This is a genomic window from Desulfosporosinus sp. FKA (assembly GCF_002196785.1).
Taxonomy (GTDB): Bacteria; Bacillota; Desulfitobacteriia; order Desulfitobacteriales; family Desulfitobacteriaceae; genus Desulfosporosinus; species Desulfosporosinus acididurans.
The window spans coordinates 1-115,343 of the sequence record NZ_NAHZ01000029.1 but is presented as its reverse complement, the minus strand read 5'-3'; the positions used below and the strand labels follow the sequence as shown (position 1 = coordinate 115,343).

The 115,343-nt window shown below is 43.7% G+C and carries 116 protein-coding genes, 3 pseudogenes and 4 riboswitches (1 of these 123 running past the window's edge); of the genes and pseudogenes, 23 read left to right on the top strand and 96 right to left on the bottom strand.

What is annotated here, in order from left to right; translation table 11 throughout:
- Window positions 1-464, bottom strand: the start of a protein-coding gene (locus B5771_RS13355) for a helix-turn-helix transcriptional regulator (protein ID WP_088187963.1). 472 nt of this gene lie to the left of the window's left edge; 464 of the gene's 936 nt are visible here — the first part of the coding sequence; the start codon lies at window positions 462-464; the stop codon falls past the left edge of the window.
- Window positions 465-730: 266 nt separating this feature from the next.
- Window positions 731-864: riboswitch (molybdenum cofactor riboswitch) on the top strand.
- Window positions 865-1,049: 185 nt separating this feature from the next.
- On the opposite strand from B5771_RS13355, the gene modA reads away from it, so the two are divergent.
- The 3 genes from modA to B5771_RS13340 are packed head-to-tail and all read left to right on the top strand — an operon-like array spanning window position 1,050 to window position 3,718.
- A complete protein-coding gene (modA, locus tag B5771_RS13350) occupies window positions 1,050-1,892 on the top strand; it encodes a molybdate ABC transporter substrate-binding protein (protein WP_088187962.1) in 843 nt (280 codons plus the stop codon).
- A 24-nt stretch (window positions 1,893-1,916) separates the two neighbouring features.
- Entirely contained in the window at window positions 1,917-2,594 is a 678-nt protein-coding gene (gene modB, locus B5771_RS13345) for a molybdate ABC transporter permease subunit (RefSeq protein ID WP_088187961.1), read from the top strand.
- On the top strand, window positions 2,591-3,718 hold the full coding sequence (locus B5771_RS13340; protein WP_088187960.1) for an ABC transporter ATP-binding protein: 1,128 nt from the start codon (window positions 2,591-2,593) through the stop codon (window positions 3,716-3,718). The genes modB and B5771_RS13340 overlap by 4 nt, the downstream gene beginning before the upstream one ends.
- A gap of 190 nt (window positions 3,719-3,908) precedes the next feature.
- Here B5771_RS13340 and B5771_RS13335 read toward each other — a convergent pair whose 3' ends face one another.
- The 4 genes and pseudogenes from B5771_RS13335 to B5771_RS13325 form a co-directional block, all read right to left on the bottom strand.
- Window positions 3,909-4,118: a hypothetical protein gene (locus B5771_RS13335; protein ID WP_140417735.1), complete on the bottom strand. Its 210-nt coding sequence runs from the start codon at window positions 4,116-4,118 to the stop codon at window positions 3,909-3,911.
- Window positions 4,119-4,345: 227 nt separating this feature from the next.
- Window positions 4,346-4,509, bottom strand: a pseudogene (locus tag B5771_RS24830) (recombinase family protein); the annotation flags it as partial.
- 18 nt (window positions 4,510-4,527) lie between these two features.
- The gene (locus B5771_RS24330) at window positions 4,528-4,767 is read right to left on the bottom strand and encodes a recombinase family protein (RefSeq protein WP_348982954.1); all 240 of its coding nucleotides are present in this window, start codon (window positions 4,765-4,767) and stop codon (window positions 4,528-4,530) included.
- 471 nt (window positions 4,768-5,238) lie between these two features.
- Complete coding sequence (locus B5771_RS13325) at window positions 5,239-5,655, bottom strand: EamA family transporter (protein WP_088187958.1); 417 nt, start codon at window positions 5,653-5,655, stop codon at window positions 5,239-5,241.
- Between the two features lie 615 nt (window positions 5,656-6,270).
- On the opposite strand from B5771_RS13325, the gene crcB reads away from it, so the two are divergent.
- From crcB to B5771_RS13305, 4 genes are all read left to right on the top strand, one after another.
- Window positions 6,271-6,645: a fluoride efflux transporter CrcB gene (gene crcB / locus B5771_RS13320; protein ID WP_088187957.1), complete on the top strand. Its 375-nt coding sequence runs from the start codon at window positions 6,271-6,273 to the stop codon at window positions 6,643-6,645.
- A 59-nt stretch (window positions 6,646-6,704) separates the two neighbouring features.
- Entirely contained in the window at window positions 6,705-7,031 is a 327-nt protein-coding gene (locus B5771_RS13315; RefSeq protein WP_088187956.1) for a DUF190 domain-containing protein, read from the top strand.
- A gap of 252 nt (window positions 7,032-7,283) precedes the next feature.
- On the top strand, window positions 7,284-8,480 hold the full coding sequence (locus B5771_RS13310; RefSeq protein ID WP_088187955.1) for a cation:proton antiporter: 1,197 nt from the start codon (window positions 7,284-7,286) through the stop codon (window positions 8,478-8,480).
- Window positions 8,467-8,892, top strand: coding sequence for a universal stress protein (locus B5771_RS13305; protein ID WP_088187954.1), 426 nt, complete (start codon window positions 8,467-8,469; stop codon window positions 8,890-8,892). Before B5771_RS13310 ends, B5771_RS13305 begins: the two co-directional genes overlap by 14 nt.
- 110 nt (window positions 8,893-9,002) lie before the next feature.
- On the opposite strand, the gene B5771_RS13300 is transcribed toward B5771_RS13305, so the two are convergent.
- On the bottom strand, window positions 9,003-9,350 hold the full coding sequence (locus B5771_RS13300) for a DUF190 domain-containing protein (RefSeq protein WP_172408269.1): 348 nt from the start codon (window positions 9,348-9,350) through the stop codon (window positions 9,003-9,005).
- Between the two features lie 238 nt (window positions 9,351-9,588).
- On the bottom strand, window positions 9,589-9,714 hold the full coding sequence (locus tag B5771_RS24825) for a hypothetical protein (RefSeq protein WP_242966842.1): 126 nt from the start codon (window positions 9,712-9,714) through the stop codon (window positions 9,589-9,591).
- A 289-nt stretch (window positions 9,715-10,003) separates the two neighbouring features.
- A riboswitch (M-box (ykoK) riboswitch) is annotated at window positions 10,004-10,163 on the top strand.
- 431 nt (window positions 10,164-10,594) lie between these two features.
- Between B5771_RS24825 and mgtA the strand changes: the two genes are divergently transcribed.
- On the top strand, window positions 10,595-13,243 hold the full coding sequence (gene mgtA, locus B5771_RS13290) for a magnesium-translocating P-type ATPase (RefSeq protein ID WP_348982953.1): 2,649 nt from the start codon (window positions 10,595-10,597) through the stop codon (window positions 13,241-13,243).
- 546 nt (window positions 13,244-13,789) lie between these two features.
- Here mgtA and B5771_RS13285 read toward each other — a convergent pair.
- The gene (locus B5771_RS13285) at window positions 13,790-14,551 is read right to left on the bottom strand and encodes an HD domain-containing protein (RefSeq protein ID WP_088187951.1); all 762 of its coding nucleotides are present in this window, start codon (window positions 14,549-14,551) and stop codon (window positions 13,790-13,792) included.
- 243 nt (window positions 14,552-14,794) lie between these two features.
- On the opposite strand from B5771_RS13285, the gene eno reads away from it, so the two are divergent.
- The gene (gene eno / locus B5771_RS13280; protein WP_088187950.1) at window positions 14,795-16,102 is read left to right on the top strand and encodes a phosphopyruvate hydratase; all 1,308 of its coding nucleotides are present in this window, start codon (window positions 14,795-14,797) and stop codon (window positions 16,100-16,102) included.
- A 63-nt stretch (window positions 16,103-16,165) separates the two neighbouring features.
- Here eno and B5771_RS13275 read toward each other — a convergent pair whose 3' ends face one another.
- A complete protein-coding gene (locus tag B5771_RS13275) occupies window positions 16,166-17,350 on the bottom strand; it encodes a cyclopropane-fatty-acyl-phospholipid synthase family protein (RefSeq protein ID WP_088187949.1) in 1,185 nt (394 codons plus the stop codon).
- A gap of 113 nt (window positions 17,351-17,463) precedes the next feature.
- A riboswitch (Fluoride riboswitch) is annotated at window positions 17,464-17,523 on the bottom strand.
- A 44-nt stretch (window positions 17,524-17,567) separates the two neighbouring features.
- Window positions 17,568-19,220: a dihydroxy-acid dehydratase gene (gene ilvD / locus B5771_RS13270; RefSeq protein WP_088187948.1), complete on the bottom strand. Its 1,653-nt coding sequence runs from the start codon at window positions 19,218-19,220 to the stop codon at window positions 17,568-17,570.
- Between the two features lie 119 nt (window positions 19,221-19,339).
- Here ilvD and B5771_RS13265 point away from each other — a divergent pair, with 119 nt between their 5' ends.
- On the top strand, window positions 19,340-19,945 hold the full coding sequence (locus tag B5771_RS13265) for a Chromate resistance protein ChrB (RefSeq protein ID WP_207652699.1): 606 nt from the start codon (window positions 19,340-19,342) through the stop codon (window positions 19,943-19,945).
- 36 nt (window positions 19,946-19,981) lie between these two features.
- Here B5771_RS13265 and B5771_RS13260 read toward each other — a convergent pair whose 3' ends face one another.
- Together B5771_RS13260 and B5771_RS13255 are read right to left on the bottom strand one after the other, a co-directional pair.
- Complete coding sequence (locus tag B5771_RS13260; RefSeq protein ID WP_088187947.1) at window positions 19,982-20,986, bottom strand: GGGtGRT protein; 1,005 nt, start codon at window positions 20,984-20,986, stop codon at window positions 19,982-19,984.
- A gap of 6 nt (window positions 20,987-20,992) precedes the next feature.
- Window positions 20,993-21,661, bottom strand: coding sequence for a hypothetical protein (locus B5771_RS13255; RefSeq protein ID WP_088187946.1), 669 nt, complete (start codon window positions 21,659-21,661; stop codon window positions 20,993-20,995).
- A gap of 457 nt (window positions 21,662-22,118) precedes the next feature.
- Here B5771_RS13255 and B5771_RS13250 point away from each other — a divergent pair, with 457 nt between their 5' ends.
- The gene (locus B5771_RS13250) at window positions 22,119-22,529 is read left to right on the top strand and encodes a YueI family protein (RefSeq protein WP_088187945.1); all 411 of its coding nucleotides are present in this window, start codon (window positions 22,119-22,121) and stop codon (window positions 22,527-22,529) included.
- 38 nt (window positions 22,530-22,567) lie between these two features.
- Here the strand turns inward: B5771_RS13250 and B5771_RS13245 are convergent, their stop codons facing one another.
- Window positions 22,568-23,749 (bottom strand): MFS transporter, encoded by a 1,182-nt coding sequence (locus B5771_RS13245; protein ID WP_088187944.1) that lies wholly within the window; start codon window positions 23,747-23,749, stop codon window positions 22,568-22,570.
- A 235-nt stretch (window positions 23,750-23,984) separates the two neighbouring features.
- On the opposite strand from B5771_RS13245, the gene B5771_RS13240 reads away from it, so the two are divergent.
- Window positions 23,985-24,785 (top strand): endonuclease/exonuclease/phosphatase family protein, encoded by an 801-nt coding sequence (locus tag B5771_RS13240; RefSeq protein WP_088187943.1) that lies wholly within the window; start codon window positions 23,985-23,987, stop codon window positions 24,783-24,785.
- A 112-nt stretch (window positions 24,786-24,897) separates the two neighbouring features.
- Window positions 24,898-26,130, top strand: coding sequence for an MFS transporter (locus B5771_RS13235; protein ID WP_088187942.1), 1,233 nt, complete (start codon window positions 24,898-24,900; stop codon window positions 26,128-26,130).
- A 24-nt stretch (window positions 26,131-26,154) separates the two neighbouring features.
- On the opposite strand, the gene B5771_RS13230 is transcribed toward B5771_RS13235, so the two are convergent.
- From B5771_RS13230 to B5771_RS24560, 4 genes are all read right to left on the bottom strand, one after another.
- Window positions 26,155-26,874, bottom strand: a complete 720-nt coding sequence (locus B5771_RS13230; protein ID WP_172408268.1) for a DUF421 domain-containing protein — start codon at window positions 26,872-26,874, stop codon at window positions 26,155-26,157.
- 38 nt (window positions 26,875-26,912) lie between these two features.
- Window positions 26,913-27,485 carry a hypothetical protein gene (locus tag B5771_RS13225; protein ID WP_088187940.1) on the bottom strand — a complete coding sequence of 191 codons (573 nt, stop codon included), beginning with the start codon at window positions 27,483-27,485 and terminating at the stop codon, window positions 26,913-26,915.
- A 214-nt stretch (window positions 27,486-27,699) separates the two neighbouring features.
- Window positions 27,700-27,948, bottom strand: a complete 249-nt coding sequence (locus B5771_RS24570) for a hypothetical protein (RefSeq protein WP_088187939.1) — start codon at window positions 27,946-27,948, stop codon at window positions 27,700-27,702.
- Window positions 27,949-28,079: 131 nt separating this feature from the next.
- Window positions 28,080-28,313, bottom strand: a complete 234-nt coding sequence (locus B5771_RS24560) for a hypothetical protein (protein ID WP_207652697.1) — start codon at window positions 28,311-28,313, stop codon at window positions 28,080-28,082.
- A gap of 602 nt (window positions 28,314-28,915) precedes the next feature.
- Here B5771_RS24560 and B5771_RS13205 point away from each other — a divergent pair.
- The 3 genes from B5771_RS13205 to B5771_RS13195 all read left to right on the top strand — a co-directional run bounded on the left by B5771_RS13205 (window position 28,916) and on the right by B5771_RS13195 (window position 33,573).
- Window positions 28,916-30,163, top strand: a complete 1,248-nt coding sequence (locus B5771_RS13205; protein ID WP_088187936.1) for a YgeY family selenium metabolism-linked hydrolase — start codon at window positions 28,916-28,918, stop codon at window positions 30,161-30,163.
- Window positions 30,164-30,433: 270 nt separating this feature from the next.
- Window positions 30,434-30,506: riboswitch (Fluoride riboswitch) on the top strand.
- Window positions 30,507-30,547: 41 nt separating this feature from the next.
- Window positions 30,548-32,092, top strand: coding sequence for a DNA mismatch repair protein MutS (locus B5771_RS13200; RefSeq protein ID WP_088187935.1), 1,545 nt, complete (start codon window positions 30,548-30,550; stop codon window positions 32,090-32,092).
- Window positions 32,089-33,573, top strand: coding sequence for a DNA mismatch repair protein MutS (locus tag B5771_RS13195; RefSeq protein ID WP_088187934.1), 1,485 nt, complete (start codon window positions 32,089-32,091; stop codon window positions 33,571-33,573). Before B5771_RS13200 ends, B5771_RS13195 begins: the two co-directional genes overlap by 4 nt.
- A gap of 513 nt (window positions 33,574-34,086) precedes the next feature.
- Here B5771_RS13195 and flgB read toward each other — a convergent pair.
- From flgB to B5771_RS13180, 3 genes are all read right to left on the bottom strand, one after another.
- On the bottom strand, window positions 34,087-34,497 hold the full coding sequence (gene flgB / locus B5771_RS13190) for a flagellar basal body rod protein FlgB (RefSeq protein ID WP_088187933.1): 411 nt from the start codon (window positions 34,495-34,497) through the stop codon (window positions 34,087-34,089).
- 411 nt (window positions 34,498-34,908) lie between these two features.
- Window positions 34,909-35,451, bottom strand: a complete 543-nt coding sequence (locus tag B5771_RS13185) for a phosphatase PAP2 family protein (RefSeq protein ID WP_088187932.1) — start codon at window positions 35,449-35,451, stop codon at window positions 34,909-34,911.
- Window positions 35,452-35,859: 408 nt separating this feature from the next.
- Window positions 35,860-36,777 (bottom strand): MFS transporter, encoded by a 918-nt coding sequence (locus B5771_RS13180; RefSeq protein WP_207652696.1) that lies wholly within the window; start codon window positions 36,775-36,777, stop codon window positions 35,860-35,862.
- A 184-nt stretch (window positions 36,778-36,961) separates the two neighbouring features.
- On the opposite strand from B5771_RS13180, the pseudogene B5771_RS13175 reads away from it, so the two are divergent.
- A pseudogene (locus tag B5771_RS13175) lies at window positions 36,962-37,198 on the top strand (TSUP family transporter); the annotation flags it as partial.
- A 283-nt stretch (window positions 37,199-37,481) separates the two neighbouring features.
- On the opposite strand, the gene B5771_RS13170 reads toward B5771_RS13175, so the two are convergent.
- The 51 genes from B5771_RS13170 to lgt form a co-directional block, all read right to left on the bottom strand.
- Complete coding sequence (locus tag B5771_RS13170) at window positions 37,482-37,751, bottom strand: helix-turn-helix domain-containing protein (protein ID WP_088187930.1); 270 nt, start codon at window positions 37,749-37,751, stop codon at window positions 37,482-37,484.
- An 11-nt stretch (window positions 37,752-37,762) separates the two neighbouring features.
- On the bottom strand, window positions 37,763-39,574 hold the full coding sequence (locus B5771_RS13165; RefSeq protein ID WP_088187929.1) for a VirD4-like conjugal transfer protein, CD1115 family: 1,812 nt from the start codon (window positions 39,572-39,574) through the stop codon (window positions 37,763-37,765).
- A gap of 13 nt (window positions 39,575-39,587) precedes the next feature.
- Entirely contained in the window at window positions 39,588-41,021 is a 1,434-nt protein-coding gene (locus tag B5771_RS13160; RefSeq protein WP_088187928.1) for a DUF3991 domain-containing protein, read from the bottom strand.
- Between the two features lie 167 nt (window positions 41,022-41,188).
- On the bottom strand, window positions 41,189-43,864 hold the full coding sequence (gene mobP3, locus B5771_RS13155) for a MobP3 family relaxase (protein ID WP_088187927.1): 2,676 nt from the start codon (window positions 43,862-43,864) through the stop codon (window positions 41,189-41,191).
- Between the two features lie 2 nt (window positions 43,865-43,866).
- Window positions 43,867-44,274 (bottom strand): hypothetical protein, encoded by a 408-nt coding sequence (locus B5771_RS13150; protein ID WP_088187926.1) that lies wholly within the window; start codon window positions 44,272-44,274, stop codon window positions 43,867-43,869.
- Window positions 44,275-44,690: 416 nt separating this feature from the next.
- Entirely contained in the window at window positions 44,691-44,945 is a 255-nt protein-coding gene (locus B5771_RS13145) for a DUF6103 family protein (RefSeq protein ID WP_088187925.1), read from the bottom strand.
- A 15-nt stretch (window positions 44,946-44,960) separates the two neighbouring features.
- A complete protein-coding gene (locus B5771_RS13140) occupies window positions 44,961-45,446 on the bottom strand; it encodes a DUF3846 domain-containing protein (protein WP_242966832.1) in 486 nt (161 codons plus the stop codon).
- A 39-nt stretch (window positions 45,447-45,485) separates the two neighbouring features.
- Entirely contained in the window at window positions 45,486-45,779 is a 294-nt protein-coding gene (locus B5771_RS13135; protein WP_088187924.1) for a plasmid segregation centromere-binding protein ParR, read from the bottom strand.
- Window positions 45,780-45,783: 4 nt separating this feature from the next.
- Complete coding sequence (locus B5771_RS13130) at window positions 45,784-46,665, bottom strand: ParM/StbA family protein (protein WP_088187923.1); 882 nt, start codon at window positions 46,663-46,665, stop codon at window positions 45,784-45,786.
- 27 nt (window positions 46,666-46,692) lie between these two features.
- The gene (locus B5771_RS13125) at window positions 46,693-47,052 is read right to left on the bottom strand and encodes a DUF6103 family protein (RefSeq protein ID WP_088187922.1); all 360 of its coding nucleotides are present in this window, start codon (window positions 47,050-47,052) and stop codon (window positions 46,693-46,695) included.
- 16 nt (window positions 47,053-47,068) lie between these two features.
- Entirely contained in the window at window positions 47,069-47,662 is a 594-nt protein-coding gene (locus tag B5771_RS13120; RefSeq protein ID WP_088187921.1) for a DUF6329 domain-containing protein, read from the bottom strand.
- 5 nt (window positions 47,663-47,667) lie between these two features.
- On the bottom strand, window positions 47,668-48,813 hold the full coding sequence (locus B5771_RS13115) for a hypothetical protein (RefSeq protein WP_088187920.1): 1,146 nt from the start codon (window positions 48,811-48,813) through the stop codon (window positions 47,668-47,670).
- Between the two features lie 6 nt (window positions 48,814-48,819).
- Complete coding sequence (locus B5771_RS13110; protein WP_011462001.1) at window positions 48,820-49,323, bottom strand: gamma-glutamylcyclotransferase family protein; 504 nt, start codon at window positions 49,321-49,323, stop codon at window positions 48,820-48,822.
- Between the two features lie 19 nt (window positions 49,324-49,342).
- Complete coding sequence (locus B5771_RS13105) at window positions 49,343-50,395, bottom strand: amidoligase family protein (protein WP_088187919.1); 1,053 nt, start codon at window positions 50,393-50,395, stop codon at window positions 49,343-49,345.
- A gap of 19 nt (window positions 50,396-50,414) precedes the next feature.
- Window positions 50,415-52,244 carry a DUF87 domain-containing protein gene (locus B5771_RS13100; protein ID WP_088187918.1) on the bottom strand — a complete coding sequence of 610 codons (1,830 nt, stop codon included), beginning with the start codon at window positions 52,242-52,244 and terminating at the stop codon, window positions 50,415-50,417.
- Between the two features lie 57 nt (window positions 52,245-52,301).
- Window positions 52,302-52,892: a hypothetical protein gene (locus B5771_RS13095; protein WP_088187917.1), complete on the bottom strand. Its 591-nt coding sequence runs from the start codon at window positions 52,890-52,892 to the stop codon at window positions 52,302-52,304.
- Window positions 52,889-53,155: a hypothetical protein gene (locus B5771_RS13090; protein ID WP_088187916.1), complete on the bottom strand. Its 267-nt coding sequence runs from the start codon at window positions 53,153-53,155 to the stop codon at window positions 52,889-52,891. The genes B5771_RS13095 and B5771_RS13090 overlap by 4 nt, the downstream gene beginning before the upstream one ends.
- Window positions 53,131-55,023, bottom strand: coding sequence for a DNA cytosine methyltransferase (locus B5771_RS13085; protein WP_088187915.1), 1,893 nt, complete (start codon window positions 55,021-55,023; stop codon window positions 53,131-53,133). Before B5771_RS13085 ends, B5771_RS13090 begins: the two co-directional genes overlap by 25 nt.
- Entirely contained in the window at window positions 55,020-55,430 is a 411-nt protein-coding gene (locus B5771_RS13080; RefSeq protein WP_088187914.1) for a DUF4406 domain-containing protein, read from the bottom strand. The genes B5771_RS13085 and B5771_RS13080 overlap by 4 nt, the downstream gene beginning before the upstream one ends.
- Window positions 55,427-56,329 carry a conjugal transfer protein TrbL family protein gene (locus B5771_RS13075; protein WP_088187913.1) on the bottom strand — a complete coding sequence of 301 codons (903 nt, stop codon included), beginning with the start codon at window positions 56,327-56,329 and terminating at the stop codon, window positions 55,427-55,429. The genes B5771_RS13080 and B5771_RS13075 overlap by 4 nt, the downstream gene beginning before the upstream one ends.
- Before the next feature lie 71 nt (window positions 56,330-56,400).
- Window positions 56,401-56,853 carry a hypothetical protein gene (locus tag B5771_RS13070; protein WP_088187912.1) on the bottom strand — a complete coding sequence of 151 codons (453 nt, stop codon included), beginning with the start codon at window positions 56,851-56,853 and terminating at the stop codon, window positions 56,401-56,403.
- Window positions 56,854-57,074: 221 nt separating this feature from the next.
- Window positions 57,075-57,923: a hypothetical protein gene (locus tag B5771_RS13065; RefSeq protein WP_088187911.1), complete on the bottom strand. Its 849-nt coding sequence runs from the start codon at window positions 57,921-57,923 to the stop codon at window positions 57,075-57,077.
- A 135-nt stretch (window positions 57,924-58,058) separates the two neighbouring features.
- Window positions 58,059-58,874, bottom strand: a complete 816-nt coding sequence (locus tag B5771_RS13060; RefSeq protein ID WP_242966831.1) for a permease prefix domain 1-containing protein — start codon at window positions 58,872-58,874, stop codon at window positions 58,059-58,061.
- Entirely contained in the window at window positions 58,852-59,196 is a 345-nt protein-coding gene (locus B5771_RS13055; RefSeq protein ID WP_088187909.1) for a helix-turn-helix transcriptional regulator, read from the bottom strand. The genes B5771_RS13060 and B5771_RS13055 overlap by 23 nt, the downstream gene beginning before the upstream one ends.
- A 541-nt stretch (window positions 59,197-59,737) precedes the next feature.
- The gene (locus tag B5771_RS13050; RefSeq protein ID WP_088187908.1) at window positions 59,738-60,079 is read right to left on the bottom strand and encodes a DUF3852 domain-containing protein; all 342 of its coding nucleotides are present in this window, start codon (window positions 60,077-60,079) and stop codon (window positions 59,738-59,740) included.
- An 87-nt stretch (window positions 60,080-60,166) separates the two neighbouring features.
- Window positions 60,167-61,867, bottom strand: coding sequence for a hypothetical protein (locus B5771_RS13045; protein WP_088187907.1), 1,701 nt, complete (start codon window positions 61,865-61,867; stop codon window positions 60,167-60,169).
- A gap of 67 nt (window positions 61,868-61,934) precedes the next feature.
- A complete protein-coding gene (locus B5771_RS13040) occupies window positions 61,935-62,480 on the bottom strand; it encodes a DUF6550 family protein (protein ID WP_088187906.1) in 546 nt (181 codons plus the stop codon).
- Between the two features lie 97 nt (window positions 62,481-62,577).
- Complete coding sequence (locus tag B5771_RS13035) at window positions 62,578-63,129, bottom strand: hypothetical protein (protein ID WP_088187905.1); 552 nt, start codon at window positions 63,127-63,129, stop codon at window positions 62,578-62,580.
- Window positions 63,126-63,521 carry a DUF4320 family protein gene (locus B5771_RS13030; RefSeq protein WP_088187904.1) on the bottom strand — a complete coding sequence of 132 codons (396 nt, stop codon included), beginning with the start codon at window positions 63,519-63,521 and terminating at the stop codon, window positions 63,126-63,128. The genes B5771_RS13035 and B5771_RS13030 overlap by 4 nt, the downstream gene beginning before the upstream one ends.
- The gene (locus B5771_RS13025) at window positions 63,515-63,889 is read right to left on the bottom strand and encodes a DUF3848 domain-containing protein (protein WP_088187903.1); all 375 of its coding nucleotides are present in this window, start codon (window positions 63,887-63,889) and stop codon (window positions 63,515-63,517) included. The genes B5771_RS13030 and B5771_RS13025 overlap by 7 nt, the downstream gene beginning before the upstream one ends.
- 13 nt (window positions 63,890-63,902) lie before the next feature.
- Complete coding sequence (locus B5771_RS13020; RefSeq protein WP_088187902.1) at window positions 63,903-64,772, bottom strand: secretion protein F; 870 nt, start codon at window positions 64,770-64,772, stop codon at window positions 63,903-63,905.
- Between the two features lie 8 nt (window positions 64,773-64,780).
- Window positions 64,781-65,710 (bottom strand): hypothetical protein, encoded by a 930-nt coding sequence (locus B5771_RS13015; protein ID WP_088187901.1) that lies wholly within the window; start codon window positions 65,708-65,710, stop codon window positions 64,781-64,783.
- Window positions 65,710-67,134: a CpaF/VirB11 family protein gene (locus B5771_RS13010; protein ID WP_088187900.1), complete on the bottom strand. Its 1,425-nt coding sequence runs from the start codon at window positions 67,132-67,134 to the stop codon at window positions 65,710-65,712. Before B5771_RS13010 ends, B5771_RS13015 begins: the two co-directional genes overlap by 1 nt.
- Window positions 67,131-67,943: an AAA family ATPase gene (locus tag B5771_RS13005; RefSeq protein WP_088187899.1), complete on the bottom strand. Its 813-nt coding sequence runs from the start codon at window positions 67,941-67,943 to the stop codon at window positions 67,131-67,133. The genes B5771_RS13010 and B5771_RS13005 overlap by 4 nt, the downstream gene beginning before the upstream one ends.
- On the bottom strand, window positions 67,944-68,783 hold the full coding sequence (cpaB, locus tag B5771_RS13000; RefSeq protein WP_088187898.1) for a Flp pilus assembly protein CpaB: 840 nt from the start codon (window positions 68,781-68,783) through the stop codon (window positions 67,944-67,946). It abuts the gene before it with no gap.
- 13 nt (window positions 68,784-68,796) lie between these two features.
- On the bottom strand, window positions 68,797-69,240 hold the full coding sequence (locus B5771_RS12995) for an A24 family peptidase (protein WP_088187897.1): 444 nt from the start codon (window positions 69,238-69,240) through the stop codon (window positions 68,797-68,799).
- Window positions 69,230-69,460 carry a DUF6133 family protein gene (locus B5771_RS12990; RefSeq protein WP_088187896.1) on the bottom strand — a complete coding sequence of 77 codons (231 nt, stop codon included), beginning with the start codon at window positions 69,458-69,460 and terminating at the stop codon, window positions 69,230-69,232. Before B5771_RS12990 ends, B5771_RS12995 begins: the two co-directional genes overlap by 11 nt.
- A 38-nt stretch (window positions 69,461-69,498) precedes the next feature.
- Window positions 69,499-69,879 carry a hypothetical protein gene (locus tag B5771_RS12985; RefSeq protein ID WP_088187895.1) on the bottom strand — a complete coding sequence of 127 codons (381 nt, stop codon included), beginning with the start codon at window positions 69,877-69,879 and terminating at the stop codon, window positions 69,499-69,501.
- 64 nt (window positions 69,880-69,943) lie between these two features.
- Window positions 69,944-70,504 (bottom strand): YodL domain-containing protein, encoded by a 561-nt coding sequence (locus B5771_RS12980; RefSeq protein ID WP_088187894.1) that lies wholly within the window; start codon window positions 70,502-70,504, stop codon window positions 69,944-69,946.
- Between the two features lie 33 nt (window positions 70,505-70,537).
- Entirely contained in the window at window positions 70,538-75,145 is a 4,608-nt protein-coding gene (locus B5771_RS12975; RefSeq protein WP_088187893.1) for an S-layer homology domain-containing protein, read from the bottom strand.
- A gap of 83 nt (window positions 75,146-75,228) precedes the next feature.
- Entirely contained in the window at window positions 75,229-75,816 is a 588-nt protein-coding gene (locus tag B5771_RS12970; protein ID WP_088187892.1) for a hypothetical protein, read from the bottom strand.
- The gene (locus B5771_RS12965) at window positions 75,809-76,105 is read right to left on the bottom strand and encodes an AbrB family transcriptional regulator (protein WP_088187891.1); all 297 of its coding nucleotides are present in this window, start codon (window positions 76,103-76,105) and stop codon (window positions 75,809-75,811) included. The genes B5771_RS12970 and B5771_RS12965 overlap by 8 nt, the downstream gene beginning before the upstream one ends.
- Complete coding sequence (locus B5771_RS12960; RefSeq protein WP_088187890.1) at window positions 76,102-76,560, bottom strand: AbrB/MazE/SpoVT family DNA-binding domain-containing protein; 459 nt, start codon at window positions 76,558-76,560, stop codon at window positions 76,102-76,104. The genes B5771_RS12965 and B5771_RS12960 overlap by 4 nt, the downstream gene beginning before the upstream one ends.
- Before the next feature lie 38 nt (window positions 76,561-76,598).
- Entirely contained in the window at window positions 76,599-77,534 is a 936-nt protein-coding gene (locus B5771_RS12955) for a DNA adenine methylase (protein ID WP_088187889.1), read from the bottom strand.
- Window positions 77,535-77,538: 4 nt separating this feature from the next.
- A complete protein-coding gene (locus tag B5771_RS12950) occupies window positions 77,539-77,742 on the bottom strand; it encodes a hypothetical protein (RefSeq protein ID WP_088187888.1) in 204 nt (67 codons plus the stop codon).
- A gap of 174 nt (window positions 77,743-77,916) precedes the next feature.
- On the bottom strand, window positions 77,917-78,423 hold the full coding sequence (locus tag B5771_RS12945; protein WP_088187887.1) for a hypothetical protein: 507 nt from the start codon (window positions 78,421-78,423) through the stop codon (window positions 77,917-77,919).
- A 272-nt stretch (window positions 78,424-78,695) separates the two neighbouring features.
- A complete protein-coding gene (locus B5771_RS12940; RefSeq protein WP_088187886.1) occupies window positions 78,696-80,417 on the bottom strand; it encodes a methyl-accepting chemotaxis protein in 1,722 nt (573 codons plus the stop codon).
- 62 nt (window positions 80,418-80,479) lie between these two features.
- Window positions 80,480-81,175 (bottom strand): GGDEF domain-containing protein, encoded by a 696-nt coding sequence (locus B5771_RS12935; protein ID WP_088187885.1) that lies wholly within the window; start codon window positions 81,173-81,175, stop codon window positions 80,480-80,482.
- A gap of 198 nt (window positions 81,176-81,373) precedes the next feature.
- The gene (locus B5771_RS12930; protein WP_088187884.1) at window positions 81,374-82,045 is read right to left on the bottom strand and encodes a YqgQ family protein; all 672 of its coding nucleotides are present in this window, start codon (window positions 82,043-82,045) and stop codon (window positions 81,374-81,376) included.
- A 22-nt stretch (window positions 82,046-82,067) separates the two neighbouring features.
- Complete coding sequence (locus tag B5771_RS12925) at window positions 82,068-82,775, bottom strand: PspA/IM30 family protein (RefSeq protein ID WP_088187883.1); 708 nt, start codon at window positions 82,773-82,775, stop codon at window positions 82,068-82,070.
- 128 nt (window positions 82,776-82,903) lie between these two features.
- Window positions 82,904-83,692 (bottom strand): prolipoprotein diacylglyceryl transferase, encoded by a 789-nt coding sequence (gene lgt / locus B5771_RS12920; RefSeq protein ID WP_088187882.1) that lies wholly within the window; start codon window positions 83,690-83,692, stop codon window positions 82,904-82,906.
- 95 nt (window positions 83,693-83,787) lie between these two features.
- On the opposite strand from lgt, the gene B5771_RS12915 reads away from it, so the two are divergent.
- Together B5771_RS12915 and B5771_RS12910 are read left to right on the top strand one after the other, a co-directional pair.
- Window positions 83,788-84,396 (top strand): class I SAM-dependent methyltransferase, encoded by a 609-nt coding sequence (locus tag B5771_RS12915; protein WP_348982948.1) that lies wholly within the window; start codon window positions 83,788-83,790, stop codon window positions 84,394-84,396.
- 44 nt (window positions 84,397-84,440) lie between these two features.
- Window positions 84,441-85,025 (top strand): cytochrome c, encoded by a 585-nt coding sequence (locus B5771_RS12910; protein ID WP_088187880.1) that lies wholly within the window; start codon window positions 84,441-84,443, stop codon window positions 85,023-85,025.
- A gap of 26 nt (window positions 85,026-85,051) precedes the next feature.
- Here B5771_RS12910 and B5771_RS12905 read toward each other — a convergent pair whose 3' ends face one another.
- The 4 genes from B5771_RS12905 to B5771_RS12890 all read right to left on the bottom strand — a co-directional run bounded on the left by B5771_RS12905 (window position 85,052) and on the right by B5771_RS12890 (window position 86,403).
- Window positions 85,052-85,324 (bottom strand): metal-sensing transcriptional repressor, encoded by a 273-nt coding sequence (locus tag B5771_RS12905; protein ID WP_088187879.1) that lies wholly within the window; start codon window positions 85,322-85,324, stop codon window positions 85,052-85,054.
- Between the two features lie 87 nt (window positions 85,325-85,411).
- Window positions 85,412-85,801, bottom strand: a complete 390-nt coding sequence (locus B5771_RS12900; RefSeq protein ID WP_088187878.1) for a DUF302 domain-containing protein — start codon at window positions 85,799-85,801, stop codon at window positions 85,412-85,414.
- A 57-nt stretch (window positions 85,802-85,858) separates the two neighbouring features.
- Window positions 85,859-86,140, bottom strand: a complete 282-nt coding sequence (locus B5771_RS12895) for an SHOCT domain-containing protein (RefSeq protein WP_088187877.1) — start codon at window positions 86,138-86,140, stop codon at window positions 85,859-85,861.
- 62 nt (window positions 86,141-86,202) lie between these two features.
- Window positions 86,203-86,403, bottom strand: coding sequence for an SHOCT domain-containing protein (locus B5771_RS12890; RefSeq protein WP_088187876.1), 201 nt, complete (start codon window positions 86,401-86,403; stop codon window positions 86,203-86,205).
- Between the two features lie 244 nt (window positions 86,404-86,647).
- On the opposite strand from B5771_RS12890, the gene B5771_RS12885 reads away from it, so the two are divergent.
- Together B5771_RS12885 and B5771_RS12880 are read left to right on the top strand one after the other, a co-directional pair.
- Window positions 86,648-86,992, top strand: a complete 345-nt coding sequence (locus B5771_RS12885; RefSeq protein WP_088187875.1) for a four-helix bundle copper-binding protein — start codon at window positions 86,648-86,650, stop codon at window positions 86,990-86,992.
- 245 nt (window positions 86,993-87,237) lie between these two features.
- Window positions 87,238-87,645 (top strand): hypothetical protein, encoded by a 408-nt coding sequence (locus B5771_RS12880; RefSeq protein WP_140417733.1) that lies wholly within the window; start codon window positions 87,238-87,240, stop codon window positions 87,643-87,645.
- 76 nt (window positions 87,646-87,721) lie between these two features.
- Here the strand turns inward: B5771_RS12880 and B5771_RS12875 are convergent, their stop codons facing one another.
- Entirely contained in the window at window positions 87,722-88,090 is a 369-nt protein-coding gene (locus B5771_RS12875) for a hypothetical protein (RefSeq protein WP_088187873.1), read from the bottom strand.
- A gap of 226 nt (window positions 88,091-88,316) precedes the next feature.
- Between B5771_RS12875 and B5771_RS12870 the strand changes: the two genes are divergently transcribed.
- A complete protein-coding gene (locus B5771_RS12870) occupies window positions 88,317-88,943 on the top strand; it encodes a plastocyanin/azurin family copper-binding protein (RefSeq protein ID WP_207652695.1) in 627 nt (208 codons plus the stop codon).
- A 358-nt stretch (window positions 88,944-89,301) separates the two neighbouring features.
- On the opposite strand, the gene rlmD is transcribed toward B5771_RS12870, so the two are convergent.
- The 18 genes and pseudogenes from rlmD to B5771_RS12785 all read right to left on the bottom strand — a co-directional run bounded on the left by rlmD (window position 89,302) and on the right by B5771_RS12785 (window position 110,879).
- Window positions 89,302-90,699, bottom strand: a complete 1,398-nt coding sequence (rlmD, locus tag B5771_RS12865) for a 23S rRNA (uracil(1939)-C(5))-methyltransferase RlmD (protein ID WP_088187872.1) — start codon at window positions 90,697-90,699, stop codon at window positions 89,302-89,304.
- Between the two features lie 184 nt (window positions 90,700-90,883).
- Entirely contained in the window at window positions 90,884-92,731 is a 1,848-nt protein-coding gene (locus B5771_RS12860; RefSeq protein WP_088187871.1) for a putative ABC exporter domain-containing protein, read from the bottom strand.
- 4 nt (window positions 92,732-92,735) lie between these two features.
- Window positions 92,736-93,509: an ABC transporter ATP-binding protein gene (locus tag B5771_RS12855; RefSeq protein WP_088187870.1), complete on the bottom strand. Its 774-nt coding sequence runs from the start codon at window positions 93,507-93,509 to the stop codon at window positions 92,736-92,738.
- 130 nt (window positions 93,510-93,639) lie between these two features.
- Window positions 93,640-94,404, bottom strand: coding sequence for a type II CAAX endopeptidase family protein (locus B5771_RS12850; protein ID WP_348982947.1), 765 nt, complete (start codon window positions 94,402-94,404; stop codon window positions 93,640-93,642).
- A 150-nt stretch (window positions 94,405-94,554) separates the two neighbouring features.
- The gene (locus B5771_RS12845; protein ID WP_047810152.1) at window positions 94,555-95,892 is read right to left on the bottom strand and encodes an acetyl-CoA hydrolase/transferase C-terminal domain-containing protein; all 1,338 of its coding nucleotides are present in this window, start codon (window positions 95,890-95,892) and stop codon (window positions 94,555-94,557) included.
- Between the two features lie 463 nt (window positions 95,893-96,355).
- Entirely contained in the window at window positions 96,356-97,360 is a 1,005-nt protein-coding gene (locus tag B5771_RS12840; protein WP_088187868.1) for an isocitrate/isopropylmalate dehydrogenase family protein, read from the bottom strand.
- A gap of 81 nt (window positions 97,361-97,441) precedes the next feature.
- Window positions 97,442-98,572, bottom strand: coding sequence for a homocitrate synthase (gene nifV, locus B5771_RS12835; RefSeq protein ID WP_088187867.1), 1,131 nt, complete (start codon window positions 98,570-98,572; stop codon window positions 97,442-97,444).
- Window positions 98,573-99,004: 432 nt separating this feature from the next.
- The gene (gene gatB, locus B5771_RS12830) at window positions 99,005-100,456 is read right to left on the bottom strand and encodes an Asp-tRNA(Asn)/Glu-tRNA(Gln) amidotransferase subunit GatB (protein WP_088187866.1); all 1,452 of its coding nucleotides are present in this window, start codon (window positions 100,454-100,456) and stop codon (window positions 99,005-99,007) included.
- On the bottom strand, window positions 100,443-101,921 hold the full coding sequence (gatA, locus tag B5771_RS12825; protein WP_088187865.1) for an Asp-tRNA(Asn)/Glu-tRNA(Gln) amidotransferase subunit GatA: 1,479 nt from the start codon (window positions 101,919-101,921) through the stop codon (window positions 100,443-100,445). The genes gatB and gatA overlap by 14 nt, the downstream gene beginning before the upstream one ends.
- A gap of 19 nt (window positions 101,922-101,940) precedes the next feature.
- The gene (gene gatC / locus B5771_RS12820; RefSeq protein WP_088187864.1) at window positions 101,941-102,231 is read right to left on the bottom strand and encodes an Asp-tRNA(Asn)/Glu-tRNA(Gln) amidotransferase subunit GatC; all 291 of its coding nucleotides are present in this window, start codon (window positions 102,229-102,231) and stop codon (window positions 101,941-101,943) included.
- Between the two features lie 174 nt (window positions 102,232-102,405).
- A pseudogene (locus B5771_RS23880) lies at window positions 102,406-102,552 on the bottom strand (BRCT domain-containing protein); the annotation flags it as partial.
- 98 nt (window positions 102,553-102,650) lie between these two features.
- Entirely contained in the window at window positions 102,651-103,721 is a 1,071-nt protein-coding gene (locus tag B5771_RS12815) for a zinc-ribbon domain-containing protein (RefSeq protein ID WP_088187863.1), read from the bottom strand.
- 13 nt (window positions 103,722-103,734) lie between these two features.
- Window positions 103,735-104,508 carry a hypothetical protein gene (locus B5771_RS12810; protein WP_088187862.1) on the bottom strand — a complete coding sequence of 258 codons (774 nt, stop codon included), beginning with the start codon at window positions 104,506-104,508 and terminating at the stop codon, window positions 103,735-103,737.
- Window positions 104,508-106,157, bottom strand: coding sequence for a hypothetical protein (locus B5771_RS12805; RefSeq protein ID WP_088187861.1), 1,650 nt, complete (start codon window positions 106,155-106,157; stop codon window positions 104,508-104,510). Before B5771_RS12805 ends, B5771_RS12810 begins: the two co-directional genes overlap by 1 nt.
- A complete protein-coding gene (locus tag B5771_RS12800; RefSeq protein WP_088187860.1) occupies window positions 106,135-108,237 on the bottom strand; it encodes a hypothetical protein in 2,103 nt (700 codons plus the stop codon). The genes B5771_RS12805 and B5771_RS12800 overlap by 23 nt, the downstream gene beginning before the upstream one ends.
- 2 nt (window positions 108,238-108,239) lie before the next feature.
- Window positions 108,240-109,556, bottom strand: coding sequence for a site-specific integrase (locus tag B5771_RS12795; RefSeq protein WP_140417732.1), 1,317 nt, complete (start codon window positions 109,554-109,556; stop codon window positions 108,240-108,242).
- A gap of 165 nt (window positions 109,557-109,721) precedes the next feature.
- A complete protein-coding gene (locus tag B5771_RS12790) occupies window positions 109,722-110,216 on the bottom strand; it encodes an ATP-binding protein (RefSeq protein WP_088187858.1) in 495 nt (164 codons plus the stop codon).
- A gap of 132 nt (window positions 110,217-110,348) precedes the next feature.
- On the bottom strand, window positions 110,349-110,879 hold the full coding sequence (locus B5771_RS12785) for a hypothetical protein (RefSeq protein ID WP_088187857.1): 531 nt from the start codon (window positions 110,877-110,879) through the stop codon (window positions 110,349-110,351).
- Between the two features lie 499 nt (window positions 110,880-111,378).
- Here B5771_RS12785 and B5771_RS12780 point away from each other — a divergent pair, with 499 nt between their 5' ends.
- The gene (locus tag B5771_RS12780) at window positions 111,379-114,453 is read left to right on the top strand and encodes a helicase-related protein (protein WP_088187856.1); all 3,075 of its coding nucleotides are present in this window, start codon (window positions 111,379-111,381) and stop codon (window positions 114,451-114,453) included.
- Between the two features lie 197 nt (window positions 114,454-114,650).
- Here the strand turns inward: B5771_RS12780 and B5771_RS12775 are convergent, their stop codons facing one another.
- Together B5771_RS12775 and B5771_RS12770 are read right to left on the bottom strand one after the other, a co-directional pair.
- On the bottom strand, window positions 114,651-114,872 hold the full coding sequence (locus tag B5771_RS12775; protein ID WP_088187855.1) for a DUF5348 domain-containing protein: 222 nt from the start codon (window positions 114,870-114,872) through the stop codon (window positions 114,651-114,653).
- 79 nt (window positions 114,873-114,951) lie between these two features.
- A partial coding sequence (locus B5771_RS12770; protein ID WP_088187854.1) for a hypothetical protein occupies window positions 114,952-115,343 on the bottom strand: 392 nt, incomplete at its 5' end.

Below are 115,343 nucleotides of genomic sequence, written 5' to 3'. Positions count from 1 at the left end.
ATGACGGCTCGCTGCCCCGGAAGAAAACGCCTGACATAAGGAATGTTATATTCCCCTGTTTCTCCATCCCATAAGTGCGTTGCTGTAATATTGGCCGTTCCCCGGTATAACGCTAATAGACCGTCAATGCTTCCTACGTAAGAACGTAGTGACCGAAGCATAGGATTGCGTTTTTCCAAATGACGCGTCAAAAAGTCCAAAACTATATCTTGACCACAGATAATCAACCCTTGGTTTTCTAAAATCAGCTTTTCAACCGTAAAATGATTGTTAGAAGGTGTAGCTCGGTTTGTAGGATACGATGGATTCGTATATGCCTCCAAATCCGTCGGGCTGATCCTTACCTTTTTCCCGACATGGTAAGAGGGTATTTTTCCCTTCTTAAGTAAGTCGTACACAGTGCCTTTTGATATCTTTAATATTTTGGCAACTTCATCAGGTGTATAAAAAGAATGATCGGACATGCAAACACCTCATCAAAACTCTATTGATGTTAATTATAACATATGCTAGAATTCTAAGTAGCTTCATTTTGTATCATTTGGTGTCATTTCGTTTATTTTTATCATGTTTTGTTCAATCGTTAAAAATAAATGATAATGATTTTTGGAAGAAGTTATTACATAAGTTGTTTTCACTTTGACCACAATGCACGTGTAAGGCAGTCTTGTGAAGCTTTTAAAGATGTTCCGACTTAAAATACAGCTCAATGAACTAATTTAACAACTTAATAACGTCTACTCTCCGAGCCGATCAATCTAAAGAGAAATCCATGGTTAATCGGCCAGGGCTTTACGCCCTCAGGGTATGTCCAGAAATGGGCATGCCTTCACATTTTGAAAAGGAGGTGGTTGCATGGATTGACTTGGACAATTACATGACGACTCCATTTTCTTATGGGGTTTTTTTGTGATTTAGTTATAAAGGCATAATTTTTTCCGTAAAATTCAATTCTCAGAAAGAACAGTGATATTCCATCTAAATGCAGCTAGCGAATGGTTAATAAAGAAATAGACGGATATTAGCGAAGAAAGGATGTTCATTTTATTATGTTCAAAAGTATGAGACGCAATTTGAGTTTAATTGTGCTACCCTTAATCAGCCTTTTCTTACTTACGGCCTGCGCAGTTCCGGGTCAAAATACAACCCAACCTGTGCAGCAACCCACTTCGTCAGTCTCTTTAACCACTCCAAAGCTGCGAATTTCAGCTGCTGCTGATTTGGCGCTGGCCTTCAAGGAAATCGCTGCTCAATTCGAGAAGGAGACTGGCATTCCTACTGAGATAACTTTTAGTTCGACAGGAACCGCTGCCCTGCAGATTGAAAACGGAGCACCTTATGATGTCTTTGCGGCTGCAGATGAGTCTTATCTTAATAAGCTGAGTAAAGAAGGTTTCATCTTAGCGGCTACTCAACAACTCTATGCCCAAGGTAGGATCGGTATTGCCACTTTAAAAGGGAATAATATAGAAATTAAAGAGTTAAAGGATTTAGCGGATAATCCAAAGGTGAAAAAAATAGCGATTGCAGATCCGTCGCACGCCCCTTATGGCAAAGCCGCCAAACAGGCGTTTGAACATCAAAATCTATGGGATAAAGTCCAAAGTAAAATGGTTTACGGTCAAAATATTCAAGATACCCTAGCAATCCTCAAATCGGGAAACGTTGATGCTGCTATTATTTCTCTCTCGATCTACAAACCAGACGAAGTCAATTTTACGATGATTGATCCTTCTTGGTACGAGCCACTCAATCAAGCTATGGCTATCTTAAAAACGACGAAACAGGAAGAAAATGCTCGTAAATTTGTGGCTTATGTCAACGGGGAAAAAGGTCGTGTGGTCATGAAAAAATATGGATTCTTGCTCCCCGACGAGATTGCAAAGAAATAAAGTCTCTGAAAGTGGTTGGTAACGATGAGGATATCCGATTTATTTCCTCTTTATCTTTCCTTATATCTGGCATTGACCGCCACCTTGTTCGGTCTTCTGATAGGTTTGCCTATCGCTTGGTTCTTGGCACACAGCAAATGGAAAGGACGCGAGGTTCTCGATTCACTAATCAGCATCCCGATGGTCTTGCCACCAACCGTTCTCGGCTACTACTTACTGATCATCCTAGGCCGGAATAGTTGGCTTGGAAAACTAGCGGAACGACTGGGAACCCCTCTGGTATTTACAACCCGTGGAGCGATTATTGCGGCAACCGTTGTTTCAATACCATTTTTCATTAAAACAGCCCGTTCAGCCATCGAAGGGATTCCGTCAAATCTTTTGGATGCCGCCCGCGTCCTTGGAAGAACAGAACTCAGTATTTTCTTCTTCGTTATAATTCCTAACGCATGGAGAGGAATCGCTACCGGACTTGTGCTCATGTTTGCCCGGGCTTTGGGGGATTTTGGAACGACGCTCATGGTCTCTGGTGGCATACCAGGTGAAACGTTGACCATGCCTATTGCCATTTACAATTCCATGCTCGCCGGAGATCAGTCGACCGCCAATCTACTTGCATTAATTATGGCAGGTACCGCTCTACTGGTGTTGATCCTGATCAATATACTCAATCGACAGGTGGGGAGGAGAGGAAATCGATGATAGAAATTCGAATGTCTAAAACCTTGGAGCTCTTCTCTCTTCAAGTGCATATTGATCTGTCTGAGGGTTCCTCCTTAGCCTTAGTGGGGCATTCCGGATGCGGAAAAAGCATGACTTTGCGCATGATCGCTGGCCTGGAACAACCGGATGAAGGGTATATTAAAGTTGGGGACACAGTTTTCTATGATTCCAGCGAACGCACCTTTATCCAGGCTTACCAACGTCACGTCGGGTTCCTTTTTCAAAATTATGCTCTTTTCCCGCATCTCACGGTGGAGCAAAATATCGCTTTTGGCCTAAATCATTTAAGCAGACTGGAAAGACGGGATAAAGTCCATTCCATGATGGAACGGCTGAGGCTCATAGGATTGGAGAAATCCTATCCCCAATACATCTCTGGCGGACAGCAACAGCGGGTGGCCATGGCTAGGACACTTGTCACAGACCCTGCTTTGCTTCTCTTAGATGAACCCTTTTCCGCTTTAGATAGCCAAGTGAAAAAGAAGTTGGAAAAGGAAGTCATCGATGTAAGAAATGCTTTCTCCGGCACGATGATTCTAGTGACTCATAGCTTGGAAGAAGCGTTCCGGCTGTGCTCTACCATTGCCGTCATGGACAATGGTAAGATTATTCAGTTAGGCACACAGGACAAAATAATTCACCAGCCTGTTAACCGTACAGTAGCCCGGCTTACCGGGACAGAAAACATTTTTGACGGAACAGTAACCAAACGGAATGGTAAAACAGCCAAACTCTGGGTAGAAGAATTAGGCTGTCATCTTACCATTCCTAATACTCTAAAGCAAAACGACCTTTCCATGGGGATTCGGCCCGCTCGCCTAATTGTAGAGCAGGCGTATTTCACACGAAAGGAGGACTCAGTCAATAGTTTCTCTGGGCGAATCGTTCAAAACATTCCTACTCCTGATGGGCAAATTGTGTTTATACAGTTAATCAGGCAGCCAACTTCTCTTACTAATAACTTGGTGCACAGTCAACGTGACTATGATCTTCAGGCATATGTCCCGTTAAATCACGGAAGGTCTGATAACCTTGTGTTTCAACTTGGAGACCCCTGTCAAGTCATTTTTCCCATTTCCGAGATCGTGCTATGGCCTCAGTAAAGATCTTCACCTCCTAAATTTGTAAACAAGGATTAAAAATCCCTGCGGTTTTTGTCCGATATCTTACTTAGATTACAATAACTCTCCAAATTTTCTTACAAAAAGCGTTTAAATAATTTGAGCTAGTGCCATATAGGTAACTATTGTTGCGATTAGCCACGGGAGATAGATCAAAGGCAATGAGGACATCTTAAGATAACTCCCCACGGGTGTGAACGGTATGCTGGTTCCCACCGCGATAGCCAAATGGTAAGGAGCAAAACGGGTTTTGAGGCACGGCTTTGAATAAACGGTATTTTTTGGTACGAATCATATGGATCACTAGCGTTTGGAACCACAGACTTTCAATAAACCAACCTGCATTAAAGAGTGCCACAAATCCAGTCTGCGCATCGATCATCCATATTTTTCCATTGGATGGACAGGTAAGAAATATCGTATATCAGATTGAGGAAGAGAATTTGAATTGACAGCATAATAAACGTGTCTTAGAAAATGCCGTTCGAAGGTTTCCCAAACCCCGACCGTCAATCCTTTTATCACAGTACCTCCCTCACTTTAATACCAACCTTAAATATAAACGCCACCTCAACCATGGATTGCACTTCCACGCCATCAACGAACCTACAGATTCGAACTTTCTTCTTGTGCCAGGCTTCCGAGTAAAGTTATCAAAAACTCCCCCTTACTATCGTCGAGCGTATTGACATTTTCCTTTTCAAAAAAATAACTACTCCCTTCTCCTCGAGCTGACGAACATATTTCAAAGTATCGAGAGTATTCCGAGCAAAGTCAACTTTTTGACCAGTTCAGTCGCCGTAAAATATAGTTCCAGTTAAAGCATATCTATTTGTGTATTTATCTCGATTACTCTCAATATTGCCTTTCGATTTGGCTCTTTCAACCATCAATTCCTGAACTTTTTCAAAATCATCTCGGCTAATTATGGCTGGCTGACTATCTTTCACATAGTACATTGGGGCTTCGCCATTATTCTTCTTCCTATTAAAATAGGCCCGTTGTAATGGTTTTTTGCAGGCGGGCGTCACCACAGTATTTTTCGTTCTCAAGAATATCTAGAATGCTTGATTCGGCCCATTTAACATTCTCTCCAAGTGTAGGACATGATAGCTCTGTATTGAGTTGATAGCAAGTTAATTGTTTTTCGTAAAGGTTTTCCTTATCTACGGCTTCGAATTCTGTATTTTATCGATTTCAAGTATAGTAATTGTTCATTTTTTTAATATGAACATCTTTTCCACATACGCTTTATTTTTATAAGTATATCTTGATACGATTCAAGCAATTTTCTTAACGTCGAAGTATATATAAAAGCTGTCATTATAATATAAAGACCATGAAGTTTTGAACGGGTTAGGAGCCCGGAACAATCCTCCATGGTAAGCGTAAATAGTCCCCTCCTTCATAAAGAGGACAACTTTACGCTATTTTTTGCTTAACACTTTGGAGGGATTGTTTAGACAACGGTAACTGATCGTTTCTCATCTAAATTCTTTATTTTAGTTCCACAACATCAAAAAGGTACCAGCTGAAATAAGGATACCTGCTATTAAAGTTTTTATAGAGAATTGCTCTCCTAAAATAAAAAATGACAAAATCAGGGTGATAACAATACTCGATTTATCAATGGGGGCAACCTGTGATACTGGTCCTAACGATATTGCTTTATAATAAAATAGCCACGATAACCCTGTTGCCAACCCGGACAATAAAAGAAATGTCCAATTCTGCCTTGTTAGACTCGGAATTCCATTGAGTCCACCACTGACGCCGGCAACAATCCATGCTAAAAAAACAATGACAACTGTACGAATTGCGGTTACGAGGTTTGAATCTACCCCTTTAATACCTAGTTTGGCAAGAATTGCAGTAAGAGCAGCAAACAAGGCCGATAAAATGGCATATATCTTCCACATACTCTTTCCCCCTTTATTGCTAAATTAAGAAGTTCAAGATTATCTGTCAGCAAAATCAAAGTACTAATACAAAGTAAATTTCTTATACGTTACGAAATTAATGAAACTAACGATATTAATTAAATTAACAAAATTGATTTTTTTGCATAAACAGTAAATAGAATAGTAGTTAGGAGGGGCGTATCAAATGAACCTTTACGACATGACAAAAAGACTATGGGATTATTTAATAAATAAAACCATATGCCCTGAGGGTTTTTGGAAGAAGTTCATTGTAAACTTATATACTTAGACAATCCTTTAATTCCATAATGATATCCTTATGAAACGGTAGAAAAAAATGAACCAAATTCTAGGTTTCAACATACTCTGTTCTACGATAAAGTTAACTCAAAAAAGATTAGCAGTTTCAATGATTGTCATTTAACTATTATTTTCTTATAATCCAAAAAGTATTGCATTCGGATAGTTTTTAAACTATAGTGATTAATGAAGTAGGTAATTACCTTTTTGGATTACCAACTTGCGATGGGGCTCGCTTTGCATAATGCTAATGGCTCCTACTGAAACTATCTCAGTAGGGGTCTTTTAATTTTATCAAAAAAGGAGGATACGATGCAAAGTTTTTTAGTTATTGCTTTAGGTGGTTCTTTGGGAGCAATGTCCCGATATGGTCTTGGCTTATGGATATCTACTAAATGGGGCCAAAGTTTTCCGTTAGGTACTTTTATCATCAATATAACCGGAGCCTTTTTATTAGGATTCCTAAATATATTGTTTATAGAAAAATTAACCGTCAGCCCGTTATGGCGTTTAGGAATTGGTATAGGTTTTTTAGGTGCATATACTACATTCTCGACGTTTGGTTATGAAGTAATTATGTTATTAGAAGGAGGTGGGTATATAACAGCAGGATTATATACTTTATTATCGATAATTATTGGGTTTGCTGGATCTGCTCTGGGTGTAGCACTAGCTCGTTTACTGTAGTAAAATATGATAACTAATCATTTTAGTGACAAAAATGCCTTGAGGGGAGGTATTGTAAAATGTTAGGTAAAGCAAGACTTCTTAAAGTATATATGGGCGAAAGCGAACGGTATAAAAATAAACCTCTGTATCAGTATTTAGTCCATTGGTTTAAAGAAAAAGGGATTGGCGGCGTAACGGTGAGTCGAGGTATCGAGGGTTATGGTCAGGACAAAATTCTCCACACTGCCCGTTTTTTGGAGTTATCTTCTGATTTACCGATGATACTGGAAGTTATTGACGTTCCTGAAAAAATTGATCCCCTAATTCCGGAGGTTTGTTCAATCGTACCAAAAGGCTTAGTATTTACAGCTGATATTCAGGTTTATAAGCACGGAAAAGAGTAGTAGCATTCAGAACAATAGCCTTATTCCCGACCTATTGACAATATTATTTGTCAGCAAATATAATGAACACAGGACGAAAAATAAAAATGATGATGGGGCTCGTCACAGCATTATTTTTTAGCAACATGTCGTTTTGCCTATTGGCTAATAGCTCCTACCTCAATGCGGGGTAGGAGCTTATTTATGTCCAAGCCCTTCCCTCACAATTGGGAAGGGCTTTTTAAATATATAAAAATCTAGGAGGTGTCAAATATGGACCCAACCTTTTGGATAGCATCCCAATGGATTCTCCTAGCCCTAGTAGCAAGCCTTCTTTCCATCCGCCTAGGAATTTCTGTAGCACTTGTGGAAATTGCTGTTGGTGTAATCGGTGGAAACTTAATGCATCTTGAAATTACAAATTGGGTCAATTTCCTTGCAGGTTTCGGAGCAGTCGTGCTTACATTTTTAGCAGGTGCCGAAATTGATCCGCATAGTTTAAGGGATAACCTTAAACCAAGCATTATCATCGGCTTCCTCTCTTTCCTACTCCCGTTTCTCTTAGGCATAGGCGTGGCGTATTTTGCCCTAGGATGGAATATTAATGCCGCCAAAATTACAGGGATTGCCTTATCCACGACTTCTGTTGCTGTTGTTTATGCCGTCATGGTCGAGAGTGGCCTCTCTTCAAGTCGCTTTGGGCAAGCAATTTTAGCAGCTTGCTTTGTCACAGACCTTGGAACTGTACTCGCTTTAGGCTTACTCTTTACAGGTTTTTCTATTAAGTTTCTAGGTTTTGCTGTAATTCTTACCCTTGCAGTATTTATCGCTACTCCGATAGCTTCCCGGATTTTCAAACTATATAATGGGAAAGTCAGTGAACCGGAAATTAAATTTGTCTTTCTTATTCTTGCTTTATTGGCTTTCCTAGCGGTTTATTCCGGCAGTGAGGCCGTCTTACCGGCCTACATCATCGGAATGGCTATGGCTGGATTTTTCCTCCAATATAAAGAGACTCTGCATAAAATGCGAGCCATAGCTTTTGTCGCTTTTACCCCATTTTATTTCATCAAAGCAGGAGCTTTAGTCTCACCAAAAGCTCTTGTCGCCTCCTTTGGGCTTATTATCATTTTACTCGTTGTCAAAGTTGCAGCCAAATTCATCGGCGTCCTACCGGCTACTAGAATTTTTGAATATAACAACCGTGACGGCATGTATACAACGTTATTGATGAGTACCGGATTAACGTTTGGCTCCATCTCTGCCTTGTATGGTCTAACGAATCATTACATTACAGATGCTCAGTACAGTGCCATCATTGCGGTCGTCATTCTTAGCGCTGTAATCCCAACCATGATCGCCCAACGATTCTTCTTACCAAGTTCTGAAAACAACTCAAGTGAATCTAAGAACGAGATCAACGCAATACCCAAAAGAATAAGGGAGGAATTGCCACATGAAAATTCGTAAAATTCTTGTAGCCTTTGATGGTTCTGCAAGCAGCAAAAAAGCTTTTCGTGATGCAGCCGATCTAGCCATTACGCTTAACGCTAAGATTACTATACTTTCGGTTATCCATGTTCCAGATTTTAGCCCAAGCATAGATGAGATCGCGGAAACGGTCGATGAGGCTGAGAAACACTTACATCCCCTTCTTAACGAACTTAAAGATTTTGGACAACAAAACGAACTGCAGATTAAAACGGTCGTTAAACGCGGACACGCCGCAGAAACAATTATTAAATATGCTTCGGATAATGAAATTGACCTAATAGTTATGGGAACCAGAGGCTTAGGCGGATTTAAAAAAATGCTAATCGGTAGTATCGCACAAAAAGTTGTTAGCTACTCCAATACTCCAGTGATGGTAATTCGACAATAGTTAATAATCATTTGTTATCAAAATACTATAGCGGCAATACTAATGGCTCCTAGTTATTTAGGAGCCATTGATCACCTATACCTTCCCAAACACCTTGGGCACTGGAAAAGTTATCTATCAAAATTACGTCCATTACTATTTTCCCACATTTCACCATCCACGACTATATATTTACCTTTAGTTAACATACGATTTATCTCCGGGAGCACTGCATTAATTCGATCAGCCTGATCTAAACATTCCAGAATAATAGGATAGTCTCCATGAATCGGCCAAAAATGGTTATCCTTAATAATACCATTTGGGCCCACTCCCATTCGGCCACGTATTACAGTGACAACTCCGATATTCTTTTCTCGCAATAACTGGGTTAAAGCAACATATAATGGTTTTCCTCTCCAGCGGTCATTCTCATGGATATAGATACATACTAATTTTGCAGTTTTTGGACTTTTCACCAGACACACCTCCTCAATGGCGTGCAATTGGTTTAAGAAATGTCCCACTCCCAAAATCTTTAGCCTGTTTACCCTTCTTCATCCGCTAATTAATTAGCCTTGTGATTCTTGTCCAAATGAAATAAATTATGATTATAGCTACATCAACACAATTATTCTGGCGTGCTTGTCTAATCTGTATTATTTCTTTCAATCTCATGATTAGTTTATGGTATAAAGTCATAAATGGTGAAAAATTTTAGAAATCTTTTTTAAGAAGTCTTCGCTCTAAGTAAGGTAAGCGGAGTCTATTTTGCATCACTGCAACTTCAATAATTGAGGCAAGATTACGTCCCGGACGAACCGAGACGGAGATTTTGGGAATCGTGATCCCTAAAATCTCCTGTGTGAGTGGAGGTTCAATACCTAAACGATTGATGATTTTTATCTTTCTGCCATTCTTGGGGTAATACCAGCGTAGCTGATACCATCTACAAAGTAAATGTATTTTTAGAGTATTCTATAGATACATAAGAAAATCTTCGTATTATGAAGATACATTAAGATCTGAATATAAAAATAAATCATACGTTGATAACGTTGATCATATAAAGCAAATATGAACAATTTTACTTGAAATCGATCGAATACAGTAATATAATACTAATGAACTAAATAACACTCGGTAGGTGAGGCTACCGCAGGGATACGGATTGCTGCCGCGGAGTAGTGGAGACACTATGAGAAGGTTAGCAGGATATGTCGAAACCAAGGCATATTCTAATGCAATTTCATCGCCTTGCGAAGCTAAAGCTTGAACGATGTCATACACTATTTTTATGTGTGTATGTAACTTGGGTAATATTCCCTTGCCATTGTTCATGCTTTGGCAAGGGATTTTTGCATTGGTTTATCAATATTTAAACTATCTGAAATTATTTGGAGGTGAGAGGAATGGACGAAGGAAGTAGTGGGGACATGAAACCTGACGGGCGAAGTAAAAAGAGGAACCGGTCCCAAAGTAATGATTACGTAGTCTTCGTTCTGTTCCTCTGCCGAAAATCTAAAATAATGATTTAAGCACACAGCTGCCAAAATTCAATTCAATGATTTGAGCACACTTTGCTTACGTGTTTTATGTCTTTACTTCCTAAGTTATTGGGCTACATGAAATTGTAGTCAGCTGTCTAACAGCTAAACTAAAATTTTAGGAGGTTAAGACCATGAAAAAAGTAATTCAAACTATACAAAGTAATGTATCCCCTATGTCTGAAAAATTGCTTGCATCCAGTAAAATGGAGACAGAAACACTTTTCAAGGAAATGGTAACCTCGTATAAAGGTCTCAATGAAGAAATGGTTAACACTCTACGAGATGAGTACGGTAGTAACGAAATATCCCATGATAAGCAAGAATCTGTGCTTAAAAGAATATTCGATGCTTTCATAAATCCTTTTACCATCGTACTTTTTGTCCTAGCCGTCATTTCTCTTTTTACTGATGTTGTATTAGCAGCACCAGAGGATCGTGACCCATCTTCTGTTATTATTATCTGCGTGATGGTAACAATTAGTGGATTGTTGCGTTTTATACAAGAAACACGATCCAATAATGCTGCCGAAAAGCTAAATGCTATGGTGCATACAACCGTTGCTGTTGAGCGTGACGGTGTTGGTAGAATGGAAATACCTCTTGAAGATATTGTTCCAGGTGATATTGTTTATTTAGCTGCAGGAGATATGATTCCTGCTGACGTTCGCATACTACAAGCTAAAGACTTATTTATTAGCCAATCAGCTCTTACGGGCGAATCCGAGCCCATCGAAAAATACAGCAGCTTAGTTCATCAAACCCAAAAAGCATTGTCACGTAATCCCCTAGAGCTTGAAAATCTTTCATTTATGGGAAGTAATGTGGTCAGTGGTTCTGCGGTCTGTGTTGTGATTGCCACAGGTGATAATACCTGCTTTGGCTCCATCGCCAAATCAGTAACTGGAAAACGTGTGGAGACGAGCTTTGACAAGGGTGTAAACTCTGTAAGCTGGCTTTTAATTCGTTTCATGATGTTTATGGTTCCAATCGTGCTGTTTATTAATGGCTTTACAAAGGGTGATTGGCTCGAAGCTTTTCTCTTTGCATTATCCGTAGCAGTAGGACTTACCCCTGAAATGCTACCCATGATTGTGACAACTAATCTCGCCAAAGGTGCAGTTTCGATGTCCAAGAAAAAAACTATTGTTAAGCATCTACACTCTATGCAGAACTTTGGAGCTATGGATGTCTTATGTACCGATAAAACTGGTACTCTAACGCAAGACAAAGTTATCTTAGAACTTCATCTTAATATTCACGGCAACGAAGACGTAAGAGTTTTACGTCACGCCTTTTTGAATAGCTATTTCCAAACTGGGCTGAAAAATCTTATGGACATTGCTATTCTCGCACATTCAAAAGAACAACCCTTTTACAATCTCGGAAACAACTATGAAAAGGTTGATGAAATACCTTTTGACTTCACACGCCGCAGAATGAGCGTTGTTTTAAAAGATCGTGAAGGAAAAACACAACTTATTACCAAAGGTGCCGTAGAGGAAATGTTGTCTGTATCAAGATACGCCGAATACAATGGTAAGGTTGTGGCTCTAACTTCCGAAATCCAACAGGAAATATTAGCAACTGTTGCCAAGCTTAATGATGACGGCATGCGTGTGATTGCAGTAGCACAAAAAACGAATCCGGCCGTAGAAGGTGTATTCTCCGTTAAGGATGAAGCTGAAATGGTGTTAATGGGTTATCTTGCTTTCCTTGACCCACCCAAAGAAACAACGATGGCGGCAATTAAAGCACTTAACGAATACGGTGTAGCGGTTAAGATTTTGACAGGGGATAATGACGCTGTAACACGTTGTATTTGCAAACAAGTTGGATTATCGGTAGAGAAGCTTTTACTTGGTTCGGATATTGAAGGAATGAATGATGAACTGCTGAAATTAGAAGTAGAATCAACCAGTGTATTTGCCAAACTATCTCCACAGCAAAAAGCAAGAATTGTGACACTGCTCCGCGAGAACGGGCATACTGTAGGATTTCTCGGTGACGGTATTAATGATGCTTCTGCGATGCGTGCAGCTGATGTCGGCATTTCAGTTGATACCGCAGTTGATATTGCCAAAGAATCAGCGGATATTATTCTCCTTGAAAAAGACCTCATGGTGCTTGAAGAAGGAGTTATCGAAGGACGAAAGATCTTTGGAAACATCATTAAATATATTAAGATGACTGCAAGCTCCAATTTTGGCAACATGTTTTCGGTTTTGGTTGCAAGTGCATTTTTGCCCTTTTTGCCGATGCTGCCGATTCAAATTCTTGTCCTCAATCTGATCTATGACATTTCTTGCCTTTCTATTCCATGGGATAATATGGATAACTATTACCTGAAAATTCCGCGCAAATGGGATGCTTCCTCCATCAGTAAGTTTATGCTGTGGATTGGCCCCACAAGTTCTGTTTTCGATATTACAACGTATCTGCTTATGTTCTTTATTATTGGCCCCCATATACTGGGTGGTGCCTACCACACCCTTAACCCTGATTCTCAAACTGGATTTATGACGCTGTTTAACACAGGTTGGTTTGTGGAAAGCCTATGGTCGCAAACACTTGTGATTCACATGATTCGTACGAAGAAAGTACCTTTTATTCAAAGCCGTGCGTCTAAGCCCGTTTTGCTTCTTACCTCATTGGCTATTGCTGTAGGCACAATTATCCCGTTTACACCTATTGGTGGATACCTTAAAATGTCATCGTTACCATTAATATATTTCCCGTGGCTTATCGCTACAATTGTTGCGTATATGGCACTTGCCCAAACTATTAAAACCCTTTTTGTCAAGAAATACGGAGAGTTATTGTAAATATACACGTAACACCCTTTACTAAAACCGCAAGGATGAGAAATGCCTGCGGTTTTTCTTTACCTTATTTTGAAATGGATCTTTAAAAGTCAAGCCAACATTATCCGTCAATGATGATGTATATTAACTTCCTAATATAATTTTGGTAATAGAACTTTATAGTATTACCCTATGAAGCTGCGATTAATATGCTAAAATAAATAATAAAGCACCAATACCACCCTTTCAGGAACTGTAAAAATCTTATACTTTATAGACATATACACAAAGTGGAAGCCCATATATATTGAGGACTTCCACTTCTTTAGTTAAGATAACTGTCACTACGCTGGTATTATAAAAGAAAGTATGCAACGAAGTTATACTTTCTTCCTGTAAAAAAAAGGGCCTGAATCTCTCAAGTGGACCAGATACAGACCCTTGAACTTGAATGACTCCCCTTCCATACGAGTCTCTAACCAAACCTCAAAACAAATCAATGCGTCCCCAGTCAATTTAAACATCAGGAATAATGAGAATAGTCTACGTTAAGCGAAATATCCGGATTCACTTAACTCTTTCGCCAAGACGTCTCCGCTCTAAGTAAGTATTAAGATAATCATACACGTTTCGAATATCTTCTGTTTTCGGAAGTTTATCGACCATCCGCTCCAGGTATTTCATATCCCGAATTTTCCTCAGAGTTAAACCGTAATTTATATCTAAAACCCATGACATTCTCATCAAGATTAGATCAATAGTACTTTTTACGCCCGAATAGGAAACTCCTTTTCCTTTAAGGATTGATTCAATAACTTCAGGAGATGATTCACTACGTTCGGAAAGACTTTCAATCTCATTAATTATTTGCTTAAAAATATCCAATTTATCAGCGTCCCTGATTAATTTGCAAAACATTAAGGAATCTGTGGATAGTTCTTGAGGTAACGAATATTTGTTATGGCATCTTATAGCAGTTTCAACGATATTCTTTTCCTCGTCAGATAGATCATTTAATAATTGATTATCAGCTAAAACTTTAAGTCCCAGTTCGGCATGGTCTTCTGAAATGTCATCTCTGTAAGTACCATATTTAATAAACTGTTCATATCTTCCTACATCATGGAGTAACCCAATTAACTCAGCGATACGTAGGTTATTAGCACTCAAATCTAATGAATGTGCTATGGCTATAATATTTTCCCGAACTCGGTCAGTATGATCTATCTTGAACTGAATATTTCGATTAATTTCCGGATTTCCAGACAGAAAGCCTTGTGAGTAATGGTCGAACCAAGAATTAAGGTTTTCAAGGGTTAACTCATTCATTCTTACTACTCCTTTACGTTACTAAATTATAATTTACTAGCTTAAAATACTCTCTACTAAGAGTATACTTAGCAAAGATTAAAACGATTAAATTAATTAAAACAATCTTTTAGGTTGGCAAGCCGCGCATATTGACTTTGTGAACAAAAAAGATTACGGGACGGAGGTAGCTGTATAACCCTGTTCGAAATTGAGAATCTTACTCTTTAATTTAGGCAAAACTAAATTAAAGGAGTGATTAAATTGTCAAAGATTGATGAAATTCAAGCAAGAGAAATTTTAGATTCTCGCGGTAACCCTACTATAGAGGTGGAGATTACTCTGGCCAGTGGTTTTTCGGGAACAACCCAAATCCCTTCGGGAGCATCAACCGGAATCTATGAGGCCGTGGAATTACGTGACAATGATAAAAAGCGCTTTAACGGTAAAGGTGTATTAAAAGCAATCCGTAACGTTACCGAAATTATTGCCCCAGCTATAAAGGGTTTTGATACGGTAGACCAAAGAAAATTAGATCGGCTTCTAATAGAACTTGATGGCACCGGCAACAAATCAAAATTAGGAGCTAATGCTATTTTAGGTGTCTCATTGGCCGCAGCAAAAGCTGCTGCAAATCTTCTCGACTTACCTCTTTATCGATACATTGGTGGAACGAATGCCAAAACATTGCCGGTTCCAATGTTTAACATTTTAAACGGTGGTAAACATGCAGCTAATAATCTGGACTTTCAAGAGTTCTTATTAATGCCGGTAGGAGCCAAGAATTTTGCTGAAGCGCTGCGCATGAGCGCAGAAATATATTATGCCTTAAAAAATCTCTTAAGCGAGAAAGGTCTTAATGTTTCCGTCGGTGATGAGGGTGGCTTCGCTCCTAACTTATCTTCTAACGAAGAAGCCGTCCGGGTTATTATTGCAGGTATCGAAGCAGCAGGCTACCGTCCAGGTGAGGATCTCTTTATTGCCATGGATCCGGCGGCAAGTTCCTTTTACCAGGATGGAAAGTATATTATTGCCAGTGAGAATAGAACATTGGATGCAGGAGAAATGGTGGATTTATATGAACAATGGGTAGCGAAATATCCGATCATTTCAATTGAAGATGGTCTAGCCGAAGATGACTGGGAAGGTTTTCACGAGCTAAATAAGCGCTTAGGCCATAAGATTCAGATTATGGGCGATGATATCTTCGTTACGAACCGAGAACGTCTCGCTAGGGGTATTAAAGAAGGTAGTGCCAACTCCATTCTGATTAAGCTCAACCAAATCGGAACTTTAAGCGAAACGATGGATACTGTTGAAATGGCACAAAAAGCTGGTTTCACGACCGTTATCTCTCATCGTTCAGGAGAAACGGAAGATACTACAATTGCTGATTTCGCAGTGGCTGTCAACGCTGGGCAACTAAAGAGCGGAGCCCCGGCGAGAACAGAAAGAGTAGCAAAATACAATCGGCTAATGAGAATCGAAGCGGATCTTGGCCAAGCGGCTTTATTCCCAGCTCATAATACATTCTACAATTTACCTAGCAGCTTTGAGCATTTTAGGAAGTAGTCTTTTACAACAGTTCCCACCACATTATCTATTTAATATTTTTCCATAAAATAGATAGTGTGGTCAGGAAACATGTGAATAAATGTACTCTCGTGTCCACGGGAGTTCGTTATTGGGGCCTTTAGTAAATATAAATTGATGTACATCAATATTCCCGGAATGAAATGAAGCAGCACATGCGTTTAAATAAAGGCGCCACATTCTAATAAAAGTTTCATCTTTATTACCTCGGATAATGGGTAATGCTTTCTCAAAGTTTTGAGCCCAATGTTCTAAGGTACGTGTATAATGATTCCTTAAACTCTCTACATCGAGCAAATAAAGATTGAAATCTTCCATAAACCTAATAAGTTCTGATACACGGGGAATATATCCTCCGGGGAAAATATACTTCTCAATCCATGAATTCGTTCCTCTTCCGTCTCTACCTGTTATAGAGTGAAGCAAAGAAATACCTCCCTCCGTAAGTAACCTTTGAACTGTAGCAAAATATTCTCCTAGATGTTTTTTACCGACATGCTCCAGCATCCCTACACTGACTATCCGATCAAAAGTCTGATTTTTAAGCTCACGGTAATCGAGTAATTGAACATCTACCAAATTGTATAGACCTTCATTGTTGATTCTTTCCCAGACTTTATCATTCTGCTCCTGACTAAGCGTAATTCCTAAAGCCTTAACACCGTATTTTCTTGCAGCCGTAATAATTAATTCTCCCCAGCCACAACCAATATCCAATAAACGTTGCCCTTGCTGAAGATTAAGCTTACGTAAAATATGATCTATTTTATTTTTCTGAGCCTTCGTTAAGGTATCTTCTGGGTGCCTAAAATATGCACAAGAATATGTCATAGTATCGTCAAGCCATAATTGATAAAAATCATTTCCAATATCGTAGTGAAACTGAACATTTTCTTTGCTTCTTTTAAGACCATTAGAAAGAAATCGGGCAAGTTTTAAAGAGGTTGGATTTCGATGTAAAAAACTATCGTTGTTGTTATACAGCAATTCAACGACATTCCGAACGCTTCCCTCGATTTGGATTTTACCGATGGTATAAGCTTCTCCGAAAGCTAAAGAAGAATCTCCAATGATCTCTGATTTAGGAATAGGCTCCCGCAAAATAATTTTGAATTTCCCATCACCATCACCATACCGTTCGGACTCACCGTCCCAATATTCCACAACGAAAGGATCAGTAAATAGATTCTTAAAGAGATTCTTGTAAAACACCTTGTCTAAATCCATAATTTCCACCTTTCTTTCAATGCTCTTCCTCATAACAAATATTACATTTAAAATGGTTATGGTAAAAAAATTCTTAACCCCAATTTATCGTAAAAACACAAAATGACCCCTACTTTAAAGTAGGAGCCATCAGCATTAGCCTTTATAAGGTGAGCCCCATCACCTAAACTACATTTTGTTACTATTAGTCATCTAAATAGACCTAACGAGTTTCATATTATTTTAAAACGGCTCCCAGATTAGCAGAAGTTACAAGTCGAGCATAACGGGCTAAATAACCGCTTTTCACCTTTGGTTCAGGTTTAATCCAATAAGATCTTCTTGCCTGAAGTTCCTCTTCGGTAAGATTTACGTTTAACTGACGTTTAGGGATGTCAATGGAAATTAAATCTCCATTCTGAACCAGGGCCAAAGGACCTCCATCCATCGCTTCCGGAGAAACGTGCCCAATACAGGCTCCTCGGGTGGCCCCGCTGAATCGGCCATCTGTGAGTAAAGCGACACGCAGACCCATTCCGGTAATAATAGCGGTAGGATTAAGCATCTCTTTCATACCCGGTCCGCCTTTCGGCCCTTCATATCGAATAACAACGACATCGCCGTCAATAACCTGATGCCCAATAATAGCTTCTATAGCCTCGTCCTCAGAATTAAAAACTTTTGCAGGGCCTGAAAATACTAACATATCTTCAGCAACGGCACTTTCTTTGATAATTGCCCCGTCTGGAGCAAGATTCCCATTTAAAACAGCAATTCCACCCGTTTGGCGATAGGGTGCTTCAACACTTCTTATGATACCCTCTTGTTTGATTGAGGAATTTGCCAAACGTTCAGTAACTGTACCACTGACAGTCAAAGCGTCACCATGGATCACCCCCAATTTGGAGAGTTCCTTCATAACAGCAGGTATTCCGCCCGCTTCATTGAGATCTTGCAAATGGTGGGTTCCGCCGGGACTTAATTTTACGATATAGGTTACTTTAGAACTAATTTCTTCAAATAGACTCAGAGGAAGATTAATTCCAGCCTCATAGGCTATAGCTGTCAAATGCAAAACGCTATTTGAGGAGCCGCCGATCCCCATATCGACAGCGATAGCATTTTCAAAAGACTGTTTCGTTAAAATATCACATGGTTTTAAGTCTTTCCGTACTAACTCAACCGCTAAGGCCCCAGCTTTTTTAGCTAACATTCTGCGGGCACCTGTATAAGCAGCCGGGATCGTTCCGTTACCTGGTAAACCCATACCTAAAGCCTCTGTTAAACAGTTCATCGTGTTCGCAGTGAATAGCCCTGCACACGAACCACAGCCTGGACACGCAGCCATTTCCATGGATTGCAAATCTTCCTCGGTAATCTTACCGGCTTCAAACTTTCCGGCCGCTTCAAACATATTACTGACGCTAATATCTTGTCCTTGATAGCGCCCGGCCAGCATTGGTCCTCCGCTCACTACGACAGTAGGGATATTTAGACGAGCAGCAGACATCAGCATTCCGGGAATAATTTTGTCACAATTAGGTATCATTACCAGGCCATCAAAGCCATGAGCAGATGCCATAGCCTCAATCGAATCAGCGATTAATTCTCGACTTGCTAATGGATACCTCATACCATCATGCCCCATTGCAATTCCATCGCAGATCCCTATAGACGGAAATTCAACAGGAGTACCTCCGCCGGAGGCTACTCCTAACTTGACGGCCTCGGTTATATCGCGCAAATGAATATGCCCTGGAATAATGTCGTTAAACGAATTTACAATACCAATCAATGGTTTCTCCAAGTCTTCCGGAGAATACCCCATGGCATAGAATAGAGCCCGATGAGCAGTTCTAGTAGAACCCTTTTTAACGATATCACTTCTCAATCTAAGTTCCTTCCTTCTTTCTTAATTATTATTTACGTTAATGATATAACCAAGATGAATAAAGTTATTTTATTGAGAATTACTTCAAGATGCGGATTGTAAATTTAGATTAACGATAATTGCAATTAGATAAAGTATATGATAATTTAAATTTATATGCAACGATAGTTACAGAAAGGACGATGGCTTTAGTTATGGAGGAATGGCTATTATTATCATACAAAGTTCCGCCCGAGCCTTCCAGTAAAAGGGTTTCTATATGGCGCAAGATTAAAAATTGTGGTGCTATTTATATTCAAAATGGTGTTTGTATGCTTCCTAAAAATGATGAACATCAACGGCAATTTAAAATTATCCAAAACGAGATTATAAGTATTGGGGGTGAGACACTATTACTTGAAACAGTTGGACTTGATAAAAAAGAAGAAGACAATATTATTACACGCTTCAATGAAGAAAGAAATGATCAATACCAGGAGTTTTTAGATAAATGCGCTGATTATAGAGCAGAAATAATCAAAGAAACTGAAAATAAGCATTTCACCTATGCTGAGCTTCAAGAAAACGATGAAGACCTTAAAAAGCAAAAGGGTTGGTTAGAAAAAATAAGGAAATTGGACTTTTTTGGTGCACCGTTACTTGCTGATGCGGAAAAACAACTCCTTATCTGCGAACAGATGTTAGAAGAGTTTGCCCAGCATGTTTTCAATGCCGAGGGACAGTAGTGTTAAGTCCCTCGGCCGTGTTTTTAAAAAAGAAGTCTACATTTCCTCGTTAACCTTAGCGGTTTGTACAGCAAGAGCTACGCAAGCGCCGACGATCGGATTGTTCCCCATACCGATAAAGCCCATCATGTCAACATGCGCTGGAACAGAACTTGACCCCGCAAACTGAGCATCCGAATGCATCCGACCAAGTGTATCGGTAAAACCGTACGAGGCGGGACCTGCTGCCATATTATCAGGATGCAGGGTTCTGCCAGTACCACCTCCGGAAGCTACTGAGAAAAAAGAATGATGATTTTCTATAGCCCATTTTTTAAACGTTCCTACAACCGGATGTTGAAAGCGCGTGGGATTCGTTGAGTTTCCGGTAATAGATACATTGACTCTTCGAGCTTTCATAATGGCTACCCCTTCATCCACCGAGTTAGCGCCGAAGACTTTTACAGCTTGTCGTTTATCCGTAGAATAGTGTTTCTCATTCATGACAATCAGTTCATTTTTGGGAAAATCATAGTCCGTTTGAACATAAGTAAATCCAGTCATCCTCGCGATAATCTTCGCTGCGTCTTTTCCAAGACCAATCAAAACAACCTCTAAGGGTTCCTTACGCGCCAAATCAGCATATTTGGATACGCCCAAGGCCCCTTCAGCTGCCGCAAATGATTCATGTCCTGCTACAAACGCAAAAACCTTCGTCTGCTCATCTAATAGCATTGCAGCTAGGTGTCCATGTCCCAGGCCAACTTCTCTTTGGTGAGCAATAGATCCTGGAATGGTAAATGCTTGTAAACCTTTCCCAATCAAGCGTGCGGTTTTTGTAGCATTTGAGTCTCCAGCTTTCAGGGCAAGTGCCGTTCCAAGCGTAAACGCCCAAATCGCATTGTCGAAAGCTATAGGTTGTATCTCCCGTATGGTTTGTTCAACATCAACCCCTTGTTCAAGGGTATAATTTTTCACTTCTCCAAGATCTCTCATTTCCAGTAGTTTGAGCACTTGACCGATTCCTAGTTGACGATGTTCATATCCAGAAAACACGAATATACCCCCTTAAGCTTTTCTCGGATCAATTATTGTAACAGCTTCACGAAATCTGCCATATACATCCGTAGCTTTCTCATAAGCACTATCGGGTGTTAAGCCGTCACGGATTAATGCCATCATTTTTCCTAGGTTAACGTACTTATAGCCGATAATTTCTTCGTCAGCATCTAAGCCTAGCTCCATGACATATCCTTCTGTCAATTCCAAATAACGGGGACCATATTGCCTTGAACTATAAATGGTGCCTACTTGTGAACGCATAAATTTACCTAACTCCTCGGAACCTTCCCCAACCGGAATCCCACCCAAAGAGAAAGCGGTTTGGCTTCTTCCATAAGCCAGTTGTAAAAAGAGTTCACGCATCGCTACATTAATTGCGTCACATACCAAATCCGTGTTTAAGGCTTCCAGCAGAGTTTTGCCGGGGAGAATTTCTCCTGCCATAGCAGCGCTTTGCGTCATACCGGAACAACCAATGGTTTCAACCAAGGCTTCTTGAATAATCCCATGTTTCACGTTTAAGGTTAGTTTACAAGCCCCTTGTTGGGGAGCACAAGCCCCTATGCCATGGGTAAGGCCATTTAGGTCTTTAATTTCTAAGGCCTTAGTCCATCCACCTTCTTGAGGAATCGGGGCAGGACCGTGAATAGCGCAACTGGAAACTTTTTCTCGCATAATAGTTTCTCCTCTCTCCCTAACATTAACGAAGTCAACAATCTGTAATGGGGTAATCATTGATTAGTCTCATTTCGCCATTAAAATATAACAATCATCTGTGAATCATGCCTCCTAAAAATGAACAAGCTCCTACCGGATATTTCAGTCCGGTAGGAGCCATTAGCATTCCAGCATTCGGTGAGCCCCATCACCTAAAATTTTTCTTTTTTATTCTACCGTTTAATATAAAAAAATACAAGGTAAAATTCAATGTTAATCGGGCACAAACGTCTCTTCAGAAAACAAATAGTTCCTAATGACTTATTTATAAGAACTTCAACATAAATCTAAAAATCCCGCATATTCCTACAGCAAGTAGGACAGGCCCATGAGACTCATCAATGCCTCATGGGTATTGTTTTTTTATAAAAGGTAACGATAGGTTGTAGCAGAAACACGACAAGGAGATCAATCAATGGAATCAGATATACAAGCCGATACTTTACACGCCTGGGGTACGAAGGACAAGATAGAACAAAGATTATTGGTTGGAATGCATGGAACACCGGAATTGAAACACAGCGAGAAAATACAGTATCTTGGAGAATTTCGGGAACGTATTATCAAATGTCTAACTAAAAAACAGGCCGCTCAAACTTTTATATATTCTGAAATTGAGGATGCATTGAAACATCCTCAGGCAGAAAAAATGCTTATCGATGGCGAATTAAGCCCTCAATTTACCGATAAATATATTCAACTCGCCCGACAAATAGGAAAACCCTATACCTTGATTCATGATCCTGAACTTAAAGGGGAAACAGGAGTAGTTGTAGTGAGTAAAGATGCTGTTGACGTCGACGATATTGAGATAAATGACCGGTAAGATTTGGTTATTCGAGGCTTGATTAAGTGTTTTAACTGTTATTTCGGGAGATAACTACCTATCTGTCGTTTAGCTAAAAGAAAAAAGGGAATGGCCGCAAATTCTGTAATCAGGCAGAAACCAATTAATAATGGCAGAGACACGGTATAAAGGAGGCCAATCAGTATACTCCCCAGAAACCAGAAGATTCCATAACCGGCCGTAAAAAGGCCGTACGCCGAACCGCGTCGCTGAACGGACACCATAATAGCTACCGCTGCAGGAATAATCGATTCATGGACGCCCATACCTAGACCCCAGAGCGCAATTCCGACAAGTGCAGCCCAGAAACCTCCTAGGAACACCAGGGGAGCAAACAAGGCCGAGAAGATCGTTAAAGGGACTAGGATTCCAAGGCCATAACGGTCAAAGAGGCGTCCAAAGAGTAACGAGCCTACTCCACTGACCCCCATCGCCACAGCGTAGAAGACCGGAATCATAGAAGTAGATACGATCGACATCTTCTGGAAGTGATAAGCCATAAAAGGGAAATCGGCAAATCCGACGGCAACAAGAATTGCTCCGGCAAGATAGAGCCAAAAGACACGTGGAAGCCCCTTTGTCTCAATATTATTTGGGGTACTATCCATGTCCTCTGGATGAGGATAAGTCCAGCGCGCGACAGCCAGAAGAGAAAGCATAACCAGCGCTGGAATCAGCATCATGGCAAAGGCGAGCCGATAATCGCCGCGCCAGGCCAGAATACCGGCGGCTAACAAGGGACCGAACAAGGCTCCGAATTGGTCTAAAGCTTCATGTACTCCAAAAGCCCAGCCATACCCCATCTCCTTAGCGGCATGGGAGAGCATAACATCACGAGGTGGGTTGCGAGTTGCCCTGCCAAATCGCTCCAAAATTACAAGCACGGCTGCCATCTGCCAACTCCCAGCCAAAGCGAGCAGGGGCACAGAAGCCATCTGGACAATATAGCCAAAAATCGTAATAGGCCAGAACTTTCCAGTCTTGTCAGCCAAACTTCCCGAAACAAGTCGCCAAGCATACCCTAGAAATTCGCCAAATCCGGTAATAAGAGCAACTGTAAACGCGCTGGCACCAAGTAAGGCGAAATAGGGTCCGATGATTCCCCGCGAGCCTTCGTAGGTAAAATCCGCAAAAAAGCTCATGATGCCAATCAGCAGGACAAATTTAACAGCTTTGGATTTCACAGATAAAGTGTTCATACTTTTCCCACCTTTCAGATTGATTAATATCCTCCTGTTAAGTAAGCGATAGTTTAGATCATTTTGAGCCAATAATATTATTGAAAATAACAGTTGTAATTAAATATAGTGTATGATATCTTAAGTAAAAATGCAACGGTCGTTGCGTAAAAGGTGGTGTTCTTGTTATGCATAAAGACTTCTCAAAGATCTAAATTAGAGGATTTATTAATACCACAGAATTGGGGGGTAATTTATGAAAGTAATGTCCTATAACACTTTATTTGGTGGATTTGACGAAACTGTTGATCTTAGATTTAAAGCCCAAGCAACCCTTATTAATACCGTAAGGCCCGATATCTTATTAATTCAGGAAGCAAAGAATTTTCACCACCAAGGCGGGCAACTGCTCTTTCAAATGGAAGCTGAAATAAACATGCGTGGTTTTATTGCCGTTGCTCCTCATACGGGTCAAAATACAGGAATTTTTATTAATCCTGACTTTAAACCAATTGCTTTTGATATAGACTCCGAACACTTTCACCATGCTATAGGCATTCTAAAACTAAAGGTTCCTGGTTTTAATAAAGCGATTACTGTTATAAGTGCTCACCTTTGCCCCTTCGGCCCTCACGTTCGGTTAAGAGAAGCTTATTACTTAACAAACTACGCTGCAGCAGATGAATACGCCCTAGTTGCCGGAGATTTTAACTCAGTATCGCCGTATAACGAAGATCCCATTGGTCTCGATGATTTACCAACACATTTTAGAACCCGATATGTAACCCCTAATGGAAAAGAAGTTGACAAAACCACCTTAGAAACATTGTACCAAGCAGGATATATTGATATTGCCTATTTATTAAAAAAACATAACGAAGCCACGGTTCCTGCTAAAGAATTCATTGGAACAGAATTTGTCCCATTTAGGTCAGATTATATTCTAACGACCCAGGCTCTTTCACGTTTTGCAACTTCCTATCATGTTATCAAAGATTCTATTTCCGATTATGCCTCCGACCATTATCCTATTGTTGCGGAATTTAAAGTACTATAACTTACTTTGAATACCTTGCTTTTCAGAAGGGATGCAGGGATTTAAGCAAAACAAAGACCTCCATCCCTTCTAAATATTAATGTCAAAGTTTTACGCGAACGGAAGTGATTGTATGAGAATCTCAAGTGGAAAATCCCTTGAACCGATTAACAAGAAGAAACTCGCTATTCAATTTATTCTTCTCTTTGGAGTAATAAGTGCTTTCGGAGATATAACCTACGAAGGAGCACAGAGCGTCTATGGTCCCTATCTTGGATATTTAGGCGCTAGTGCCAGTGCAGTTGGAATTATCACCGGTCTCGGCGGATTCCTAGGCTATGCTTTAAGACTTGTTTCCGGTTATTTTATTGACCGTACTCAAAAATACTGGTTCATTACCATTCTTGGTTACGGAATGCTTATTACGGTTCCCCTTTTAGCAATTGCCGGAAAATGGCAATTAGCTGCTTTATTGATCATTATTGAACGTTCAGGTAAAGCAATCCGTAGCCCTGGCAAAGATACTATGCTTTCCCACGCTACAAAACAGGTGGGAACAGGTTTAGGTTTTGGGCTTCATGAAGCCCTTGACCAGATGGGAGCATTTATTGGCCCTCTTATCTTCACAACCTCTCTTGCTATAACGGGCGGATTCAAGCAAGGTTTTACAGTGATGTGGGTTCCGGCAATATTAACCATCGTTATCGCCTTCTATGTTCGGCATAAAGTTCCAGAACCCAAAATATTGGAGGAAAACTTGTCTGACGCAAAATCCGCTAAGTCATTAACCAACTCCCAGGAGTCCCTTCCTAAAATATTTTGGGTATATGCTGTTTTTACGTTCGTCAGTGTCATGGGATTTGCTAATTACCAGATCATTTCCTATCATTTACAAGTTCAAAAGGTTATCCCTGAAGCACAAATACCTACGTTATATGCTGTGGCTATGGCAATTGCTGCAATCACGGCGCTTATAATCGGGAAAACTTATGACAAAGTGGGATTTGGGGCTTTAATGGTAGTACCGATTCTAACTTTACCAATAGGATTTTTAGGTTTTTCTCAAAGCTCTCTTTGGGTGATAATTGCAGTTGTGCTTTGGGGAGCAGTTACTGGCACTCAGGAAACTATTATGCGTGCAGCCATTGCCGATATAACAACCATTAACAATCGTGGAAAAGCTTACGGGATTTTTAATACAATTTACGGGTTAGCCCTACTGATCAGTGGGGTTGCCATGGGATTTTTATATCAATACTCTATTCCTTTCTTAACGGGTTATATCGTTCTTATTGAACTATTAGCAGTAGTTGCTTTTGCAGTTTTCTATCAGAGTATTACAAAGTACCGATCTTTAAATCCTTAATCTTTAAAATATTACTATTATCTTTTAGATTCCTTTCCTAGGTTCCCTTCTATGTAAATCTGCAATAACCTCGCCTTGTGAATTTACCGCTAAATATAAAACATCCTCTAAAGAGTTAGCACCTATTTTTTTAAGTTGTTCTTGCAACCATGTTTCATCATGCTTTGTGCTCTTTAATTTATCATTATCTATTTCCCCATCGATAATAATTTCTACAAAGGGGCCTTGTCCTTCCGGCGAAAGATCAGGCCCCTCTACTAGATCGATTTTAGAAACTGATTGGTTTTCTTGTTTGGGAAGAATGCTTAAGTTTCCTGTTGGCTCTAAAATAGCATATTCAATATCTGAATAAGAAAAATAACCTTTTTCCCGCAGTAACATCATTAGAACATCAAGATTTACCTTTGTTTTTCTCAGGTTTTCTCTAAACATAATTCCTTTATGGATAAGCACAATCGGTTCGCCATTGGCGATTCTGCGGAATAGCCGGTATTTAAGAGCAAGTATTGCCGCTAAGACTGCAACTATTGAAAATAGTATAAGAGTATAACATGAGAAAAACCAATCCTGAATAGTTCGCGCCGCAATCATATTGGCTGCAAGATTTCCCATAGCCGCTCCTGCTACCCAATTAAAAAAAGTCAATTGTGTCAATTGTGTACTTCCAATGAATCGTACTAATATTAACAACACCAAAAATGTAACTATAGTACTAATTGATAAGAGTCCCCATAATAGTATCATACTTTTTATAGGCATCCTTCCTAAGTACATGTTTAGCTTTATGAAGCTTTTTGTACTGAGTACTCAATATTTACCGATCCCCATAGATTAGGATTTGTCAAATAAACTTTGTCCAATTTTCCATAACTCTCATTAATCTGTATGTCATAGGTATTGGGAGTTTCTCCGGTGATACTTATGTATTGCAATTGATTATTTCCTGGGGGGTAAGACCAATTGTGCCCGTCAGGATTGTAAGCGCGGTGGGATAAAAGAACTTTTCCCCCTCTTGCCGAGATTTTATAAATATTTTGTCCTTTGGGATTAGGTAATTCTATTGTAGACTTTCCAACTATAAACTGCCCCATAAGCACAGCATGATCTATCTTTTCTTCTTTTACGGAGTTATTATTAACATGAATTGAAATAGTAGGAACGCTCCATGTATTTCTATTATCGAATATAGGCGTCAATAAAGGTAGTATATTTACAATCGGACTATTTTGAACCCCAGATATATTGAAACATTTGGACTCTTGAGGATAGAGCTTTAACAAAAGTAAAGAGCTTAAACCTGTTAGTAAAAACAAAACACTTAATTTCATGATTAAAAACGTTCGTTTTTTTAACATTTGGATTCACCTCGAAATTACTATTCTTATAACTTAACTCGATATTACTATTATCATAAAAAAGAAATATTATGCGATACATAAAACTATAAATAATTAAATAACTCTCATTCAGTCGGGAGTTATTATTCGTTCTATTTTATTGCTAAGTTCTAAAAATCCTTTGGTATAGATCTTCACCAAAACTTGTCGCTAATGGCTCACTTTCAATTAATTAAAATGTTCTTTCTCCATCGTTGTGTCTTTCTGCATGCAAAAAGATGGCATTATTATTTATTTGATCAAATAAGCTGCGAGCAAAGTCATACATATGTGTTACGAAGAGAATCTTTATCTTTTTCTGTAATAATGCTTTGGTTATCTGTCGAGCAATTTCTGAACCTTCTCTTTCATTAGTGGCAGCAAATGATTCATTAAAAAGAATCATCGAGTTGGGCTTGATTTTGTCAACAATTTCACTCATTCTGTTAAGTTCTTAATCAAATTTCCCGCTTTTCATAGTGGTGTCTTCTTCCCGTTTAAAGTGTGTAAAAAGTCCATCACATATATTAGCACAAAACAAATCAGCCGGAACAAACAGACCGCATTGCTTCATTACTTTAGATAAGCCGATGCTTCGCAAAAAGGTGGATTTCCGCCCTGATTGGCACCAGTAATCATAACAAGCTCTTTGTTATCTGCCGTAACTTCGTTTTCCACAATTTTCTGCGCTTTGTTTAAAGCTAAACAGATATCGTATAATCCTTTTAAAGAATGTTTCCGCTCGATGGACTCAGCGGGCAATGGAAAAGTATTCGGCTCCCCTATCAACGTGAGTCTCTCGTGCAAATTCAAACATCCAACATAAAAGGCCAATTCTGTCCTCAGCATCTTGAAAAAACTAAGGATATAATCCTGGATTGAGCAAGTGCGTTGGCCACAAGGTTGATCCCTCTGACTTTCAACTCTGAAAAGGCTTTAGCACCGCTTTCGTCGCGTTCAGCCATTGTAATTTTATAATCAGAGTGTCCTGTTGCCATGATTCGTTCCAACCAAGTTTGTTCTTTGTAAGGTTTTCTAAGGATGTAACTTGTACCTTTATTTCCTTTTCCCAAGGCGGCACTTATTAAAACTCCGTTCTTAAATTTCAGCTTTTCTAAGGTGGTAAAATTTCTATATAGACATTGTATTTATAATATTTTTGATTTCCTGAAAACAAAAATGTATATTTTGGAATAGCGCAAAGCATTGATTTTCTACGAAAATAAAAGTACACTAACAGAAGGACAATAAATAGCGATGGGGCTCGCTGTTGCTTTAACTGGTTTAACTTTCTGTTATACCAGTTCGGCTAATGGCTCCTACCTTGCCTTGAAAGGCTGGTAGGAGCCTTTTTGTTTGCCGAAATAACAAAGAAATTAACACCAGGAAGAAAGGCGGTTTGTTAAGCCATGGATTACTCTCAAGTTAAAAAACTCTCTAAAACGTACGAACCAAAAATGATAAAGTTTTTATCGGATATGATTAATATTTCTCGGCAAAATAATCATGAAGAACAGCTTATTCTACGCATCAAAAATGAGATGGAAAAAGTCGGTTTTGACAAGATAACGATTGATCCCATGGGTAACATCTTAGGATACATCGGAACCGGTCAACACTTAATTGCCCTGGACGCTCATATCGACACTAGACATTCTAGTATTGACGAACTTTGGAGTCATGACCCCTACCAATGTGGTGATGATGATCAAGACGGAGTCATTAATGGGTTAGGAGGAAGTGGTCAGGAAGGTGGAATGGCATCGCTAGTTTATGCTGGCAAAATTATTAAAGACCTTAATTTAGATGAGGATTACACCTTTGTTGTCGTGGGATCCGTAAAAGAAGGTGAATGTGACGGTCTCTCATGGCGCTACATTATCGCTGAGGGTAACCTTCGTCCTGAATTTGTCGTTTTGACAGAACCGACGGGAGGTAAAATCCACCTCGGTCATCGCGGGCGAATGACAATCAAAGTTACAACCAAGGGTATCCATTGTCAAGATTCCACCTCAGTAAGTGGTGATAACGCAATTTATAAAATGGCTGAAGTTTTGCACGATCTGCGTGCTTTGAATGAAAACTTAATCGATCATTCTTTCTTGGGGAAAGGAAATCTTACCATATCGCAAATTTTCAGCACCACACCTTCAAACAGTTCCATTACCGATAGCTGTTGGATTTTTATTGATCGCTTCTTGACCGTTGGGGAAAATCCAGAAAATGCTCTTAATCAGATTAAAAATTTGCCCTCGGTAAAAGCTGCCCAAGAAGACGTTGAGATATCTTCGGACACGAAGTCTTTGTACACTAAGTTAATCTACCCACCTGAAGCCTATTTTTCCGCATGGATAATCGAAGAAGAGCATCCAATATATTTAACGTTGAAAGATGCCTATCTTGGACTTTTTGATGAAAAACCTTATGCCGGTAAGTGGACTTTTCCAACCAATGGGGCCGTGATTATGGGCCATTATGGTATTCCCTGTATAGGTTTTGGTCCTGGACATAAAAATCAAACAAACTCCTTTAATGAAAGGACATGGAAGAGTGAGTTAGCCGATTGTGCTGCAATGTATGCATCAATTCCATGGACGTATACAAAAAAGTATGCTAATCAAATGCCAAAAACTACAATGAACCGCACGACTGAATAAACAAATGTTCTCTGTAATTGAGATTTTAACCTCAGAAAATTCATCTCAGAACTGTTAGAAAATCTAAAAATCATAGATGCCATGTCCATGTCTGTGAATATGGACTTCCGCTGTAAATACTAAACTTCTGAGATGTAGGAGCCTTTCGCCAGCATTTCGGCAAATCTTAGGAAACTTCATTCCCATTAATTTAAATACTGTCTAATCTATTATGGATAGAATTTCAACAGAAATTAATGATATTGAAAAGAAGATTGTATTTTTGCTATAATTACTTTAGGGAAAGAAGTCCTCCCACGGCTATGCCGGAACCGCTTACAAAGCTGATGACTTCTGTTTTAGGCAGAAGTATCGGCTTTTTTGACTTTGGGGGAGGGATTTTAAATGTTTTACAGTATCCTATTTCCAGCACAGGAACAACACGAGGAACCGCGACAAACCGACGCGCCGTCCTGCTTCAAGGACTTGAACCTCGATCAAATCTTCGCACCAATTCTGAAAGCAAAAAAGGAATTTGATCTGGATAGTTTCTTCCACACCACGTTGCATGACCCAGAGGTCATTCTCTATCGGCAGGATATAATGCGAGAGCTGGAGAATGATGAACTCCGTACCCTGTTTACCGAATTTTCCAAAATTATTTACGATCTGGGCAGGAACATGGTCAGTATCAGGACTTCGCTGACCTCAGACAGTCGCTATGAGAACAACTATCTGGTGCGCGGACGGATGCTGGACTACGCAGACAGGTATTGCCTCACGATTTCCGCGCTCTCAGAAGGGCTTTTTAAACGGACTCTACGCTCTATGGGGCTTAGTGCTTTCGCACAATATCTCTCAACTTACTGTATGTCGGAATACTACACAGGGCTTCGCAGCCATTTGAAGCGGCTTCGTGAGGAACTCTCCATGGTGGAATACTGCATGCTTATTAAAAACGGAACGATTCGTGTCCGTAAATATGAGGAACAGGTCGACCACTCTAAACAGATACTCGCAACCTTTGAAAAATTCAGGCAGGGTGATGTGAAGGACTACCGGCAAAAGCTCCCGGAGGAACCTTACGCCGCTCATGTGGAGGCCGCCGTACTAAGTATGGTGGCAGATCTCTACAAGGATATTTTTGCAGACCTCAATAACTTTTGTTCCAAGTACTTTCACTTCGACAACGAAACTATTTTACGTTTTTCCCGGGAGATACAGTTTTACCTTACCTGGCTCGATTATGTCCGACCGCTTCAAGGGGCTGGTCTACCGTTTAATTATCCAAAGCTTTGTGATTCGGCAGAGCACCTTTATGATTTAGAAGGGTTCGATCTCGCGCTAGCCGCCAGTACCCGGGAAAAGACTGTAACCAATGACTTCATGTTAAACGCTCCGGAGCATATCATCGTCATTACCGGTCCCAATCAAGGCGGCAAGACCACCTTTGCTCGCGCCTTCGGTCAGATACATTATCTTTCCTCACTTGGCCTGTGCGTACCAGGCCGCGAGGCGGCTCTATACCTGTTCGACAATATTCTTACCCATTTTGGACGGGAGGAAGATTTGTCTACATTGAACGGGAAATTACAGGACGATCTTATAAGGCTTCATGAACTTCTTGAAAAAGCCACGAGCCGGAGCGTGATCATCGTTAATGAGATTTTTTCCTCCACAACACTTTCTGACGCGCTTTCCCTCGGCGGGCATATGATGGATGCTATCTCGGCTCTGAGAGCTCCCACGGTGGTCGTGACTTTTCTTGATGAACTTGCTTCCCATGGTGCAGATACGATCAGCATGATGAGTACGGTTAAGGAAGATGATCCGGCTCAGAGGACTTATAAAATAATCAGGAAACCGCCCGATGGCCTTGCCTTCGCTATGTATATCGCCGGGAAACACGGCCTGACCTACGAACAACTTAGTAGGAGGCTTAAACGATGAAAGCATATTTGATGTTTCGCGACAGGGACTTTATTATCAAGGCCAAGCCCTGCTTTGGCAAGGAGACGCTCACTGCCGATCTTGGGTTAAAACGCATGCTGGAGAAAATGGCACAAGAAGATAAGACAATCTACGACGCCTGTGAAGCCGCATTGTTTCAACCGCTGCAATCTACGGAAGAAATCGAATACCGCCAAAAGAACCTATCTGATACACTCCAAAACCCCGACACCGTTCGGCAACTCTATGTTTTAACCGTCGAGACGGAAAAGAAAAAAAGAAGCTCGTGGCACTGGCTGTCTTCCGTAAATCTCTCCAGCACCCTTTCCAGCTCAGTTGGACTTTTGAAGATATATTCCGAAATGCTTAGGGAGCTGCGTCTTATCGCAGACAGAAATCTATCCAACTTCCAGTCGGAAGGGTTTCAGAATCTGCTTACCATGCTCCAGCGGGAGTTGGATGACAACTATTTTGCCGAGGTACGCGCCCATTTGGACGACCTGGAGGACAGGGACGGTACGCTGGTCAGCGCCACGCTTGGAAACTATATACAGGGTGTCGGCTATGTCCTACGCCGGAAAAACCGCAAGGGCTTTTGGCGACGATGGCATTTCTCTCGGTCCTTTACGATCGCACCCCGCGACGATGCTGGGGCCACAGACCTTGGCAAACGCCGTGACCGCGCAATCAATGAGGCGGCAAACACGCTGGCGCAGGCCGCCGATTATCTGGAGGGTTTCTTCGCTATGCTGCGGGGCGAATTGGCATTCTATGTTGGATGCCTCAATCTAGCTGACAGCCTGCGGGCTTTAGGTATGCCGATCTGCGTTCCAAGCCTGCTTCCTTTGGGCAGAGATGACCGTTCATGGCGAGGACTATACGACGTAAGCCTCGCGCTAACGAAAAATGCCGCCGTTGTTGGTAACGAACTGGATGCCACCGGTATGCGGCTGTACGTTATCACCGGAGCTAATCAGGGCGGAAAATCCACATTTCTGCGGAGCTTGGGTCAGGCCCAGCTTATGGCGCAAAGCGGGATGTTCGTGGGAGCGGACAGATTTTCCGCGCCCATTCGCTGCGGTGTATACTCCCACTTCAAAAAGGAGGAAGATACCACCATGAAAAGCGGTAAGTTGGACGAGGAACTTGACCGCATGAACGAGCTTGCCGACCATTTAGAAGATGGCGCGCTGATGCTGTTCAACGAGTCCTTTGCTGCCACGAACGAACGCGAGGGCTCAGAGATTTGCCGTCAAATCACTCAAGCGCTTATCGAAAACGGCGTGGAGGTCTTTTCGGTGACACATCTATACACCTACGCCGCCACATTCCTTGGCGACAATGAGACGCAGTATTTACGGGCACAGCGGCTGGAGAACGGCGACCGAACCTTTAAGGTCGTGCCAGGTGAACCCTTGCAGACGGCTTTCGGAGAAGATTTGTACCAAAAGATTTTCGGTCAAAGCGAGGTGACGTTGTAAGAGAAAAGCTGAATAGGGCGATAACACTGATGGAACACAGTTCACTAGGTGGCCGGGGAAATTTAACCTCCAGCTCCGGGTAGAAAAACCTGCATCCGGTTGTCCTCCCTACTGTAAATTTCCTGCACCAGTCTCTTCGTCACTCGACTGCTGGCTAGGCTTTGTCAAGACGGTTATTTCAATCCGCATGTTCTTCTTGAGCTTAGCAAGGCGCAACGGCGGGTGATTTGGTATTGATGAAGTAATTGGAATACCGCTGATTGTATGGAGCCCATGTTTCCTTGGTAAAGATTCAATTTCCGCTGACCGCTTCTGTATTAAAAAAGGCTCAGAAGCTTTCTTACTGCTGAGCCTTTCTGTAATTTATTTAAGCGAAACGATTCCCCCAACCACCCACTCACGAAGCACTCCAATTGCCTCCTGTACCAAATTTTACCCCCATGAATCTCGAAGCAGTATCTTTCAGTTAAGACAAGTAGGTAGGCAACTCGATTGCAATATATTTATAATTCTTTATGCTTTACCCAAGTCAGTGATTAATTTAATTTTCCCTGAATATTTCTGACCTAAAATTTGCGAAATAGCCTGATAGTCTATTCCGTTTTTTGCTAAGTCGGACATTTCTTTATCAATATCTACGTTATTTCCATCATTTCGAAGGGTAGTAGTATTATCGATCACTACCCTAGCCTGGGCTGACTGCAAGTTTAGAGATGGATCGATGTGTCGAGGGTCAGTTTTGTGCAGAGATAGATTATCTTTGTTCATAGCTTGCTGGAGAATATCTTCAAACTCAACGTGTGATGCCTTAAAACCTGGAGTATCAACATTGGCCACATTATTAGCGATTACTTTTTGCCGTAGAGCAGAGACATCCAGTTTCTTTTCCATCATATTCATAAGTGGAGTAACAAGAAGATCCATAAGCCATACCGCCCCTTTTAAAGACTTTGTTATTGAACTTCTGTAGGATCATAATTTAAATATATCTCGACTTTTTCGATGTATCCTTAAGAATTAAGAAAAAACTCTTATTCTGAAAACCTTTAAGAGAGTAATTGGTTTTTGTAAATTCGCTTAAAAACGTTAGCACTGTTCCAGCTGCTTTTGGAAACCGCTAAGCTGCGGCTAAAAAAGAATTCCCATTCTATATTTCATTTTTCCATTTAATATCTCGTAGATACAATAATTCTCTATAAGAGAGTAAATCCCTCCTGCTAGACAAAAAAGTTAGAAGGCTTCTACAGTAGAGTCACCCGTGAATATGTAAATTTACTGTTGTTCAGGAAGTAGAGATTTGTGATATTGACCAAAACGGCATAGGCGTAACCCTAGTCATGTCAACGGTATCAAAAGAAAATTTACTTTCCAAACTAACTTGGCACTAAGGATACCCACGAGAGCAGACCCTAGAACATCGGTAGGCCAGTGAACACCAGTATAAACTCGTGCAATTGCAACTAGAATCGCAAAAATCGTAAAGCTTTTGCTTACCCACTTGCTACTTTTACCCCACGAACCCGCAGCAAAGCCGAAACTCCCGGATACATGATCGCTTGGAAATGAGGCATCTGGCGAGTGAGGAATGAGCTTGGTAAAGGTTCCTGGTGCGAGTGTTACAAAAGGCCGAGGGCGATACCAAATATGAGCAATAATTAAATTTATGATTAGCGCCAGGATACCAGATACCCCCATAACGACGAGCCCATGTCTACGCTTCGAGTCAACTTTTGCCAAGGTAAACCATGCTACAAGAAAGAGTACAGCATAAACTTCAAGTGCATACTGGGCAATAAATGCCATCAATTTGTCCAATATGGGAATATGCCCAGCCCATTGATTAAGCAGGTGATAGCCAAAAAGATCAAAAGAATTCAAGTCCTGTTTTCCTCCTTATGAGACAGATGTACACTCCAAAAAAAGTGCTCATTTAAAAGGACTACTATTTACGTGAAAAAGTTCTAATAAGATTTAAAAAATTCGTCTGACTTTTGACCAGAACCGAAATTTTGTCCATAGTTATTCTATCCGGAGAAATGTAATTAAACCTACTGCCGCAATGGCGCAAATTGCCCCGAAATAAAACGGCGCAGTGGGCGACACCGCATCCCAAAGGTAGCCAGCTATGGCGCTAGCCGGAAGGGCTAATAATCCGACAGAAGCATTATACAATCCAAAGGCTGTTCCCCTTTGATTTTCATCAACCAAATGAGCAACCAGGGACTTGGCTACCCCTTCGGTTGTAGAATAATAAACCCCGTATATAGCATACAGTAACCAGATCTGCTAAGGAAGTTTGGCCAGAGCAAAACCCAGGTAGGTGCCAGCATAGATAAGCCAGCCTATCCTAATAACATTCACTCTCCCGATACGATCCGACAATACTCCGCTAGGTACAGACAATAAGGCATAAAACAAATTAAATATAACAATGATGATTGGAATAGTAATGGGGTTTATCCCTACGTTTTCTGCCCGTAATATTAAGAATGCATCACTACTGTTACCCAAAGTAAAAAGAAGCATAACTACAAAAAACAACGCAAACTTGCCCTTGAGTAGTGAAGCATCAAATTTGAACTTTAATCCTACATCCCTACCCTTTCTCTCTTTTACTAATAAACCTATTAATATTATGGTTATAAAGGCCATTATACCAGCAAAAAAGAAAATCAGTCCATACCTCTTAACATCAGCATATTTACTCAAAACTACTAATAAGCCCGTAGTAATTAGAGGACCAACAAATGACCCTAATGTATCCAGCATCCTCTGATAACCAAAAGACAATCCCATGTTGTTCTTTTTAGCTGATTGAGCAACTAATGCATCACGAGGTGCGTCCTTTAGCCCCTTTCCCACCCCATCGAGTGCTCTTACACCAAATGTGCCCCATGAGCCATAACTGATGGATAACAGCAATCTGCCGATAGCGGACAAAAAATATCCGATAAAAACAATTGACTTTCGTTTTCCTAGTTTATCGGATATTGCGCCAGATAGTATCCTAAAAATGCTAACAATAGTGGTAACGCTGCCTTCGATAAGGCCGATCGTTTCCTTACTCAAACCCAGTACTTGAGCATAAAAAGTTGGTAAAATCGGGATTATCATGTCTTGACTTAGTCCACCAAAGAAGGCCACCCAGCCAAGGACAAGTATGTTCTTGTTGGCTTCATTTGCCCCATTATTTTTATTATTCATAAAGCTCTCCTTCTTAGTATAAATATGTACTCAAGGACCTTAATTCGATGACTACCAGCTCGCCATCAAAACGAAGGTTTACCTCGTCAATTCGACATTTGATGCCAATTTATAAGTTACTCATATTACCCTAATAGATTCTAAATGAGCAAATTGGAAAAGTCAATTAAAGAGAGGTACTTCAATGTTTCTTAACCTTATTATTATTTGTATGCTAAGTTTTCTCGCAGCAGTCGTGGACGCCATTGCTGGAGGCGGTGGGCTCATCATTCTCCCGGCCCTTCTTCATTTAGGCATTCCCCTTAATATTGCTTTGGGAACAAACAAGTTTGCCTCAACTGCTGCTACCTTCAATAGTTCGGTAACGTTTGCCCGTTTTGGAAAAGTCCACTTTCCCCTAGTAAAGTGGCTGATTCTCTTTGAAAGAGTACTTTTTTCTTTTAGCACCAAGGGTTTACGTAAACTTTCGCTCTGCGAAAGTTGAGATATTAACATATTAATTGTTTTCAAGTTAACTTCCGCTAATCCTACTAATACACTCAGCATCGATTATCGGAACCCATTAGCAAATTATTTGTTGTTCTTTTTCTGTCGTTATATTTTCTTAGAGTGATAAGCTCACCTTCACGGTTCATCATGAACCCTTCCATAGTCCAACAAGCAGACAGACCTTCCCCTCGGCGGGGAAGGTCGTTTTTAGCCTATCAGTCCGAATTCGTCTGCACTAAATAATACAGATTGCTGCTCTTGCCGCCGTTCTCCCGCCATCTTTGCTCCTTGTGCAGACGGCCGCTTTTTTCAAGGTCAGCTATGGCGCGTTTGACGGTGCTTCGGGACAACTTTAACTCCTTGGCGATAGTACCAATCGCCGGGTAGCATTTGCCGTCCTTATCTGCTCGGTCATGAAGGTACATATAGACAGCCCTGGCACGATGCGGAAGCTCCGAGGAATAAAGAGAAGAAAAATAACCCACAGCTTCAACTCCTATTCAATCCGAACAGGCGCTTTTGTCCTGACCGACGCTTCCGGCCCCTGAATCGGTGAGTGAAGTAATCCGCCAGATGCGGCTGCACCAGCTTCCTCCGTCACATCCACGCAGGCAGAGTGCCGGCGGATGATTTCTTCCTCTACTCTGCACCTGTCAGCATACTCCACCTCTCGGGCCGATTTCTCAGCAATCTCATAAGGCTTGCCGAAGGTTATGCCCCATTCCGTAAATAGCTTTAGCTTGGTACGCATGGGGTAGGCGCCCGTCTTGGTGACAATAAAATGCCCCTTGGGCATGGACTTCAGCTCGTCCGTCGTCATCAGCGGGCGCTCAATCATCTGCAGACTCTGCGAAGGATCGTTTTTACCCCGGCTGACAGAGCCGCTCATGACGGTCTTGCTTCCCATGGCTTTTGATAAAATCTGCGCTGATTCGCTATTGGGAGCAAAGCCGCCGAACACGGTATCCTGGCAGTTGTCTATGATGATGGCAGAGCCTTCGCGGCCATAGTTTTTCTCCAGCTGTGCAAAGCTCTGGATGATCGCTACTATGGACACACGACGGGATCGGGAAGCAGAGAACATCATCTCCGCCGACTCGATTTTGGGGATGGTTCCGATCTCGTCGAGGAACATCATCACACGGTTGGGGAGCTTTCCTCCGTGCTCGTCAGCCACTGACAGGATTTCACGGTAAAGTTGCTGGACGATCAGGCTGATGATGAAATACTTTGTGTTGTCTTCCTCCGGCATTACCAGGAAGATTGCACTTTTGTTTGTACAAAACTTCTCCGCATCGATTGCCGTGTCAAAGCACAGGATTTGCTCCAGCTCAGAATCCAGAAAAGCGTTTAATCTGGATAGAGCAGTGGAGAGGACACTCTGCATGGCCTGCTCCGCCGAATTGAGTGCCGCCCCGGCGAACCACTTGGTCTTGTGCTCATCCGGCAGATGAGCAAGGAGCAGCTGAAACAAAGTCCTGCCCTTGACGCCGCTGGGCGCAAGCAGATCCTGAATGAGCTTGAATACGGATACGATGTGCCTTTGCTTCGGTTCACAGTATTCCGCTATAAGCAGAATCACGGATGTCAGCAGTCCTTCCGCTGCGTCATAGAAGAAGGCATTTTGTCCAGCCATTGCTGTATCGAAACCTCCGGAGTTGATGATAGTCTTTGCGTTAATCTTAGCATACTTCTCCGCTCTGGCTTTAAACGCAAGATTCTGAGAATTATTGAGATATGCGTCCATATATCGGTTGACCAGATGGAGGAGATTGTTTCCGTCCGAGCGGGTGGGATTTCTCAGATCAATGACAGCAACATCATATCCGTACTTTTCTTTTGCGATCCCGGCATAATTGCGGTAGAGGTCTCCCTTTGTATCGGTAGTCACAAAGCTCATTCCGCAAGCGCAGGCGTATTCCAGATTCGGATATAGAAAGTTTGCGGTCTTGCCGATACCTGCGGCACCGATCATCAGACAGTGGATATCGTCATCGTCCACCAGCGCATATCCGTTCGAGGCGGTACCGTCAAACAGCGATGCTTTCCTCCAGCCGACTATCAGACCTTGCGCTTTCGGAAGGCTTTCGCCCTTTCTCCATTTCTCCGGCTCGTAGGGAACTTCAGTATAAGTCTTTTTAATCTCCTGCTTTTTTGCCCAGCGAGCCGTACCGTGCTGACCGTCGCCGACAGTTTTGGACTTGATGCCGTTTAAAGTGTAGTAATGCGCTATGAGCGATAACAAGCCGATAACCCCGAACATAGACAGTCCGGCGGCTGTTAGAATTATGATTTGGGATGTCTGCAACTCGATCCCTCCTTTACATGGTCATCGAAAAATTTACTGCCTGCTCCTGCGCCGGAAGCATTGACGGCAGCTCCTGCTCAACAAACATCACGGTTTTGACGCTGTCCATTGCGAGACGCTGATAGGTGGACAGGAGCTTTTCTTTATCCTCCAGCGTGCGGATACCGGATGTCTGAAGCTGACGGCTTATATCCGAGGCATCCTGGCGCAGCTGCTCCGCCTTGGTACGAAGCCAGCCCCGATCCTCATGGGGGCGGTAGCTGTTCTGCAGCTTTTGAATAAGCTGCTCTATTGTCACAGGCGGTTCCATCTGGCGCAGCTGCCTTTGCATGGCTGTCAGTGCGCCCGCTGCCATACACTGCAGACAATCCTGAACAGCTTCCGTATTCAGCGCCGCTGTTTTGCCGGAGGCAAGAAGCGGTTCCACCGTCTCGGCGCACTCTGCGAGGAAGAAGTCAATATCTTTATGCGCTGAAAGAGCTTTGCACAAATCGTACAGTTCTGCGTACACCTTAGGCAGAAGCTCCAGCTTCGGATGCTCCCGTGCCGGGATGGGAGCGACGCCATGCCTGGCTTTCAGATCCTCGTTCCAGTCCTTGTGCTGTGACTGAAATACAGAAATATTCGCATAGCCCTTCTCCTGCAGAATATCCTTCAGGCGGCCGCTGGCTTCGATGCCTGCCTCGTCATGGTCCAGGCACAGCACAATATTTTTCAGCCGTGGATTCGTATCCAGCTGACAGAGCATAGCGTGTTCCGACACACCGTCAAGCGTGACATAGCTGTACTGCTTCCAGCCATCTTTATTCAGGGTGATGAACGACAGCATATCCACCGGCGCCTCAAATACATAAAGTGCGACGCTCTCTCCAAGCCAGTGAAAGCTGTATTTCGGATCACTGCCTTCCTCATTGCCCTTGTATGGCTCTCCCTGGGTGTAGGTTCCGCGCTTGTGAGCATGACGGGGAACGCCGTTTTCATCCAGTCCGACAAACACAGCGTTGTGGTATTCCTTGTCCTCATAAATCAGCTTTTCATGGGCGAAGTGCGTCAGTACCTCCCGGTCTATGAAGCGCTGCTTGATCAGATAGGCAAACACTCGGCGCATATCCTGATTGGCTTCCGGCAGCGCAAAGGATTTTCGCGGAGGCGGCGCACTCTTGGAGGTCTGGTTCCATTCCACACCGGACTCGCCGCCGAGGAGCAGCGTTACAGCTTCGGGAAAGCTCATGTCATAGAACTGCTGTAAGAAGTCGATGGCATGGCCGCCTTCTTTCCGGGAATGGCGGAACCACTGACTGCCGAGCACGGTCACGCTGTCGAAGCGTTTCCAGCGCCACTCACGGCCGGAGCGAACGAGCTGTTCGCCCTGCCGTTGGAGGAAGTCCACCAAATCCACTGAATTGGCCCGTTGTTTTTGTTCGTCTGTAAAGTGAATATATGCCATACTCCACTACCCCCTTCGTCAGCGTTTACGCTTACTACACCGGCGAAAAAAAGCCACCCGCCGGTGAGCGGATGGTTTGAATGATGTCGGTTTGATTTTTTCGGGAATCGGTTCTTTTTTACGGAGCTGTTTTGGATATTGCATCTGCATGGAAACCCTCCTTTGTATTAATAGGTTGTTTGCTTGAGTTCATGATCGTCCCAGGCATGCCCTTGGGCGATCTTTTTCTCACGGATTTTTCGGCGCAGCTTGCTGTCCACTTCCGTCACCGGTGCTTTGAGAAGCTTTCTCTGTTCCTCCTGGAATATCCGGCTCAGATGATGCAGAAGCCTTGTTGCCGCCAGGAAGAGAGGAGGATCACGGAAGGCATCCGGATGGTTGAGGAAAAACTCCGCATAAATGTTGCCTTGTTCAGCCGATAGCGTAAGCCAGCGCATGGCGGCTTCCCGGTCGCTGGGAACATCCCTGCCCATAAGATACAGCTTGCCAAGAGCATACTGACTGTACTGGTTTCCCAGTTCTGCGGACATAGTCAGCCATTCGACAGCTGTTTCTACATCCTTGGGTACATCCTGTCCCAGCATGAAGAGCTTTCCAAGGTGATACTGAGCGAATGAATTGTTCTGCTCTGCTGCTTTCGTGAACAGCTCCACCGCTTTTGCAATATCCACATTCACATGACTGCCGTCACGATAGAGCTTGCCCAGGGCAAATTGAGCAGGGCTGCTGCCGTTATCCGCAGCCTTGGTCAGCCACAGGACAGCTTTCTCTGAATTTCTGTGTCCTCTGTCCTCGTCCAGATAAACCCTGCCCAGCATATACCGAGCATGGACATTGCCGAGGCGAGCGGCTTTTTCAAAATATCCGATAGCCGTATCCAGGTCCTCTTCCGTTCCAGTTCCGGTATAGAGCATCTGCCCAAGGCGGTATTGGAGTTTATCGGCATGGCTTTGTTCCTCGAGACGCTTAAAGCCATAAAAGGCTTTCTCAAAATTCAGCTCCGCTTCCTCGGCGTCCTTCTCTGTGCCGATACCTTCCCGGTACATTTTCGCCAGCTCGTAATTAGCATATGGAACGCGCTGGGCGGCAGATTTACCGTAGAGCCGGAACGCCATATCGTAGTCCTGTTCCACGCCCTGCCCCCGGCAGTACAGACCGGCAAGAGAATATTGAGCATATTTGTGATTTCGGGAAGCCGCCATTTCAAACCATCCTGCCGCTTCCACATAATCCTGTTCCGTACCGAGCCCAGCCGCGTGCATTTTACCGATGCGGCATTCCACATACCGGCTTTCTTTATTTGCTTCAATGTCCAGGAATGCTGAGAGGGCTTTTTCGTACCAGGCAAATGCGGTTTCTGCATTCATATCCACGCCGAGCCCATCAGCGTACATCCTGCCGAGGTCATGCATGGCTAGAACATTTCCGCCTTCGGCTTCCTCCAAAAACAAGCGGAGAGCCCGCTCAAAGTCAGGCTCCGCCTCATCGCTGCCATAGAGAAAGGTACGGGCCTTCATATATCGATCACTCCACTCGATGTACGATTTGCCGAAATCAGTCTCATCCGAATCCTGGAGGGGTGAACCCTCCGAAGCTGAGAACGGTATACCCTCACAGTCCTCCGGCGCTTCATCCGTGACCGGCATGTATTCATCCCCCAGCATTACGGAAATGAATTCTTCGGCTTCTTCAGGCAGTTCGTCTGCCGGGTTATCCCCCTCAAAGGTGAAATGGTGACCGCCAATGTTCATTGCTTCTGCGATCACCATATTCCTAATATTCTTAAATTCTTTCTGCTGCGATAACGGAACAGGATCGGGGAGCCTATCCGTATATGTGCGCAGCACCTCGCTGCGAAGCTCTGACCATTTTACATAGGCCTCCGCCACACGCGCATCCTTTGCCAGCTCATCCACGACCTGATTCACGATGGCCTTCAAGGGTGCTTTGAGATAGCCGTATTGTTTTTTACCGGATGTATGCCTGAGACGCTCTGCCAGATGTGAGAGCAGACTTTCAATGATACCGCTTTCACACACACCGCTCATTCTGCCGATGATTTCTTTCAGGGCTTCATGGCTCTGTTCATAAAGCGTATTTCTCTGTGCGGTCTGCTCTGCATAAATCTGAATGAGATCCTGTTGAAAGATCTCCCTAGCCAGGGTGCTTCGCATCTTTTCGATGGCGGGCTTGGTGACATACCCTTCACGGGGATTCACTGAGTACACCAGCATGTGGCAGTGAGGATGATGCCCTTCGTTATGAAAGGCCGCATACCAGCGAAGGTTTTCCGGTGCAATCTTCATCTGCTCGGCAAAGATATTCCGCTGTTTCCGGATTAGCGCCATCCATGCGGCTGCATTATCATAACCAAGCCGGGCGGCATCCTCCCGCCGCAGAGAAATGATAGGAGTCCAGACATTTCCGGTATGCTTGGCAACTTCCTCCATCACCTTTGACAGCACCAGCGGCGTTTCCTCATCGGAAAACAGTCCATGGGTCCCCAGCTTCTCAGCACGGGGACGGGTAGCGATGTAATTGACATAGATCTCCTGATGGGACAGTTGATCCAGATTCTGATCCAGTGCTGAGCTGATGAATTCCGAAGCATTTTCCGCAGTTGGATGTTTGAGATAGTCCTCGTACTCGAACACATCCGCGGTATCAGGAAACTGAGCGAGGATATCTTTGATGAGCATTTTCTGTTTCTGCGAGGCGGGACTGTCGCGGGAGACGGCAGGTATTTTCTCCACGCCGTCCCGCGTCGCTACATACTCCACAAGGTTCTCAAGATGAACCGCTGATTTTTTTAAGTACCGACATTTGAAGATAATTCTCGGCATGGTTATTCACCCTTTTGGAATTTCGCAACATCCTCGAAGGTCACAGAGCCCACCGATTTCTTTACGTCGTTCACGCACTTGCCGCGTAATCGGCGCAGAGTGTTTTCATCAACCTCAGCAGTAGAAGCAAGTATATTCATCATCATGGACATCTCCACCGCCAGCTTGAAGATGAGACGCGCCATGCGGTTTTCCAAGGTGTTGACGATACCTGTCATAGCCGAGGTGATGGCGGTCGGCAAAAACTTCATGCCATCCTCCGCCGAAATGTAGCCGCTGTAAAACCGGACGGCCTTTTCAATGAATTCGCTCCTGCTTTTGCAGTTATCCTTTTCTAAAAGCGCATCCATACATTCTATTGTGCTGGGGTAGAGCCAGAGCGGGATGCGGTCCTTTGTTTCCTCCTGCATAGTGAGTCCTCCTTACTGAAATTTTCCGGAACAACCTTTCGGGTGTACCCTGGAAAAGCCTGTATCTTCTGTGTTTAAGCCAACTTTTAGGAGCTTTTGACCACCTGAAGGGTGACCAAACTCCATTTCAGGTGTACCCGTCCAAACTCTCCGACCCGCGTTGCGGGGCGGTGTGAAGCGGCAGGAGGTCGCAAAGCGACCACCTGCCTTTAACCTGCATGGTTTTCGACCCCATGGTTCACCCCTCAAATTGGTGGTTATTAGGCATACTACCGAGATTGTTTTCGTCTTTCCCCGAATTCTTTTACATAGCCTCAACATGGGGTATTATCCTGCCCACAGGTGTTACGATGCCACCCCTGCCGTCAAAACGCGACACAGGGGCACACAGGCGGTAACATCCCGTTTGCAGGTTGTTATTCATCGCTGTCTGCAACTGGACTACTATGTCCTGCAGGAGCTGCCGGGCGTGTGCTGCGTTTAGGGACGTCCATCACGCTATTATCCAGACCTTCGATGTACTCCCGGACAGGAGCGGGAACGTGCGTCTCATACAGTGTCTGCAGCAATGTATCCAGTTCAGCCTGCAGTTCTGTTTCGTCCTTCATGTACTGGTGTATGGCACGAAGCTTTTCAGCTTCAAAGCTGATCTGTACAGTACCTTTTTTCATGCAGCTTTACTCCTTTCATTTGCTAAAATCTAATGAAAATATAACGGAAGCATTCTCCACCTGTTCCTGGGTAAAGGTTTCCGTCTTTTGAAATCGATCACTGTACTGCCGGATTTTATCCTCAGTCAGCGACACAAAATCCCCATCATCATTGCTGCCAACCACAAAAAATGTACCGGCAATGATGTCGTTTCCAAGAGAACGATTGCCAGGAAGCCCGATCAGCTTTCCCTCTTCATTGCAAACCAGAACAACATAATCATCCAGATATACCGTTTCAATATATCCTCCAACCGCCTTCTGCAATCCTTCCAAAGTGTTTTCAACTTCAGCAGGATAGGGTTCCTTCATCGGTTCCACCATTATCACTTTGATCGTTTTCTCCATGTTCGCCTCCAACATACTCTTGTCATATCTTGGGTTTCCTCCGGCTCTGCTGGCTGCTCCTGCTGCACAGGCTGTTGTTTGAGGAAAAGTGAGCCATGTTGGTGTATTTTCCACTCCTCCGTAAAAGGAAGACAGGAAAGTGAGCCAACATGGTTACAATTCCTCCAACGCATGGATCAGACTGCCGGGCAGATCGGACAGCTGAACATCAGTGTCCGTTTCCCCCGGCAGTGTGAGTTGAAGCTGCGGCGCAGCATTTCTTAGTTCGTCCCTGATTGCTTGCCGTACAATCTGATCCAGAATTTCCGACTGATGTGCCGTCAGAATGCTGTTGACCACATATTCAGTGCGCTGTCTGCTGGCCTGCCGTGCAAACAGCGCCTCTGCCTCCCGGTGCCTTGGGTTGTCCATATCGAAGGATAAATAATATCTTTTTCGCTCGGACATAGGCTCACCCCATCAGGAACTTGTAGCCGTCCGCGTTGGCGAACCGGTTTAGCACCGCCACCGTATTCAGGCTGTTTTCGTGCAGCCTGGGTTCCAGCAGCTCAGCGCCGCCGCCCGCAAACACTATGGGGAGCCGCAGATCCAATCCGCGTTCACGGAGCGCATTGAACAGCTCCTTGCAATAGGCGGTCACGGTCTGCTCTACAACAGCCCCAATCAACTTGCTGTCGGTATGCTGGATCTCCCCGCGTATAGCATCCGTGATGAGCCCATCTGACAGGAGAATGTCACTGCGCTGGAGCGTATCCTGAATCCGGCTGTATAGGGTGATGGTACCCATGCGGAGACTGGCACAACTCGACCTGTCAAGCCGGAAATCATGAAGCGTAAGAATATCCACCGTATAACCGCCGATGTCCACCAGCGTTATGCTTCGGTAATCCTTAAGCTGCGGATAATACCTGCACAGCGCCGCATGTCCCTGCGCGAACACCTTGCATTCCGCAATTCGGCAGCGGTAGAGAGCTCCCTCGAAACGGAACGAGATGTTGTCACGCAGGAAATATCGCCTGAAGGCTTCCTTCTGTGTGCCGTAGCTGTCGATGGGCAACCCTACGCTAAGGGCGATTTCAGCATTGGTTGTCCCTGCCTTTTTCATAGCGTCCGCAATTGCCGGGAGCGTCAAAATAAATGTATCCGGCTCCCTGGTCTTATCCTGTTGAAAACGCAGACGACGCTCACCGACGGCATAATACTTGCCCTCGAAAAAGAGCTGCATCTCTGGTACAATGAATTCTTTGTCGCTTGCGGCATGCCCGGAGGCATAGAGCATCCCCTCCGAGGATTTGGTGTTGTAGTTTCCGTTGTCCACACCAAGCTTTATCATAATCATCACCTCCTTCTTTTCTGCGGTTTACATGCTCATGGTCATGCCCTGGGCTTCTTCCTCGGCGAGGGTTTCAGCCTCTGTCAGAGCCTCCGGAGCGGAAGGCGCTTCTGCCGCAGCCTGTTCCCGCTGTCGGCGGGAGGTTCGAGGCTGACGCTCTCTCGGAGCAGGAGCCGATTGGATTTCCGCTGTCTGTTCCTGAGTCGTTTCCGGCTCCAAACGGCTTTCCACATACTCGCGGACATTGGCAGGAACCAGCCGCTCGTAGGTCTTGTTGAGATAATCCCTCAGCTCCTGCTCTACGGTCTGATCCTTTTTCTCCATGAAAAAACGGAGGGCGTCCAGCCTCTCCGAAGGGAAGGGGATCTTTAATTCGGTTGTACTCATAGTGTGATTTCCTCCTTTATAAATTCATCTGCATTACAGGCGGTTCGGGTTCCGGTATCTCGTTTTTGTCGAGATTCGGGCAATAATCCAGATAGAAAACCATGTCGAAGCCGTTCTCCATCGGCCCAAGCTCCGCCAGCTCCGGCCTTGCTTCAAGGATTTTTTGGAGCATGGTGCTAACGCCGTTATTATGCGAAACGGGAACATGATACCGCTCCAGTATCTCGTCAAAGTAAACTGCCCATGTTCCGTTGGAGGTATTTTGCGTACTCTCACGGATGATTTGGTCAGCCAGCTGGTTCAAGCGTGCGGTTACAAATTCACGCGCTCCCGGCATGAAGCTGGAGAACCGGGCGTAATTGTATCCCTCCGATTCGATCAGGATGCCGTCAGATGATTCCTCACCCAGCACCAGCAGACAGTGGAATACCCCATTTTCATCCCGGTGCATGAGATCTGTATTCTCGGCAATAAAGGGCATATCCCGGAGTGGAGCGGATTTGAAATACTTGTATTCGGCTTCCGGAAGCTCGACGATTTTTTCGATTACACAGTCCCATACGGGATAATCGTCAGCCTTCCTTGCAAAGATTGCCTGCAGATTAAGCATGATTTTCACTCTCCTAAGTTGTAGTTGATGTAGGGAATTTCAAGCCACGCCGACCATGAACGGTCAGCGAGATTTGTTTTGACGACGCCATATTTTGTACCCATGGCTTCGATAACCTTGCCGTTTCCGACATAGATTCCGATGTGTCCGGACTTCCACACAGCAAGACCTGGGACGTCAGGCATGGTATCCATGGAGCCTGAAACCGCCGCGCTTTTATACATGCTGTCCGCGCTGATATCCGGCATGTCGTTGGTACCGTACTCGATTTCCATAGTGTTTGGATCAAGCCAGCCATAGCCTTTTATCAGGCCGACGCAGTCCGTCGTCCTGCCTCCGAGCCAGTTGTCACGAATGAAGCTTTCGTAATTACCAACGCCGTCAGGGTACTGCTCCAGCTTAGAGCTGAACAGAGATTCTGTAAGAACGTCGCCGTATGTACCCCAGACATAGCCCCAACCGGAGTCAAAGGCTTGCTCGGCATAGGCGACCAGATCCAGGTTGTTCTTCGTCGTCGGAACTGTGAACGAGGAGATATCCAGTACGGCACTTCCTGTACCGCCGCGTTCAATCTCTCCGTTGAACGTGCCCGCGCCGCCGAACACCATTCTCTCATAGATTTTCTGAGCGTTGGTTTTGACCTCGCTGTTAACCGCTTCACCTGACAGGGACAGCTTTTCATATGCGGCGTTCAGGCCGACCGGCACAGCAGCGTCGTCCTCAGAAGCTACAAAGCAATCGACAAAGGCGCGGGCTTCAGATGCGGACAAAGACAGATTTTCAGCGCCGAAATACAGAGAATAAAAAATGGATTTGATACGGATGTTGTCCAAGGCACCGCCTTCCATCTGGGCTTCAACCTCGGATATTGCTTCATCCAGAACACCTAAACATTCGCTCATATTGCTGATATGCGACGCATATTCTGCGGGCATGGCAGCAGGAATTCTTCCTCCGTTGAAGGACAGATCTATGGCGGCTTTGTTGTGGTCAGAGCCTGCCGAGAGGATGCTGGAGATCATCACAAGGATCAGGATGATGGGCATCAATATAGAGGCGACCACCATTCCTACCGCTTTCCACGTCCGTTTGTCGGTGGCGAAAGCGACGGCGGCCTTGACCGCAAGAGTAACTGCTGCGGGAGCTGCCAAGGGACATCACCACCATTTCAGATCGAACAGCGTGCCCTGATCCGGTTCCCGTTCCTGCTGCTCTCTCGCCAGACGGATGGATTTCTCCACGGCCTGCTCCAAAAATTCGGTGTCAAAGCCTGCCGATTGGTAGCCCTCCAGTATGGTGTTTAGGTAATAATCTGAGGGCGATCCGAAGGGATGTCCGTCATTCATGATGTAGACCATGGCGGGAACAGTCTTGCCTCTCAGTTCCACTTCAAGAATCTCCTTGCGGTAGAAAGACGGAAATCCCTCATAGCGGTCGAGCGACTGCAGATCACGTTCCTTCAGCTTCCACAGAAGAACAGGAACGCTGGAACCTTTGAGCGGCTCCACGGTTGCGACGGCACTTTTCCGTCCGCCTCGGAACAGCAGTTCATAACCCTTGATCTCGCTGGCGCCGACTACCTTTGCGGTCGGGCAGCGGAATGCCATCTGCGGCAGGTTGAGGTTGCTGCCGTAGGCGATGTAAAGGTTTTCGGATTTCATTTTTCTTCATTCCTCCTTGCTACATTGACATGGAAAGGCCGGGGCTTTCGTACATCACCCCGGCCTGTTCCTGTTCGTTTTCGGTTGTCTGCTCCTGCTGAGGCGATGCCGATTGTGCCGCTTCAGCCAGCTCCTTTTCTTTTTTCTGCCTTAACCGTTCCTTTTGCTGAAGGGCTTGCGCCGGGTCCTTCCAGGCAATACAGCCGTCCAGATGCTCCAGCAGATGAAGCCGGGCGGTTTTGAATTCGTCACCGATAAGCCCCAGCCTAAGGAGCCAGGTTCGGAAGGTATATTTCTCGTTGGTGCTTCGGGTTTTCTGGCGGCTGGCGCACCGCTGGTTGAGAGCCTGCGCGGAGATGGCAAGGCAGAGCTGGATGTATGCCTTGATCTTGCCTGCGTGAGTGGTGGAATTAAAAAGCCGAAACTCGATAGTGCCCTTCTGGAACACACTGTGCAGGTTGAGGCAGTGATACCGGCTGTTGTGGTAATGCTCGCGGTGACCGTCGCCGCCGTTGTACCAGATACGGCTGACCTCGTTCAGGGTTTTCGGCTTTTTACGGTTGATTTCATCCAGAAAGCTCTGCTCCACCTTCTTGCAATACTGCCGCTCCCTTGCCACCTCCACCTGCATGGCCTTGTAGATCAGATCCTCCTTGGAGGCCATAATGTTGGTGATGTTTCGCAGGGTGTTGGCGTTGTGGGGAGAGGCGTCCAGGTGGATGTGGATACCGCAGGACTTATTTGCAATCATTCCGGCCTGCCGAAGCCTGCGAACAATCTCCTGTATGGTTTCGATGTCCTCATAGCGGCAGATAGGACTGACCAGCTCCACGCTGTAGGTGTTATCTGCCGTTACAATCTGACGCCCTTCTTTCTTTTCTGTTTTTATGCTGCCGTCGCTCATGACCTTCCAACGGCAGCTCTGGCTGTCCAGTACGGAATATTCACCGTAATACCCGCCGTCAAAATTGGCAGGCCGTCCGAAATATTCCGATAGCACCTGTGCGGCACGCTGGCGGGACAATCCTGTCATTTCAATCTCAATGCCGAAGCGCTGCTCCTTCATGTCCATGTCATATCACCGCCTCCCATTATCGGCCACCTGCCTTTCCGAAGAGCTTTGCCTTGTGTTCCGGAGCCTGAACCATGAGATTGTATCGTTCATTTCCGCATTTATACAGACAAACGCCACGCTGGGGATAGCGGATCAGGTTGTATTCCGATTCCTCCAGCTGGAGGGTGTCCATATAGAACCGCTTATCGATATTGCCTGCGTTGAACAGAAAAGCGTGGGCCGGTATAGAAAACAGTGGTTTGGTATACTCCCTTATACCGTCGATATTGAAATCCTCAAGGTTCTGACTGGAGAGGATAACAGCCGAATCCTTTTTACGGACACGCTTCATGAAGTTCCTCACATACTCCACGGCCGTCAGATTGGAAAGGAACAGATAGAACTCGTCGATGCTGGCGGCGGTGTTGCCTGCGGTGAGAAGCTCGTTGCTCATGTAGGACAGTACGTTGAACAGCAGGGCGTTTCGCAAGTTATTGCTGGCCTGCAGAAGCCCTTTGACGCCGAAGGTCACGAACTCACTGCTTATGATGTTGGTGTGCCCGTTGAAGAATTTAGACTCCGCGCCCTTGCACAGGGAGTGAAGTCCAAGACAGATTTCCCGCAGTGTTTCTGCTGTATAGAGCTGGCGTTTTCTCTCGTCGAATTCCTTATATTCAGACTCAATCAACTCGTACAGGTCGGACAGGATGGGATAATCATCAGGCTTCAGCCGGTCAAAGTTGCTGTGATCGGTGATGCTCCATTTATCATAGAGCTTGCTCAGCATGATCTCGATAGTGTCAATCTGGCGGCCATCGAAATCCTTGTAGACTCGGAAAAAGTCCTTGAGAAAGCTGATATGCTGACTGAGCTTGCTGGTCTGCCGGAATGCCTGGGGCGCTTCGGTATCCTTCGGATCACCAGCTTCATCCCATGTCTTAGGTTCCAGAACATTGATGATGTACTCTCCGGTCATCAGGTCGATGAAGCAGCCGCCGAGGTTGTTGGTGAGATCCTCAAACTCCATCTCAGGGTCAAGGCAGATGATTTTCATTCCGGATTCCCTGAGATTGCAGAGAATGAGCTTTAACAGATAACTCTTGCCTTGACCGGAGTTACCGAGAATGAGTATGTTGGCGTTGGTCTTATCGTCTGCTCTCCGGTTGAAATCCACGAGAATATTGCTTCCGAATTTATCCCTGCCGAGATAGAAGCCGTTTGGGTCTGTCTTGCCGCTGTAGTTGAAGGGATAGAGATTGGCAACAGCGCTTGCGGGCAGCACCCGTTCAAACTGATCGCCGAACACATTCCAGCCGGAGGGCATAACCGAAATAAAGCCCTGCTGCTGTCTGAGCAGAAGTCTATCCACGTTGAGCTTGCTCCGTACCAGCTCGGTCAGCACCTCGGTCTGCAGCAGCTTCAGCTGGTCGGGGTCATGAGCAGACAGCTCGATGAAGACAGCCGCATGAAGGAGAGGCTCTTTGCTCCGATGCATCTGTGCGACGATGGTCGCTACGTCCTGCAGATTGCTTTCTGCTGTGACAGTCTGCTGCAGATCCTGGGTGCTGCTCCGTTGCATTCGGTTCTTGTTGGCGGCGTTTGAGATGATTTTTCGTTCCTCGACAGGACTTACATGCCGAGTGTAGATGTGCAGGGTCACTCCGTCCTTCTCCCCGAGATGCCGCAGGATTGCCTGTTCATCGGTGGCAGTTGGATACTCGCGCAGCGCCCAAACGGAGCGGTAGGTATTGCCGCAGATGAAGTGGTCGGTGTTGAATTTGATAATGCCGGGTGCGATCATGTCGAGGAATTCCTGAACACGGACATCCTCTCCCTGTGCCTCTTTCACCTTGCTTTGATGTGCCATAGGATTCACTTCCTTTTCTGATATAAGATAAACGCAGCCCGTCCTGTTTGAGGATTTTTACTCGTTCAGAATAGTCCAACGCTCTCCGTCGAAGTCCTCAAACCTTTCAGTGGTGACGTTCTGCTCAAAATAGATTGCCAGCATGCTCTTTATGTCCTCGCGCTCGGCTCGCCTGGCAGAGAAGCCCTGCTCCCGTAAGGTTTTTTCAATACGGTTCAAATAGGGGAGCACCTCAGCTTCTTTTTCACCCTTTAACCGGATAACCACGAGGAATTCTCTGGCCGTTGCCATCTGTACCTGTATCCGGTCAAGGTGGCTTAAGTCTTGCTCCAGAAGCCTGCGGACGGCATGATTGCTCTCATACTCCATGCGTCTTTTCAGGAACTGCTTATTATCCTCGAAGTTTTCACGGCTGTTCAAGCACAGAAATTCCAGCTCCGCCATTCCTTTAAGGACTGTCATCAATGCATAAATCCGTGCCGACACACTTTCCTCAGACAGGACGGAGATATTGGTGGGCTTGATGATGAAATACACCAGCTCGTCGTCCCTGTAGGTCAGAAGGCTGTATTCAGTTGTTCCTTTTGTATTAATGAGCTGGCGGGTATATTGCTTTTGCCTAGTCGTCTTTTTTCCTTTTCTGCTCATTGCTTTCCGTACCCCCATTCATAGGTCTGCTGCTTCGTTATAAAGAAGGCGCAGGCGTATTTAATAAAATCGAGAATGCTGGTATCGTCAAACCGAATGGTAAGGAAGGCATATAGAGCCGTAATGACGATGGGCGGCAGAAGCTTCAGCTGCGCCAGTGCAAACACAGATAGCAAAAGACCGACGCCTATGACGCCGATGTCCCTTAGCTGCCACAGCCACAGCACCGCCTTGGATTTTAGGTTGTCAGGGTAGATGTACATTCGGATTCCTCCATTTCTTCATAAAATTTGCGTAAAAAATATGCTATCCCCTGGAGTACATGTTCCACACAGGAAATCGCTACGCTGTTGCCGAGAGCTTTATATCTTGCGCTGTCCGAGGCTCCAGGGATGTCCGTCCAGTAGTCGGGAAAGCCCTGAAGCCTTTCACATTCCAGAGGGGTCAAGCGCCGGATGAGCTTGCCGACGCGGACGGGATGCAAATTGTTCAGGGAATACCCTCCGTCCGTCTTGGACTGCAGCGTTCCGCTCAGTTCTCCGTTTTCCGTACCGTTGCGGCAGTCCAAGCCTGCAACGTCAAGTTCACAAATAAGATCCGTAGAGTCCTTGTATTGTCTTGCGCTCTGGGTGCTGACTACATCGTTGTGAACATATTCGTCGCTCCGCTGCTGGGAGAATACACAATGGCGGTCAGCAGTGTTCAATGTGTAGCTGATATTCGGCTGGAAGCCCATGCCGTTGCCGCCGTTGTGATCCTGCCGATCTATAATGTTTCCGGCGATGCAGTAGGTTTCCGGATGCGGTGATTCTCCGCATTCATCCTCGGAAATAACCTGCATCTGTGAAATAAGCGGTACGTTGTTTCCGCCTGTTCCATACCTAGCGGACATCGTCGGCACCACCTTATGTGGACCGGTATATCTGGAGTCGATACCGTGATTTTCAAACAAAACCGGCTGATTCTTTCCGCTGGTACCTGCCGCCGATGTAATAGTCGGACACAGGTTTATGCAAATTTCCGCGCCACCTTGCTGGTTGCCCAGCACGAGTGGAGGGTGACCGTCCATCTGAGCGCGAAGAGTACCGGTAATATTGTGACTTACATTCATTATGCTTCCGCCCTGATCATTAAGGCACAGGACTGACGGCACCATGTTGGAGCCGTTTTCCGACGCCTTTAGGGTAGGAGCGCATTCCTCCTGATAGCCTATTCCTGCGGCCTTTTCACCCTGACCGACTGAGAAGGCAGTAGCTATAAAGGTCTGCTGCTTCATGCCGGGCTGGGCTTGAATGGCTCCGGACACATCGTGCAGATCCCGCACCTCGTCCCGCTGGTTGCAGGTAAAGGCAATGGGACCGCTGTCCGCTTCTATACAGACTGAACTCCTGCCTGGATCTCCAGCGCCTGCTTCAGAACAGGAGGCGGCTCCTTGCCGCGCTTCTTCGCCCGGCGCAGAATCCCCAAACAGGCTGTCTTGCTTAAATAATATTTGGGGTGCGGTGTGTCCTCCAAAATCTGCGATAAGATAGATTCTTTTGCGCCTTTGTGGGACGGACCAGTATTGAGCGTCGTATACCCTCCAAGCAAGTGAGAATTGATCTCCCAATATGGCCCCAGCAGGCTTCCATACCCCTCCTGGAGGTCGAGGTACAGATACGGTACAGTCAGCAATTCTGCAGGTTTCCTCAAGCACCGCGCGGAAGTCCTCTCCGTCTGCGGAGGAGAAAGCCCCTGGGACGTTTTCCCAGACCATATATCTGGGTCTAAGTCGAACAGGGTCAGCTGTTCGTTTGGTTCTCGCGTCATGCTCTCTCAGCTCCTTTATGACACGGATCTGCTCCATAAATAGGCCGGAGCGCTCGCCCTGCAGTCCGGCACGTTTTCCAGCAACCGATAGATCCTGACATGGCGAACCCCCGCAGACCACGTTCACGGGGGTAAGTTCAGCTCCTTTTAGCTTTGCAATGTCGCCAACATGAAGCATTTCCGGGAACCGTATTTTCGTAACCTCAATGGGAAACGGCTCGATCTCGCTGGCCCATACAGGGGTGAAGCCCTGCCGGACGCCTGCCAGCGGGAATCCGCCGATCCCGTCAAACAGGCTTCCGAGGGTCAGCGGTATGGTCATATCTGCAACTTCAAGCCGGGGGAAGGCGTTTCCTCCGGCAGTATTTCTCTTTCTCTATCATCGTAAGATAATTGCTTCATGTGACATCCTCCTTGAATTTGTTCTGCTGACAAGCTTCTGACGGAGATGCCAATCCGTTCTGCCTCAATGATTTCACAGCTCATGCCGTGGCTGATGCGCGATCCGCAGATCCACAGTTCGTCGCATGAGGCCAGTACCCGCAGCCCCATCTGAATGCCAATTTCCCGCTGGGCGGGTACATTATCATCCAGAATCTGCGGGTACAACAGGTGAACTGCCACAGGCGCACAGCCATGCTCTGAGGCATAGAGACACGCGGCTCTGGCAAAACGTATATTGTTTTCGACATCTCCGGCATAGGGAGAGCAGATATATACCATCTTCATTTCGCAGCCACCGTCCTTACCACGGTTCTTGTCATGTTGACGGCAGTCTGGGCGGTATAGGCCGCGCTCATGAGGTTGGTCTTGGTACTGGTATCAAGTCCGAAGGCTCCTGCAATTCGTGGAATCTCTCCGGCTGACAGCATCAGCCCAAGCCCCAGCAGGGCATGATCCTTGACCACCATGAGTCCAGCGATGAGGATGGTGGACTGCAGGAAAGCGGTTAGACACAGACCGATAATCTGCTTGCACCAGCTGACAAAACCGTCAAGATAGCCGCGCGGAACAGAAAACATGTACAGTGAACCCACGGCAATCTGGATGAGCAGGATGCCGCCTCTTTTCAGGTTAGCGAAAAACACTTTGATTACCGCATAACCCATAAGAATTAGGACAAAAAGAATCATAATCGGGCTGGTGATGGCTCCGAAGCCGAAAACATCAGTGCTGCCTGCGTTTTCTAGGCTGCCGGCCGCACTCAGCTCGGTGATGATGCTGGACGCGACTGTACCGATATTAGTGTCAAAGCCAGTGATTCCAGCCGTCAGACCGCTCTGCAGGGATATGGATAACTTATATAGCTCCACCGGCACGACTGAGAATAGGCTGACAGCCATGAAGCCCTTGATCGCGTTCATGGCTGCATCCTTGATGCTGCCCCGACCGGATTGGTACTCAATGCCGCATTCAAAGGCCGACACTACCAGTCCTGTGACGTAAAGCGCCCAAGCCAGATAAACAAAAAACAGGATGATGGACTGCACCCAACTCATTTCGAACAGGTCGGCGCCCATATTGCCCATCTCGGCAAAGAAGTTGCCGAGGAAGCCGATAAGCTGACCGTAGAGCCAGTCAACAATCTGCCCCAGCACGGTGTCGGCGACGAAATCCCATATGAACACGGACGGTCACCTCCTTTCGGATAAAAAATAAGGAGCCTGTCATTCCACAAGCTCCCGGAAAACTGTTTAGTTTACATGTCTTGCATTGTCAGACCTCTTTCGCTCTGGCCGGACTGTTCCAATTCCTGCGTAGGTTCACGAAATACGTTAAAGTAATCGTTAAGAGCCCCGGAGATTTTATCGTAGTCAGCTTTTGTCGGCTTGTAGACATACCACTCGATTTTGTCCCCGTACTTCCATATATACGGGGTGATGCCATCCCTGAAGTTTGGGTTGCTGACCATTTTCTTGCCGATCAGGTCGGCGAAGCGCAGGGTGAGGGCATCCACCGGGCCGTCGTTACGGTTTATTACGGTTGCCTTGACTGCCTCGTAATGGTCAGCTATAACCAGCGTGACGAACTCAATTCTGACACGGAGATTGTCGGTGAGCTTACCGAAGAAAGCCCTTCCGACAAACCTTTTATCAGTGATATTAGTGTCATTTCCGAACAGCCTGCGCAGCTCCTGTTCAAAGTAATTCATTCTCTTACCTCCTACTCTCCATTTCTTAACAGTCATGTAGGTGAGACTTTCAGTTTATGACATAAAAAAAGAGAGGAAATTTATTCCTCCCTCGCGTTGAGTATTTATTCATTTGCAAATTTCCAGATGAATTCTCCAGCTGTTTTTTTGTGTCTTTTACAACACTTAGTTATTCCCATTCTCATCTTCATAAAAAACCGCTGTAATGCTTTCCTCTTCAGTTAGTTATTATATACATTGCCATCTCCATCAGCTTTGTCGTATTGACCTCCGCCGACTATAGTAAATCTCATTTTGGCATTGCTAAATGTTGAAGAGCTTCCGTTTATTAAAAAGGAATAATATCCAGTTCCACTACAGTTAGTCGATCCCCAAACTGTATCACCGTACACATGGGGTTGAACAATCGCATATTGAATATTAGGAATATAACCCGAGAGTGGGTCTGTCGAATACTGATGCCCTTGAAGTAATGCCTGGTTGTAAACAGAGTTTATACTAAATGAATTTATGCTGTACATAGTAGTATATAATCCAGTAAATGACCAGCTACACAGTGAAGTAAGAGCCGGAGAGGCGACCAAATTCTTAGAAGTAGTTACCGGGGTAGTCTTGATTTTACCGCCAACTCCTGAAACTAGGTTTTCACCTTTTATTACCTTATACTTAGAATCTTCTAACGATTCAGGTGTCACTATAACCTTCCATTGTCCATTATCATCACTTAACGTGAACGGCACTTGGGATGAATCTCCATTTTTAAACGTCAATTCCGTTATGAATTTGTATGAGGTTGGCGAAAGTACTTCCTGAGTTAAAATTTTGTAGGCCACAAGTTGTTCTGATTGATTGGTAAGTATTTGAGTATAAAATTCAATGGCAGAATCGGGGGTTACCCGAGAATCATTGGAAAGTGCTACTATTTGAGTAATATCACTCTTTTGGGTTGCCTCCAAATATGAAGATAATACACTATTGGCTTCGTTAGTACCACTAGCTAAGGCATTACTTGGTAACAAAGACATTAACAGCATAAAGGTTAACAATACTACACTTACTTTAATTTTCATAAAAATTCCCCCCTACTCTTCTTTTTGTTGCATATCATATTTTTGCTTGTCTTCTCCTTTCCACAGGTTTTATAATCACTTACCTGACCCGTAAGTTTTGTCCAGTAAGTGGTTTATTAAGTGGAATTCTGTATATTACACTATTTGCTCTTTAGGATTTTTTGCCAAAATGAAAGTTGCCATTAGTACTTGAGGAACCAAGCATACAATAACGATGCTTGCTAATGCTTTAGGGACATTCTCAAACCCACCGTAGTTGCCATTCACTGCGTAATTGTATATATAACTATTAATTTGAGTGCCTACCACGAATAGTAGAAGTACAGCTAAGCTCGTCACTGTCGACACTAGGCCAATTTTAACACTTCTAGTAAACAGATATATGACGAGAAAGCTAATAACATTGATTACAACCAAGAGTAGAACAAACCTAATACGAGGGGATAGTTCCGATAAGTAAATAGCTACCATGATAAAACCTTGAGACCAAATAACAGCTTTACTTATTTTCTTTGGAACGAAAATAGCTACAAGTGAAAATACGATCAGAAACGCCCCGATTAGGTAAACTAGTTCTTCAAGTCTTGGAATAACCATTCCAAGCACGATTTGGTCTCCAAAAATAGTACGTAATAGGTCTGTGCCCATATTCTTTGTCCCTAAGATACCTATAAGTAAAAGTATTCCCAAAATAATAGTCGCGATGTCAATAAGCTTAGGTCTATGAGCACGGTCAAGCTGCACCCCGACAACGATAGGATCGCCCATCTCGGCAATTGCCTTGTCTGTTGCCTCTTCTTCATTAAGTCCATCAATTATAAAGGCATTCTTTTGATCGATTATGTGGTTTTCGATTTCCTCTAAAACAGAAGACTGCGCCTTTTTCCATCGTATCTGTTGGCGCACGGCTTCCAAATACTCGGTGATTTTACTCGGTTGCAAAACCAGCACCTCCCAAAACAGCATTTACAGCAGCGGTAAATGCTTCCCAGTCTTCTTTTTTTTCGTTCAAATGCTTGCGACCTTTTTTTGTGATACTGTAGTACTTTCGTACCCTCGCATTATCAACGGTCTCTTCGTAAGAAGTGAGCATATCCTTTTGCTCTAAGGTGTGGAGCAATGGATATAATGTTCCTGCTTTCAACTCAAAAGTATTGTTTGATTTTTTTCTGAGTTCTTCAATCATCTGGTAGCCATACATATTTTTTTCGTCAAGTAGCTTTAAGATAAGTATGGTGGTGCTTCCGGTTAAAAGGCTTTTATCGATTGTCATATTCGTGCCTCCATATATAGATAATCTATACAATAATAATATATAGAACATCTACATATGTCAATACAGAAAATACAGAAATGCTGAAACATTTCCTCTAACAGTAACCCTTTGTCGTCCAGAAGGTTTGTTGTTACCCAACTTATCTCTTTCCGTTTACCGTTTTTGTAGTACTGTAGATAATACCATTGAACTCTTTCAAAATAAAAACCCCCACACACTTTCGTTCTGAAAGTCATGTATGAAGTCAGGCCGTTTCGTGACCATAAAAAAAGAGCATAGACTACATTAGTCCTGCTCCCTGTGTTAAATGCAAATTACTCTTCAATTATTGGATGTCTTTAGCTTAAGTCACTACACCGCCACCATTTTAAACTTGATAACATTGAGCCAAGAAATGATTGGTCAGAGTATCTCTCAATTGTAATACTAAACCCTCGAAATGACCAGACTTCTTATAACTCTTCTTACCAACAATGTCCTCTGAATTACTCTCAGGTACAAAAGTCCTAAAGTCACGTATAATTATTACAGTTCCATCCTACATTCCAAGGATTTGCCAGATGTATAACGGAGCGGTCAGGGTGAACACAAGGCATGCGAAGAGAATCGCAGGAGCAGCCCACTCAAACTGACCCTGCTTCCGATAGTCGAAGTATGCCATACCGAGCTTGGCAAAGAAAAACACCGCCAGTATCAGGTCGATTGCCGGGAATACCACCTTGTTGACCACGGTCTTGATCTGCTCGGAGGCGTCGTTCCAGGTGCTTTGGATTGCTCCGGCAACGTCGCCTGTGGGCGTTGCGGCATAAGCATTCGTACATAGTATGAAGCCCAGCAGCAAGACCACAAGGAGAACAAGCAGGATTCTTTTGAGTTTCATGAGATTACCACCTTTCTGTTTTTGATTTTTCAGCATAAAAAAGACCGCAAAGCGTTTTTTGCTCTGCAGTCCCGTTTCCTTTTTCTGTTAGTATGGCTTGACCGGCGCGATGTGCCAATCATCCCAAAGGCTTCCCCGGATAGTCACCGTGTCGGTAAGGTTAGCGGAAAGCATACCCGCCGGAGTCCAGCAGTCGATGAGCCAGGTGTAAGGCGTATAGCTTCCATCGGGGAACCATACGGGCGTGAAATGCGTCCGGCGCTTATAGGTCGAATATTTGTTAAACTTAAACTCGAATTTTGAACTGTATCCGGCCTGTGTTCGCTCCAGCAGCCGCCAGTAGGTTTCGTACCGGAATTCAGGGAAATATGTCACGGCCGTCTGCGCGTCGGTCACCGCCGAGGATTGATTAGTGTTGACATTTGTGGTAACGGTCTGATTGATGCCGTATCCGCTTTTCATAGTTTTCCCAGATGCTGTGGGGTCTTTGGCGTCGGGAACAATGCTCATTGTGGCGGAAAGACTTGCACTATAGGAAATCCAATCGAACTCCCACCAGCCTTCGTCTGCCCAATAGCCGGTATCTTCACCTGTAGAAATCCATACCCAATTAGAGTGCCACCACGGCCGCCACACACCCCAGGAAGCTGATGTTTTCTGAGCTTTGTTAGGCACGGCGGCTGCAGAGTAGAAATCATTCCGGTCATCAGCTACCGGATTCGGAGGATCATTTCCTGAGAGATCCACAATCTTTGCAATGATGGTTCCCTGGCTTGCAGAGCCGTCGCCTGACACCGACACATGAATCGTCATAAGCTGCGGAGCCGCAGGCGTCCGCCAACGAACCCACACCTGCTGGCTGTCTCCCTCCGGATAATATACTCTGCTTACGGTATAGGGCTGACCGCCGATTGTAAACCTCACTGTTACTGGATGATCCGGATCTGACTGACCTCCGCGAACAGTAACTGATGTGATGACTTCAGTATTAACTCGGTACTCATAATCGGCTGCAGTAACCTCCGGCGGCTCCGGCTCAGCTTCATTAAAGCGCACAATACCAAGACCGAGGGATGAGATGATGTCCGCATCCGACGCGGCGGTGGTTGTAGAACCGCCCCATGCCGGATAACCAAGGTCCGGCGTTTCCAGGAACATCGCTAGCGGCAGATTCTTATGGCAAAGTGCAGCCATCTTGCTCCGCAGGCCGCCGTTCAGTTGACGGTCAAAAAGTGCTGCTTCGGTAGCTGTCATGGCGTACTTGATTCCGCCAAATGTTATATATGCAATGGGTTCAAGTAGAAGCTTGTATTCTCCGCTGATTAGAACGTCATAATTCATACCTGTCACGTCAGAGATATATTGAATTACAAGCTGGTCCGTGAAATAGCTTTTTATTTGATCAATACTGGCTGGTGATCCGCTGGTGCTTATAATTTGTGGCATAGCCTTGGATGGATTAACATAGGAGTATGAATTAGTGTTTGGAGCTAATGACCGGCCATTTGTGTAATCTAGCTTGCTGTTTTTTCCGAAGTGAATCTGTATACTATTCGGATTCCTGTTTGTAAAGTCTATAGGGCTGGTAACTGCGAGTCTGTCATTTGCCCGGACAACCGTGATTCTGACTCCCTCATCACCGGGGTTCCAGTAGTTTACGTCTGTGCCACTCCCTATTCCGCTTCCGCCGTTATCGATGTTGCCTTCACCCTCGGCATGGGCTGTAACTGGCAGAAGCAGAGAAAGCATCAGCAGAAGCACAAGAAAAATAGAAAGTTTTCGCTTCATCTAATACCTCCATGAACAGCAAAAAGCACCGAATACTTGGTGCCTTTACTGTTTATTGTTATTGACTTTAGTCCATAGAGCCGACCTTATTTCCGGTCAATTCATCGCCCGGATCTCCAACCGTTGTTCCCGAACCTCCGCCGCCATTATCGTCGATCCAGCCGAAACCGGGGACATAGATTTTACCGTCTTTCTTATCTCCGGATTTCGGTGTTGAGGATGATGTGCTGCTCTCCGGCTTTTTCGCTCCGTCAACTTTTTCTCCGTCCGGAGTTTTGGACGGGTCGGTCAATACCGCCTTCGGGGGTTGCGAGGACTTGGTAACCTCTGCCTGTATGCTCTGCTCCTTACCCGTGGAGTCGCCGGTATCTGTGGACTGAGCGGAAGCCGCTGTCGAGTCGATGGGCTGGACGCTTACCTCTGGAGCCTTGCTCGGCTCCGCGGGCGGAATGCTGGGGCTGACCGCGTCCGATACCGCGGAAGAGGGTTGGACAGTTAAATCTTTAGGCACCTCCGTTTTAAACTGTGAGGATATCGCTATGACAAAGACGACGCACACCACGCCGAGTCCGACAACAGTGAGGCGTTTTTTTGCTTTGTCTGTCAGTTTCATTTTCAGGATACCTCCTTTGTGTAAAAGGTTGATATGTCTTTTCAATGACACACCATACTACAAAAGCTTTCGGAAGTCTATTGCCAATCCGAAAACGCTAAAATATCGGCGTATATTTTGCCTTTACCCTGAGATTGATCACCATGGGCGGCAGGCTTTTTCCGCCAAAGGATACCGCAACCTCCAGCTTTATGGCTGCATCAGCCTGCAATCCTTTTGAGTTATCGGAACTTGCAGGAGCCAGGGGCATATTATAAAGGTCGACGGAGAGGCCGGACAGCCGGAACTCCATGTCATCCCCGGAATACTTTACATGATAGCCGTTTTCCTTGCGGAGTCCCAGCAGCTGATCCAGCCTACCATATACATCGCCGTAATCCAGACTTTCCTCAAAGTCGGAAGCGCTGGGCTGATAGGCTCCGCTGTAGCCCTCCCGCACACCATGATACACGTTGTCGTAATTGTCGTTGACTGTCGCTATAACGGCAGACTGAACCGCGTCACGAACACCCTGGGCGACAATCATCAGCCGTATGGACTCACTAACGCCGCAAAAGACAAGCACGAGCGCGAGGGTCACTGCAACGACAAGCGGGAAAGACGTGCCTTTTTTGCTTCTAATTATATCACAAATTCTGCCAAAATTCATTTCCAGTACACCTCACTCTTGCCGCTGGCCTCAGCCTTCAGTGTGATGGGAAAGCTTCCGAAGCCTCCGAACAGGCCGATATCCGCCTGCGTGGTGACAGTCACGGTGAATTCCTGGTTCAGCTGGAGCCTTCCGGTTTTCGACCATGAAATATTCGGGGCAAGTCCTGTCTGTTCAGTGAGGACCTGTGCCCGCAGGTTGGTTTCGCTGCCGACGCGCCCGGCAATCTCCGCCTGACGGCAGAGTTCCGAAGCGTAGGTATCCAGCTTGTTTTTTGTTACGAACACCGGAAGCACACTTACTGCCAAGGCGATAACCAGCATCACGCACAGCACCAGCACAGCCACGTCGATATAACCCTCGCCGCATTTACTTCTTAGCAGCTTCAGCACATCCGCACCCCCTGTCCAGGTGAGATATAGGCTTCATCCAGCTCGTAGTCCTGTTCGGCGTCCTGCTTATCGGCAATAGACCAAAGAGCATGAGTTATGTCATCGTCATTCACCATTTCAGAGCCGTTCTCCTCAATCCATTTATCACGTACCACCTTCAGCGGATTCTTGAATCGAAGAAGATATTGCAGATACTCCGTACTGTACCTGTCATCCTTTAGTTCGTTGTAGACCAGCTTTATGGCCGCAATTTCCTCCGCTTGTTCAATAAGCTGAAGTGGCTCCAGCTTTATCCACTCCTGCATAAAGGAGATATAGTTTGCCTCGAGCTTTTCCCAAAGCTCCGCTTTAATATCTTTATGTTCCATATCGCACCTCCTTCTAAAACATCCCGCCAAGGGAGCTTAAAATCTCCATGGCGATGATGACAAGATAGGTCAAGAGAAAGCACATTAGCATGATAAACGAGAATACCCTGATCTTCGGCGGTATCTTCTGCGCTTGTCCTTTCAGCCGTTGCAGTTCCAACGCCTTGAAATCATGGGCCAGCATCTGAAAATATACGGCACTGTCATCGCCTCTCAGGACGCCTATTAGTCCTCTGACCACATCGGAGAGCATGGGTGAATTGAGCCTTGCCTCAAACCGGGTCAGCGCAGCCTCATAGCTGGATGAGCGCATGTCGGCCGTCAGAACATCCAGCTCATGGGCAAACGCGGAACCGGCATTTTTCTTGTAGTTCTCCATCATTGCCAGCACATCACGGCTTGCCTTCAGGGTCTGCTCAATGGTGGAAACAAACCTAGGAAGCTCGCCTTCGATCTGCTCCCGCTTTTCCTTGAGCTGCTCGTCGGCCTTCCTGATTTCCTTAAAGTATGTCAGTACCGCAAGGATGATCAACACCGGCGAGAGCAGAGGGAGAAGAAACAGGCAGGGAATCACACCCAGCAGAATGGCTCCGGCTTTCGTAATGGCATAGGCTGAATAGACCTCCGGCGTCATGCTGAAGCCAGCCGCCTTCAGGATGTTTGCCATCCGGCTGCGCTTGTACTCGTCCATCCGGATATGCCTTGAGAGCTTGACTGCTCCCGACATGAGCCAGGCTTCCACACTTTTGGCGGCCTTTTTGTTCTTCCTTCCTGCATTCAGCATGGCCTTGGCCGTGCCCATTGTTGGCAGATTCAGGGCACTTGCCAAAATGAAATACAGCCCTGCGGCAAGAAGGCTTTCGGTAAAAAACAGTAGTGTCATTTTCTCCGTCACCTCCTGTACTCGATGGGCTTGGTCAGCCTGATGACAAAGCCCGTGGAGACAAAGATCGCCGCAGCGCATACCGCTAGGATGATCTGCCCCACTGCCGTATGCATCAGGGTATGGTACCAGTCCTTGTTGAGAAAATACATAATCGGTACATTACCGACCACCAGCAGGGCCATGATAATGAATTCTTTGCGGGGTTCAAACACCAGATATTCCAGCTCGGCGTTCACAATACGCATGTCTGAGAGTTTGCTGACAATCGGAGTCAGCGTGGTCTTAAGGCTGCGGTCATGCTGGCAGTCTGCGATGGCGTCACACCATTCCTGGAACACCTCATTGTCTATTTTGGGCTTCATGCTGTGGAGCGCCTTGTCCAAATCGGGATCTATGAGCTTTACTTGCGACAGAAACCCGGAGAATACGCTCCGCACAGGAGGATTAAGGTACTGGACGCTTTCCTCCACCGCTGTCAGAATATCCTCGCTTCTCAGGTATGCCGTGGTGATGATAGACAGAGCGGTTTCCAGCTCTGCGGCGATGTTCTTTTTGTAATACGTGGCAGTCAGCCGGATGTACCAAAAGGGAATAAACATCATGCCTACCGCCATTACCGGCACAAGGAACACATTGCCTATCAAAATGGCAAGGCTGGCGCCTGCTGCAAAAAACACCAGCGACGCTGCGCAGATCATAGAGAAGCGTGAGCTTCGTCCGGTGATGGCGAGGATCTGCTGCACCTCTGTTATCTCCCGGCGAAGGAAGGATAGCTTTTTACGTCGGGCGGCTTCGTTGATCTCGGCCTTGATGCTTCTGTTTTTACGAGTCAGAAAGCCGAACAGCCCGTCGGTAAATTCCTTCGGGGAAAGTCCGAGCAAAAGAAAGGCGCCGGTGATAAAACCGGCACAGGCTATTAAAAGGATTGTCATCATCAGGAAGCACCTCCCGCCACGAGTATTTGTTTCAGGGTGTCCTGAGGCATCCCATTTTCCAGAAAACGCTTCTGCAGGCTTGGCGAGATCCCCTGTACTGCGCTGTGGCAGCCATTGATAATGAATTTTCCGTCCTCCACGCGGTTCTCTGTGATCTGAAACTGGAACAGGCTGCGAAAGCTTCGTGTTCCGTCCGGCAGGATCTCGCATTCCATGATCTCCATCAGCCTGCGCTGCTTGTTCTCCAGCTGCTTGGAAAACACCACGATGGAGAATGCTTCTGTCACTAGATCCATAAGCGTGTTATCCGCCATGTCATATTTCCTTTTGCACAGGGTGACCATTCGGCGCCATGTGGCCTCACAGCTGTTGGAGTGGATGGTGGTCAGCACCGTGTGGCCGGTTCTGGCTGACTCTTGGGCGGCATAGGCCTCCGGTCCGCGCATCTCGCCTACGCAGATGATCTCAGGATTAAAGCGCAGAGCCATATCCAGCAGGATGTCCTGATCGATGTTCTGCTTCTCGTTTTCACTCATGCGGGTCAGGGTGTGGATGACGCTGTTGCATACCTTTCCGTCCTTCCGGCGTACCAATGCCAGCTCACGGGAGCCGTTTTCAATGGTGAATATTCTTTTATTGTCCGGTATGGTTGTCAGAAGCCATCCCGCCAGCGTTGTCTTTCCCGAGCTGGTGGCTCCTGCCACACAGACGGAGATGCCGTATCTTAGGCATTCTGCCAGAAAGTCCAGCATCGGTCCGGTAGCGGTACCGCCCCGGATGAAATCCTCTTTTTTCATGGATTGAGGATTTACGATACGAATAGATGCGGATACCCCTACATCCTCATCGACCAGCGGGGTTTTCAGCACAGCAATACGGATGTTTTTAGAGAGGTGACCTAAAATGGCGGGGCTGGCGTTGTCCAGCACCATACCGGATACATGGAGCATACGGCGCACTACGTTAATGGCATGTTCAGGGCTGTCAAAGTGTTCGTCCAGCTTTTTAGTAATCCCGTTGCTGTACTGTACCTCGATATCGTTCCAGGCATTGACGTCAATTTCCTCAATACCAGCGCCGAAAATATACTTTGTCAGGAACGAAAACTCCGCCATCTCGGTGTACAGGGCATCCACCAGCTGCTCTTGGGGCATGCTCGCAACAGCAATGCGGTAATCCTGAACATATTTGGTGATATACCGCTTGATCTGCGCCTTGACTTCCTCCGTGCCTCCATCGGTGATCAGCGCGGCATATTTACTTGAGATATACTCCTGCACCTCATGAAGCACCGGTCCGAATTCCCTGGCCGCCCCATCGGATGAAAAAAATAGGCCTTGATTGCCTGTCATGGAGATGGTCTGCTGTTTTTCTCCTGCGAGCGGCAGGATATTTTCTGCCTGGTTATGATTATTTTTACTCATACGCCGAACACCTCCTTTGCGAGTCTGACGATCTCCTTGCGAAAGCCTCTGCTGTCCTTGAGCGTCAGCTCTCCCAGCAGGTTCCCTGAAAGAGCCAGATTCTCTACCTCGTCCGAATGGGGAAGCTTAAAAGCGACACTTCCCAAGACCTGCTCGATATGTTCTCCAGCCTGATTGGATTTGATGTTGGACGCCACCCTGTACTGCTTGTCGGCATCCCATTTCTGATCCTTCAAGAGCGGCAGCTGTGACGAAAGATAGCTGACGGATTTCAGGTCGCAGTTGACCAGCCGGAGAACAGAATCAGCCTCCAGCAGCGAAACCGCCGACAGGATATCGTGGGCGATGGCACTTCCGCAGTCGATAATGATGTACGGGGCAATATCCCGCAAATGGTCGATCAGTTCGGCCGCAAGCTCCTGAGAGTACGAAGGGTACGTAAACACATTCTCACCTTTGAGCATTCCGATGATGGTCAGGTAATCCAGCTTCTTGTGGGTAACGCAGTTCTGCTTGATAAGCAGATCCGTCACATGGGTAGCGGCGAGAATGCTGCCGAGGGAACGCTCACACTCCAGATCGCTTGGGGGACAGATACAGGGCAGCATAGGTGTGGTCATGTCACACAGCAGTAAGGCCACATTCTTTTTCTGATCCGCCAGATATTTAGCAAGACGCACGCTCACGGTGGTCTTGCCGCTTCCGGGGCTGCCCCATACCGCCAGCACCTTAACGTCCTGCTCCGGTTCATCCGGCACAGACTCCGTCTGTTTGCGGGAGAAGATGCTCCCTTTCATGAAATTGAGCATTTATTTCCCCTCGCTTTCCGGTACAGTATCTGTAGGCTTAGTAACCGTACTCTGCGGAGGTGCCTGCACCGCGCCCGCATTTTGCACCAGTGGCTTCGGATACAGGGCTTCAATCACCTTATCCTGCAGCTCGAGAAACTTGTCGGCGTTCTCCTTGCTTCCGCGGTATACGAGGGACAGATGGAGCTTGCCGTCCGATTCCAGCTCCGCGATGATTTTAGCCTGCTCCGGTGACGCCAGCAGGGTAACGGTGGCTGGGAGCTGTTTTCCATTTCCATCCTTTGAGGATAAGTCGCTTCCGGTATTTTGCTGGTCGGTGTCATTTCCGGAACTGGCAGTCACACCGATGACTTCGACGTAGGTCAGCTCCGGAGGGATCACGGTAGAACCCTGCTTTTTGTAGTCGGGCGCGATAACTGATACAATGTCGCCGGAGATCAGCTTGCCGGACAGACCCTCCGCAAAGTTTTTAATACTGACGGAGATGGCTTCCTTGCCGTCCCTTAATTTATACAGGTAGGCGTTCTTCGAAGCCGGAGTTTCCGACAGCTTGGCCGGGAGGATATAGTCGCCGGGAGACAGATCCGCTGCGGCGTATTTGCCGATGACCGAGTCGGGTTGCTTTATTATGCCATTCGGCAGGTTGTAGCCGCCGACTTTCACTGTCTGAATCATGTCCTTGGTAATGGCGTCGCCGGTCTTAATGTCCTTGATGACACGGATGATCTGAGTCTTTTGCGAGACGCTCTGATTGAACAAAGGCGTGAGCGCAAAACAGATCAGTAAAGAAAGCACAATGCAGATCACTCCAAGCACCGTGCGGTTTTTTAGAAAGCTCATAGGGTGTTCCTCCTTAAGTTAAAAAGTAAGCTGCCAGGCAGCCGAGGGAAAGAAATGGCGCGAGAGGATATGCCTTTTGAGCAGTCCTCCCGCGCAGTTTTTGGATTATGGTATTGCCTGTATGGAATACCAGCAGGGCGGTTAAGCCTATGACCGCTGCGGTTATGCTTTTGCTGAAGCCAAGTACCAGCCCCGCAGCCGCCATAAGCTTGATATCCCCGCCCTCCATACCGCCAAAAAGCAGTGCGGCTATTAAAAAGAACACGGCGGTGAAAATTCCGCCCAGCTTCACCGGTTCAAAGGTGAGCAGTCCGGTCAGAGTGATCCCAAAGCAGATGCTGTCGGGGATGATTTTCTTTCGAATATCAAAGACCGAGGCCGACAAGAGCAGTGCAGCAAATAAGCCGCCCTGTACAAGCGGAGCCAGCTGTACCAAAGCGTCCGGATCAGTTCCCATAGTTGAACATATCGACTATGCGTTGTTTGAGCGTCGGCAGAACAGTTTCGCCGAACAGGGCGTAAAGACCGCCGAGGACGAGGGCGCCGATGACGACTGACATCAGGATTTTGATGGCGGTATCTACGAAGCCTTCTCCGCGCTGGGAGAGGAGAAGGGTCTGAGCCATAACCGCTTTTTCCATGATCTTAGCGTTTACCTTGTTTACGAATTTTTTCATTGTGATTTACCTCCATTTTTTATTGGCAATTTTTTAATTTACATACCGCCCATACGCAAGGAGCCGCTTTGCTCCGGCACTTCTTCCGAAGCGGGCGGATCTGCAGCCGCACTTTGCTCAAGGGGTTTTTGCCCCGGTTTATCTTCCCGCCTTCTTTGCTGCTTCTTATAGGTAAAGGCGGGCGGAATGCCTTCCAGGTTTTTGCACCGCTTGACCCTGTATCTTTCCGTGTCATTTTTGTAAAGGTAATACCAGTCCTCATCAAAGCTGTATACTCCCGCCACACCTGTGGCTAATCCGTCCCTGTAAATAAGCTGATACTTAAAAAGAGGGCTGGGATCGCATACGACTCTGATCAGATCCAGTTCAAGCTCTACTACTTTCGTGTTTACCACCTCCGTATGAGCAGCAAAAAACACCGGTGGTTTAGGCCGGTGTTAAACTGCGGATTAAAAAACAGCCTTTCGGCTGCAGCTGTTGGGGTTACATATTCATCTTCGGTCCTTGGTACAGCTCCTGCTCCTGCGGCTGAAAGGACACCTCCTTAAACCCGAAGCGGTCTACATAGTGAAAGGTGCTGCCGGATGCATCATATAACTCGATAACATCCGACATAGAAAGGCTGTGCCCCTCATAACCGGGTGGGTGGTCGAGATTGAATTGGGTGAAGAGCGCCTCCAGATCGTTGGTCTCCGCCTCGCTGTCGTAGACCACCCTGTAATTGTCCGGGTCAGGCTCTCCGAAATGCTCCAGCAGTTCGTCGTATCCGATGAATTTCATCATGGGATCAACATCGGGCCTGAGCTGCCAGACACGGCAGCTCTTCAGGATTTGCGCATTGCCCTCCGGGTCTGTCCTGCCTTCCGCCAGCCGTGCGAACACGTCGTCTTTCCATTCTACGTCCAAGCCCTGCTTTTCTATAAGATAGAACTTCAGCTCGTCGGTCTGGAACAGCGGATCGACAACGGCTTTGCCCTTTTCAAGATAGCCTGCCGTGTTGCCGTAATAAAGGATGCGGTTGTTTTTAATCTGAATACTGTTCATGAAACCTCCTTTCCCGGCGTTGAGATTGCCGTGTTATTCGAAGTAGAAGGTGACGGAATAGGTGATGTTGCTCTTGTTGTACATGCAGTCATGGTTGGTATAGTAGTAGAACTCCAGCTGACTGTAGATTCCCGGCGGCAGGGTGCGGCTGAAGGTGATGCCGTTGGTCGTCGGCGAGTAGTCCAGCTGATCCCACTGCCCGGTCAAAATGTTGTAGCCGCGCACACGTCCGAAATCCTGACCGCTGTGTCCGGAAACGGGAGGTACCGTGAAGGTATAGCTGGTAATGGTCGCCCCCGCGATACCTTGTTCCAAAATTACGGATTCAGGGCCGGTCAGCGTCATGCCGCCGCCTCTGTTTGGGTCAGCGATGAAAAATACTATGGCTGTCCAAGGCGATTCGGCTCCGGTAGAGTCCACCGCCTTTACGCGAACCACATTCTTGCCGAGAGGGTAAGCGGTGCTGGTCTGCGCCGGGCGGCCTTCCCATACATAGGTGATGGGGTCACCGTCAGGATCGGTGCTGGAGGCGGTGATTGTGATCGGTACGCCGGGCGCGATACTGTTGCCGTCCGGAGTACGGGTGATCACCGGCGTTGTGGGAGCGGAGTTGGTTACGGTGAATGTAATCGCCGTCCAGTCGGAATACATCCCCCAAGCGTCCTTTGCTCTGACATAGACGGTGTTTGTGCCAACAGGATAGTAGCTATCCTCACTGTTGCCGGAGTATTCTAGTGTCACGGCATCACCATCCGGGTCGGTAGCGTAGGCCGAGATGTTCACCAGAAGCCTGCCGCTTTTTGCGGTTCGGGTGACCGAGGCGCTGCCAGTCGGCTTGTTCGGCGCGTTATTGGTGACGGTGATATTCTGAGAATAGCTGAACAGCCTGCCTGCACTGTCGGTCGTACCGGCAGTCAGGGTATAGCTGCCGGTGGCGTTGATAGTGATGCTGCCGTCGCTGTTTGAGAGGCTCCCGCTGTAGCTTGCCGGGGTGCCTCCCTTGGTCAGCGACCATATGAGGCTTCTGCCCTCCAGTCCGGATGTGACCGGCAGGGTTACATTGATGCTAGAACCGATATGCACAGAGGATGGAACGGTGAAGGGGAAGCTGGCAATTGGCTTGATGGTCGCTGTGTTGGACGTGAATGTGAATTTCCTGCCGTTTGTGTCCGTCGCTTCGGCAATCAGCTTTACCGCAATGGTTTTATCCGTGCTGATGGTAAGACTGCCGCCGTTTGCTCCGACTGAGCCTGTCGCGTATTGGGTATAGGGCTTTGCTTCGCCACCATCCACAGAGATGAGCCAGTTGACGCTCGCTCCGTCAAGCTCTGAGCCGGAGGCTGTGACGGCAATTGAGTCGCCACTATAGATAAGCGACGGGACGCCGATGCTCATAGTTGGGATGGGAGATATTGTGAAACTCCGGCTCTTAGTAAAGGTACGGCCGGTTGGGTCCGTCAGCGTGAGAGTCAGTTCATACTGTCCTTTTGATGGGAAGGTAATTGTGCCGCCCGCTTTTGCCAGGTTTCCGGCGGCATAGGCTGAATATGGCTTTATCTCACCGCTGCCCTGACAGATCGTCCAGTCCGCTGTGAGGTTCTCCAAGTCCGTTCCGATGACGCCGACCGTTCCGGCTTCGCCAGCGTACCATGGCTCCGGAATATTGAGCGAAACGGACGGAATGGGATAAACTGTGAAACTGCGGCTTTCGGTGAAAGCACGGCCGTTGGTATCCGTCATCGTTAGGATCAGCTGGTACTGTCCTTTCGACGGGAAGGTGATTGAGCCGCCATCCTTGGCCAGAGCACCGAAAGTATAATCAGAGTAAGGCTTCTCATCGTCATCTCCTTGCCTGACTGTCCAGTCCGCTGTAAGGTTCTCCAGATCCGTACCGCTGACGCCGACCGTTCCGGCTTCCCCTGCATGCCAAGTCTGCGGGAGGCTCAGTGACATTGATGGGATAGGAAAAACCGTTAGGTTTCTGCTTTGAACAAAGGTGCGGCCGGTGGGGTCCGTCATGGTAAGAGTCAGCTCATACTGTCCCTTTGTCGGGAAGGTCAGTCTGCCGCCCTCTTTTGTGAGCGTACCGCTTGCGTAATTGGAATACGGTTCGGCACCGCCGTCATCTTTCACGACTGTCCAGTCAGCGGTAAGGTTCGCCAAATCTGTACTGCTGACGCTGACTGTTCCGGCTTCACCGGCATACCAGTCCTGCGGCGCGCTTAGTGAAATAGACGGGATCGGATAGACCGAAGTGGACGCACTGTAGGAGAACACTCTGCCCAGCGCATCTGTCATGGAGGCGGTGAGGGTATAACCTCCGACCTGCGTAAAGCGTATTTTCCCGCCGTAGGCGTTCAGGCTTCCCTCCATGACATCCGAAGGCTCAACCTGCTCGCCGTCCTTGGTGATTGTCCATTCCACCGGCAGCACGTTATTGTTGCCGCGTGTTCTCAGGTCGATGGTGCGATCAATATGAGTCGCTTCGGGAAGCTCAAAGGAAATGCTTAACACCGGCAGGACTTCGATCCTGCCGCCGTTCTCGAATAAAAATACCCGGCCGGTTTCATCGGTAATACGCGCGATCAGTTCATAGGTCCCGGCGTGCTTGAAGCGGATGGAGCCGCCGCTGTTATCCAGCGTCCCGTCGACATACGTCCCAAAATCCTGGAATCCGAGGCCGTTCTCCAGCAGCCACTCAACCTTCAGGCTGCCCAGCTCGGAGGTTTTCGTAACCACGCTGACGATGGTATCGGTGTGGGCGGTTTCCGGCAAGGTATACGAGATACTGGGGACAGGGTACGCCTTGACCGGCGCGGTATAGCTGTAGGTTCTGCCGGCCGGATCGGCGAAGGCTGCTTTCAGGACATACTCGCCCTTGTCTATGAAGCGGATGAAGCCGCCGTCGTTGGTCAGCTCGCCCTGAACCGCGTCGGCAAGGTCAACAGCTTCTCCGTCCTTGGTCAGCGACCACTCGATTGCGGCATTGCCGAGGTTCTCAAAGCGTGTTTCCACATGGACCGTTTCGTCGGTGTGGGTGATCTCCGGCGCATAAAAGCCGATGGAGCCTACAGGATAAACGGTGACCGTATCAGAAGCTTCGAAGGTTCTGCCGGTTTCATCGGTGAGTGTCCCAGTGAGCATATATATGCCCTTGTCCTTGAAGTAGACCGTGCCGCCGTCGTTGGTCAGTACGCCGCCAACCGTATCCGCAAGGGCAGCCGCTTCGCCGTTTTTGGTAAGACTCCAATTGACTGTCAGTCCGTCAGCCTCCGTAAGCACAGTTGATACGCCGAAGGCTGTATCCGTATGGGAGGCAGACGGGAGGTCAAAGGAAACTCTGGCAACCGGATAGACCTTGGTGCTTTCGCTGTGGGTGAATACGCGGCCGGTATTGTCTGTTATGGACGCTGTGAGTGTATATTCACCCTTATTCCTGAACACAAAGGTACCGCCTTCATTTCCGAGCGTTCCCTCCATAATGTCGGTCGTCTGGACGGTTTCTCCGTCCTTCGTTGCCGTCCACACAATGTCGTGGCCGTATAGCTTTTCCAACGGAAATGTAAGCGTGATTGATTTGTCCGTATGGGTGGTTTCCGGCAGGTCAAAGCTCTGGTCGATAACCGGATACACCGTGATTTGCTTGGACAGCACGGTTTCTTTTCCTCTTGCGTTTTTCGCTGTGGCGGTCAGAGTATATTGTCCGTCCTCCTTGAACTTAATCGTGCCTCCCTCCAGGTCAAGGGTTCCGCTGACTGCGTCCGCCAGCTCTACGGGCTTCTGAGAACCGTCCACAGTAGTTTTGGTTAGCGTCCAAGTGTAGCTTTTCATATACTTCCAGACCGGCATCACCTTAATTTCGCTGTCGGTGTGAGCGGTTTCGGGAAGCTCAAACCTTACCTTTGCAGGCGGATAATATGAGCTTCCTCCGGAGCCGCTGCCCGGATTACTCGGCGTAGGCGTAGGAGAAGGCTTATTCTCGTCCGGATTTGCCGGGGTGGGCGTCGGCTGCGGTGTGGTTCCGGGAGTCGGACTCGGTATCGTTGTGTCCGGAGTCTGTGACGGTGCAGTTGGCGTTGGTTCAGTCGGCTTCGGTGTTACCTGATCGGTCATATCCTCTGCGCCGCCCTTAGTCACTGGATCGTTAGGGTGGATTTTTTTATCATCCGTATCTCCAATGATTCCGTCCTCGCGGCCGATGATGACATATCCCTTGTCCACATCCTTAATGTCCGACTGGTCATCATAACCGCTGTTTCCCTGAGTGTTTTTTGCTTCCTCATTCTGTCCCTTTGCTCTCACCAACATCCTGATGATTTCTGCGCGTGTGATGGGATCGTCGGGATGAAAGCCGTCGGGGTAATCGGCGGGGTCAATAATTCCGGCGTCGACCAGCGCCTCAATGTACTTCTCTGACCAGTGACCGTTGATGTCAGGGAAGCTGGGCGGATCTTTTTCGGCGTTTGATGTATCAAGTGAAAGATCTCGCGCCAGTATCGCGGCGTACTCACCGCGTGTGATAATATCGTCCTGCCCGACAAAGCGCTCCGGATGCAGGCGGTATGCCGTATAGATGCCGCCGCTTATGAGAAGAAGCAGAGCAAGGGCAATAATGACGATGCGCTTTCCTTTCTGTTTCATAGGTTATCAGTCCTTTCTTTAAATTTTGAAAATGAAAAACCGGAATCATCAATCTGACTCCGGCTCTCGATTCCATATTGATTTCATAGCTTCATCTCCATACCGCCCTGCTCCAGCCGCTCTTTGAAGATGGCTTCCAAGACCTCTTGCGACGGATGAATGAGCTTTCCGTCAATCATTTCAAATACACAGAAGTCATCCCTGTCGCATATCATCACACGGTGCTGGTAGTCCTTCTGCATCTCGACGTAGTCCTGCACCTCCTTGTTACTGCACAGCCACACGCCGGAGGTATATCGTCCGTCCGGCAGAAAGCAATAACCGCTGTACTGAGGCTCATGGTTTTTTAGATTCAACGCGTCAGCCGGACGGATCTGCGACAGCTGTAACCGGGCATGGTCAGACAGGATTTCAGGCTTTGCAATCCCAAGCACATCACTTCTGTTCCAGCGAACCTGCTCTCCGTTTGCAAGGGAGATTGTAAAGACGGACCGGCCGATAGGATTAGGATTACTTTCATTTCCTCCGGTGCAATAATATAGCTGATGCTTTGCATTCCGGTGTTCTGCAGGCAAGGAGGAAGGCCGGAGTAAGATAACCCTGTCGCTAATGGGCATATCATATCCTCTTTGCAGGCAATCCTCATGAGTAAACAACATTTTCTCATTCAAGGCGAATAGGCTCCTTTCTTTTTTCGATTATGTCCAGCAGCTTTGCAGCGATGGATATCAATGTTTCCTCCGGCATATCGCGGATGGCAGCACGCACGAATGCTTCTACAGCCTCCGGAGACTGGTCGCCGATCTCAATAAGATCAACCTTTTTTGCCGTGATGACACCCTTCTGGATTCCGAGGCACACGATATCTCCATGCTCCATTTCAGCGGCAGCACGCAGTGACTTCGGAATCAGTACACGCCCCTTGTCGTCTACGATTTTATAAATGGGCTTTGCCTTCATACGAAGTATCCCTCCTTTCTCATAACGTCCCGGACGGTGCTGGGGTCTACGCCGAGATCATCGAACAGCCCCCGCAGATCGTCCGGCAGACGATCAAGGATATCCAACGGAACAATGACAATGGCGCCCTCGGCACTAATAATATCCAAGTCGCTGTCTAATGGGATGTTCGCAGACTTCAGCAGTTCGTGGGGTATATGCAGTTCGTCCTCCGGGAGTTCATAATCCGGAGAGAATTCCCTGTCATCATCCTGCAATTCACAGAGAGGTACGGCAATCTCCACTCCCCCGGATGTGATAAGAACCAGAGGGCAGTGCTGCTTTGCTTCCTCCTGTACTATCATGGTGAAGCAGATCTCATCCCCAGGCTTCAGTCCGGCATTGCCTATGGCTTCTGCAGGAAGGACAATCTGGCCATTTTTGTCTACATCAGACTTCATTTTAATGATTTTCATTAGGGTGTTCCTCCTTTTAATTAACCCCTATAATGGGGCTATAGTTGTGGGTCAAATAGCAATTCAGAGTCGAAGAGATTCATCTGAGACGGCATGTCCTGCAGCCTTTCGCCGGTGTCGTAGTTAGAGATAAGGACTTCAGCATATTCGCAGCCGTTGTCATAGCGTTGGGCAAGGTTGTTGATTCGGCTGACCGCTTCAATGTTAAAGTCCTTGTACAGCTCTCGTATGAATTCGCAATCGTTATAGCTGACCAGCCATCTTCCCTGACAGTCTGCCAATGTATCCCGCAGGCGGTAGTGATCCTCTTTTCTGAAAATCACTTCGTAGTGTCCCTCCGTCTGATAATATGGCGGGTCGCAATATATGAAGGCATTTTCACGGTCATACTGCTTAATAAGAGCTTCAAAGTCCTTGTTCTCAATGACCGTATCCTTGAGCCTCCGGCTGCCCTGCCAAAGAAGATGAAAGGTTTTCCTGATATCGAAGGGCTGGCATCCGTAGCTGGTACATCCACTTCCGTAACTTAGCCGGATGAGACGATAGAAGACGGCGGCGCGTTTTACGTCATTCATCTGTGCGTTTTCCAGCAGGATCTGCTTGATTTCCTCAAACTGCGGTTCACTTAGAAATCTCTGCGCGATCTCCATTTCCTCCCGCAGGTACTCGTTTGTGAATTCCTCCTTCTCTAGATATTTTTTTATGACATTGAATTCATCCCGCCCATTCAGCGGAAAGAAATTCAGCTCCTTGAGAAGAGCAAAGGGACGGTCGCGGACGCAGCGGAACAGATTTGCCAGGTCTGAATTAAAATCGTTATAGACCTCCATAGCGGCATCCGGAGGCCGTCCGAACAGCACCCAACCTCCGCCGCCGAAGACCTCAATGTACCGTCCGAATTCCTTCGGCATACGCTGATAGATCATATCCCGCAGAGCCTTTTTGCCGCCCACCCAACTGATAATACTGTTCAATACATCACCTCCCTTTGCTCCGACGGCTCATTTTCTCAACGTCGGTTCTCATGCAGGAACCGTCAGGACTCCAGCAGATAAAGCCGACGCCGGGATAAGGACAGCCGGCACAGCGGGCGGTATCTTCAGGCAGAGGCAGGGAATGCTTTGCAGGGGGTGTGTTTTCTACGGCTCCTGTTTTTTCTTCCAGTTTTACATCATGCTTCATGGTTCAGCTCCTTTCTCGGAAAAACAAAAAAGGCGCTGCCTTTTTTATAAAAGACAACGCCTTCTCGTTATTTTAATTAGTTGTATGACTCACAGCAATCTGCTGCAACAAAAAAAGCGTCCTTCAGATTCATTAGAAACCAAATAGCGCTATTTGTCTGTTCACTTTTTCAAATCAAACCATCACCTGACCTCCGTATCCAAGGTCAGGCGAGCTGTTTTTCATCTCCTGCTCAAGCTTTAAGAAATAGTTTTCATGATTCCAAAAGCTGACGTAGATCTCGCCGTCAGGCGTTTTAATAGGACGCTGTTCCAGACCTTCGCCGTAGCCGTCACTGTTCTGTCCAGTCACAAAGTCAAGAAGCTCAGCGGTTTCCTCTCCTGAGAGGAACTCCTTCAGCCCAGCGGTCATGACTCCCCACAGCTCATCATCGACGATTTCCACTGACGGGTACAAGCTATACACCTTTTTATTCAGAGCTTCGTCATGGATGTATTCAGCAAGTCCTCGGTCGTTTTCAAAGAGACGGTTCTCTTTAGCGATAGCGGCAAGGATGGCGTCACCATACGTCACGGCCTCCGCAGGCGTAATCTCCACCGAATTGTCATCCAGTCCATATTCTCCTTGGGGATAAGTGATGATTCTTAAAGGAAAAAAGATACGCATTGTTTCGTTTGCCATTTCGGTTTCCTCCATTCTTTTTCGCCACATCAGGCAATAAAAAAAGGCCATGCTTCTCAAAAAAAGAAAAACATAGCCTTGTGTGCTTCCGCCTGATGGCAGTATTATAAACTAAATTATTTTAGGGTTATTATTAAAAAACAAAGGCATCAATTTATCATTCTAAACTGGCCCCCATGTTAAGGAAATTTAAAAAAGGGACTATGAAAATCTCTGTGAAACAGCTAATAGATTTAGGAGATATGCATTCTTTTTAATCTTCGGCTTTGAAATTAAGTTTTTAAATGACTTATTGCCTGAATAAGTTCTTGAGATGTTTTGGCCAAATCTTGGCTTGCAGAAGCTACTTCTTCCATTGATGCGGTTTGTTCTTCCATCGTAGCTGTCAGTGCCTGAATACGCTCTGTTGTATTATGACTCAAGATATTAATATCACGAATTACTTCATCGACACCCTGGCTATGCACTGCTATTTCTTGGACAAAGGTGTCAATTTGAGAAGCACTTTGCGCATTCTTTTCGACTAATTCTTTGAGGAAACTAAACAAGTGGCCTGCCTTTTTAACGTCATCTATACCTTCGTTGATTTTTTCCGCTTCAGCGGCATTTGCAACTACAACTTGTTCCAAACTTGCATGATTGTCTTGAATAACATTGACGATTTTTTGGGCTGCTTCTTGCGATTGTTCAGCCAGTTTTCTGACTTCTTCAGCAACAACGGCAAACCCTCGACCTTCTTCACCAGCCCGTGCTGCTTCAATCGCTGCGTTGAGGGCAAGGAGGTTGGTTTGGGCAGATATCGCCGTTATTATCTCCACAAATTCCCCAATTTCACTAGAACGTTGTTGCAGGATATGAATAAGTTCTTGAACACGCGCTGATTCATCACCGATTTCCTCCATCTGATGGACTGCACGGGTGACAGCTTCCTGCCCCTGTTGAAATTGATCAGTTGTTTGCTCGGCAATCGATAGTAAATCACGACAATCTTGCGCAATGGTTTCCATCTGTCCCGACATCTGGTTAATGGTGCCCGTTATGCGTTCAGTCGAATCGGACTCTTGCTCCGCAGTGGAGGCAACCTGGGAGATCACTGAGGAAATTTGGTCGGATGCGGAGGCGTTTTCTTCAGTAATGGCTGACAATTCCTGCGATGCCCCTGAAAGTTGTGTGCTTGCCTTCGAAATATTAAGGACAAGATTCTTAAGATTCGTTACCATCATGTTGAAAGCTTCTGCTAATTGGCCGATCTCATCTTTAGACGATATACTCAGAGCTTCAACACGAAGATCCCCACCAGCAACATCTTTGACCGTAGACATCATTTCGGTTAACGGCCTAGTAATCATTCGCGAAATAAGATATCCAATGAGCAGGGAAAGAAGCAGAGCGATTAACGGAAATAGGATTAAATCTCGAATCATCGCCTTCATACTCTGCATATCAGCCTGAATGGTGGATTGTGCTTCTTGGGTATTAAATGTAACGAGTTCCTCAAGAATTTGATTATAGCTATCTAAAAGAGGTTGGCCATTTTGTGAAAAATATGTATAAGCTCCTTGGGTATCTCCGTTTTGGGCAAGGTTAATGGCTTTATCTCTAATTTGCATATAGTTATTCATAACGTCATGGAGCTTTGGCATGCGCTCTTTCTCATAGGGTGCCGTAGCTATAGCTTCAAAGGATTTCATAGATTCTTGAACCTTATTCGTTGTCGTTTCCAACTTCTGCAAAAGGGGCTGCTTGTTTTGAATCGGAGCATAAAGCAATTCATTCGTAATCGCTTCGCCCGTTCTGGACTCTGCTTGCATGGCCTCAAGATACTGCACAGATAATGCATTATTAAAATACATATCATTAAAAACTTTCATCATCTGGTTGTTATAGGAATAGCCTATGTATCCGATGGTAGCCATAAACATGACCATGAATATAATTAATACCCTAATTTTCACAACAACCCTACTGTTACGTAACCATTTCAAATCGATCACCTTTTCCCTCTTCAAATGTCAAAAATTATAAAATTATAAAAAACGTGAGTTGTTCGAACTCTTTAGCAGAGTAATGTCCGATTCTTACCTTGCTGCTTTGCCATTAGCATTGCTTTATCCGAACCTTCAATCACTGTTCTAATATCCTTACCATCCTGCGGATAATTAGAAACACCTATTGAAAGAGTTATTTGAATTTTATTTTCATCTTTTATTTCACTTGCTTTTAGGCGAATTTTTTCGGCAATGTTTAGAGCATCTACTTTTTTACATTTTTTCAAAAGAACAACAATCTCTTCACCGCCATAACGATAAACCTTATCCTCTTGACGAACTTCATTTCTTATAACAGTTGAAACTTCTCTTAGAACCCTATCTCCAACTTCATGTCCGAATCTATTATTAAATTCCCTAAAATTATCAATATCAATGAATAGACAAGAATAACCTTTATCGTGTTTGAAACTATTCAAGTCGTATTCCAAAGCCCGTCGATTGAATAGTCCCGTTAACTTATCTGTTAAAGTATCTAATTCTAGAAGTCTATTAGTTCTTTCTAACTTCAGAAATCTCTTAAAAATTTTTAAGGCAATAAAAAAGTTGATAAGCCCAAATAACGCTCCCATACTCAAACAATGAATCAGTTTATCTGAAAAATAAGGCATTACAATCTCATGATAAACCAGACCAAAAAGTATCCCGATGAGCAACATTGTGCCTAATAAAGCTAATACATGATTACTAAAGTTTTTATTCAATTAAGTTCATCCTTTTTTCAAGTCACTATTAATTTAACTCTTAAATACAATCTATTCTACATATTTTTACTAATTCCTCTTCTAATAGATTCTTTTCTGTAATCAAAATCCATTCGAACAAGTGCTCTTTAATTTTTTTATGACAAAATACCCCTCAGATTTCAAGAAAGCAGCCTTTCGGCTGCTTTCTCGAAATCATTACCCCAGTTCTGCTGCAAGGTTCATTAATTTTTCTCGTTGGGAAAGTGCCTCTTGTTCCAATATCTTCGCCTCAACTTTTATTTCCAAGCCTTCAAGCTGTTTTAGGTCGGACTCCAGTTCCTTTATTCTTGTTTCCAAGTGACTTGCTTGCTCAAGCAGATCCTGTTTATTTAGCAAATGTTCTCTGGCCTTTTGCTCATCGATGGCGATCGTTCCCTCGGCCAACTTCTCTTCAAGTGCCATCTGGTTCTTGAGTTGATCACTGTTTTGGTTGAGTTCGCTGATTAAGGAACTCATTTGTTCCTTAGCCTTTGCAATCTCTGCTTTCTTTGAATTAAGCTTACTCACTTCTGAAGATTCCCTAACAGGAGTGCGTTCCTTTTGAAATTTTCTCGTACTGGATTCCTTTTCGGAAGTTCTTTCTCGCAAACTAGCCAAGTCATCTAAGGTAAAGTTTCCTCGATTCAATCGATCCAGGGCATCATAATATTGTTCCCGCTCAATGGTTCCTTCAGCATAAAGTTTTTTGATTTCACCTTGAATAAGTTCCCGATCACTTAATCGTTCAGGTGCATAGGAACGTGGATAAGGCTCGTAAGGCTGTTCATAGTGCCCTGTGCCACATCCTCCGTAACCAAACATTATATTCCTAAAACCTCCGCCGCACATATCAATTTCCCCCTAATCTACTTTAGTGATTTGAAGCCAGTTTCTCTCTTAAGCGAGCCAATTCTTCTTCTACTTTTGACGTTTTACCGATATCGTTAAGTCTTCGTTCAATATCATCGGTTTTGGAATCAAAAGCATCTGAAATAACCCCTTGTTCTGTCAATTCATCAATAGCCTTTACTCTGGCCTGCATATCCAAGATTTTCGATTCAGCCCTTTCGATGGTTTTGCCTACATCTTCTGCGTCAGAGCCGATGGAAGTCATCATCTCTTTAACCTTGAGTTGGGCTTGAGAGGCTGTATAAACGGCTTTGAGTTCTTCTTTTTTACTGCGGAAATTGGCAATTTTCCGTTTTAATTCGTCCTGGCTATGCACGGTACTTTTAAGCTGCTGTTCCATCTCGATAAGTTGATTCTCTAGGTCTTGGATTCTTGCTTCGGCTTCTGCTTTACGATTAAGAGCTTCGCGGGCTAAATCCTCCTGACCCAGCGCCAAAGCTTTCTCAGCATGTTTCTCGTAATTGGCAGCCGTTTGTAGTAATTCATCCCGCTGCATTTCAATTCGTTTCTTCGCCGTCGTTAATTGCACGGCATTTTGAGATATTTTTTGCAGAGATTCTTCCATTTTGCGTAAACTGTAATCCAACATGTCGCTGGGATTTTCAACACGATCAAGTGTCTGATCGACTTTCGTTTCGAAAAGTTGTTTTAAACGGACAAGTATTCCCATCTGAATCTAACCCCCTGTTTTTTTAGTTTATTGGATTGAGGAACAAAGTAACTAATTCTAGTTTAAGACTTCATTGAGAAGACTCCATGAATAACCTTTGAATTTTTTGTGAAGGTGCCTATTAGGATTTAGCTTTCCTCACTTATACGTGGTGACCGCAAGCGCAAAATTAACCCTGCGATAATTGCTACAGCAATCATGGCCACACTGCTCCATTGAGCCGTCGTTAAGGCCAGTACTCGTGGACTGTCCCCCCGCAAAAATTCCAAGCTGAATCGTCCGATTGAATACAAGATAATATAGGCTAAAAAAACATAGCCTGTAGTCCACTTGCGCCACTTGGCCATCATGAGGATCAGGGCAAACACGATCATATCCCATTGTCCTTCCCAAACCTCTGCTGGCCAAAGGGGTTGACTGCCAAAAACACTATAGGCTGGCGTTCCAGGCGGATAGACTAATCCATACCCGAGATTGGTCGGACTGCCATAGGCATCACCATTGAGTAAACAGGCGATGCGTCCGACAGATTGCCCAAAGATTAGCCCTGGGGCAGCAATATCTGCCAGTTTCCAGAAATCGATATGTTTTGTTCGTGTGTAAATCCAGCCTGCAACGGCGGCTCCGACAAGCGCACCGAGGATGGACATCCCCCCGCGCCAGATCATTATAATTTCCTGGAGATGCGTCGCATAGTAATCCCATTCATAGAAGAAGACCTGCCAGATTCGTGCCCCAATAAGACCGCCGATCAGTCCATAAATTACAATATCTATAAGATACTGGCGATAGTCCTTTTCCTTTTCATTGTTGGCAAGGGTATAAGCTACACCCAATCCCAGTAAGAGAGCTAGGGCCACAATAATCCCATAAGAACGCAGTGAAAATGAGCCGATATTAAAAAAGATTTGCCTCATAGTGGACTCCTTTCGTGTTTTTATATTGTCTTTAAATATTGAAATTCAAATTGGGAAAACTACACAAAAAACTTATTCTCTATGAAAAGGATGTGGTGAAATTGGATCAGGAAACGCTCCTCACTCGCAAACGCTATAATCGAACCTCCATCTTTTATGATGTCATGGATCAAATGATTAAATCCGATACGAGAAAAACAATTTTAAGCCAAGCGATAGGCAAGGTCTTAGAAGTAGGAGTCGGAACGGGTAAAAATCTTGAATTCTATCCATCGGATTGTCAAGTGACGGGTATTGACCTCAGTCCTGGGATGTTGGAAAAGGCCAGAATTAAAGCGAACAAGCTCAACTTACCTGTGAACCTTATTGAAATGGATGCTCAGCATATGGATTTTTCTGACCATCATTTTGATACGGTGGTGGCAACGTGTGTATTCTGCTCTGTTCCTGACCCAATTAAGGGTTTGAAAGAAATTAAACGGGTGTGCAAACGCAATGGAAAAATCATCTTGTTAGAGCATGTGAGAAGTGATAATCCAGTGCTCGGCAAAATCATGGATATTTTAGATCCCTTAACGGTTCGTATGATGGGACCGCATATTAACCGCAGAACCGTTGAAAATATTGAAAAAGCAGGCATTCATATTCAGAGTGTACAGAATCAAGGCATAAACATTTTAAAGCTTATTATTGGTGAACCCTGATTCGAAGATAACTAACCCTACCATAAAATGAAGGGGGAATTCATTTGAAAGCTCACTATTGGCTCTTTCTACTTTTTATTCTAGGTTTTGCTACGGCATGTAATAGAACTCCCCAGATGCCTCCTCAATCCCAGATGCCACAAGCGCAAGCCCCGCCCCAGGGAGCAGCCCCCAATCAAGGTTATCCCCCGAATCAATTTGGTCCAGGCATGATGTATAGTAATCAGGGACCCTACAATCAAAACCCTGCCCAAAATTTTAAGAGTAATGGCGAACGCATTTATTTTACAGGCCAAGATAATTCAGGGACTTATATTCGGGCCAACTCGATTGGTATGCCGATGTCTTCAATGACATCAGGTTGCTATGGATGTCACGGTCCTGAAGCCAAAGGCGGAACGATCGGTTTTATGATGGGAACCATTGACGTTCCAGATATCCGCTACAAGACATTGTCTGCAAAAGATCCCGATATGGAACATGAGCCGTATACCGTCGAAACTTTAAAACGAGCCATTACTCAAGGAGTAGACCCTGGCGGTAATCCTCTGAATCCACCAATGCCAAGATGGCAGATGAGTCCTCAAGATTTAGATGATATTGTTTCCTATTTGAAATCTCTTCCTTAATTATTTAAAGGATTTAGTTTAAGGCATTACGATGTGACAAGTTTAAGATTCATAAATTGCTTGATGGCGTCATCAATATCTGCTTCACTCATAAAATTCATGGCTGATTCAACGTAGCGTTGTGCTTCTAATAAAGCCACTTTATGAATCGCAGCACGAATGGCTGAAAGCTGTGTTAATACCTCTTGATGAGGCCGTTGGTTTAAAATCATGTTTTCTACTCCAGTTAAATGACCCCGAATCACTTTAAGCCGCTTGACAATATGATCTTCAGTAGTGGGTTGTGTCCTTAAAGCCATAGGACGCTCCTTTCATCAAATATAAATTGGTTGTGAAGAAGTGAGGCCACCAAAAAGGTGGCTCTCTCTACTTAATTTAATCTTGTTTTATTTGCTCGCTTCGATAATCTTAATCAAGTCAGCTTCAACTTGAGCTGCAAAGTCCTCTAGATTGGGATTTTCAAACGTTTTACTTAAGTGTGTCGGTCGAATCATGCTGATGATGATTTCCCCGTTTTCACTTTCATAAACGTTGATCCTGCACGGCATGAGTAAGCTGACCGTAATATCGACTTGCAAAGCTGTATTTGCGTATTTGGCATTGCATACTTCAATGATTTTGAGCGGTTTAATGACAAAACCTTTTTCGCCAAGGGTAGCCATGACATCATGGATGTGGAGGACTCGAAAACTATGACTAGCTGCTTGTTCTTTAACTTGTTCTACTGTTTCCGCAAATGATTTTGAAGCGGTTACTTCATAAACAGGATTATTCATGACGATTTACTCCTTTTCATTTTTGTTGAATTTAATGTATCAATGGATTTACTGGATTTATTGAAGGTCGTTTTTACGACGTTGGTATTCTTCGGCATCAATTTCACCTCTGGCATAACGCTCGCGAAGGATGTCTAAAGGGTTATTATCTCGTGTGTAGTGACCGACTGTGGTTCTTGAACTATAGTTTCGAAATAGCTTAACCCCTATCACAATTAAGGCAATCCAAAAGGCAAGCTGCAACGCCATACCGATTAATCCCATCCACCAGTAATTACCGTTTCCTAAAAGACCGTTACCATAACCACTATAACCCCACATATTGCCCCAACCCATCATGATAATTTCCTCCTTTTTAATACGATATTTCTTGACTATTAGTTTAGGGGTGAAGATTTAATTTAGGAAAGCACTTTTTTGCGTTCCATAAATTCCTGTTCGCTGATTTCTCCGCGGGCATATCGTTCACGCAGAATATCCAGCGCTTCCCTGGAGGGATCTCTTGAACTACGAAGATTTGTTGTAAAAACCGAATTCCTTTTATTTTGCTGTTGAAACAGATAGATTGCTCCTATCACTAAAAGGATCAAAATGATAAACATTTATTTTCCCTCCTTTCAAACATTAGTTTTTCCATAACTAAATTTTGTATGGCTAGAAATTTTTTCGTTTTCAATGGATTCAGTTTAACACCGTCTTGAGATTAACCTGTGAAAAAGTTATGCTTTTTTTATGAAGACCCCTATACCCAGCGATGGTATTAACGATAATTTTTGTTAACTTGGGTTATAAATTTCGGATTAATGACAAATAATACAGGAGATATTTTATAAAGGAGGTTCTACTATGCCAATTGCCACAAATGCTACCGCAGAGTTTCAAGCCTGTATCGATGCCTGTAACGCTTGTATGCAAGCCTGTGAGGAATGCTATACAGCGTGTCTTAATGAACCTGATGTGGAGGCTAGGCGTCGTTGCATTCAGATTCTTCGGGATTGCGCCGATATCTGTTCGATGGCTTCTCAATACATGTCCCGCAGCAGTGAATTTGCTAAGGCTATCTGCAATATTTGTGCTACAATTTGTGATGCTTGTGCCACAGAATGCGCTAAGATGAAGGACGATCACTGTCAGAAATGTGCAGATGAATGCCGCAAGTGTGCTGATGAATGCCGTAAAATGGCTGGTTAAATTAAACTAATTTTTGACCAAAAGTCTCTTCCTTATACGGATAAGAGACTTATGAATTTTTCCTCTCTATACTCTTTTGACTTTCGTCGTTGTTTCAAAATAAGTAAACAGACACGTTTATGATTCGTGTCTGTTTACTTATTTTTATAAAGTGTTTGTCCGTAAACGTCAATACAACAAAACAGTGTAGCAGAAAGATTATGCTACAGTAGAATATAGTAACTAAACATAAGGAGTGGGTTGTATTGTCTAATAGATACATGAATTATCCTGGGTTTAAACCAGGAGATGAAGTTATAGCCCTTGCGTTCCATCCGCCAGAGATTCGAAGCGGAACAAAAGCAACAATTCTATCACCACGGGTAGAAGGTCTTTATGCAGTTCAATTACCCGATGGAGAACTGCATCGGTGGTTTGCAGGCTCAGAGTTAGAGGCTATTGATCTAAATCCTCAATGTTTTGGAACTCATCAGGTTGGAGATCTTGTCAGAGTACTGAATAACCAAGGCCATCCGCCGAAGATTTATAAAGGTATGGTCGTTAAAGTCGTTAAGGTTTTTCCACAAGCTCTTTTTTATGATTTAAGATTAGAAAATGGTAAATATCATCGGTGGCTGGCTGACTTTGAAATTATTCCTTCGAATTTAGTCTAAAAAGGACGGACATTCTGACGTTACAATTTCTATAGCGAGAAAAGGCGGTCTATGCCGCCTTTTCTCGTTTCAGGTCTTATCTGCCTGATTGATACATTCCTTGAAGTTGGCCCATCATTTGATTCATTTTACCTACATTCTGGGCGCCAATTTCTTTCTTAAGTTCTTGGTCCGAATTCATGAGAGATTGCATACGACCAAAATCTTGGTTTTGCATCGCTTGCTGCATATCAGAGGAGTTGTGTAAATCCTGCATTGCAGGAGAACTCATGAATTGCTGTTGTTGTTGAGGGGTAAAGGTTTCATTCATTAGGGTTTGCATTTTGGAAAACAATGACCCATCGGAATTTGTAGTCGTATCAGCCAGAACTGGAAGAGCCATCAAACCAACTGCAAGAACAGCAGTTCCCACAGTTACACCTAATTTAGTTGTTAACTTTCTCATACTCAATTGCCTCCTAAAATTTTTAAAGTGTTTCTGACACCTCTTACAATACACGTGACTTACGACTTCTGAATGAATAAAGTGTGAAAATCTAATGAATCAAAAAAGAATATTTTGGTTAAGCTTTTCATCCAAAATTCATAAGTCATTCATTGTCTTGTCATGATTAGACAATATAATCTTTCCATGACAGCAAAGCTATAACAAAAGAAAGGAATGGATAAGGATGAGAAAAACACCATTGATTTTAGGACTGGCACTTCTAGCAGTCCTTGGGCTTACCAGTACTACATTTGCTTATATGAGTAGTTATAGTACAGGAGGCTTCGGGATGATGGGCGGATACGGTATGATGGGGGGGTATGGTTATACCAATAATAACGATCATGTCATTAGTTCGAATCAAACTGACGACATAATGAACAAGTCTCTCGAAAATGCAACCGTTGACAAAACAAATAATGTTATCTCGTTTAATCAACCCGATGTTAATCTTACTCTTTTAGGGGGACCAGAATATGCCGACGGCAAATTTGTTGCAGGGGGCTTAGTAAACCCAACGATTAAAGTTAAGAAAGGTTCCAAAGTTACTCTTAACTTTATCAATGAAGATGAAGGGATGCCGCATGGAATAGAAGTGATCGCTTCTCCTCCACCCTATAGCTATATGACGATGATGCAAGGACCGCTCTATCCTGGTGCCTATGTTCCTGTTATACCCCAGGCCGAAAATGAACGATATCCCAATGCTTCTGCTACGTTTGTAGCTTCGCAAAGCGGTACGTATTATTATATTTGTCAAGTACCAGGGCATGCGGCAAAAGGGATGTACGGGGAATTAATCATCCAATAAATTCAATCATGCAATTAATTTATTTTAGGCTTAGGCTTTTAAAATACAACATTTGTATAATTATATATTTGTAATCTAGAAACAAATGGCCCTCAGCACGTTGTGGCCTTTCTATTGAAGGGTATAAAAAATAGTAGAATTTATTCTAGTGAAAAGGCCACTAAAAAAGCGGTCTTTACTTCTAGTTTATCTTCCCTATGCAAACAGCTTAATTTTTGTTCTTTACCCTGTCATCTTCAAAAACACCGAATGTCATCTATAAAATGCGCCAAAAAACCGGGCCAAAAAATGCACTTTTTCAGCCCGATTTTTGCTCATTTTTTACTCCTTAACCACTATATGTAGTGGTTAAACCGTCTTATTTGCCCTTCTGACCACTATACGTCATCATTATTATACTCTCAACGTGCACCGTCCACGGAAACATATCCACCGGCTGTACCTCAGCCACTTGATATCCCCCATTCTGCAATATCCCAAGATCTCGCGCCAATGTCCCCGGATCACAGGAGACATAGATGATCTGCTCCGGCTTCAATTCCAACAATCGTTCTAACACGCTCTTGTGGGCTCCGGCTCGGGGAGGATCGAGAACTACAATATCCGGTTGGTCGATGATTTGACGGAAGGTATCCTCCACTTTTCCAGCAATAAACTCTACATTATCAATTCGGTTATACTTAGCATTTTCCTTGGCATCTTTCACAGCGTAGGGATTTTCTTCAATTCCCCAGACCTTTTTGGCTTTTGCAGCTAAAGCCAAGGTAATAGTCCCAATTCCGCAGTAAAGATCCCAGACTACTTTCTCGTTTGAAAGCTCTGCCCAATCCAACACCGTTTGATAAAGTCTGCGGGTCTGAGCAGGATTGACTTGCAGGAAGGCCAGGGGAGAGATCTTGAACTCAGCTTCCAACACGCTCTCGGTAAAATCCCCTCGACCTGCGATGCGCACCGGCTCTCCGGAACTGTTGATGCTCCAGACCCAGCGGAGTCCTAAGCCAATTTCATTATGTACTGTCCCCTTCCTTTCTTCGTCGGGCTCGGACGATACCCCAGACTTCTGTGCATCTGATAAAAAATCATCCCTTTCCCTCAGAGAAACATTTTCCATGGAATCCAAAATCAGCATTCCTTCTCCTTGAGAATTTTCCCTGAAGGTAAGCGAGGTAAGCCGGGAAAGGGATTTCTCGTTCTGTTTGCTCAGAAGCCTTTCCACTTCCTCTACCCAGCGATTCATTTTTTCACTGATCAAAAGGCAGTCACTAAACCGAACCGTCGCTTTACTTTTTTCCTGATAATAACCAATGCTGCCTGGTTCTCCCCAATGGAGCCGGGCTTTGTTGCGATAGCGCCAGGGATAATCCATCCCAATAGTTAGATGAATCTTAGCGTTATCCAGTTGTATTTTACCGATTCTGGCAAGAGCATCGGCCACCCACTGTCTCTTCCAGACTAAAGTCTGCTCATACTTAAGGTGCTGCAGTTGGCAGCCGCCGCAAACAGAGTAAACACTGCAAGGAGGGTTGACCCGGTCTACAGATTTCTTTAAAATCTTTAGCAATTTTCCACGCTGCCAGTTTTTCTTTGCTTCCGCAATCTGAACCTGGCCTATTTCCCCGGGCAGCAAGCCAGGCACAAAGGTAGCTTTGCCCTCATAATACCCCACAGCCATTCCGTCCGAGGAAAGACGAAGGCATTCCAATTCAATTACACCGATGGCATTGGCTTTCCCATTAACCGGATACTTTGATTTCACCTTTCTTCCTCCCCAATGTATTCCAGTTCATTGTAAATTCAGATATCCATTCTGTCCAATAACTTGTTCTCTGCAAAAACTAGAGCTCGTTCCTCTTTCGCATAATCATAAACTGGAGTTGGTATTCCAGAGGAAGGTTGATTCGCCCACAAGAGCGAATTCATCTATGGATGGTTGCTTCATCCTATCGACTTCTTTTCTTTCTGCCTGCAATAATTTCCACTTGAAAACCTTTCCGGCTCTGCCGAACGGTCGCCGCCATAAATCCAAAAAACATGGCCGCCCATATTCCGCCCGTAACGATAACTCCCAGAAAAACCCGCCAAGCGGTTGCCCACAAGAGGGGGCGGCTAAGAAGATAGATCCCATAAATCAGCCCTGACAGTAAACCTCCTTTATAGGTTACAACCGGAAGGTCTCTAAGAGCAGAAACCAACTCACTCGGCAAAAAAAGATAGGTTAAGCCCACAGCTAATAAAAGTATGAAGAATAAGTTTATCAGGTACATAAACAAGGAAGCGCCTGGGGCGATCCTTTGTTGAGGGGTATCGGGATTGTAACGGCAGTTATTAATTGAATAAAACAGCCCAATAGAACTTGATCCTAAAGAGAGGAATACCGCTCCCACGGCCAAAGCAACAATGAGGGTCTTAGAAACCCCTATAGCCAGTGCAGTCCCAACTAACAGTACTTCCATTAACACCAAAGTAGGTAAAATGGCAGCCAGTAACTTGCCCCATACGACCGGCCATCCGGCAAGAGGTACACTGTTTAAGAGCCAGTCTGATTCTCCCTCACGGCCAAACGATTGTAACGCCATATTTCCACTGAACATAATGGTATACATGATTAGCACGGTCATTAATGTGCTGTGTGAAGTCTTGACGGACGAAAATAAAAACTGTCCAATAAAGAAAAGCATAATAATCAAAGGAACTAAGTAGCCGAACCACTCCCGGGTATCACGCTTCATAGAGAACAGATCCTTTTTGGCTACGGCCCACATTCCTAACCAGGGAGATGCTGGAGCTGCGACGTCTTGCTTAAGCATAGCAAGGGAAGGGGCCTTCTGCAGTTTTACCCCCCTCTCTTCTGTCTGAGCCTTGCGCCGTTTTCCCCTTTCCCCTTGACTTAGGGAAATGAATCCTCTGCGGAATCCTTTCTCAACAAGATTAAAGGCAATTAAGAAGAGTAATACTCCGACCAACAGTATTAACAGACTCCAGCCTAAGCCCCCTAGGAAATTTTGTGATACACCCGCAACCAGTGCCGACGAACCCCAACCCCAGGGGAAAAATTTCATGACACTAAGCATTTGTTTTTGCTGTTCCAACCAAGAGCCAAGATCGAATTTGTTTCGACTGTTCATTAGCATATTGGGGAGCTGAAAACTAAGGGCAATGATAATTCCTCCCAAAGCCCCTATGAAGCCGATTGCTTCCTTACTGCGATGGGGCGGAATAATACGCATAACCAACAGATTAATCAATTCAGCGATCGCCGTTCCCATTGCCCATAAACCAAGTCCGACCAACAAAACCAGAATATAAAATGAGGCTCTTGCTTGAAAAAGCAAACCGTAAAACAGTCCGGGTAAGAAGGCAAACAAAACAGCTGTTAAAAAATTGCTGCCAATAATCACTACCGATTTAACAGCAAACACAGCTTTGATAGGTACCGGTGCCATAAACAAGAGCTCAAGATCGTCTGACATATAAAGGGCAACAAAGGCTCCTGTAATACCAAAAAAGATCTGTCCCCCTAAGCCGACCATAAATAACATCGAGAGGAAACCCTGGACCGTATCGGGTGACAGAGTTCTTAAAGACCCATAAGCGTAAATTCCCAGGGAAACGACAATCGCAATTACCCCTATTAAAAGCCCTCCCATGCCGATAAGGGCTCTTGCCGGCCTATGACGCAGTTTATTCCAACTAACTTGCAGTTGATTTCTAAGCAGCAGTATAAAATTTTGCCAAAATGATTGTTCCTGCGGCGGACTCTCCAAAGGCGGAGGCAATAGGATTTTCATTGTTTTAGCCCTCCTCCAGACTCTTAATCAATTCAGCATTTTCATGACTGCCTGTAAGCTCTAAGAAGATATCTTCCAGGCTTTCTCCTTCACGTCCTACTTTCTGCCGCAGCTCTTCAGGGCTGCCCTGAGCAATCAGTAAGCCATCTTTAAGAATGCCTACGCGATGGCACATTCTTTCGGCTATCTCCAGTATATGTGTGGATACAAAGACAGCAGCTCCTTGTCGAGCCATTTCCTGCAAAACATCTTTGAGCAAACGAGCACTTCCCGGATCAAGACCAACAGTAGGCTCATCGAGAAGAATTACCTTTGGCTGATGGATAAGAGCTGACGCCAAGACCACCTTTTGGCGCATGCCATGAGAATAGCCTTCCAGCAACTCATCCGCTCGTTCTTGAAGTCCGAACAAATTCAGCAGCTGTTCTGCTCTCTCTTTCACGACATCCTTTGGTACTCTGTAAAGGGCGGAAATGAGGTGCAAGAATTCTCGCGCTGAAAGCTTACCATATAATTTGGGCTGATCAGGCACATAGGCCATTAATGACTTAGCTTGAGCAGGCTGTTTGCTAATATCATAGTTACAGATCAAGGCCTCTCCTTCACTAGGATCCAGCAAACCGGTTAACATTTTAATTGTCGTGGTTTTCCCAGCGCCATTCGGTCCCAAGAAACCGAATATTTCACCGCTCTTAACATCTAAATCAAGCCCCTTTACCACAGATACCGCCCCATAGCGTTTCGTCAATCCATGAGTCTTGATTAAAACAGATTCCACAATTACAGCTCTCCTTCTCATTTTTCCTAGATTATATTGTAAAAGTTATTTTATCCAGTTTTTAAGGCCCCCACTTATAAGTAGTATTATACATTTGTCCAAGGAATTAATCCCCAAAAATGAATGATCGCTAATAACGCTGAATCCAGAGGGCAAGAGCCATCAGAATATTCCATGTCCCGTGAGCTACAACAGATGGCCATATACTAGAGGAGCGTTCATAAAGCCATGTAAGAACAATCCCCCCAAGAAATAAAGGTAAAAACCGAATTAAGTCAAAATGTAACATCGCAAAAAATATTCCTGTGAGAACTATTCCTCTGCCCTTACCATGAGCTTCCCGCAGCGGCGGGAAAATTAAACCACGAAAGAGCATTTCTTCTTTAATTGGTGCTATGACTCCTCCCAATAAGATGAGGAGAGCGAATTCCCAAGGATGGCTCGCCCCCTTAACAGCAATGGCAAAACTCTGTGGGGCAGGAATACCTAAAATTTTGGTCAATTCGTTCCCCAACAAACCAATACTGATAAACAAAAAGAATCCCGCCCCTAATCCTAAAAGCAAAAAACGTTTCTTGGCTCTCACAAAACCCAAATCTGAAATGGGGCGACGAATGAGGCGCATAAAGACCAAAATAACAGTAACGTATAAAAAGACATCTCCTAAGCCAACTCCCAGGAATCTTAACATTCCAGGTAGCGAAACGAGATCCTTAGGGGTCTCCAGCCAGCCAAGAGGAAATTCAAGAAGCGTGACTAGAGCTATCAAAAATAATCCTTGCCAGATGTTCCAGACTGGGTGTCTTGGAGGTATTCGAGAGTCTTTCTTTTTAACTTTATTAGCCATAGTGCTGTCAACCTCAATCTCATGATACTTGAACCCTACCTTTTTCAATTCTAAGGGTTCCCAGCTCTAATGTCCAGAGATGAGAAAAGAAGGGGTCCTAAATTAGGAAACTCCCCCTTCTTATGTTTCAGTACTGTTTCTGTATAGTAAACCTTAAGTAAATCAAAGGTTAAAAGTATAAGTGGTCACTTAGTGATTCTAAGCTTTTTTTCGCCAAATTTTAAGTTTCTTGGCCTCTTCTATAAGTTCCTCTCTGAAATCAGGATGTGCAATTGAAATCAGTGCTTCTGCCCGCTGCCAAGTAGATAGTCCTTTCAAGTTAACCTTTCCATACTCAGTAACGACGTATTGGACCGTTGGTCTCGTATCCGTGATTACAGAACCCAAAGTCATAGTACCTTTGATTCTGGAGTGAATGTTACCTTCTTTATCTTTGTAGGTAGAAGGCAAGCAAATGAAGCTTTTGCCACCTTTAGAATGGTAAGCTGCTTCCACAAAATCCAGCTGTCCGCCAGCTCCGCTGATCATACTTGATCCGGCGGATTCAGAACAAACTTGACCAGTAAGATCGATTTCCAAAGCACTGTTGATTGAAACAAATCGATCGATCTGAGAGGCTATAAAAGGCATGTTGGAATAGTCAACCGGGTAGCCCGCTAAAGACGGGTTATCCCGCATGAAGTCATAGAGTTTCTGAGTACCCGCAGCAAAGGAATAAACAATTCTGCCGCGGTCTAAGTTTTTACACTTTCCCGTGACCTTACCCGCATTCACCATATCTACAAAACCGTCAACCAGCATTTCCGTGTGAATCCCCAGATCCTTTAGATCTGACTCGGCAATCATTTGGCCTAAAGCATTCGGCATTCCGCCAATACCAAGTTGGATGCATGCACCATCATGAATTTCTGGCAGGACATAAGAAGCGATCTGTCGGTCAATATCCGAGGCAGGAGCTGAGGGCAGGATCGGAAGACCTCTGTGGCCGCCTTCAACAACATAATCCACTTTAGAAATATGGACCATGTGATCATAACCGCCATGAACCTTAGGCATATCTTCGTTTACTTCAACGATAACATTACGGGCCTTTTCAATCGCCGCAGCATAGTGTGAAATTGACACGCCAAAACTGAAATAACCATGTTCATCCATCGGAGCTACTTGAATAGCTACAACATCTGTTTGTAAGTTTTCACGTATCCAGCGAGGCATTTCTGAATATTTAAGCGGTATATAATAAGCTAAACCTTTCTGAGCCCATTTTCGTTCACGTCCGCCAAGATGCCAGCTATTCCAGGTAAAATGTTCTCCAGTAGGGTCACTCTCAACACAAGCTATCGGAGTTAAAATGACACCTCCACGCATATTTACGTCATGAAGTTCATCTTTGCGCCGTGCCAATGCTTCATCTAACAGAGTCGGCATGCTGGCAGCCCAACCAAATTCCACCCAATCTCCACTTCGAACCACTTTTACTGCTTCATCAGCTGAAACACATTTTTTCTGATACTCTTCCCTAATCAAATGCTGCATCCCCCTTACTTAATTCCATGAATCTCTCGCTCCCAGAACAAAGCCCTAAGTACCGCATATACCTGTCCAAGAATTAGTTAATTCGGAGAGTAATGAATTATCTTTGCAATTTCCATGCCAATGACTATTCAATGGATTCCGAATCTTTTGTTTAGTATACAACAAGCCTTTAAACAGGAAATATCTAGTTGAAAGTTCCGATTTATCAGATAACATTGTCCACTTTCGTGGACAGTTAAAAATTTCAATATCTTGTTGTAGGCTGACCTAGCTTTCATTTTTCCGCAATGTCTACTTACAGATACATGTGTAGAAAAGTTTACATTCATTTAAAAAGCAGGTTAAAGTTTTAATGCTTAACCTGCTTTTAAATAAGTTGAATTTTGTCATACTTTAGGCTATATATTAAAATCAAGGCGTTTTAGGTCGCTATTTTAGGAATTCAGACATATAATTATACTTTTTATGCTCCCATACTCTCAACAATTGCCAGAGCCATTTCTTGAGTTCCAGACATTCCTCCTAAATCAGGAGTAATATACTCTCGATGGGTTAAAACATTGTATATGCCTTTCTCAACTCTCTGAGCTTCCTTAACAAATCCCAGATACTTGAGCATTTCAACCCCTGAGAGAATCATCGCCAGAGGGTTCGCAATATTTTGCCCGGCAATCTGAGGAGCACTGCCATGAACAGCTTCAAAAACAGCTCCCATTTCTCCAATGTTTGCTCCCGGAGCAACTCCTAAACCTCCAACCAAGCCTGCGACGAGGTCAGATACAATATCACCGTACAAATTCGGCAGGACCAGCACATCGAACTGTTCAGGAACTTGTACCAAGTTCATGCACAAAGCATCAACAATCCGATCTTCACATTCAATGTCAGGAAAATCCCGGGCCACATTCCGGACACTTTCCAGGAAAAGTCCATCACTCAACTTCATGATATTGGCTTTATGGACAATTGTCACCCGTTTTCGTCCTTCCCGCCGGGCAAGTTCAAAGGCATACCTGCCAATTCGTTCAGATGCTTCGCGGGTGATTACTTTGATTGACTCTGCGGCATGATTGCCAACGTTATGTTCAATTCCGGCATAGAGGTCCTCAGTATTTTCGCGGACAACTACGATATCAACATCTTGATATTTTGAGGCTACATTCGGCAGATTGCGCAAATGGCGTACATTGGCAAAAAGCTGTAACTGCTGCCGCAGGGATACATTGACACTGCGAAATCCCTTGCCAACGGGAGTAGTGATCGGTCCCTTGATGGCAACTTTATTGCGGCGAATTGTCTCCAATACTTGCTCCGGCAAAGGGGTGCCATATTTGGCAATACAAGCCTCTCCTGCTTCAACGACTTCCCATTCCAAGGGTGCCTGACTCGCCGTAATAACTTTCTGGGTAGCCGCACTAACCTCAGGTCCTATCCCATCACCAGGAATCAATGTTACCTTAACTGTCATTGAATATACTCCCTTCTGTTGAAGAAAAACCAGCGTCTAAAGAGGCGGCTTACTTGCCGCCTTTTGAACTTGGTCTAAAGATTATTGTTTTTTTTGTTTTAACATATCCCCATAAATATAAACCAGCTCTTTGTCAAACAAGGAACGTTTCATATCAACTGCCAGTGCACGTACTTTTTCAAGCATTACGACGGCTTCTTCTTCAGTAATTTCTTTGCCATATTCTTTAAATTTAGCTTTAATCGAAGCAGTTCCGGAGTGTTTGCCAATTACAATCTGACGTTCCAGACCGACATCTTCCGGACTGAACGCTTCGTAAGTTCTAGGATTCTTTAAGGCACCATCAGCGTGGATTCCTGATTCATGAGCAAACATGTTGCTTCCCACGATAGATTTCCAAGGAGGAAGCATGCGGCCTGAAGCACGGGCAATATATTCAGAAAGTTCAACAAATCGTTCGGTAACAAAGCTTAAATCGGTGTCCAGCAAGAACTTAAGAGCCATAACCACTTCCTCTAATGCCGCATTACCGGCTCGTTCACCTAAACCGTTGACAGTCACTCCAACGTGAGAAGCGCCAGCCTTAACGCCTGCTAAAGCATTGGCTGTGGCCATGCCGAAATCATCGTGGGTATGCATTTCAACATTGATTCCTGTTTTTTCGATTAACGTTTTTATATTATCGTAGGTGGTGAAGGGATCAAGGATTCCGACAGTATCGCAATAACGCAGGCGATCTGCACCCGCTTTTTTAGCTTCTTTAGCAAATTGGACAAGGAAATCCATACTGGAACGAGAAGCATCTTCAGCATTGACAGAAATATACACCCCTTCTCGTTTGGCAAATTCTGTTGCCTTAATCATCCGCTCGAGAACATCTTCGCGAGTCGTCTTAAGTTTATGTTCAATGTGAATATCCGAAGTAGAGATTGAAATGGCCACTGCATCAACACCGCAGGCAAGAGATGCTTCAATATCTGAGATCACCGCTCGATTCCAACCCATAATACTTGCTTTCAAGCCAAGTTTGGTTATCTCACTGATAGCCTTTTTTTCATCCCCTCCCATGACAGCGACCCCTGCTTCAATCTGATGCACACCAACCTCATCGAGTAAACGAGCAATGCGCAATTTCTCTTGATTGGAAAAAACGACTCCCGCCGTTTGCTCCCCATCCCGTAACGTTGTATCTACAATCGTTAAATGTCTCAATTGGACACACTCCTCTTCTTCAACTTATAAATATGCTATATTACGTAATCAATATTTATTCTCTATACTAGCATAATACCTCTTAACTTTGAAGAAGCAGAAAATGCGTATATTGTATACTTTACAAATTAATTGATAGAGAATTTAGATTTAACTTTTTGCAATATTTTTTATTTTTAATTACCTATTTTTCTTATTTCCTTATCATTATCTTATCTAAGATAAAATATGACATAATTTTTAAGATTTTATTTTTAAGATTTATCCAGTTTTTAAGACCCCACTTCTTGTAAGTGGGGGTGGGTCGTTAAAAGGAGTTGACCTACTATAAATTATGATAGGCCAACTCCCTATGATATCGTATGCAGAACAAAATAAACCAGGTAGAGTCCATCCTTCAGCGCGATAGCATTTGTTATGGAAAAATGCATATTAGTCTGACAGTTTCTTTTTAAGCAGCTGATTGACAAGGCCCGGATTCGCTTGTCCTTTTGTCGCTTTCATAATCTGACCGACTAAGAAACCAATAGCCCGTTCTTTTCCGGCATGATAATCTTCAACGGATTGGGGATTAGCAGCAATTACCCCGTCGATGATTCCCAGCAGCGCGCCTTCATCGCTAATTTGGGCAAGTCCTTTTTCTTTAACAATCTGTTCGGCATCCTTGCCGGAAGCATACATTTCTTCTAAAACAGATTTAGCAATTTTGCCGCTCAGGGTTCCCTTATCAATGAGCTTAATCAATGCCACCAACTGTTGGGCCGAAACAGGCGAATCCGCAATTTGGCATTGATTGCTGTTCAGCAAGCGTGTCAAATCCCCCATAACCCAATTCGCTAAGCTCTTAGCCTCTGCACCTTGGGCTAAACCCTGGTCGAAATAATCGGCCATGGCTTTAGTTTGAGTAACTACTGCCGCATCATAAGCTGATAACCCTAACTCTTGCAAGCGGTTCCTGCGTTCCCGCGGGAGTTCCGGCAAAGTTTTGCGAATCTCTTCCACCCATTGCCGGTCTATGACTATAGGCACAAGATCAGGCTCGGGGAAATAGCGGTAATCATGAGCCTCTTCTTTGGAACGCAGAGCTAAGGTAATTCCCCGTCCTTCATCCCAAGTCCGAGTTTCCTGAACCACTTCTTCCCCGTCATCAAGGGCACGTGCCTGACGGGCAACTTCATATTCCATGCAGCGCCGGACGGAGCTGAAAGAATTAAGGTTTTTAGTCTCCGTTCGGGTTCCAAAGGTCGCTGAACCAATGGGCCTTAAGGAGACATTGACATCGAAACGGACTGAACCTTGTTCCATACGGCAGTCGGAAACGTCTGTATACTCCAGGATCTGAACCAATTGTTCCAGATAGGCTAAAACTTCCGGAATCGAACGCAAGTCAGGTTCGGAAACGATCTCCAAAAGAGGAACTCCTGCACGGTTATAATCGACGGAAGAGGCCTCTGAGGTTGTGATGGTTTCCCCGCTGTGGACAAGTTTCCCGGCGTCTTCTTCCATATGAGCGCGGGTAATTCCTATCCACTTTTTCACTCCGTCAACTTCAATTTCCAAACCGCCATTCTTACAAATCGGCAGATCAAATTGGGATGTCTGATAGTTTTTGGTCAAATCCGGATAATAGTAATTCTTACGGTCAAACTTGGAAAAATCGGCAATCTCACAGTTTAAAGCTAAGCCTGCTCGAATAGCGTAATTGACAACTTCTCGGTTTAAGACCGGAAGCGTCCCCGGCATCCCTAAACAAACTGGGCAGACATGGGTATTTTGTTCTCCCCCAAACTCCGTTGTACAACCGCAGAATATTTTTGTTTTCGTTTGAAGTTCTACGTGAACTTCTAAGCCACAAACCATTTCATAACGATCAGCGACTACCACGCGCAAGCACCTCCCCGGAAAGATTCGGTTTTAACGTGTGATAATTTGTAGTTTGCTCGAAAGTATAAGCCACACGATACAGTGTTCCTTCATTAAAAGGTTTGCCCATCAATTGCATGCCGATCGGCAGACCATTAACGAAGCCTGCAGGAATTGAGATAGCCGGAATCCCTGCCAGATTAATTGGAACCGTTGTAATGTCCGAAAGATACATAGTTAAAGGATTGGATTTTTCGCCAAATTTAAAGGCCGGTGTCGGTGCCGTGGGGCCCAGCAAGACATCAAATTTTTCAAAGGCCTGATCAAAGTCTTGTTTGATTAAGGTCCGAACTTTTTGGGCTTTGAGATAATAAGCATCATAATAGCCGGAACTCAAAGCATAGGTTCCCAGCATAATTCTGCGCTTAACCTCCTGCCCGAATCCTTCTGCCCGAGTCTTCCGGAACATACCTAAGACATCGCCGGCTTCAGCCCGATAACCATAACGAACTCCATCATAACGGGCAAGGTTGGAACTGGCCTCGGCAGTTGCGATCAAATAATAGGCCGGGATAGCATATTCTGTGTGGGGCAAAGAACATTCGCCCACTTCAGCTCCCAAACTGCGCAGGGTTTCGACGCATTTTTGGATTCCTTTAGCGACCTCCGGGTCAATTCCTTCCCCGAAATATTCACGGGGAAGGCCGATTTTCAAGCCTTTAATATCATCGATCAGGAATTTCGTATAATCAGGCTTATCATAGCGAACTGACGTGGAATCCATGGCATCATACCCGGCAATTGCATTCATTACCAAAGCATTATCCCGAACGGTTTTGGTTAAAGGTCCTATCTGATCAAGGGAGGAAGCATAGGCGATAAGGCCAAAGCGAGAGACGGCTCCGTAGGTTGGCTTCAAGCCAACGACGCCGCAAAAGGCTGCCGGCTGACGAATCGATCCCCCGGTATCAGACCCCAGGGAAAAGGCAGCCAAGTCAGCTGCGACAGAAACTGCCGCGCCGCCGGAAGAACCTCCGGGAACACAGTCTAAATTCCAGGGATTGCGCGTTTTCATATAGGCTGAATTCTCGGTCGAAGAACCCATGGCAAACTCATCCATATTTAATTTGCCTAAAAGAATGCTTCCGGCATCCTTTAAACGCGTTGTTACCGTAGCATCATAGGGCGGATAAAATTCTCGGAGTATTTGGGAAGCACAAGTTGTTCGTACGCCTTCCGTACACATATTGTCTTTCATAGCCATGGGGATTCCTTCTAAGGCTCCCAGTTCATCTCCCCGAGCAATCTTTTGGTCAATCTCTGAGGCTTGGATTTGAGCGTCTTTTTCTAAGACGGTTAAATAAGCCTGTAAATCTTGATCTAAATCCCCAATTCGCTCTAGGTAAGCGTTCGTTAATTCAGCAGCGCTAACTTCTTTATGGATAAGAAGTTCATGGAGCTCACTTATCGATTTCTCAACTATCATAAATGCCAGCCCCTCCTTTCTATGTGAGACTAATTCTGGGAACTCTAAAAAATCCTTCTTCGGCATCCGGGGCATTTCTTAAGGTTTTATCGTGGCTGATTGAAGGTTTTACTTCGTCCTCCCGCAGCACATTATGCAGAGGAACAGCGTGAGCCGTAGGGACAACCCCTTCGGTGTCCAAGCGTTCCAGCATTGCAGCATAATCTAAAATTGAGTTCAGCTGCTGGGTATAGTCTTGAATCTCTTGTTCGTTTAACTCTAAACGTGCCAATCCGGCGACATATATAACGTCTTCACGTGAAATTGCCATCAAATTCACCTTCCTTTGACTATTTTTTCGCTATCTATTTATAATAGCAAATCTGGAAGATTGGGGCAACATATGCAAAACATGCAAATAGGACGGTTCTTTGGGACATCCCACCAGGATGCCCCAAAGAACCGTCCCTGGTTCCTTTTCCATTCTTCTTCAACGTTTTATCCCCTAGTCCTGCTGTTTCAGCAAGGCCTCAAACTGATCTTCGGTTAAAACTTGTACTCCGAGCTCTTGAGCTTTGGTCAGCTTGGAACCGGCTTTCTCCCCGGCTATAACAAAAGCTGTCTTTTTACTCACCGAGCTCGCTGCTTTGCCACATAAGTATATTTTTATTTCAAGACTTTTGTTTAGAAAGCTATGTAAAGCATACTATATAATCAACCTAATGTCACTTTAACATCTTATTATCTATATTAAATAGAATACTTTGATAAGCTTCCCGCACAATACGGACAACCTTTTCCTTTTGTTTTTTTAACCATATGAGCTATATCTGCAATCCATTCATGACCTTTTTCGCACTTCCACCAATACTTTTTAAGAGAACTGCCTACATGAACAGTGTCTATATCAATAGTAGCATTTTTTTCACAGTTCCATTTTTCGGCAATATCTGGATATAAAACTCTTAATGTATTTTCACCTTTTTTAACTTGTGCTCCAGTACAATAAGGACATTTCGGATTTCTTGTAAAGTCACATATTCTAGTCTTCCAAGAATGCCCTTTATCGCATTTCATCCATATCTTTTCTAGACTATATGGCAAATAATCACCTGGACCAGTATCGTTTTTATCATAATCCCAGAATTGATTAGATTCTTTACATATTGTTCCGAGGTCACTTTCTCCAATAATAGGTTTTTTACCAGAACAGTACGGACAACCTTGGGCATTAGTTTTTCTTGTCCTATCGCTAACTCTCATCTTAAACTCATGACCTCTTGGACACAACCACCAATATTTAATATTAGTTGCTTTTGGAATAGTATTGGGCTTAATGTCACCGTTTTTAGTCGGATGCCATTCTTTTGCTATATCAGGTCTAAGAGAAACTAAATCTGTTTCACCTTTAATAACCTGTTGACCCGAACAATAAGGGCAACCTACTCCACGAGACGTTCTTGCATTGATTATACTTTCGTATTCATGTCCTTTCGGACACAACCACCACACTTTTTTATTACTTCTTGCTTTAAAATCCTCTGGTTTTAAACCATTATTTTTATTAGGATGCCATTCTTTTGCAACATCTGGATAAACTGTCGATAAATCATTTTCTCCTTTTATTGGTATATTCCCTGCACAATAAGGACAATTTTGCCCTCTAGTCCTATGAGAAGGAGTGCTTTTCCATCTATGGCCTTTTTCACATATCCAATAAAAGGATTTGCCACTTCCAATGGTTATATTATCAATTGGAAATTCATCATTATATTCTTTAGCTAATCTGGGAATATCCTTTATATATTGTTTCTTCCTCATTACCACTCATCTCCTAAAGATTGTTTAATCTCTCCATAAACCTTTTACTGATTTTTTCCGAATCTTTGCTTGAATGAATCTTATGTGCATCTTTTGTTACATGAGAAATACTTTCTTGAATATCCGTCATAATTCTTTTAGAATTGATTATTTCTTCCTCATCATTTTCAAACACGCCACTGTATTTCATTACTACTTCAGCCTCTTTATCCCATAAAAGATGAACAACATCATCTGATTGCTTAACAGATTGAGTAAGTTTATTAATTATTTCTCTTTGTTCATTAACCTTGTTTTTTAAGCCTTCCATATTTTCATCAGAATTTTGGGACATTTGATTGTAAAGCTCTTCGAATCTTTTCAATTCGATATCTTTTTCTCTAACCAGTTCTTTTAATGCCAAGCTTTGTTTTAAGAGCTTTGTATTACTGTCAGCCATATCTTCCATTAGCGTATTTAGATTTGCGAGTGCTCTTCCTAATTGTTCTTTAGTCATTGATTGATATGATTGAATATTGATTTGAGTAAAAGTTGTAACCGCTGATGTTAATTGTTTCTCCGAGTTACTAGAAATCGCTTCATTTATGTCTTTAAGATATTCCTTGGCTTCTGAATTTCTGTTAATAACGTAGTATTTAAAATATATTAGGCCAAGTTTCGTCCTCGCATATTCAGCAATTTTAGAAGAGTTCAACAGTACAGTCCCGCCAGTAAACGATACATACATGTCAATTACATTCATGATGTCTTTAGTTGAATAATGCTTGGGTCTTCCCATTTCGGCCATTATATTTTTCCACCCTCTTCCAAGTCCCTAACATAACCATTTTGTAGATTTTCCACTTGCGATGCTAACTTACTAGCTAATACTCTAAATTCATCTTTATTTTTATTTATTCTAGTAGAATTGAGCCATATTTTTAATCTTTCAATTGTTTCTTCTACAGTTTTTTCCTGTTCCTTTCTTATCAACTTACTGTCTTTTTCCGACTTGAAATAATTACACTTTTCACACTTACCAGCAACCGCAAAACAATCTGTTACGTCATGCTTTAATACGAATAGTTTTGAATAACATAATCCCCCATCAACTTCTAAATGCGGGTCTTCCTCTCCAAATAACAACACCGATGTATTGGTATCTATTATCCCCAACATTTCCACTTTCTCTGGTTTCGACATTTTATAAAGGCTATATGCTCGACATTTAATGAGATTCCTCATATTTCCAGCATAATGGTATATCATATCGGGACTTTCATGTCCTGTAATCTCTTTAGCCATTAGGATATTACAACCATTAAGAAGCATATTCTGCATTGCTATATGTCTTGAATCGCCAAGTAATATTCTGACTATCTCGAATTTGTTCAAACGTTTTAATTCACCATTTATATCAACCTTCAAAACATCTTCTTTACTGAGAACTTTGTATCCGTATTTCCTCCCAATTATATATTTAAAAAAACATTCCATAAGTAATGTCATATGAGATACTTTAAGATGACCCATTCTTTCCAGATTGGTTTTAGTAGTATTATTTAACATGGTAACGAACATATCATCGGAAAACAGGCTATCTATTTCTGCTTCATTAAATTTAGTTGCTCTATCTTTATAATCTTGAATCATTGAGATAATCGTATCGTTAACGGCATATTCATATATCTTGTAATCTTCATCTAAACTGTACTTATGAACTTTTCCTGCCCTGCCTTTTAAATCTGTTCTTCTAACTTTTAGCATCCACTTATTCTTTTCTTTACGGAAACAAATCTTTGGGATAACAGTAAATTCAGTAACTCTAAGAGGAATTATCATGCTTATGTTCCACCATAAATATATAGGATAGTATAAATTCTTTTCATCATCAGAGGCATCTTTCCAAAAATCATTAAGTATCTCGTCAAACAAAAAATAACTTTCATATTCTGCTAGTGCCCTGCGTCTGAATTTTTTATGGGTATAGTCTATGCTTTCAATAATAAGTTCTTCATTTGAATATGGAAATATATCGATAAAATCGCTTACTCCCGTACCCTCAAGAACTTCATGTTGTTTAGGAATTACAAGGAAGCAACTGGTTTCTACTATAGCCTTTTTTATGTTTGCCAAAATCACTTTAAGTGTTTGTATTGAATAATGCCCCAGACAAAAGCATATAAAATATTTCAAAATATCAACAAATTCTTTTGCGGTATATGATTTAAGGTGTTTTTTTATAAAGATTTCATTTACTTCAAAATTAAGTCCAATAACATCTATTTCATTAGTTATTTTCCATTTGTTATTAGCAAACTCACTCAAAATAATCCCCTTACTTTGATACTCATTGAAGATAGAAATGGCAATATTTTCCTCTTCTTCTGTTATCCTTTTAATTATTTTTTGTTGTATTATTCTCCCTTCATTACTAACAAATACAAGCATTGCCATCTTTATCACCACCATTAAACAACTTTTTGTAATCTTCTATATCCTGTCCGTATACATACTTAACCGTAACCAATAACTCATGAACCGTAGGATATAATTTTTTTTCCAATATCGCTGTTCTTTTTATCTTTTCTGCCTGAGTCTTAGCTATATCTAATGAATGCTCCTGGAATCTAATCTCATCGTGTAATTCCATGAGAAATCCTTTGACATACATTTCATATCCACAGCCGATACACGTTTCACGAGATTTTTCAGAGCATTCTTTGCTAAAAGCCTTTCTCAAACAAGTAACGCCTTCATTTTTTCCAATACATTCCCCGTTTATTATGCTATTAAGAGCGTCTCTTATTAAGTTGTGAATATTATCCTCATTAGCCCATTGAATAATTTCTTCTACTTTTTCTTTTGTATTAACGGAAATTGTATCATCAATCTTTATAAGATTTTCTATGTCATACGCCTTTAAGGGAAGATTATTCATTATGATTGTCTGTTCTTTGATGTTGGCCTTTTCAAATTCTTCTTTCGCTAATACCTTACACAAAAGATATGGAACAAAGCTACAAACACCTCTTTCGAAGAGAACAACTGTAATATCATCAACAGAATATCCGTCCATCTTAGCTTGTAAATATCTTGAAGTAACTTGTGGAATTCTATTTATCCCTCCCGTGTGACTTCTCGCAAATGAAGCAATTAAATATCCATCAGTGCCCAATTCTTCCCCTGTGTCAGAAAGCATTGTCATATGAGATTTAGTTGCTCTTAAATTCGACATTATATGTCCTGCAAACAAATCATTATAATCATTACCAAAAAACTTAATAAGACTATCTATATCTAACTTTTTTAAATGACATAGTAGAGCATCTTTATATTGATTGTTATTTATCTGATTATGTGCCTCACATACCATAATAAGCATACCTATGACTGGACTAAGACTTTCTGGAATATATAATCTTAATGGCGACGAATTTTTATGCCGTTTAATTTTACTCGGCTTTGAAGGCTTGTAATTAACTCTCATCGTGATTTCATCAGAAACTAATTTAAATTGTTCATTTGTCAACGTACCAGAAGCTATATCCTCTAATACTTGTTTAGGTGGTCTATCAAGTCTAATTCTTGGGATTTCTTCGATAATATCTTTTGTTCTCCAATCACATACAAAATGCATGGCATGATACAGCCAAATCTTTGCATTTCGTTCTTTTAAAATAGCCTTTTGAATCATATTATGGCTTTTCCAATATTCTTCATTAAAAATCATATACGCAAGTTTTAGATATATTTCTGCATCGTAAGGGGTACTATCTTTCTTGTTTTTAACTTCCGTGTCATATTGAAGAACAGTATCACTTTTACATGTCACATTATTCTGCATATATGTATATAACGATATAAGATTGGTACATCCTGCTTTTGTCATATCTTTTGAAGCCAACTTGATATATTTGGAAATTTCCTCATCGGTATATAAACTCAAATCTTTTACTGATGTAAGTCTTAAAAAGTTAACGGCTTCAACGTAGGAACATAATGTTTTCTTATCAACGTACTTGATATATTCTTTAATAAATTTAACCGTCATCTTCTTATTCTGAAAGGCTGTATCATTACAGAGTATTTCAACTTTCACGTCATAGGGTTTTTTATAAAGTAATAAATAATCTTTAATTCCTTCTTCAAATAAATTTCTATCTTTTTTGTAAATATAGAAATTCAAAGAATCATAAATTTTATAAACTGGGTGGGTCATACAAGTAACGCCAAAGAAATTGTTACCAGATACAAATGTAATTAATTTATTGAGATGGGCACAGGACGTGCTATCCATGTTTGAATTTAATTTTCTAACCAATTCTTCAACAATTTCTCTAAAGCCTATTATTTGTTTGGATTCTTTTATGGACTCTTCGAGAAATTTTTTTTCAATATATTTGCGACTATTTTTTTCAATTAGTACCGTTCCACGGTATTCTAAATTTCGTTTCAAAGAACAGTATGAAATTCCGAATTCCTTAGCATATGAACTTATGGAGGTATATTCTTTTCCATCAATTTTGCAATACATAATTAAAATCCTTCCATTAAAATCCTATTGATAATTTTATTTGCCACAATATCATTTGCCTTCTGGTATTTCTTCATTATCTCTCCTTTGTTTTGGAGATAAGTATATGCAGTCTGAAGGGAAGTGTCCCCACGCCAAAAAGCTATCCCGTCCAAATCTTCTCCATTCAAAACAAGTTGAACTGTAAACCAGTGTCTAAAGGCATGTAATCCCCAATTGTTTTCGTTCAGCAACATGCCATATGTTTTCAATTCCCTATCATCTGATTTTAATAATTCTGGTACTACTGTATTAAACATGATTTCCTTGATTCTCTTGCAATAAGACTGTTTAGATAAAGCCATTTTCTTACCAGTTTTAGATGACCTGTACATATTAACAAACATGGGGGCTTCTGGTTCAATATCATCAGCATTAACCAATTTCAAATGAGCTTCATATGCCTCCTGTATAGCATCCAGAAATATTGGATATACAGCTTGTGTGCGTTCCCTTTTTATATTGCCAGTGGTCTTGCCATCACTTCTTAGTAAATATTCTTTTGTCAAATCCACTTCGAAACTTGTAAATTTGCCATTTTCCTTAACATATCTGATACCGCCATAGTAAATGCTGTTTGCACGGCGTACATTAACAGCTTCGCCTTCTCGTAATCCTGCAAATAACTGTAAGAGAGCACCAAAAAGCAAGTCTGGAGCTTCTCGCCGTATTGCCCGCAATATAATAGGAATTGCTTTCTGAGGAATATCCCTAATAAGATTATTAGGCTCATCACTTAGATAGGTTGCGTCGATTTCATACTCCCAGATAGTCTTAATTGTCCTTTTTCTAACAGGGGACTTATTTTTAGCACTCTCTTTTACTAGGACCTTCTTGACATAATAGTGCGTTTTATAATCACTCCTTTTATTACCAATGTTTTTCATAAAATGACAAACAGCATTTCTCTCTTTTTCAACAGATTGTCTGCTTGGATAATTCCCTGTATAATTCTTTGTTCTTGAGTATTCATTCATATAGTCCACAGCGGATTGAAACGGTATATCTGTTATCCTGTCTACTTTGTATCTGCTATGATGTATAAAAAGGGCGTATGTTAGAAAATTGCATGCTCTTCTGACAGAATCATTATCCAAATAATATGCATGTCTAGACCCCCTAACCGCACCGATATATTTGTGAAAATCCGTTAATCTAAGCATTATTCCATTAAGTTCTATTGATATTAAACACCACTCGTGCTTTGTGCCGTTTTCTTCTGCCCAAGCATATCGGTACGGAGCAAACATCAATTGATGTAATATTTTTGTTTTTTCCACCATAATCCTCACTTTCATCTCTTAATGCAATTTAAGTCGCTCTTTGCCTTAAATACATTAGTATATAGATTGTCCAACCAACGCTAACACGTTTTATACCAACAACCTCTTTAAGGCGTTGATGGTATACCCATTAGATAGATGCTATAGTTCGAAAAACGTTATTTATATAGATATAATTTTTTCAAAACCTTCCGATATACTAACTTCTGTGAAATTTGACATTCGTATTATTACGTCTTCTGGAACTCTTCTTTCTGAATTCCTCTGGGCGTTTCTGATTAAGCATATAGACAGTGGCGTTTTAAATACAACTGCAACTGCAATTGAGTTATTTCTTTTAGCTATGTCGATTACGCTTATTCTGTGGTCTTTGTTTATATTAGTGGCATCAAAAATAACATCTGACCCCGACTCTAACTTTCTATGAATTATATTTTTAGCAGTCTCAAACACCTCTCTATTTGAATCCAAAGAAAATCTATATGTTCCTGTCATCAATTTCCTGATTTCATCACTCGATACAATTCGAAAATTGGGTTTATCTAATACAAAACTATCCGCATATGTTGATTTTCCTGCACACGGAATTCCAATTAATATATATAAAAAATTTTTCTTGCATCTTTCATAGTTTCTCAACTTTACAATTTTCCCCATCCAAATTCCCCCGATATGTAAGTCTTATTTCCACTTAACTCAAGTAACAATCTTTTAAACTCTTACTTGACTTGTTTGGATTGGAAGTGCCTCAAATTCTTAAATAGGGCTTAAGATACTTAAATCTATTTTTTAGTAAAAATGTGTTGGACTAATGATGTGCAACCATTCTTTGTGTCTACCGAATTTTTTATAATCAATCCGTAAGTATCTTTTACGATTACATTCTGTTTTTCTATGAATCAGATGTTCGAACTTTTTATCTCTATAACACCAGGCTCGAAGCTTGGTTCTTTTACCACTCTTACCGATTATCGATATATTTGTCTCGACAACCCATTTTAAATAACTATCACTTTCCTCAAATTTACAAGAAAACATAGTTTCATATTCTATGGGAGTTAATTCTACTGAAAATCCAATTTCTTCTACAAAATTTATTCCCGTTAAAATCATTCCATTTCGAACTTCTAGTCCAAAGTTGTTTAAAATATTAATCAAAGCTTTTTCATACAATTTCTTATTAATATCATCTAAATTCTCGTACCCTTTAACATCTCTATAGTTAATCCCATGTAACTCCAGTAAATCATTTGTGTTTATTAATTTATAATTATCCAATCCCTTCTGTTCATACAGTTGTTCTAGTTGGAATAACTTCATTTATCTCCTTTACCCCCTCCGCTTCTTTGTATAACTAGTAATTATTGATATAAAGTTCAACCTCATCGACTATTATAAAGCAATTATTTATAATTTCCTCCAATTGCTATAATTATATTCGATATTATCTACAAAACTCCTTTTAGCAAAATACATTTATTTAAAATATTTTGATTAAAAATTAATTATAAAAAATAATTTACAATTAAATAGAATTAATATATTGTATATTTTATAATTACCTATATAATTTTTTACATCTTACTTAAGGAATAAATTTTAATCAGACAAAAACCAGAACTCATTGTTCTGGTTTTTTATCTGATTCTTCTTATATAACTCTTCGACAAAACAATCACTACTTTTTGCTGGACTAGATTTTTAAATATGCTAAAAACAGAAACTCATTTTCTGTCTAAACCCCTGTGATATAATATAATAAATCTGAACTTACTATTTCTTATCAAAATAGTTAATTTTGTAAGGTGGTAATTTTTTAATGAAAACCCCTAAAGTCTTAGATAATAAAAAAAGTAAAGTAGTTGATGAACTAAAGGAAAATGTTAAGAAAGCTTCTAAACTGTCTGTAATATCGGCTTACTTTACTATATATGCTTTTGCTGAGTTAAAAAAAGAACTCCTAAAAATTGATGAAATGAAATTTATATTTACCCAACCTACATTTATCAAAAATGAAAATGAACTTCAGAGGGAATTCTATATTCAGCACAATAGCAAAAAATCCATTTCTGGTAATAAATTTGAAATCAAGCTCCGTAACGAAATGCGTCAATCAGCTATTGCAAAAGAATGTGCTAACTGGCTACGTGAAAAGGTTAAAATTAAATCGTTAAAATATCAAAATCCAGCACAACCACGCTTATTCTATGTAGATAATGGCCCAGATAGTATTGCAATTAATGGCTCCATTGACTTTACAACTGATGGTTTTGGTATAACCCCCTCTAACCGAATAGATTATAATACCTGTATATATGGAAAAGAATTTACATCCATTTATCTACACATGTTTGATGAATTATGGAATGATAATTCTGCGGTTGAGGATGTTACAGAAAAAGTTCTTGAGCAAATGCAGATTCTTTATAAAGAAAACACTCCTGAATTTATTTATTTCTTGACCTTGTTTAATATATTTAGTTCCTATCTCGGAGAACTGACGGAAGATAATATTGTTAAATCAAGAACAGGATTTAAAGAAACACAGATTTGGAATAAACTTTATAAATTTCAAAAAGACGGCGTTATGGGTGCGATTGATAAAATCGAGAAATACAATGGCTGTATTATAGCGGATAGCGTTGGTTTAGGGAAAACTTTCACTGCTCTTGCCATTATTAAGTACTATGAGCTTCGTAATGACCGTGTACTGGTTTTAGCTCCTAAAAAGCTTCGTGATAATTGGACTATATTTACTCAAAATGATAGGAGAAATATTTTTTATACAGATAGATTCAATTATGATGTATTAAATCATACAGACCTAAGCCGTTTCAGTGGGTTTACTGGCGATATCAATTTAGCCACAATTAATTGGGCAAACTATGACCTTGTTGTTATTGATGAGAGCCATAACTTCCGCAATAACCCTCCCGTCAAAGGAAGAATTACACGTTACGAACGTCTTATGAATGAAATCATTAAAGCTGGCGTTAAAACAAAAGTCCTTATGCTTTCAGCTACACCAGTAAATAATCGAATGAATGACATCAAGAATCAGATTGCTTTCATTACCGAAGGTAGGAATAACGCTTTCACAGATGTTGGGTTGCAAAGCATTGAGCTTATTCTAAAAAAGGCCCAGACCGTATTTAATAAGTGGTCATCCCTACCCGACAATGAGCGTTCAACTGAACGATTCGTTGAGATGATGGATGTTGACTACTTTAAACTTCTTGACACGGTTACAATTGCCCGTTCACGAAAGCATATCGAAAAATATTATAATATAGCCGAAATTGGTAAATTTCCTAAGCGACTTTCACCTATAAACAAATACACTGAAATTGATACGAAGGATGAGTTTCCTCCTATCCAACAGGTAAACCGCAAAATTAAGCGTTTATCTCTAAGCATCTATTCACCAATTCGTTATCTTCTTCCTGAGAAAGTGGCAGAGTACGAAAGGAAATACGATGTCGCCGTTGGTGAAGGCCGTTCTGTATTCAGGCAAGCTGACCGCGAAACGCATTTAATTGGATTAATGCGAGTTGGCTTATTAAAGAGAATGGAAAGCTCGATTTTCTCTTTTGCACTCACTGTAGAAAAAATTGTTGGAAAGATTGAAAGTACAATTGACTTAATTGATAACAAACAATTTGAATATAACTCTGAAATGAACATCGAGGATATCGACCTTGATGATAATGAATTTGAAAATCTAATGTTCGGTAATAACGTAAAAGTTCTCTTGCAGGATATGGATTTAATTAAGTGGAAGCAAGCTCTTGAAGATGATAGGGACAAGCTTAAATTTATTCTTGTTGAAGCTAGAAAGATAACGGCATTAAGGGATAAAAAACTTCTTGAACTGAAGTCCATGATTCAAGGTAAGATGGCAAATCCTGTTAATGGCAACAATAAAAAAATCATTGTCTTTACAGCTTTTGCGGATACTGCTAATTATCTGTATGACAATATTGCTGATGAGCTATTAAAGAATGGTATTTATACGGCAATCGTTACTGGCTCAGGGAACAATCGTTCGACAATTCCTTTGGACAAAGAATCAAAGAGACAGATTAAAATGTCTGACCTTAGCTCGGTGCTTACACTATTTTCTCCAAAGTCAAAGGAATGTGCGAAGGTATATCCTTCAATACAGAATGAAATTGATGTGCTAATCGCAACCGACTGTATTTCTGAGGGACAGAATTTGCAAGACTGTGACTATCTTATTAATTACGACATTCATTGGAATCCTGTCCGTATTATTCAACGGTTCGGCCGTATTGACAGAATTGGTTCTTCTAATGAAGTTATTCAGTTAGTTAACTTCTGGGCAATGAAAGACCTTGATGAATATATAAATCTTGCTCAGAGAGTTAAAGGTCGTATGGTGTTGCTTGACGTTTCGGCTACAGGTGAGGAAAACTTAATTGAAGAGAATGAGAGTCAGGAAATGAAAGACCTTGAATATCGTAAGAAACAGCTTCAGCGATTGCAGACAGAAGTTGTTGACCTTGAAGATATTTCAGGAGGTATATCTATTACTGACCTTACGTTTAATGATTTCAAGATTGACCTGATGGAATATATGAAGGCGAATCGCCAAAAGCTCGATGATGCTCCTACTGGCTTATACGCCATCACGGATATTGATGAAAATATCCGTGATACGGTAAAACCTGGCGTTATATTTACCCTTAAACAGATTCAGGGCATTGAGCAGACAAAAGAGCAGAATGCTTTATTCCCATATTACATGGTCTATATCACTGAGGATGGTGAAGTAAAACTCTCATTCCTTCATGCTAAGAAGGTACTTGATTACCTAAAAAAGTTGTGCTCTGGCAAGAGTGAAGTCCTTATGTTGATTGTCAATGAAATTTGACCCCTTTTTCTAAATTTTTTTACTCAAAATTGACCCCCCTGATATAAACTTAAAAGCGACTCTCTCGTGAAAAATTTGGTAGTTTCTTTGAGGGTATCTACCGACGGTGTGAACAAATTTTTTAGAAATTGGCCTTGATGACTTATTCAAACTGTCAGTCGCATATCAATATACTTTTTTGAGTGATCAGGATGGGCTTATATGCTAACGGTATACACAGTTGACGGGCGCAAAATGAAGGTGATCTCTTGAAGAATCACATACCAGTTAGCGTCTAACTCTAATCGGCATGAAAACGGGGTTTTCCCGATATGCAACAGAAAGGATTCACCACAGTGCAGAGGATACGTCCGTCCACTTAGTTTTACATACCATTGGTCTTGCTCACGGCTGTAATGCAATGTTGTCTTTTTATTCACAGTTCGCCTCCTCGAAGTAGCCTAAGCGCTGAGAATTAAATAAAAGGATTTTTTCACCCCAAATAACCCCTTAATAAAATCAATGGACTGTTAAGGTGTAACCGTCTCGTTGTAAGCTTTCAGAGTCAATATGGATTGTTTTTGAGCTCTGTTCAAAAACAATATACTTTGCAATTTCGGTTAGGCGGTCTTTCATCAGGTCAATAATTATCGTATCAAAGATTAGATTAGCCGAATTAGATTTTACGTTAATCTTCTTATTTATGGGAGTTACCTTAGTAGCACATAACTCCTCTAAACTCATGAATTGATCCTCATTATTTTGAACTCTATATTTCTTGGCGCTACGATCATAAACATAGTTGGAATTATTTCGCAGTTTCCTCTGAAATGCTAAATAATTCATGTTGCACTCCTGAGTTATATATTCGATGGCAACCCCTTTACCTTGGGAATTAAATAGCTCAACGT

What these genes read in the sequence shown, in the direction of transcription:
- B5771_RS12810 (WP_088187862.1), bottom strand. Translation starts at nt 104,508, where the DNA reads ATGGCCGAAATGGGAAGACCCAAGCATTATTCAACTAAAGACATCATG.
- B5771_RS12790 (WP_088187858.1), bottom strand. Translation starts at nt 110,216, where the DNA reads ATGGGGAAAATTGTAAAGTTGAGAAACTATGAAAGATGCAAGAAAAAT.
- B5771_RS12780 (WP_088187856.1), top strand. Translation starts at nt 111,379, where the DNA reads ATGAAAACCCCTAAAGTCTTAGATAATAAAAAAAGTAAAGTAGTTGAT.
- mobP3 (WP_088187927.1), bottom strand. Translation starts at nt 43,864, where the DNA reads ATGCCGAGAATTATCTTCAAATGTCGGTACTTAAAAAAATCAGCGGTT.
- B5771_RS13130 (WP_088187923.1), bottom strand. Translation starts at nt 46,665, where the DNA reads ATGATAAAGCTTGGTGTGGACAACGGAAACTACAACACCAAATCCTCG.
- B5771_RS12840 (WP_088187868.1), bottom strand. Translation starts at nt 97,360, where the DNA reads ATGACAGTTAAGGTAACATTGATTCCTGGTGATGGGATAGGACCTGAG.
- modB (WP_088187961.1), top strand. Translation starts at nt 1,917, where the DNA reads ATGAGGATATCCGATTTATTTCCTCTTTATCTTTCCTTATATCTGGCA.
- B5771_RS13070 (WP_088187912.1), bottom strand. Translation starts at nt 56,853, where the DNA reads ATGAATTACTTTGAACAGGAGCTGCGCAGGCTGTTCGGAAATGACACT.
- B5771_RS13110 (WP_011462001.1), bottom strand. Translation starts at nt 49,323, where the DNA reads ATGAAATCCGAAAACCTTTACATCGCCTACGGCAGCAACCTCAACCTG.
- B5771_RS13005 (WP_088187899.1), bottom strand. Translation starts at nt 67,943, where the DNA reads ATGCTCAATTTCATGAAAGGGAGCATCTTCTCCCGCAAACAGACGGAG.
- B5771_RS12815 (WP_088187863.1), bottom strand. Translation starts at nt 103,721, where the DNA reads ATGAGGAAGAAACAATATATAAAGGATATTCCCAGATTAGCTAAAGAA.
- B5771_RS13195 (WP_088187934.1), top strand. Translation starts at nt 32,089, where the DNA reads ATGAAAGCATATTTGATGTTTCGCGACAGGGACTTTATTATCAAGGCC.
- B5771_RS13235 (WP_088187942.1), top strand. Translation starts at nt 24,898, where the DNA reads ATGAGAATCTCAAGTGGAAAATCCCTTGAACCGATTAACAAGAAGAAA.
- B5771_RS13035 (WP_088187905.1), bottom strand. Translation starts at nt 63,129, where the DNA reads ATGAATTTTGGCAGAATTTGTGATATAATTAGAAGCAAAAAAGGCACG.
- B5771_RS13090 (WP_088187916.1), bottom strand. Translation starts at nt 53,155, where the DNA reads ATGTACATCTACCCTGACAACCTAAAATCCAAGGCGGTGCTGTGGCTG.
- B5771_RS12800 (WP_088187860.1), bottom strand. Translation starts at nt 108,237, where the DNA reads ATGTATTGCAAAATTGATGGAAAAGAATATACCTCCATAAGTTCATAT.
- B5771_RS12885 (WP_088187875.1), top strand. Translation starts at nt 86,648, where the DNA reads ATGCCAATTGCCACAAATGCTACCGCAGAGTTTCAAGCCTGTATCGAT.
- B5771_RS13080 (WP_088187914.1), bottom strand. Translation starts at nt 55,430, where the DNA reads ATGAAGATGGTATATATCTGCTCTCCCTATGCCGGAGATGTCGAAAAC.
- B5771_RS13015 (WP_088187901.1), bottom strand. Translation starts at nt 65,710, where the DNA reads ATGATGACAATCCTTTTAATAGCCTGTGCCGGTTTTATCACCGGCGCC.
- B5771_RS13055 (WP_088187909.1), bottom strand. Translation starts at nt 59,196, where the DNA reads ATGACAATCGATAAAAGCCTTTTAACCGGAAGCACCACCATACTTATC.
- modA (WP_088187962.1), top strand. Translation starts at nt 1,050, where the DNA reads ATGTTCAAAAGTATGAGACGCAATTTGAGTTTAATTGTGCTACCCTTA.
- B5771_RS13200 (WP_088187935.1), top strand. Translation starts at nt 30,548, where the DNA reads ATGTTTTACAGTATCCTATTTCCAGCACAGGAACAACACGAGGAACCG.
- B5771_RS13125 (WP_088187922.1), bottom strand. Translation starts at nt 47,052, where the DNA reads ATGAGTACAACCGAATTAAAGATCCCCTTCCCTTCGGAGAGGCTGGAC.
- B5771_RS12785 (WP_088187857.1), bottom strand. Translation starts at nt 110,879, where the DNA reads ATGAAGTTATTCCAACTAGAACAACTGTATGAACAGAAGGGATTGGAT.
- mgtA (WP_348982953.1), top strand. Translation starts at nt 10,595, where the DNA reads ATGTCTGAAAAATTGCTTGCATCCAGTAAAATGGAGACAGAAACACTT.
- B5771_RS12875 (WP_088187873.1), bottom strand. Translation starts at nt 88,090, where the DNA reads ATGAGAAAGTTAACAACTAAATTAGGTGTAACTGTGGGAACTGCTGTT.
- B5771_RS12945 (WP_088187887.1), bottom strand. Translation starts at nt 78,423, where the DNA reads ATGGCAAACGAAACAATGCGTATCTTTTTTCCTTTAAGAATCATCACT.
- crcB (WP_088187957.1), top strand. Translation starts at nt 6,271, where the DNA reads ATGCAAAGTTTTTTAGTTATTGCTTTAGGTGGTTCTTTGGGAGCAATG.
- B5771_RS12900 (WP_088187878.1), bottom strand. Translation starts at nt 85,801, where the DNA reads ATGAATAATCCTGTTTATGAAGTAACCGCTTCAAAATCATTTGCGGAA.
- B5771_RS12980 (WP_088187894.1), bottom strand. Translation starts at nt 70,504, where the DNA reads ATGAACAGTATTCAGATTAAAAACAACCGCATCCTTTATTACGGCAAC.
- B5771_RS12845 (WP_047810152.1), bottom strand. Translation starts at nt 95,892, where the DNA reads ATGCAGCATTTGATTAGGGAAGAGTATCAGAAAAAATGTGTTTCAGCT.
- B5771_RS13240 (WP_088187943.1), top strand. Translation starts at nt 23,985, where the DNA reads ATGAAAGTAATGTCCTATAACACTTTATTTGGTGGATTTGACGAAACT.
- B5771_RS24570 (WP_088187939.1), bottom strand. Translation starts at nt 27,948, where the DNA reads ATGAGTGAAATTGTTGACAAAATCAAGCCCAACTCGATGATTCTTTTT.
- B5771_RS13150 (WP_088187926.1), bottom strand. Translation starts at nt 44,274, where the DNA reads ATGCAGGAGGAAACAAAGGACCGCATCCCGCTCTGGCTCTACCCCAGC.
- B5771_RS13340 (WP_088187960.1), top strand. Translation starts at nt 2,591, where the DNA reads ATGATAGAAATTCGAATGTCTAAAACCTTGGAGCTCTTCTCTCTTCAA.
- B5771_RS12930 (WP_088187884.1), bottom strand. Translation starts at nt 82,045, where the DNA reads ATGTGCGGCGGAGGTTTTAGGAATATAATGTTTGGTTACGGAGGATGT.
- B5771_RS13095 (WP_088187917.1), bottom strand. Translation starts at nt 52,892, where the DNA reads ATGAGCAGAAAAGGAAAAAAGACGACTAGGCAAAAGCAATATACCCGC.
- B5771_RS13120 (WP_088187921.1), bottom strand. Translation starts at nt 47,662, where the DNA reads ATGCTTAATCTGCAGGCAATCTTTGCAAGGAAGGCTGACGATTATCCC.
- B5771_RS12925 (WP_088187883.1), bottom strand. Translation starts at nt 82,775, where the DNA reads ATGGGAATACTTGTCCGTTTAAAACAACTTTTCGAAACGAAAGTCGAT.
- flgB (WP_088187933.1), bottom strand. Translation starts at nt 34,497, where the DNA reads ATGGATCTTCTTGTTACTCCACTTATGAATATGATGGAAAAGAAACTG.
- lgt (WP_088187882.1), bottom strand. Translation starts at nt 83,692, where the DNA reads ATGAGGCAAATCTTTTTTAATATCGGCTCATTTTCACTGCGTTCTTAT.
- B5771_RS13135 (WP_088187924.1), bottom strand. Translation starts at nt 45,779, where the DNA reads ATGTCCGAGCGAAAAAGATATTATTTATCCTTCGATATGGACAACCCA.
- B5771_RS13050 (WP_088187908.1), bottom strand. Translation starts at nt 60,079, where the DNA reads ATGAAACTCAAAAGAATCCTGCTTGTTCTCCTTGTGGTCTTGCTGCTG.
- B5771_RS13065 (WP_088187911.1), bottom strand. Translation starts at nt 57,923, where the DNA reads ATGAAAATTAAAGTAAGTGTAGTATTGTTAACCTTTATGCTGTTAATG.
- B5771_RS12990 (WP_088187896.1), bottom strand. Translation starts at nt 69,460, where the DNA reads ATGAAAAAATTCGTAAACAAGGTAAACGCTAAGATCATGGAAAAAGCG.
- B5771_RS12950 (WP_088187888.1), bottom strand. Translation starts at nt 77,742, where the DNA reads ATGAAGCATGATGTAAAACTGGAAGAAAAAACAGGAGCCGTAGAAAAC.
- B5771_RS13025 (WP_088187903.1), bottom strand. Translation starts at nt 63,889, where the DNA reads ATGGAACATAAAGATATTAAAGCGGAGCTTTGGGAAAAGCTCGAGGCA.
- B5771_RS12895 (WP_088187877.1), bottom strand. Translation starts at nt 86,140, where the DNA reads ATGATGGGTTGGGGCAATATGTGGGGTTATAGTGGTTATGGTAACGGT.
- B5771_RS13285 (WP_088187951.1), bottom strand. Translation starts at nt 14,551, where the DNA reads ATGAATGAGTTAACCCTTGAAAACCTTAATTCTTGGTTCGACCATTAC.
- B5771_RS12965 (WP_088187891.1), bottom strand. Translation starts at nt 76,105, where the DNA reads ATGAAGGCAAAGCCCATTTATAAAATCGTAGACGACAAGGGGCGTGTA.
- B5771_RS13010 (WP_088187900.1), bottom strand. Translation starts at nt 67,134, where the DNA reads ATGAGTAAAAATAATCATAACCAGGCAGAAAATATCCTGCCGCTCGCA.
- gatC (WP_088187864.1), bottom strand. Translation starts at nt 102,231, where the DNA reads ATGGCAATTTCACGTGAAGACGTTATATATGTCGCCGGATTGGCACGT.
- B5771_RS13085 (WP_088187915.1), bottom strand. Translation starts at nt 55,023, where the DNA reads ATGACCATACCGCTGACCCTCGGAAGCCTGTTTGACGGGATCGGCGGA.
- B5771_RS13145 (WP_088187925.1), bottom strand. Translation starts at nt 44,945, where the DNA reads ATGAAAAAAGGTACTGTACAGATCAGCTTTGAAGCTGAAAAGCTTCGT.
- B5771_RS13020 (WP_088187902.1), bottom strand. Translation starts at nt 64,772, where the DNA reads ATGACACTACTGTTTTTTACCGAAAGCCTTCTTGCCGCAGGGCTGTAT.
- B5771_RS12860 (WP_088187871.1), bottom strand. Translation starts at nt 92,731, where the DNA reads ATGAAAATCCTATTGCCTCCGCCTTTGGAGAGTCCGCCGCAGGAACAA.
- B5771_RS13180 (WP_207652696.1), bottom strand. Translation starts at nt 36,777, where the DNA reads ATGAATAATAAAAATAATGGGGCAAATGAAGCCAACAAGAACATACTT.
- gatA (WP_088187865.1), bottom strand. Translation starts at nt 101,921, where the DNA reads ATGATAGTTGAGAAATCGATAAGTGAGCTCCATGAACTTCTTATCCAT.
- B5771_RS13105 (WP_088187919.1), bottom strand. Translation starts at nt 50,395, where the DNA reads ATGGACATGAAGGAGCAGCGCTTCGGCATTGAGATTGAAATGACAGGA.
- B5771_RS12890 (WP_088187876.1), bottom strand. Translation starts at nt 86,403, where the DNA reads ATGTTTATCATTTTGATCCTTTTAGTGATAGGAGCAATCTATCTGTTT.
- B5771_RS12870 (WP_207652695.1), top strand. Translation starts at nt 88,317, where the DNA reads ATGAGAAAAACACCATTGATTTTAGGACTGGCACTTCTAGCAGTCCTT.
- B5771_RS13255 (WP_088187946.1), bottom strand. Translation starts at nt 21,661, where the DNA reads ATGCGAGAAAAAGTTTCCAGTTGCGCTATTCACGGTCCTGCCCCGATT.
- B5771_RS13335 (WP_140417735.1), bottom strand. Translation starts at nt 4,118, where the DNA reads ATGATCGATGCGCAGACTGGATTTGTGGCACTCTTTAATGCAGGTTGG.
- B5771_RS12975 (WP_088187893.1), bottom strand. Translation starts at nt 75,145, where the DNA reads ATGAAACAGAAAGGAAAGCGCATCGTCATTATTGCCCTTGCTCTGCTT.
- B5771_RS13230 (WP_172408268.1), bottom strand. Translation starts at nt 26,874, where the DNA reads ATGATACTATTATGGGGACTCTTATCAATTAGTACTATAGTTACATTT.
- B5771_RS13100 (WP_088187918.1), bottom strand. Translation starts at nt 52,244, where the DNA reads ATGGCACATCAAAGCAAGGTGAAAGAGGCACAGGGAGAGGATGTCCGT.
- B5771_RS13160 (WP_088187928.1), bottom strand. Translation starts at nt 41,021, where the DNA reads ATGGCATATATTCACTTTACAGACGAACAAAAACAACGGGCCAATTCA.
- B5771_RS13275 (WP_088187949.1), bottom strand. Translation starts at nt 17,350, where the DNA reads ATGGATTTAGACAAGGTGTTTTACAAGAATCTCTTTAAGAATCTATTT.
- B5771_RS13245 (WP_088187944.1), bottom strand. Translation starts at nt 23,749, where the DNA reads ATGAACACTTTATCTGTGAAATCCAAAGCTGTTAAATTTGTCCTGCTG.
- B5771_RS13045 (WP_088187907.1), bottom strand. Translation starts at nt 61,867, where the DNA reads ATGAAGCGAAAACTTTCTATTTTTCTTGTGCTTCTGCTGATGCTTTCT.
- B5771_RS13310 (WP_088187955.1), top strand. Translation starts at nt 7,284, where the DNA reads ATGGACCCAACCTTTTGGATAGCATCCCAATGGATTCTCCTAGCCCTA.
- B5771_RS12960 (WP_088187890.1), bottom strand. Translation starts at nt 76,560, where the DNA reads ATGAAAATCATTAAAATGAAGTCTGATGTAGACAAAAATGGCCAGATT.
- B5771_RS12905 (WP_088187879.1), bottom strand. Translation starts at nt 85,324, where the DNA reads ATGGCTTTAAGGACACAACCCACTACTGAAGATCATATTGTCAAGCGG.
- B5771_RS13040 (WP_088187906.1), bottom strand. Translation starts at nt 62,480, where the DNA reads ATGAAACTGACAGACAAAGCAAAAAAACGCCTCACTGTTGTCGGACTC.
- B5771_RS13225 (WP_088187940.1), bottom strand. Translation starts at nt 27,485, where the DNA reads ATGTTAAAAAAACGAACGTTTTTAATCATGAAATTAAGTGTTTTGTTT.
- B5771_RS13205 (WP_088187936.1), top strand. Translation starts at nt 28,916, where the DNA reads ATGGATTACTCTCAAGTTAAAAAACTCTCTAAAACGTACGAACCAAAA.
- cpaB (WP_088187898.1), bottom strand. Translation starts at nt 68,783, where the DNA reads ATGAGCTTTCTAAAAAACCGCACGGTGCTTGGAGTGATCTGCATTGTG.
- B5771_RS13325 (WP_088187958.1), bottom strand. Translation starts at nt 5,655, where the DNA reads ATGTGGAAGATATATGCCATTTTATCGGCCTTGTTTGCTGCTCTTACT.
- B5771_RS12805 (WP_088187861.1), bottom strand. Translation starts at nt 106,157, where the DNA reads ATGGCAATGCTTGTATTTGTTAGTAATGAAGGGAGAATAATACAACAA.
- B5771_RS13315 (WP_088187956.1), top strand. Translation starts at nt 6,705, where the DNA reads ATGTTAGGTAAAGCAAGACTTCTTAAAGTATATATGGGCGAAAGCGAA.
- B5771_RS12995 (WP_088187897.1), bottom strand. Translation starts at nt 69,240, where the DNA reads ATGGGAACTGATCCGGACGCTTTGGTACAGCTGGCTCCGCTTGTACAG.
- B5771_RS13305 (WP_088187954.1), top strand. Translation starts at nt 8,467, where the DNA reads ATGAAAATTCGTAAAATTCTTGTAGCCTTTGATGGTTCTGCAAGCAGC.
- B5771_RS13250 (WP_088187945.1), top strand. Translation starts at nt 22,119, where the DNA reads ATGGAATCAGATATACAAGCCGATACTTTACACGCCTGGGGTACGAAG.